At 71.9% G+C, this 115,343-nt stretch carries 94 protein-coding genes, 1 pseudogene and 1 riboswitch (2 of these 96 cut by a window edge); of the genes and pseudogenes, 63 read left to right on the top strand and 32 right to left on the bottom strand.

Features of this window, described 5'->3' with window-relative positions:
• Window positions 1–2,261 carry the 5' portion of a sensor histidine kinase gene (locus tag ACZOOI_RS02595; RefSeq protein WP_465279199.1) on the bottom strand. It extends 313 nt beyond the left edge of the window, so 2,261 of the gene's 2,574 nt are visible here — the first part of the coding sequence; it begins with the start codon at window positions 2,259–2,261; the stop codon falls past the left edge of the window.
• A gap of 222 nt (window positions 2,262–2,483) precedes the next feature.
• On the opposite strand from ACZOOI_RS02595, the gene ACZOOI_RS02590 reads away from it, so the two are divergent.
• The 5 genes from ACZOOI_RS02590 (at window position 2,484) to ACZOOI_RS02570 (ending at window position 6,745) form a co-directional block, all read left to right on the top strand.
• Complete coding sequence (locus ACZOOI_RS02590; RefSeq protein WP_465279198.1) at window positions 2,484–3,776, top strand: helix-turn-helix domain-containing protein; 1,293 nt, start codon at window positions 2,484–2,486, stop codon at window positions 3,774–3,776.
• 67 nt (window positions 3,777–3,843) lie between these two features.
• Complete coding sequence (locus tag ACZOOI_RS02585) at window positions 3,844–4,059, top strand: hypothetical protein (protein ID WP_465279197.1); 216 nt, start codon at window positions 3,844–3,846, stop codon at window positions 4,057–4,059.
• 136 nt (window positions 4,060–4,195) lie between these two features.
• On the top strand, window positions 4,196–4,558 hold the full coding sequence (locus tag ACZOOI_RS02580) for a DUF2203 family protein (protein WP_465279196.1): 363 nt from the start codon (window positions 4,196–4,198) through the stop codon (window positions 4,556–4,558).
• Between the two features lie 299 nt (window positions 4,559–4,857).
• A complete protein-coding gene (locus ACZOOI_RS02575) occupies window positions 4,858–5,943 on the top strand; it encodes a WD40/YVTN/BNR-like repeat-containing protein (RefSeq protein ID WP_465279195.1) in 1,086 nt (361 codons plus the stop codon).
• A gap of 136 nt (window positions 5,944–6,079) precedes the next feature.
• On the top strand, window positions 6,080–6,745 hold the full coding sequence (locus ACZOOI_RS02570; protein WP_465279194.1) for an HAD family hydrolase: 666 nt from the start codon (window positions 6,080–6,082) through the stop codon (window positions 6,743–6,745).
• A gap of 49 nt (window positions 6,746–6,794) precedes the next feature.
• Here the strand turns inward: ACZOOI_RS02570 and ACZOOI_RS02565 are convergent, their stop codons facing one another.
• The 3 genes from ACZOOI_RS02565 to ACZOOI_RS02555 form a co-directional block, all read right to left on the bottom strand.
• Window positions 6,795–7,787 (bottom strand): aldo/keto reductase, encoded by a 993-nt coding sequence (locus ACZOOI_RS02565; RefSeq protein ID WP_465279193.1) that lies wholly within the window; start codon window positions 7,785–7,787, stop codon window positions 6,795–6,797.
• Window positions 7,788–7,884: 97 nt separating this feature from the next.
• Complete coding sequence (locus ACZOOI_RS02560; RefSeq protein WP_465279192.1) at window positions 7,885–8,130, bottom strand: hypothetical protein; 246 nt, start codon at window positions 8,128–8,130, stop codon at window positions 7,885–7,887.
• A complete protein-coding gene (locus ACZOOI_RS02555; RefSeq protein ID WP_465279191.1) occupies window positions 8,127–8,408 on the bottom strand; it encodes a hypothetical protein in 282 nt (93 codons plus the stop codon). Before ACZOOI_RS02555 ends, ACZOOI_RS02560 begins: the two co-directional genes overlap by 4 nt.
• A 295-nt stretch (window positions 8,409–8,703) precedes the next feature.
• On the opposite strand from ACZOOI_RS02555, the gene ACZOOI_RS02550 reads away from it, so the two are divergent.
• The 7 genes from ACZOOI_RS02550 to ACZOOI_RS02520 all read left to right on the top strand — a co-directional run bounded on the left by ACZOOI_RS02550 (window position 8,704) and on the right by ACZOOI_RS02520 (window position 17,503).
• Window positions 8,704–10,176: an MFS transporter gene (locus tag ACZOOI_RS02550; protein WP_465279190.1), complete on the top strand. Its 1,473-nt coding sequence runs from the start codon at window positions 8,704–8,706 to the stop codon at window positions 10,174–10,176.
• 66 nt (window positions 10,177–10,242) lie between these two features.
• On the top strand, window positions 10,243–11,772 hold the full coding sequence (locus ACZOOI_RS02545) for an FGGY family carbohydrate kinase (protein ID WP_465279189.1): 1,530 nt from the start codon (window positions 10,243–10,245) through the stop codon (window positions 11,770–11,772).
• A 217-nt stretch (window positions 11,773–11,989) separates the two neighbouring features.
• Window positions 11,990–13,732 carry a glycerol-3-phosphate dehydrogenase/oxidase gene (locus ACZOOI_RS02540; RefSeq protein WP_465279188.1) on the top strand — a complete coding sequence of 581 codons (1,743 nt, stop codon included), beginning with the start codon at window positions 11,990–11,992 and terminating at the stop codon, window positions 13,730–13,732.
• Window positions 13,733–13,802: 70 nt separating this feature from the next.
• Window positions 13,803–15,344, top strand: coding sequence for an FAD-binding oxidoreductase (locus ACZOOI_RS02535; RefSeq protein WP_465279187.1), 1,542 nt, complete (start codon window positions 13,803–13,805; stop codon window positions 15,342–15,344).
• 28 nt (window positions 15,345–15,372) lie between these two features.
• A complete protein-coding gene (locus tag ACZOOI_RS02530; protein WP_391586182.1) occupies window positions 15,373–16,059 on the top strand; it encodes a glycerol-3-phosphate responsive antiterminator in 687 nt (228 codons plus the stop codon).
• The gene (locus ACZOOI_RS02525) at window positions 16,056–16,364 is read left to right on the top strand and encodes a putative quinol monooxygenase (RefSeq protein WP_465279186.1); all 309 of its coding nucleotides are present in this window, start codon (window positions 16,056–16,058) and stop codon (window positions 16,362–16,364) included. The genes ACZOOI_RS02530 and ACZOOI_RS02525 overlap by 4 nt, the downstream gene beginning before the upstream one ends.
• Window positions 16,361–17,503 (top strand): zinc-binding dehydrogenase, encoded by a 1,143-nt coding sequence (locus tag ACZOOI_RS02520; RefSeq protein WP_465279185.1) that lies wholly within the window; start codon window positions 16,361–16,363, stop codon window positions 17,501–17,503. The genes ACZOOI_RS02525 and ACZOOI_RS02520 overlap by 4 nt, the downstream gene beginning before the upstream one ends.
• Window positions 17,504–17,698: 195 nt before the next feature.
• Here ACZOOI_RS02520 and ACZOOI_RS02515 read toward each other — a convergent pair whose 3' ends face one another.
• On the bottom strand, window positions 17,699–17,950 hold the full coding sequence (locus tag ACZOOI_RS02515; protein WP_465281098.1) for a DivIVA domain-containing protein: 252 nt from the start codon (window positions 17,948–17,950) through the stop codon (window positions 17,699–17,701).
• 180 nt (window positions 17,951–18,130) lie between these two features.
• Window positions 18,131–18,262: pseudogene (locus tag ACZOOI_RS02510) on the bottom strand (DivIVA domain-containing protein); the annotation flags it as partial.
• A 713-nt stretch (window positions 18,263–18,975) separates the two neighbouring features.
• Here ACZOOI_RS02510 and ACZOOI_RS02505 point away from each other — a divergent pair.
• Both ACZOOI_RS02505 and ACZOOI_RS02500 read left to right on the top strand, forming a co-directional pair.
• The gene (locus tag ACZOOI_RS02505; protein ID WP_465279184.1) at window positions 18,976–20,202 is read left to right on the top strand and encodes a Dyp-type peroxidase; all 1,227 of its coding nucleotides are present in this window, start codon (window positions 18,976–18,978) and stop codon (window positions 20,200–20,202) included.
• 184 nt (window positions 20,203–20,386) lie between these two features.
• Window positions 20,387–21,187 (top strand): family 1 encapsulin nanocompartment shell protein, encoded by an 801-nt coding sequence (locus ACZOOI_RS02500; protein WP_465279183.1) that lies wholly within the window; start codon window positions 20,387–20,389, stop codon window positions 21,185–21,187.
• Between the two features lie 56 nt (window positions 21,188–21,243).
• On the opposite strand, the gene ACZOOI_RS02495 is transcribed toward ACZOOI_RS02500, so the two are convergent.
• Window positions 21,244–21,540: a hypothetical protein gene (locus ACZOOI_RS02495; RefSeq protein WP_465279182.1), complete on the bottom strand. Its 297-nt coding sequence runs from the start codon at window positions 21,538–21,540 to the stop codon at window positions 21,244–21,246.
• Window positions 21,541–21,813: 273 nt separating this feature from the next.
• Here ACZOOI_RS02495 and ACZOOI_RS02490 point away from each other — a divergent pair, with 273 nt between their 5' ends.
• Together ACZOOI_RS02490 and ACZOOI_RS02485 are read left to right on the top strand one after the other, a co-directional pair.
• Window positions 21,814–33,693, top strand: coding sequence for a LamG-like jellyroll fold domain-containing protein (locus ACZOOI_RS02490; protein ID WP_465279181.1), 11,880 nt, complete (start codon window positions 21,814–21,816; stop codon window positions 33,691–33,693).
• Window positions 33,694–33,702: 9 nt separating this feature from the next.
• On the top strand, window positions 33,703–34,239 hold the full coding sequence (locus ACZOOI_RS02485) for an SMI1/KNR4 family protein (RefSeq protein ID WP_465279180.1): 537 nt from the start codon (window positions 33,703–33,705) through the stop codon (window positions 34,237–34,239).
• A gap of 68 nt (window positions 34,240–34,307) precedes the next feature.
• Here the strand turns inward: ACZOOI_RS02485 and ACZOOI_RS02480 are convergent, their stop codons facing one another.
• Window positions 34,308–35,123, bottom strand: coding sequence for a GNAT family N-acetyltransferase (locus ACZOOI_RS02480; protein WP_465279179.1), 816 nt, complete (start codon window positions 35,121–35,123; stop codon window positions 34,308–34,310).
• 311 nt (window positions 35,124–35,434) lie between these two features.
• Between ACZOOI_RS02480 and ACZOOI_RS02475 the strand changes: the two genes are divergently transcribed.
• The 5 genes from ACZOOI_RS02475 (at window position 35,435) to ACZOOI_RS02455 (ending at window position 40,682) form a co-directional block, all read left to right on the top strand.
• Window positions 35,435–36,889 carry a benzaldehyde dehydrogenase gene (locus ACZOOI_RS02475; RefSeq protein ID WP_465279178.1) on the top strand — a complete coding sequence of 485 codons (1,455 nt, stop codon included), beginning with the start codon at window positions 35,435–35,437 and terminating at the stop codon, window positions 36,887–36,889.
• Window positions 36,890–37,151: 262 nt separating this feature from the next.
• Window positions 37,152–37,946, top strand: a complete 795-nt coding sequence (locus ACZOOI_RS02470; RefSeq protein ID WP_465279177.1) for a hypothetical protein — start codon at window positions 37,152–37,154, stop codon at window positions 37,944–37,946.
• A complete protein-coding gene (locus ACZOOI_RS02465) occupies window positions 37,943–38,593 on the top strand; it encodes a hypothetical protein (RefSeq protein ID WP_465279176.1) in 651 nt (216 codons plus the stop codon). The genes ACZOOI_RS02470 and ACZOOI_RS02465 overlap by 4 nt, the downstream gene beginning before the upstream one ends.
• A gap of 638 nt (window positions 38,594–39,231) precedes the next feature.
• Window positions 39,232–39,585: an ATP-binding protein gene (locus ACZOOI_RS02460; protein ID WP_465279175.1), complete on the top strand. Its 354-nt coding sequence runs from the start codon at window positions 39,232–39,234 to the stop codon at window positions 39,583–39,585.
• A 500-nt stretch (window positions 39,586–40,085) separates the two neighbouring features.
• Window positions 40,086–40,682 (top strand): hypothetical protein, encoded by a 597-nt coding sequence (locus ACZOOI_RS02455; RefSeq protein ID WP_465279174.1) that lies wholly within the window; start codon window positions 40,086–40,088, stop codon window positions 40,680–40,682.
• Window positions 40,683–40,953: 271 nt separating this feature from the next.
• Here ACZOOI_RS02455 and ACZOOI_RS02450 read toward each other — a convergent pair whose 3' ends face one another.
• Window positions 40,954–41,790, bottom strand: coding sequence for an undecaprenyl-diphosphate phosphatase (locus tag ACZOOI_RS02450; RefSeq protein WP_465281097.1), 837 nt, complete (start codon window positions 41,788–41,790; stop codon window positions 40,954–40,956).
• A gap of 366 nt (window positions 41,791–42,156) precedes the next feature.
• Between ACZOOI_RS02450 and ACZOOI_RS02445 the strand changes: the two genes are divergently transcribed.
• The 3 genes from ACZOOI_RS02445 to ACZOOI_RS02435 all read left to right on the top strand — a co-directional run bounded on the left by ACZOOI_RS02445 (window position 42,157) and on the right by ACZOOI_RS02435 (window position 44,475).
• Window positions 42,157–43,152, top strand: a complete 996-nt coding sequence (locus ACZOOI_RS02445) for a phosphotransferase family protein (protein WP_465279173.1) — start codon at window positions 42,157–42,159, stop codon at window positions 43,150–43,152.
• Window positions 43,153–43,216: 64 nt separating this feature from the next.
• Window positions 43,217–43,558 (top strand): STAS domain-containing protein, encoded by a 342-nt coding sequence (locus ACZOOI_RS02440; protein WP_465279172.1) that lies wholly within the window; start codon window positions 43,217–43,219, stop codon window positions 43,556–43,558.
• Window positions 43,555–44,475, top strand: a complete 921-nt coding sequence (locus ACZOOI_RS02435) for an anti-sigma factor RsbA family regulatory protein (protein WP_465279171.1) — start codon at window positions 43,555–43,557, stop codon at window positions 44,473–44,475. The genes ACZOOI_RS02440 and ACZOOI_RS02435 overlap by 4 nt, the downstream gene beginning before the upstream one ends.
• Window positions 44,476–44,900: 425 nt before the next feature.
• On the opposite strand, the gene ACZOOI_RS02430 is transcribed toward ACZOOI_RS02435, so the two are convergent.
• On the bottom strand, window positions 44,901–45,278 hold the full coding sequence (locus ACZOOI_RS02430; RefSeq protein ID WP_465279170.1) for a YrdB family protein: 378 nt from the start codon (window positions 45,276–45,278) through the stop codon (window positions 44,901–44,903).
• Between the two features lie 689 nt (window positions 45,279–45,967).
• Window positions 45,968–47,521, bottom strand: coding sequence for an RICIN domain-containing protein (locus ACZOOI_RS02425; protein WP_465279169.1), 1,554 nt, complete (start codon window positions 47,519–47,521; stop codon window positions 45,968–45,970).
• Between the two features lie 1,003 nt (window positions 47,522–48,524).
• Here ACZOOI_RS02425 and ACZOOI_RS02420 point away from each other — a divergent pair.
• On the top strand, window positions 48,525–48,824 hold the full coding sequence (locus ACZOOI_RS02420; RefSeq protein WP_465279168.1) for a DUF6342 family protein: 300 nt from the start codon (window positions 48,525–48,527) through the stop codon (window positions 48,822–48,824).
• Between the two features lie 1,510 nt (window positions 48,825–50,334).
• Entirely contained in the window at window positions 50,335–51,033 is a 699-nt protein-coding gene (locus ACZOOI_RS02415) for an alpha/beta fold hydrolase (RefSeq protein WP_465279167.1), read from the top strand.
• Between the two features lie 776 nt (window positions 51,034–51,809).
• Here ACZOOI_RS02415 and ACZOOI_RS02410 read toward each other — a convergent pair.
• Window positions 51,810–52,340 (bottom strand): hypothetical protein, encoded by a 531-nt coding sequence (locus ACZOOI_RS02410; protein ID WP_465279166.1) that lies wholly within the window; start codon window positions 52,338–52,340, stop codon window positions 51,810–51,812.
• 279 nt (window positions 52,341–52,619) lie between these two features.
• Between ACZOOI_RS02410 and ACZOOI_RS02405 the strand changes: the two genes are divergently transcribed.
• The 3 genes from ACZOOI_RS02405 (at window position 52,620) to ACZOOI_RS02395 (ending at window position 55,578) form a co-directional block, all read left to right on the top strand.
• Window positions 52,620–53,600 (top strand): pyridoxal-phosphate dependent enzyme, encoded by a 981-nt coding sequence (locus ACZOOI_RS02405; RefSeq protein ID WP_465279165.1) that lies wholly within the window; start codon window positions 52,620–52,622, stop codon window positions 53,598–53,600.
• A 1,142-nt stretch (window positions 53,601–54,742) separates the two neighbouring features.
• The gene (locus ACZOOI_RS02400) at window positions 54,743–55,174 is read left to right on the top strand and encodes a DUF3995 domain-containing protein (RefSeq protein ID WP_465279164.1); all 432 of its coding nucleotides are present in this window, start codon (window positions 54,743–54,745) and stop codon (window positions 55,172–55,174) included.
• Window positions 55,171–55,578, top strand: coding sequence for a VOC family protein (locus ACZOOI_RS02395; protein ID WP_465279163.1), 408 nt, complete (start codon window positions 55,171–55,173; stop codon window positions 55,576–55,578). The genes ACZOOI_RS02400 and ACZOOI_RS02395 overlap by 4 nt, the downstream gene beginning before the upstream one ends.
• A gap of 426 nt (window positions 55,579–56,004) precedes the next feature.
• Here ACZOOI_RS02395 and ACZOOI_RS02390 read toward each other — a convergent pair whose 3' ends face one another.
• The gene (locus ACZOOI_RS02390; protein ID WP_465279162.1) at window positions 56,005–56,769 is read right to left on the bottom strand and encodes a ZIP family metal transporter; all 765 of its coding nucleotides are present in this window, start codon (window positions 56,767–56,769) and stop codon (window positions 56,005–56,007) included.
• Between the two features lie 511 nt (window positions 56,770–57,280).
• On the opposite strand from ACZOOI_RS02390, the gene ACZOOI_RS02385 reads away from it, so the two are divergent.
• The 4 genes from ACZOOI_RS02385 to ACZOOI_RS02370 all read left to right on the top strand — a co-directional run bounded on the left by ACZOOI_RS02385 (window position 57,281) and on the right by ACZOOI_RS02370 (window position 61,152).
• Window positions 57,281–57,484 (top strand): hypothetical protein, encoded by a 204-nt coding sequence (locus ACZOOI_RS02385; protein WP_396010838.1) that lies wholly within the window; start codon window positions 57,281–57,283, stop codon window positions 57,482–57,484.
• 456 nt (window positions 57,485–57,940) lie between these two features.
• Window positions 57,941–59,956, top strand: coding sequence for a hypothetical protein (locus ACZOOI_RS02380; RefSeq protein WP_465279161.1), 2,016 nt, complete (start codon window positions 57,941–57,943; stop codon window positions 59,954–59,956).
• Window positions 59,957–60,029: 73 nt separating this feature from the next.
• Window positions 60,030–60,575, top strand: a complete 546-nt coding sequence (locus ACZOOI_RS02375) for a cupin domain-containing protein (protein WP_465279160.1) — start codon at window positions 60,030–60,032, stop codon at window positions 60,573–60,575.
• Between the two features lie 70 nt (window positions 60,576–60,645).
• Window positions 60,646–61,152, top strand: a complete 507-nt coding sequence (locus tag ACZOOI_RS02370; RefSeq protein ID WP_465279159.1) for a MarR family winged helix-turn-helix transcriptional regulator — start codon at window positions 60,646–60,648, stop codon at window positions 61,150–61,152.
• Window positions 61,153–61,231: 79 nt separating this feature from the next.
• Here the strand turns inward: ACZOOI_RS02370 and ACZOOI_RS02365 are convergent, their stop codons facing one another.
• Window positions 61,232–61,789: a CGNR zinc finger domain-containing protein gene (locus ACZOOI_RS02365; RefSeq protein ID WP_465279158.1), complete on the bottom strand. Its 558-nt coding sequence runs from the start codon at window positions 61,787–61,789 to the stop codon at window positions 61,232–61,234.
• Window positions 61,790–61,893: 104 nt separating this feature from the next.
• On the opposite strand from ACZOOI_RS02365, the gene ACZOOI_RS02360 reads away from it, so the two are divergent.
• Window positions 61,894–62,973, top strand: a complete 1,080-nt coding sequence (locus tag ACZOOI_RS02360) for a DMT family transporter (RefSeq protein WP_465279157.1) — start codon at window positions 61,894–61,896, stop codon at window positions 62,971–62,973.
• Window positions 62,974–63,274: 301 nt separating this feature from the next.
• Here ACZOOI_RS02360 and ACZOOI_RS02355 read toward each other — a convergent pair whose 3' ends face one another.
• Together ACZOOI_RS02355 and pip are read right to left on the bottom strand one after the other, a co-directional pair.
• Complete coding sequence (locus ACZOOI_RS02355; protein ID WP_465279156.1) at window positions 63,275–64,054, bottom strand: alpha/beta hydrolase; 780 nt, start codon at window positions 64,052–64,054, stop codon at window positions 63,275–63,277.
• Window positions 64,055–64,303: 249 nt separating this feature from the next.
• On the bottom strand, window positions 64,304–65,260 hold the full coding sequence (pip, locus tag ACZOOI_RS02350) for a prolyl aminopeptidase (protein WP_465279155.1): 957 nt from the start codon (window positions 65,258–65,260) through the stop codon (window positions 64,304–64,306).
• 436 nt (window positions 65,261–65,696) lie between these two features.
• On the opposite strand from pip, the gene ACZOOI_RS02345 reads away from it, so the two are divergent.
• Window positions 65,697–66,221, top strand: a complete 525-nt coding sequence (locus ACZOOI_RS02345; RefSeq protein WP_465279154.1) for an excalibur calcium-binding domain-containing protein — start codon at window positions 65,697–65,699, stop codon at window positions 66,219–66,221.
• A 160-nt stretch (window positions 66,222–66,381) separates the two neighbouring features.
• Complete coding sequence (locus tag ACZOOI_RS02340; RefSeq protein WP_465279153.1) at window positions 66,382–68,496, top strand: restriction endonuclease; 2,115 nt, start codon at window positions 66,382–66,384, stop codon at window positions 68,494–68,496.
• A 31-nt stretch (window positions 68,497–68,527) separates the two neighbouring features.
• Here the strand turns inward: ACZOOI_RS02340 and ACZOOI_RS02335 are convergent, their stop codons facing one another.
• Together ACZOOI_RS02335 and ACZOOI_RS02330 are read right to left on the bottom strand one after the other, a co-directional pair.
• Window positions 68,528–68,842, bottom strand: a complete 315-nt coding sequence (locus ACZOOI_RS02335) for a type II toxin-antitoxin system PemK/MazF family toxin (RefSeq protein ID WP_465279152.1) — start codon at window positions 68,840–68,842, stop codon at window positions 68,528–68,530.
• Between the two features lie 29 nt (window positions 68,843–68,871).
• Window positions 68,872–69,117: a hypothetical protein gene (locus ACZOOI_RS02330; protein WP_465279151.1), complete on the bottom strand. Its 246-nt coding sequence runs from the start codon at window positions 69,115–69,117 to the stop codon at window positions 68,872–68,874.
• 117 nt (window positions 69,118–69,234) lie between these two features.
• Here ACZOOI_RS02330 and ACZOOI_RS02325 point away from each other — a divergent pair, with 117 nt between their 5' ends.
• The gene (locus ACZOOI_RS02325; RefSeq protein ID WP_465279150.1) at window positions 69,235–71,472 is read left to right on the top strand and encodes a primosomal protein N'; all 2,238 of its coding nucleotides are present in this window, start codon (window positions 69,235–69,237) and stop codon (window positions 71,470–71,472) included.
• Between the two features lie 298 nt (window positions 71,473–71,770).
• On the opposite strand, the gene ACZOOI_RS02320 is transcribed toward ACZOOI_RS02325, so the two are convergent.
• A complete protein-coding gene (locus ACZOOI_RS02320; RefSeq protein ID WP_465279149.1) occupies window positions 71,771–72,982 on the bottom strand; it encodes a hypothetical protein in 1,212 nt (403 codons plus the stop codon).
• The gene (locus tag ACZOOI_RS02315) at window positions 72,979–73,587 is read right to left on the bottom strand and encodes an RNA polymerase sigma factor (RefSeq protein WP_391586146.1); all 609 of its coding nucleotides are present in this window, start codon (window positions 73,585–73,587) and stop codon (window positions 72,979–72,981) included. Before ACZOOI_RS02315 ends, ACZOOI_RS02320 begins: the two co-directional genes overlap by 4 nt.
• A 396-nt stretch (window positions 73,588–73,983) precedes the next feature.
• Between ACZOOI_RS02315 and def the strand changes: the two genes are divergently transcribed.
• The 5 genes from def to ACZOOI_RS02290 all read left to right on the top strand — a co-directional run bounded on the left by def (window position 73,984) and on the right by ACZOOI_RS02290 (window position 78,719).
• Entirely contained in the window at window positions 73,984–74,529 is a 546-nt protein-coding gene (gene def, locus ACZOOI_RS02310; RefSeq protein ID WP_391586145.1) for a peptide deformylase, read from the top strand.
• A gap of 6 nt (window positions 74,530–74,535) precedes the next feature.
• On the top strand, window positions 74,536–75,468 hold the full coding sequence (gene fmt, locus ACZOOI_RS02305; RefSeq protein WP_465279148.1) for a methionyl-tRNA formyltransferase: 933 nt from the start codon (window positions 74,536–74,538) through the stop codon (window positions 75,466–75,468).
• 5 nt (window positions 75,469–75,473) lie between these two features.
• Window positions 75,474–76,868, top strand: a complete 1,395-nt coding sequence (locus tag ACZOOI_RS02300; protein ID WP_465279147.1) for an RsmB/NOP family class I SAM-dependent RNA methyltransferase — start codon at window positions 75,474–75,476, stop codon at window positions 76,866–76,868.
• Between the two features lie 181 nt (window positions 76,869–77,049).
• The gene (locus tag ACZOOI_RS02295; protein ID WP_465279146.1) at window positions 77,050–77,811 is read left to right on the top strand and encodes a hypothetical protein; all 762 of its coding nucleotides are present in this window, start codon (window positions 77,050–77,052) and stop codon (window positions 77,809–77,811) included.
• A 134-nt stretch (window positions 77,812–77,945) separates the two neighbouring features.
• Window positions 77,946–78,719, top strand: coding sequence for a class I SAM-dependent methyltransferase (locus ACZOOI_RS02290; RefSeq protein ID WP_465279145.1), 774 nt, complete (start codon window positions 77,946–77,948; stop codon window positions 78,717–78,719).
• A 152-nt stretch (window positions 78,720–78,871) separates the two neighbouring features.
• On the opposite strand, the gene rpe is transcribed toward ACZOOI_RS02290, so the two are convergent.
• Window positions 78,872–79,546, bottom strand: a complete 675-nt coding sequence (rpe, locus tag ACZOOI_RS02285; protein ID WP_391586140.1) for a ribulose-phosphate 3-epimerase — start codon at window positions 79,544–79,546, stop codon at window positions 78,872–78,874.
• Window positions 79,547–79,733: 187 nt separating this feature from the next.
• Window positions 79,734–79,880, top strand: a riboswitch (FMN riboswitch).
• Window positions 79,881–80,042: 162 nt separating this feature from the next.
• Here rpe and ribD point away from each other — a divergent pair.
• From ribD to ACZOOI_RS02245, 8 genes are all read left to right on the top strand, one after another.
• Window positions 80,043–81,119 (top strand): bifunctional diaminohydroxyphosphoribosylaminopyrimidine deaminase/5-amino-6-(5-phosphoribosylamino)uracil reductase RibD, encoded by a 1,077-nt coding sequence (gene ribD, locus ACZOOI_RS02280; RefSeq protein WP_465281337.1) that lies wholly within the window; start codon window positions 80,043–80,045, stop codon window positions 81,117–81,119.
• Between the two features lie 3 nt (window positions 81,120–81,122).
• Window positions 81,123–81,749, top strand: coding sequence for a riboflavin synthase (locus ACZOOI_RS02275; protein WP_465279144.1), 627 nt, complete (start codon window positions 81,123–81,125; stop codon window positions 81,747–81,749).
• Window positions 81,746–82,408 carry a nicotinamide mononucleotide transporter family protein gene (locus ACZOOI_RS02270; RefSeq protein WP_465279143.1) on the top strand — a complete coding sequence of 221 codons (663 nt, stop codon included), beginning with the start codon at window positions 81,746–81,748 and terminating at the stop codon, window positions 82,406–82,408. Before ACZOOI_RS02275 ends, ACZOOI_RS02270 begins: the two co-directional genes overlap by 4 nt.
• A 23-nt stretch (window positions 82,409–82,431) precedes the next feature.
• A complete protein-coding gene (locus ACZOOI_RS02265; protein ID WP_465281336.1) occupies window positions 82,432–83,763 on the top strand; it encodes a bifunctional 3,4-dihydroxy-2-butanone-4-phosphate synthase/GTP cyclohydrolase II in 1,332 nt (443 codons plus the stop codon).
• A 198-nt stretch (window positions 83,764–83,961) separates the two neighbouring features.
• Window positions 83,962–84,453, top strand: a complete 492-nt coding sequence (gene ribH, locus ACZOOI_RS02260; protein WP_391586136.1) for a 6,7-dimethyl-8-ribityllumazine synthase — start codon at window positions 83,962–83,964, stop codon at window positions 84,451–84,453.
• 68 nt (window positions 84,454–84,521) lie between these two features.
• On the top strand, window positions 84,522–84,785 hold the full coding sequence (locus tag ACZOOI_RS02255; RefSeq protein ID WP_391586135.1) for a phosphoribosyl-ATP diphosphatase: 264 nt from the start codon (window positions 84,522–84,524) through the stop codon (window positions 84,783–84,785).
• Window positions 84,786–84,869: 84 nt separating this feature from the next.
• A complete protein-coding gene (gene hisG / locus ACZOOI_RS02250) occupies window positions 84,870–85,733 on the top strand; it encodes an ATP phosphoribosyltransferase (RefSeq protein ID WP_391586134.1) in 864 nt (287 codons plus the stop codon).
• A gap of 71 nt (window positions 85,734–85,804) precedes the next feature.
• Window positions 85,805–86,269, top strand: coding sequence for a PH domain-containing protein (locus tag ACZOOI_RS02245; RefSeq protein ID WP_465279142.1), 465 nt, complete (start codon window positions 85,805–85,807; stop codon window positions 86,267–86,269).
• 4 nt (window positions 86,270–86,273) lie between these two features.
• Here ACZOOI_RS02245 and ACZOOI_RS02240 read toward each other — a convergent pair whose 3' ends face one another.
• Window positions 86,274–88,016: a pyruvate dehydrogenase gene (locus ACZOOI_RS02240; protein WP_465279141.1), complete on the bottom strand. Its 1,743-nt coding sequence runs from the start codon at window positions 88,014–88,016 to the stop codon at window positions 86,274–86,276.
• Between the two features lie 106 nt (window positions 88,017–88,122).
• Window positions 88,123–89,922 (bottom strand): AAA family ATPase, encoded by a 1,800-nt coding sequence (locus tag ACZOOI_RS02235; protein WP_465281335.1) that lies wholly within the window; start codon window positions 89,920–89,922, stop codon window positions 88,123–88,125.
• Window positions 89,923–90,605: 683 nt separating this feature from the next.
• On the opposite strand from ACZOOI_RS02235, the gene ACZOOI_RS02230 reads away from it, so the two are divergent.
• From ACZOOI_RS02230 to ACZOOI_RS02205, 6 genes are all read left to right on the top strand, one after another.
• Window positions 90,606–91,763 carry a PucR family transcriptional regulator gene (locus ACZOOI_RS02230; protein ID WP_465279140.1) on the top strand — a complete coding sequence of 386 codons (1,158 nt, stop codon included), beginning with the start codon at window positions 90,606–90,608 and terminating at the stop codon, window positions 91,761–91,763.
• A gap of 183 nt (window positions 91,764–91,946) precedes the next feature.
• Window positions 91,947–93,056 (top strand): CaiB/BaiF CoA transferase family protein, encoded by a 1,110-nt coding sequence (locus ACZOOI_RS02225; protein ID WP_465279139.1) that lies wholly within the window; start codon window positions 91,947–91,949, stop codon window positions 93,054–93,056.
• Window positions 93,057–93,365: 309 nt separating this feature from the next.
• Window positions 93,366–94,211, top strand: coding sequence for a DUF3050 domain-containing protein (locus tag ACZOOI_RS02220; protein WP_465279138.1), 846 nt, complete (start codon window positions 93,366–93,368; stop codon window positions 94,209–94,211).
• 50 nt (window positions 94,212–94,261) lie between these two features.
• On the top strand, window positions 94,262–95,377 hold the full coding sequence (locus ACZOOI_RS02215; RefSeq protein ID WP_465279137.1) for a M24 family metallopeptidase: 1,116 nt from the start codon (window positions 94,262–94,264) through the stop codon (window positions 95,375–95,377).
• Window positions 95,378–95,642: 265 nt separating this feature from the next.
• The gene (locus tag ACZOOI_RS02210) at window positions 95,643–96,791 is read left to right on the top strand and encodes an acyl-CoA dehydrogenase family protein (RefSeq protein WP_465279136.1); all 1,149 of its coding nucleotides are present in this window, start codon (window positions 95,643–95,645) and stop codon (window positions 96,789–96,791) included.
• Window positions 96,792–97,088: 297 nt separating this feature from the next.
• Window positions 97,089–97,640, top strand: a complete 552-nt coding sequence (locus ACZOOI_RS02205) for a MarR family winged helix-turn-helix transcriptional regulator (protein WP_465279135.1) — start codon at window positions 97,089–97,091, stop codon at window positions 97,638–97,640.
• Between the two features lie 129 nt (window positions 97,641–97,769).
• Here ACZOOI_RS02205 and ACZOOI_RS02200 read toward each other — a convergent pair whose 3' ends face one another.
• A complete protein-coding gene (locus ACZOOI_RS02200) occupies window positions 97,770–98,147 on the bottom strand; it encodes a hypothetical protein (protein WP_465279134.1) in 378 nt (125 codons plus the stop codon).
• Window positions 98,148–98,282: 135 nt separating this feature from the next.
• The gene (locus tag ACZOOI_RS02195; protein WP_465279133.1) at window positions 98,283–99,218 is read right to left on the bottom strand and encodes a tyrosine-type recombinase/integrase; all 936 of its coding nucleotides are present in this window, start codon (window positions 99,216–99,218) and stop codon (window positions 98,283–98,285) included.
• A gap of 72 nt (window positions 99,219–99,290) precedes the next feature.
• Here ACZOOI_RS02195 and ACZOOI_RS02190 point away from each other — a divergent pair, with 72 nt between their 5' ends.
• Both ACZOOI_RS02190 and ACZOOI_RS02185 read left to right on the top strand, forming a co-directional pair.
• Complete coding sequence (locus ACZOOI_RS02190; RefSeq protein ID WP_465279132.1) at window positions 99,291–99,731, top strand: Lrp/AsnC family transcriptional regulator; 441 nt, start codon at window positions 99,291–99,293, stop codon at window positions 99,729–99,731.
• Window positions 99,732–99,945: 214 nt separating this feature from the next.
• Window positions 99,946–101,568, top strand: coding sequence for an amidohydrolase (locus tag ACZOOI_RS02185; RefSeq protein ID WP_465279131.1), 1,623 nt, complete (start codon window positions 99,946–99,948; stop codon window positions 101,566–101,568).
• 39 nt (window positions 101,569–101,607) lie between these two features.
• Here ACZOOI_RS02185 and yczE read toward each other — a convergent pair whose 3' ends face one another.
• A complete protein-coding gene (gene yczE / locus ACZOOI_RS02180; RefSeq protein WP_465281334.1) occupies window positions 101,608–102,243 on the bottom strand; it encodes a membrane protein YczE in 636 nt (211 codons plus the stop codon).
• Window positions 102,244–102,411: 168 nt separating this feature from the next.
• Between yczE and yczR the strand changes: the two genes are divergently transcribed.
• From yczR to ACZOOI_RS02160, 4 genes are all read left to right on the top strand, one after another.
• Window positions 102,412–103,899: a MocR-like transcription factor YczR gene (gene yczR, locus ACZOOI_RS02175; RefSeq protein ID WP_465279130.1), complete on the top strand. Its 1,488-nt coding sequence runs from the start codon at window positions 102,412–102,414 to the stop codon at window positions 103,897–103,899.
• Window positions 103,900–104,684: 785 nt separating this feature from the next.
• Window positions 104,685–106,445 (top strand): apolipoprotein N-acyltransferase, encoded by a 1,761-nt coding sequence (gene lnt, locus ACZOOI_RS02170; protein ID WP_465279129.1) that lies wholly within the window; start codon window positions 104,685–104,687, stop codon window positions 106,443–106,445.
• Window positions 106,442–107,374, top strand: coding sequence for a polyprenol monophosphomannose synthase (locus tag ACZOOI_RS02165; RefSeq protein WP_465279128.1), 933 nt, complete (start codon window positions 106,442–106,444; stop codon window positions 107,372–107,374). Before lnt ends, ACZOOI_RS02165 begins: the two co-directional genes overlap by 4 nt.
• A gap of 4 nt (window positions 107,375–107,378) precedes the next feature.
• Window positions 107,379–107,945 carry an FxsA family protein gene (locus ACZOOI_RS02160; protein WP_465279127.1) on the top strand — a complete coding sequence of 189 codons (567 nt, stop codon included), beginning with the start codon at window positions 107,379–107,381 and terminating at the stop codon, window positions 107,943–107,945.
• 162 nt (window positions 107,946–108,107) lie between these two features.
• Here the strand turns inward: ACZOOI_RS02160 and ACZOOI_RS02155 are convergent, their stop codons facing one another.
• The 5 genes from ACZOOI_RS02155 to ACZOOI_RS02135 all read right to left on the bottom strand — a co-directional run bounded on the left by ACZOOI_RS02155 (window position 108,108) and on the right by ACZOOI_RS02135 (window position 113,854).
• Window positions 108,108–108,482 (bottom strand): RNA polymerase-binding protein RbpA, encoded by a 375-nt coding sequence (locus tag ACZOOI_RS02155; protein ID WP_391586117.1) that lies wholly within the window; start codon window positions 108,480–108,482, stop codon window positions 108,108–108,110.
• Between the two features lie 267 nt (window positions 108,483–108,749).
• The gene (locus ACZOOI_RS02150) at window positions 108,750–111,269 is read right to left on the bottom strand and encodes an ATP-binding SpoIIE family protein phosphatase (RefSeq protein ID WP_465279126.1); all 2,520 of its coding nucleotides are present in this window, start codon (window positions 111,267–111,269) and stop codon (window positions 108,750–108,752) included.
• 226 nt (window positions 111,270–111,495) lie between these two features.
• A complete protein-coding gene (locus tag ACZOOI_RS02145; RefSeq protein WP_465279125.1) occupies window positions 111,496–113,076 on the bottom strand; it encodes an ATP-binding protein in 1,581 nt (526 codons plus the stop codon).
• 191 nt (window positions 113,077–113,267) lie between these two features.
• On the bottom strand, window positions 113,268–113,462 hold the full coding sequence (locus ACZOOI_RS02140; protein WP_465279124.1) for a DUF2304 domain-containing protein: 195 nt from the start codon (window positions 113,460–113,462) through the stop codon (window positions 113,268–113,270).
• A gap of 23 nt (window positions 113,463–113,485) precedes the next feature.
• A complete protein-coding gene (locus tag ACZOOI_RS02135; protein ID WP_465279123.1) occupies window positions 113,486–113,854 on the bottom strand; it encodes a hypothetical protein in 369 nt (122 codons plus the stop codon).
• 380 nt (window positions 113,855–114,234) lie between these two features.
• On the opposite strand from ACZOOI_RS02135, the gene ACZOOI_RS02130 reads away from it, so the two are divergent.
• Window positions 114,235–114,693, top strand: coding sequence for a flavodoxin family protein (locus ACZOOI_RS02130; protein ID WP_465279122.1), 459 nt, complete (start codon window positions 114,235–114,237; stop codon window positions 114,691–114,693).
• 328 nt (window positions 114,694–115,021) lie between these two features.
• Here ACZOOI_RS02130 and ACZOOI_RS02125 read toward each other — a convergent pair whose 3' ends face one another.
• Window positions 115,022–115,343 carry the final stretch of a hypothetical protein gene (locus ACZOOI_RS02125; protein WP_465279121.1) on the bottom strand. 1,001 nt of this gene lie beyond the right edge of the window, so only the last 322 of its 1,323 coding nucleotides appear in the window; the start codon falls outside the window, past its right edge — the gene reads right to left on this strand; it ends in the stop codon at window positions 115,022–115,024.

Here is a 115,343-nt window from a genome sequence, read left to right as displayed (position 1 = left end):
TCCTCGGCAGCGGCGGCGGCGGGGGTGGGCGCCGCGGGCCGGGCGGGTTCGGGTGCGGCCGGGACCCGATCCAGCGATCGCACCACCGGCTCCGGGTGTTGCCGATCGGGCGAGCCCGACTCGGCGTCGTCCTCGGACGCACGCGCGGACCCCGCCGCCGCGGCTCCAGCCGGTTCGGAGGCCGACTCGGCCGCGGACTGCGACCTCGGCTGCGATTCCGGTTCCGATTCCGCCGCCAGGGCGTGCTCGAACGGCCCCGCGGTCCGGTCCGGTTCGCCGGGTGCGCCCGAACTCCGGGTGATCAACTCCTCGGGCAGGAACACGATCGCCAGCGTGCCGCCGTAGGGCGACGGCCGCAGCGTCACCTCCACCCCGAGCCGATCGGCGAGTTGGGCGACCACGAACAGGCCCATCCGCACGTCTTCGGCGAGCGCGATCACGTCGAAACTGACCGGGACGGCCAACTGTCGGTTGGCGGCCTCGTACTCGTCGGCCGACATGCCCAGGCCGCGGTCCTCGATCTCGATCGCGAGGCCCTTGGCCACCGACACCGCCCGCACGTGCACGGGCGTGTCCGGCGGCGAGAACGTCGTGGCATTCTCCACGAGTTCGGCCAGCAGGTGGATCAACCCGCCCACGGCCGGCCCGGACAGTTGCAGGTCGCGGTCGGAATACACCTCGACCCGGTGATAGTCCTCCACCTCGCCGACCGCGCCGCGCACCACGTCGACGATGCGCACCGGGCGACTCCAGCGTCGCCCCGGCCGGTTGCCGGTGAGCACCACGAGGTTCTCCTCGTAGCGGCGCAGGCGGGTGGCCAGGTGGTCGATGGTGAACAACTCGCGCAGCAACTCGGGGTCCTGGTGGCGGCGCTCCATCGCGTCCAGCTCACCGATCTGACGGTTCACCAGGGACTGGGTGCGCAACGCCGTGTTGACGAACACCTTCGCAAAACCTTCGCGCTGCCGCGCCAGTTGCACCGCGCCGTCGAGCGCGGCACGCTGCGTGGTGTTGAACGCGGAGGCCACCTGGCCAATCTCGTCCGGACCCGCCGGCACGTCCGGCGCCTCGACGGCGAGGTCCACCCGCTCGCCGCGCTGCAACCGGTCGATGATCACCGGCAGTCGCCGCGAGCCCAACTCCACCGTCGCGTCGCGCAGCCGAGACAGCCGCAGCCGCACCGAGCGGGTCACCCGCCAACACAGCAGGGCGCCGATCAGCACGAAGCCCAGGCCGATCGCGCTCAGCAGATACACCTGGTTCCAGGTCTCCGAGGTGGCCTCGTCACCCGCCGCGAAGACCTGATCGACCCGGGCGAAGTCGAAGGCCGAGTTCGGCAATGCGATCTGGTCGAACGTCTCACGCCACTTCGCCAGTTCGGCCGGCAGGGCGGTCCCGGATCCGGCCGCGGCCCGTTGGTCCCGGGGGGCGTCGACCGCCGCGATGATGGCGTCCTCCATCGCGGCCAGGTCCCGCCAGGCCGGGCTTTCGGTGAGTGCCAGGTACGTGGGACGCAGCCCGGCGGGCAGGTACGGCTCGACCTCGTCCTCCAGGGTGTGCCGACGCACGCCCACGTTCTGCACGAACGCGGCGAAGTCCGGCTGGGTCAACCGACCGCCGGGCTGCGCGAACGAGATCGTCATGTCCTCCTGCGCGAGCGCCTCCCCGGCACGGAACTGGATGACCAGGAACTGGCCCGCGAAGGTGACATCGGTGTCCGAGGTCTCGGCCAGCGCCTGGACCATCGAGATCTGGTTGGCCACCTGCTTCGTGTAGTAGCCCAACCAACGGTCCCGCCCGGTCGCGCCGGTCGTGTCCACCTGACGGCGGACGTCGGCGAGTTGCGCCAGCTGGGGCGCCACCTCGTGGGCCCGGCGCACCACGTGCCCGGGCGTTTCCCGCGCACCGCTGCCGGCGAAGGCGGTGAACAGCCGTACGGCCTCATCGGTCTTGACCCGCTGTGCGCGCAACGCCTCGGACGTCGCCGGCGACGGCTTGGCCATCCACGCCGCAGTCAGCCGCCGCTCCAGTTGGAGGTTCACCATCGTGTTGTAACTCGGTGTACCGGCCTGCTCGGCCACCGCGACCTCGTTGTCCAGGTCGCTCGCGTGGTCGGCCAGGCGGTAGGTGGCGATGCCCCACAGCGCGACCATGGCCACCGAGGGCACCACGGTCAACAACACCAACAGGGTTCGGATGGACAGCGTACGACCCGGCCGCGAGCGAGCCGCTCGGGTCCGACCGACCCCGGGGACACGCATCAGTTTTCTCATCGACTCTCCCGCAAGGGCAACCCGGCCCGAAATGCGGTTGCCGCGACCCGGCCGAAGGTACCGGCGGGGCACCCGACAGAATCCACGCAGTGTGCGTGGGGAACTTCCCGCCCGTGCGGCACAAACGGCACAGAACGACGAACGTACGGCGGCGCGCGGCGACTCGGTCACCGGGCGCGCACTCGGCAATACCCAAAGGAGCGGCCCGACATGCATCCGGCGCCCGGAATAGGCCGGCGAATCGCCTACTGGCGCGCGCGGCGCGGTCTGACCCAGGCCGAATTCGCCCGTCTGATGGGCCGATCCGTGCGCTGGGTCGAGGACGTGGAGGCCGGCCACCGACAGGCCGACCCGCGCCTGTCGGTGCTCGCCAAGGCCGCGCTCGTCCTGCACATCGGGATCGACCGACTACTGCCCGCCGAACCGAACCGGGAGTACCACGACCACGATCCGCTCGCCGCGGTGCGGACGGCGCTGCGCCGGGCCGACACGGCGCTCGCGGCCGGGTCCGCCGCCGGCCCGACCGACCTCGGGGTGCTGCGACGGGAGTTGACCTACGGGTGGACCGCGTATGCGGCGGCGGACTACGGATGCCTGGATCGGGTGGTGTCGTCCGTCCTGGGGGCGACCGCGGGGGTGAGTGGGGGAGTGACCGGGGGAGCGCGCGGGGGATCCGCCTCGGGGACGAGCGGGAGGGTGGCCGCGGGCGCGACGGTGTCGGCGGGCGGGCCGGACGGGAGTTCCGGAGGCGCGGCGCTCACGTCGACCGTCGTGCGCTCCGCCGCGCTCGCTCTGGCCTCCGCCGTCGCGCACGTGTACGGCGAGCCGGATCTGGCCTGGCGTGCGGCCGACCGGGCGGTGACCTCGGCCGGCCGCAGCGCCGACGTGGTGGTCCTGGCCCGGGCCGCCCATCGGTTCACCGACGCCATGGTCGGGCACGAAGGCGCCGGTGCCGCCGTCGAGTTCGCGCTCGGGGCGGAGGCGGACCTGGCCCCGGCGCTGGATGCCCGCGGCCGGCCGGGCCGGGCGGCGCTGCGTACGCTGCGGCTCGGGGCGGCGCTGGCCACGGCCCGGCTGGGCGATCGGCCCGCCACGCGTGACCTGTTGGAGGGGGCGGAGCGGGCCGACCCCGGCGCGATCCAGGTCCCGCTGCACCGGGTCACCGCCCACGTGCTGCTCGGCGAGTACGCGCGGGCCATCGCCGGCCGGTTCACCCCGGCCGCACTCGCCGTGCTCCCGCGCGGCCGGCAGGCGCGGCACCTGATCGACCTCGCCCGCGCCTTCGCGGCGGTCGGTCGCCGTGGCGAGGCGGTCGGTGCGCTCCTCGAAGCGGAGGCGGTCGCCGCCCAGGAGATCCGCTGCCGGCCGATGAACCGCCGCTTCGTCCAGGAGATCCTGCGGCTGGACTCGTCCACCGACGGCGACGAGGCCCGATTGCGGGCGCTGGCGGGTCGTTGTGCGGGAAATGGGTCACCGGGACCGGAACGGGCATGGATCATGTAGAACGACCGTCACGTCGGACCGGGCAGTCCGTGACGTCGGACCGGGCAAACCTCCAGGGAGCGCCATCGTGATCACGATCATTACGTTCGTCGCCGGCCTGATCGCGGTGATCGCGGTGCTCACCGTCACGGTCGGCAAGCGGGGTCACACCACGAGCCACGACGGCCTGCTGATCGAACGGGACCGGACCGTTCGGGCGGAAGCCTCCGGCGGCATCTTCACCGTGCACACCAACCACGGCTCCTTTCCCGGCGTGGAGGAGAACAGCAAATACTTCGGCTGATCCCGATCCCGGGCGCCGATTCATCTCGCGGACACCGACCCTGTTCGCGGGCGCCGGCGCGTGGTGGCGCCGGCGGCGGCAGTACCATCGGCGCGCGCCATCGTCGGCCGGCGCACGACACGGGAGGTTGTGCCGCATGGGTCTGTTCACGGTCGAGGAGGCGCGCGCGGAGTTGGACCGGCTGTTGCCGGTGCTCGACGAGCTGATCGCCGTCCGGGCGGACGCCGCGGAGGTCGCGGTGGCACTGGAGCGTGGCCAGGCGCGAACCGAGCTGGGCGGGCTGCCCGAACTCAAGGGCATGCAGGCGCGGCTCGACGAATTGATGACCCAGGTCCAGCAGACCGGCGCGGAGCTCAAGGGCTTCGCGCCGTTGCTCGTGGACTTCCCGGCCGATCTGGACGGCGTACCCGTGCTGTTGTGCTGGCTGGAGGGCGACCGCCGGCTGGGCTGGTACCACCGCCTCGACCTCGGCTTCGCGGGTCGACGACCGCTGCCGTAGGGGCGGACGGCGCGCGACCGAGGGTGCGCTACCGAGGGTGCGGGCCAGGGCCGAGCGTGCCCGGATGCGCGTGTCGCGAGCGCGCGTTGCTCGTGCCGCGGGGCGCGCGCTCGCCACGGGCCCCGCGCGTCGCGAGCGCGCGAGAGTGCCCGGGTCGAGCGGGGGCGTGCGTGTGCCCGAAGAAGATCGTCATTGCGGGATCGTCATTGCGCCGACAAGGGTCGGATCGCGTCGAATCGGGCGAATGTCACCGGTGCCGCGTAGCGTGCCCGTGTACGGAACGCTGCCTGGAGGTCACCATGACGAATTCCGTCCTGCTCGCCATCGGCACCCGCAAGGGCCTGTGGATCGGTCGCTCGCGCGACGACGGATCCTGGGCGTACACCGGGCCGCACCACCCGATGACGGGCGTCTACTCGGTCGCGATCGACACCCGAGGAAGCGCCCCCCGAGTGCTGGCGGGCGTGGTCCACGAACACTTCGGTCCGGTTGTGGTCAGCAGCGACGATCTCGGCGCGACCTGGCGCGAACCGGACCTGGGCCGGGTCGGCTTCCCGGCGGACGCGGGCGCCTCGGTCGAGCGGGTGTGGCAACTGGTGCCCGGCGCCGAATCCGAACCCGACGTGCTCTACGCCGGTGTCGAACCGTCCGCGCTGTTCCGCTCCGAGGACGGCGGGCGCTCCTTCGAACTCGTGCGCGCGCTGTGGGACCACCCGCACCGGCCGCACTGGGAGGCCGGTTTCGGCGGCCAGGCGATCCACACGGTGCTCCCGCATCCCACCGACCCGCGCCGGATCGTCGTCGCGATGTCCACCGGCGGCGTCTACGTCACCGAGGACGGCGGGGCGAGCTGGCGCCCGTCCAACACCGGCATCCACGTCACGTTCCAGCCCGACGAGTACCCCGAATACGGCCAGTGTGTGCACAAGGTGGCCCGGCACCCGGACCGCCCCGACCGGCTGTTCCTGCAAAACCACCACGGCGTCTACCGCAGCGACGACGCGGGCGCGACGTGGCAGTCGATCGCCGACGGTCTGCCCGCCGACTTCGGCTTCACCATCGTGGTCCACCCGCGTCGCCCGGACACCGTCTACGTGGTTCCGCTCACCGCCGACATGATGCGCTTCCCGGTCGACGGCCGATGCCGCGTCTACCGCAGCGACGACGCGGGAAAGTCCTGGACGGCCCTGGCCGACGGCCTCCCCGACGACTTCTGGACCGCCGTCATGCGCGACGCGATGTGCACCGACGACGCCGAGGACACCAGCCTGTACTTCGGTTCCCGCAGCGGCGAGATCTACCGCGGCCACCACGACGGCGACCACTGGGAACGCATCGCCCAACACCTCCCGGACATCCTCTCCCTCCGTGCGGCGGTGATCTGAGCCGAGTCCGGTTGCCTGCGCCGTGCCGATGGGGTCCACACACGTTCACGCGCACGCAACCCGATCGTGGCACTGTGCTCACGTCGGGCTGAGAAGGTCGTGACGTCCTTGCCTCACCCCATCGAAACGAGTCAGTGTGTCCGCCGTTTTGCCCGCCGCCGTGTTGTTCGACATGGATGGGACCCTCGTCGACACCGAGCGGTTGTGGTGGGAGGCGGTTGCCGACGTGGCCGGGCGGGTCGGTTATGCGTTGGGGGAGACGGACGCGGCGGATGTGGTCGGGCACGGGATCGGGCACACGGCGGGCTACCTGCACGAGGTGGTCGCCGAGGCGCCGTGCGTGCACGAGCTGACGGATGCGCTGGACGCGGCGTTCACGACCCGGGTGGAGGCCCGGATCGAGCCGCTGCCGGGGGTCCTGGCGCTGTTGGACGGGCTGGCCGCCGTCGGGGTGCCGTTGGCGATCGTGTCGGCGTCGCCGCGTCGGGTCGTGGACCTGGTGCGGGACGCGTTGGGGTCGGCCCGGTTCGCGGTCACCGTCGCGGCTGAGGACGTGGCGCGGACGAAGCCCGACCCCGCCCCTTATCTGGCCGCGGCGACCGCGCTCGGGGTCGAGCCGAGCGCGTGCGTCGCGGTCGAGGACACCATCGTCGGCGTCACCTCGGCGGAGGCCGCCGGGTGCGCCGTGCTGGCGGTGTCCTCGACCACTGCGATCGCGCCCGCACCGGGCCGCACGGTGGTCGCCTCCCTGGCCTCGATCGAGGCCGGGGATCTGGGCAAGTCCCCGGTGCCGCAAGGGTGATCGCAGCCGGTGTCGCGGCCCGTGTCGCGGCCGGCCGGCGTCGCGTCCGTCAGTGCGCGGCGCAGAGCCGGTCGATCTCGGCGATCTCCGCGGCGGTCAGATCCGGCTGCCCGACGGCGGACAGGTTCTGCTCCAACTGCCGTACGCTGCTTGCCCCGACGATCACCGACACGACCCGCTCGTCGCGCAGGATCCAGGTCAGCGCGAGCTGCGCGAGGGTCTGCCCGCGGCCCTGGGCAAGCTTGTTCAGCGCGCGCAGCAGGGTCAGTCGCTCCTCGGTGAGTTCGTTCCGGGTGAGGAAGTGGCCCACCGCCATCCGCGAATCGGCGGGCACGCCGTCGAGGTATCGGTCCGTCAACAGCCCCTGGGCCAGCGGCGAATAGGCGATCAGCGCGGTACCGGTCTCGCCGACCGCGTCCAGCACACCCTGCTCCGGTTCGCGATCCAGGATCGAGTACGCCGACTGGTTGAGCAGCACCGGCGTGCCGAGGTCGCGCAGGATCGTGACCGCCCGGCGGTGTTCCTCCGGGCCGTAGTTGGAGATGCCGGCATACAGTGCGCGCCCGGAGCGAACGGCCGTGTCCAGCGCGCCCATCGTCTCTTCGAGCGGGGTCTCCGGGTCGTACCGGTGCGAGTAGAAGACGTCGACGTAGTCGAGCCCCATCCGGGCGAGCGACTGGTCCAGACTCGCGAGCAGATACTTGCGCGAGCCCCCGTCGCCGTACGGCCCCGGCCACATGTCCCAACCGGCCTTGGACGCGATGAACATCTCGTCGCGATACGGCCGGAAGTCGGCCCGGTAGTGCACCCCGAAGTTCGCCTCGGCCGAGCCGTACGGCGGCCCGTAGTTGTTCGCCAGGTCGAAGTGCGTCACCCCGAGGTCGAAGGCCCGCCGCAGCACCGCCCGTTGCACTTCCATGGGCTGGGTGTCCCCGAAGTTGTGCCAAAGCCCGAGCGAGACGGCGGGCAACTTGACCCCACTACGCCCGGCCCGGCGATAACGCATGGATTCGTAACGATCATCGGCAGCAGAGTGGATCATGCCCCCATCTTCGCCTGCGCCCGGCCCCGCCGAAACCCGATTCCGCCGCCGACCGAGGCGTGCTCTCGAACGGTTCGGCGAACGACACCGGGCGGGATCAGATCGCCACGGCACGCAGCACGGATACGACGAGTACGCCGGAGCTCACCTCGTAGAGGAAGATCGCCCCGGCCACCGTCGCTTCCCGGCGATCGCGGTTGCCGCGTACGGCGGTGGAACCGTGGCCGTAGGGGTCCCGTCCGATGGTGCGGTCCGCAGTGCTCTTGATTTCCCGACGCCTGGCGTCGTCGACCTTGGCGAGGCCGGCTTCGGCGGCATCGGTGTATTGGATGTAGTAGCTCACGGCCGCCCTCGCCTCTCCACGGGATTGCCCTCGTTGTCGTACATCCCGCTGTAGTCGCCGGCCCGGATGCGCGCCGCGGCTTCCTCGTCCTCCTCGTGGGCCTCGGGCGGCAGTGCCCAACCAAGGAGTGCACGGCGCTCGATCTGGTCGAGGGGCGTGTTGTACATCTCCTCGTCGAACGCATCCCGCCGATCGGGCGGCAACGCCGCGCGGATTTCGGCGAGCGTCTCGGGGAGGGTGATCGCCTCACCCCGGACCACGGTGATCTTGCCGGCCATGCGCTTCTCCTCGGTCTCGGATCCAGGCTTTCCAGGTTGACATCGCATCGGGCATTTTCGACAGCCGGCGCGCACGGACGGGGCGGGCGCCCCTTGCGCGCCCTGTCCGCCGGGCGCGGCGGGAACCGGGTTCGTTCGTTTACGCACCCTTGACACCCCCAAATGTCCCTCATAAGGTCCAGATCATTCTTTGGCAGGAACAAGACGAAGACCACCTGTCGGTGGCTTCGCTGTGCCCTCCTACGCGTTAGCGCTCGCGTGTCGCCGACTGGTCCTTTTTTCAGAGGACGGGTACATGGCACAGCAGCAGAGCGTCAGAGGCGTCAAGGACGTCGTCGCGCTCATCGACCGGCTGGGGAGAATCTCCGGTCGGGCCAAGGTCATCTGGTTCCTCGTGTTCGGGGGCCTCTTCCTCGACGCGTACTCCAACGCCGCGCTCGGCGCCGGGCTCGCCCCGATGACGAAGCAGATGGACCTGAGCAGTACTCAGGTCTCCATCCTCACCGCCACCGCGCCGGCCCTGGCAATCCTGTTCAACCCGATCGGCGGGTGGCTGGCCACCCGGATCGGGCGGGTGCCCCCACTGCTGATGGCCAAGCTGTTCGCGCTGGCCGGCGCGGTGATCGCGGCCACCGCGGACGACTTCACCGTCGTGTGGATCGGCCGAGTCCTGGTCGGCATCGCCTACGGCGTCGACTTCGCGGTGGCGATGGCGCTGCTCGCCGAGTACACGCCCAAGACGCTGCGCGGGCGGCTCAACCTGTGGCAGGGCATCTGGTACATCGCCACCACCGGCAACCTGCTGCTCACCCTGATCTGCTTCAAGTTCGACGTCGGTGCGGACATCTGGCGCTGGTCGGTCGGCTCGGCCGGGGTGATCGCACTGTCCCTGTTCGTGCTCCAGTGGGCCTTCCTCGTGGAGAGCCCCACCTGGCTGGCCACCAAGGGTCGGCTGGAGGACGCGGTGCGCAACCTGCACCGGATCTACGGGATCGAGGCCGTCGCCGCCAAGCCGGCCGCCGCGGGAGCCGTGCACGACGACGCGGACGCGGACGAGGTGCCGCCGAACGTGGGCATGAGGCAGGCCGGGATCCTGTTCCGCGGCAAGTACCTGCCCCGCACCCTGCTGTCCTCGGCCATCTCGCTGGGCCAGTCCATGCAGTATTTCGCGGTCGGCTGGTACCTGCCGGTGATCAGCCTGGCGATCTTCGGCAACAGCTTCGAGAAGGCCACCCTCGGTTCGATGGTGTTCAACGCCTTCGGCATCGTCGGCGGCCTCCTTTCCGCGTACTTCGCGCGCAAGCTGGGTCTGCGGATCAGCTCGGCGATCGGCTTCGGCGGCGTGTTCGTGATGCTGGTCGCCATGGGGCTGACCTTCGACCGGGTGCCGACCTGGATCGCGTTCATCCTCCCGGCGATGTTCATCTTCTGTCACTCGGCCGGCCCGGGCGCGAACGGCAAGTCCATCGCGGCGCTGTCCTACCGCAGTGAGGTGCGCACCCTGGGCACCGGCGTCACCGGGATGATCGGCAGCTTCGGCAGCGTGGCGGGCCTGTACCTGTTCCCGCAGATCAAGGACGGCATCGGCCTGGACAAGACGTTCCTGGTGCTGGCCATCGTGCCGCTGCTGGGCCTGCTGACGTGCATCGCGATCAAGTGGGACCCGACCCGGGCCGTCTCCCCGGACGAGGACCCGGACGTGCCGGTCCTCACCGAGTCGCCCGCGAATCCGACGAATCCCGCGAATCCCGCGTTGGTCACCCGCTGACGGAGACCTCCCGCGAAAGACTCACGCGGAGCTTGGAATCGGATATTTCGGACCGAAAGGGCTGTGATGACGAAGACGTTGCACGCTCCCGGACGGCGCCTCGGCATCCTGTCCGTGGACGAGGGCACCACGGGGACCCGGGCCGGAGTCGTGCTGGACTCCGGGACGGTGGGCCACGTGGCGTACCGGCAGATCGCGGTGCGGCATCCCGATGAACACTCGGTCGAACAGGACCCGGTGGAGATCTGGACGGCGACGTTGGCCGTCTGTCGCGAGGCGCTGGCCTGGGCGCACGCGAACGACGTCGAGATCGCCGCGCTCGCGCTGTCCACCCAGCGGGCCACCGCGATGTTGTGGGATCGGCGCACCGGCCGACCGCTGGTGCCGGCCTGTGTGTGGCAGGACCGGCGGTACGCCCGGGACCTGCTCGCCTACGAGGCCGAGTGGGACGAGCCGCTGACCGCCCGGCTCGGTCGGCCGGTGGGCAGCAGGGCGCCGTTCCTGTGGGCCGCCCGGCAGATCGCCGAGCAGCCCGAGGTGGCCGCGGCGCACGCCGCCGGGGCACTGCTGTTCGGCACCGTGGACACGTGGCTGGCCTGGAAGTTCACCGGCGGGGCCGCGCACGCCGTCTCGGCGAGCAACGCCGGTTCGGTGGGCGCCTACCTGCTCCGCGAACACGCCTGGGACCGCGAGTGGATCGGACAACTGGGTTGCCCGCTCGACCTGTTGCCCGATCTGTTCGCCGACGACGACCTCGGTTACGGCCGGATCGACCCCGAACTCCTGGGTGTGGACCTGCCGTTGGCCGCGGTCATGGGCGACCAGCACGCGGCGCTGATCGCGCTCGGCGGTCTGGCCGCCGGGCAGGGGATGTGTGTGTACGGCACCGGCACGTTCGTGGACGCGGCCACCGGGGACACCCCCGCGCTGCCGATTCCGGGCGTGACCGGAGTCCTGGCCCAGCCCGGTTGGCGGCAGGGCTCGACCACCCACTTCAGCCTGGAGGCGTATTGCTCCACCACCGGATCGGCGCTGCGCTGGTTGTGTGACGACCTGGGCTTCTTCGCCTCACCGGCGGAGATCGGCGAACTGGCCGCCCGGGCCGAGGGGCACGGGTCGGGCCGGCGCGAGTGGTTCGTGCCCGCACTGGCCGGGATCCGCACCCCCGTCTGGCGGCCCGAGGCGCAGGCCGCGCTCAGCGGCCTGACCCTGGCCACCACCCGAGCGGACGTGGCCCGCGCCGTGCTGGACGGGATCGCGCACTCGGTGTGCGACCTGATCGACGGCGTCGCCGAGACGATGCGCGCACCGTTCGCGCGGTTGCGGGTGGGCGGCGGTGTGGCCGGCAGCGACACGCTGATGCAGATCCAGGCGGACATCGTCGGCCTGCCGCTGGAGCGCGCCGCGGACTCGGCGACCGCGAGCCTGCGCGGCACCGCCTACCTGGCCGGTGTCCGCGAGGGCCTGTGGTCCTCGCTCGAAGAGGTGGTCGAGGCGCAACCGCGCGGCCGGGTCTTCGCGCCGACCACCACCCCCGAACAACGCGAGGAACAACGGGCCGCGTGGCGGACCGTGCTCGCGCCGCACCTCGCCTGAGGCGCGGACCGCCGGCCGGCCGCGCGACCACCCACGGCGCGGTCCGACCCGAACCACCTGCCCGAGGCCGCCCGAAACCCGGGCGGCCCGGCCCCGGGCCACCGGCCCCCGGTCGTTCACCCCAGGCCACCCCCGGCCGGCCGCGAGGCCACCCGCACCATGTACCACCCGGCGGTCCGGTCCTCGAACCGCCGGACAGATCCCAGGAGTTGATGTTGTGATCACCTTGCCCGCCCGCAAGCCTCGGCGTGCGTCAGCGGCGGCCACGAGAGGGAAGCCACTGCTTCTCGACCGGAGCCGGACCAAGCGCCGGCTGGCGGACCACGTGTTCGACGTGCTCGTGATCGGCGGCGGCGTCACCGGCGCGTACGCCGCACTCGACGCGGCCTCGCGTGGTCTGGACGTGGCCCTGGTGGAGAAGGACGACTTCGCCTCGGGTACCTCCTCCAAGTCGTCCAAGATGGTGCACGGCGGCCTGCGCTACATCGAGCAGGGCAACGTCAACCTGGTCCGGCACTCGCTGCTGGAGCGGCACCGCTTCCGCAAGAACGCACCGCACCTGGTGCACCGGCTGCCGTTCCTGTTCCCGATCCTGGAGAAGGAGGGCATCTTCGACGCCCGGCTGGCCAAGGGCTTCGAGGGCCTGCTGTGGACCTACGACCTGGTCGGCGGCTGGCGGATCGGCAAGCTGCACCAGCGGTTGACCGTCGACGAGGTGCTCGCGCACGCCCCCACGCTGCGTGCGGACCACCTCAAGGGCGGGCTGATGTACTTCGACGGCCGCGCCGACGACGCGCGGCTCGTGCTGACCATCGTGCGCACCGCCGCGGCGCTGGGCGCCACCGTGCTCAACGGCGCCAAGGTGGACCGGGTCCTGGACGAGCGCGGCCGTGCCGCGGGTGCCCGGGTCGAGGTGGACGGCGAGCGGTTCGACGTGCGCGCGTCGGCGGTGGTCAACGCGACCGGCGTGTGGAGCGACGCGGTCGACGCGATGGCCGACGCCGGGCACGCGCCGCAGGTACGGCCCGCCAAGGGCGTACACATCGTGGTCCCGTGGAGCAAGGTCCGGATCGACTGCACGGTCACCGTGCCCATCCCCGGCCGGGCCCGGCGGGCGACCTGCACACGCTGGGGCGACGCGGTCGTGCTGGGCACCACCGACGAGGACTACCAGGGGTCCGTCGACGACGTGCACTGCACGCGCCCGGAGATGGAGTTCCTGCTCGAAGGCGCCAACACCGCGTTCGAGGGCAAACTCACCCCGGACGACGTGGTCGGCAGCATCGGCGGGCTGCGTCCGCTGGTCGGCAAGAAGGAGGGCGCCACCCTCGACATGAGCCGCGACCACCACATCGCCGTCGGTCGCGGCGGCATGGTCACCGTCACCGGCGGCAAGCTCACCACCAGCCGGCACATGGGCGAACTGGTGATCGACAAGGTGATGGAGGTGCTCGGCCGCAAGGGCCGCAGCCGCACCGCCAACCTTCCGCTGATCGGCGGCGCCGGCTACGACGCCGAGGCGATCGCCGCCTCCGGCGGTCTGGCCGCACACCTGGGCGAGCGCTACGGCACCGAGGCCCGATTCGTCTCCGACCTGCTCGCCGAGGACACCACGCTGGCCGAGCCGGTGGTCGCGGGCATGCCCTACATCCGGGCCGAGGTGGTCTACGCGGCCCGCTCGGAGCTGGCCCGCTCGGTGGACGACGTGCTCTCCCGGCGTACCCGCTCGCGCCTGTTCGCCCGCGACGCCTCCGCCGCCGCCGCGCCCGAGGTCGGCCGCCTGCTCGGCGCCGAACTGGGCCTGTCCGAAGCGGAGATCGAGCGACAGGTCGCGGACTACCTCGCGGCCGTGCGGCACGAGAAGGCGGTCCTGCACGGCGACTCCGAGCCGTCCGCGGCAGCCGCGATGCCGCAGGCACCCAAGGCGTCCGCAGGCGCCGCGCCCGCGAAACGCGCATGACCGGCGGCACGCACAGCACCCGCAGCACCCGCAGTACCCGACGACTCGCCGGACCCGAAGGAGCACAGCAGTGATCAGCAGGCAGACCATCACCAACCCGTTCAACCGAGGCGACTACATCGTGGGCGCGCCCACCCCGCCCAAATGGGCCCGCAACACCCCGGTCGGCGACGGCGACGCCTCGCTCCAAAGCACCGTGGTCGAGGTCCCCGAGTCGGTGATCGCGGACCTGCGCGGCGCGGCCAAGGCCGTGCACACCGACCGCGCCGACGTCGTCACCCGCACCCGCGACTGGTGGGCCGGCACCATGATCGGCGAGACCGACGGCCGCCCGGCCACCCCCGACGCGGTGATCGTCGAGGTGATCGACGCCGACCAGGTCGCCGACGTGCTGCGGATCTGCAACGCGGCCGGCATCCCCGTCACCGCCTCGGCCGGCCGCAGCAACGTCACCGGCGCGGCGCTGCCCGTGCACGGCGGCGTCGTGCTCGACCTGTGCGGACTGAACCGGATCCTGTCCTTCGACGCCGAATCGCTCGTCGTCGACGTGGAAGCCGGCATGTTCGGCGACCTGTTCGAAAAGGAACTCCAGGAGACCTACGGCGCCACCACCGGCCACTGGCCGTCCGCGTTCGCCGTCTCCACGGTCGGCGGCTGGATCGCCTGCCGCGGCGCCGGCCAACTCTCCACGCGCTACGGCAAGATCGAGGACATGGTCGTCGGCATCGACGTGGTGCACGCCGACGGCACGCGCGCCACCTACGGCGACTACCCGCGCGCCGCCACCGGCCCCGACCTGCGGCAGATCTTCATCGGTTCGGAGGGCACGCTCGGCGTGATCACCTCCGCCCGGATCCGGGTGCACCCGCTGCCCACGTACGCCAAGGCGCTCGCCTTCGGCTTCGAGACCTTCGCCGAGGGCCTGGACGCGTGCCGCAAGATCATGCAGCGCGGCGCGACCCCGGCCGTGCTGCGCCTGTACGACAAGCTGGAGAGCGGGGTGCACTTCGACCACCCCGAGACCAACCTGCTGCTGATCGCGGACGAGGGCGACCCGATCCTGGTCGACGCCATGCTCAAGGTCAGCGAGGAGGTCTGCCTCGCGTACGGTCCCGAGCTCGACAGCGACGCGGTGTTCGAGCGCTGGCTCAAGGACCGGATGCTGGTCGGCAAGTCCTCCGACGGCTTCACCCCCGGCCCCGGCTTCGTCGCCGACACGCTGGAGATCGCCGGGTCGTGGACGGCCCTGGCCGAGGTGTACGACGAGGTGGTCGCGGCGATCCAGTCGGTGCCGGGCACGCTGGCCGCGTCCGCGCACCAGTCGCACGCGTACACCGACGGGGCCTGCGTGTACTTCTCGCTGCGCGGCGACGTGGACCGGCCCAAGCGGCGCGAGTGGTACCGCGCGGTGTGGGACGCGGCCAACGAGGTGCTGATCCGCCAGGGTGCGGCGCTGAGCCACCACCACGGCTGCGGCCTGCTCCGCGGCCCGTACCTGCCGGCCGCGCTCGGCGCCGGCTTCGACACGTTCGTCAAGGTCAAGGAGACCCTGGACCCGGCCGGAATACTCAATCCTGGCAAACTGGGCCTCCCCAACCGCTTCGATGCGTGAGGCGGCCGAGACCCAGCGCAGGTAGGTCATGAACGCCAGTCACCGCCCCGCGAGCGCGCCCCGGATGTCCTCCGTGCTGTCGTCCGCCTTCGTCGACGTACCGGTCATCGCGTCGATCATCGGACCCCAGCGATTGCAGAATTTCCTCGGCGCACCGGCGAAGGTGTGCATCCTCGCGTCCATCCCGGTCGGGCAGCTGCCGAACATCGTGCAGCTGCTCGGCAAGGCGGGCAAGACGGTGTTCGTCAACGTGGACAGTTGCCCGGGTCTGGCCCAGGACAAGGGCGCGCTGGAATTCCTCAAGGCGATGGGCGCGCACGGCATGGTCAGCACCCGACTCTCCCTGATGGAGAAGGGCCGCCCGCTCGGGCTGCTGACCATGCAGAAGGTGTTCGTCACCGACCGCTCGAACATGCGCCGCAGCACCGACGCCATCGCCCGCGGCGGACCGGATCTGGTCGAGATCATGCCGTCGCCGATCGTGGCCCGGATGACCCCCGAGGCCAAGCGCGCGATGTCGCCGTTCGTCGCGGCCGGCTTCGTGGAGACGGCCGAGGACGCGGCCGCCGCGCTCGCGCTCGGCGCGGTCGCCGTGGCCACGTCCGACCCCCGGCTGTGGGACCTGCGCCGCGACCGGCTCGCGGCGCTCGGCTCCTCGCCGTCTTCCTCGTCCGCTTCATCCGCTTCATCCGCAAGCAGGAGAAACACATCGTGAGTTATGTTGTCGTGGCCCGCTACCGCACCAACCCCGACACGCAGGACCGGGTCCTCGCGCTGCTCGACGAGATGACCCGACGTTCGCTGGCCGAACCCGGCTGTCGCGGCTACCGCGTGCACCAGGGCGTCGAGGACGCGCGCACGATCGTGCTGTACGAGGAGTACGACGCCGAGGCCGACTTCACCGCACACTGCGCCTCCGAACACTTCCGCGACATCGTGCTCGGCCGGGTGGTACCGCTGCTGGAGAGTCGGGACGTCGTGCGACTGACCCCCCGGGCCGCGGTCGAGGCCGCGCAGTGAGGATCAAGGCGGCCGTACTGCGCGGGATATCGCACGAGCGTCCGTACGGGACGAGCCGGCCGGTCGCGATCGAGGAACTCGAACTCGGCGACCCGCGCGAGGGCGAGGTGCTGGTCCGGATCGCCGCCGCGAGCCTGTGCCACTCCGACCTGTCCGTGGTCAACGGCGACCGGGTCCGGCCGCTGCCGATGGCGCTCGGGCACGAGGCGGTCGGCGTGGTCGAGGCGGTCGGGCCCGGCGTGGACCGGGTCACGCCCGGCGAGCACGTCGCGCTCGTGTTCGTGCCCAGCTGCGGCCACTGCACGCGCTGCGACGAGGGCCGGCCGGCGCTGTGCTCGGCCGCCGCGGCGGCCAACGGCTCGGGCGGGCTCCTGCACGGGCCCGCGCTGCTGCGGGATGCCGCGGGCGAGGTGGTGCACCACCAGCTCGGCGTCTCCGCGTTCGCCGAATTCGCGGTGGTGGCCCAGGAATCGGTGGTGCCGATCCCGCGCGACGTGCCGTTCGCGGTGGCCTCGATGTTCGGCTGCGCGGTGCTCACCGGCGCGGGCGCCGTGATCAACACGGCGGCGGTTCGGCCCGGGCAGTCGGTCGCGGTGTTCGGCCTCGGCGGGGTCGGACTCTCCGCCGTGCTCGGCGCGCGGGCGGCGGGCGCGTACCCGATCGTCGCGGTCGACCCGATGCCGGCCAAGCGCGAACTCGCGCTGCGCCTGGGCGCCTCGCACGCGTACGACCCGGCCGACGCGGTCACCGCGATCCGCGACCTCACCGACGGCGGCCTGGACGTCGCGATCGAGGCGGTCGGCAGCGCGGCCGTGGTCGCGGACTGCCTGGCCGCGGTGGACCGGGGCGGCCGCGTGGTCTCGGTCGGCCTGCCCGCACCCGGCCGCACGCTGGACGCGGTGCCGGCGTTGGCCTTCGCCGGCGAGGGCAAGTCGCTGATCGGCTCGTACATGGGCGACGCGGTGCCGCGCCGGGACATCCCGCGCTACCTGGCGCTGTGGCGCGCGGGCCTGATGCCGGTCGAGCACCTGCACACCGCGACGGTGCCGCTGACCGACCTCAACGAGGCGATGGAGGCCCTGGCAAGCGGCGAGGCGATCCGGCAGGTGATCCGGACGGGGGCGGACGCGGTGGGGTGAGCGGGTGCCGGGGGCCTGCTCGGTGGGGGTGGTCGGGGCCCGGCCCGGTTGGGGCCGGGGCCATGCCGACCGGGCTCACCCGGGTCGATTCCGCCGGGTCGCCGCAACGGGCCCGCGGGGTGGTCCTTCCGACCCGCGCCGCCGCGATGTCCGCCCGCTCCGGCCGGGGCCCGGCACGGCCGGCGCCGCGCGCGGTCAGTCCCCGGGAGCGTCGTCCAGGCGGCGGCGGATCAGCAGGTCGGCGGTACGGTCGCGCCATGCGTCCACCCGGGTGCGGTCGTAGCCGCGGCGGGCGATGTCGAAGCGGTCGGCGAGGACCTCCTCGGGAGACAGCCGCACCCGGCTACGGAGGGCCTCGGCGACCCGGTTCACCAGGGCGTCGACCGCGTCCCGGTCGTAGCCGCGCCGGACCGGGTCGAAGCGCTCGCCGGCCGGCCGCAGGGTCACCGCCTTCACGTCCGCCTCGGCCCGGGCGTCGGCGAACCGGTCGGCCGCCACGCGGGCTTCGTCCGCGTCGACGCCCCGGTCCGGCGTCGGGTCCGCGCCCCACGGCCGGTCCGTACCCCGTTTCCCTCGCGCGTCCGCGCCCCGTGAGCCGTTCGAGCCCCACGCCCCGGCGCGGGCCGCCAGCCGGGCCTCGATCTCGTCGAGTGCGGCGTCCACCTCGTCCTCGTCGTAGCCCTCGCGCAGACGCACCGTGGCGAACTGTTGTTCGCGCACCTGAGCCGGCGTCAGCGGGACCGCGGCGGTGCCGTCCAGGCTGCTGCGCACCAACGCCAGGAACGCGTCCACGTCGGCGATCGCGTACCCCTCACGCAGCCGCGTCCGCGTGAAGTTCCACTGCATTCCCGCCCCCAAGCACTCGCCGGCCGGCCGGTCGGCCTCGATCGACCCCGCTCGCGAAGGCTACAACCGCCCTGGCGCCGCCGCCGGGCGGCGAACGCCGGGATCGGCTCGGCCGCATCGGGCCGGTCGGAGCAGGTTTGCCCGCGGCGCGATCCGTCGATGGTGCGGTGGTGCGTCGGGTGGTGGGTGCGGTGGGTGGTGGGTGACGGCGATGCCGGGTTCGGTCGGCTGCCGTCGCGGTGGTTCGCAGTGGCGGCGGCCGGGCGGCCCGGCATGTGCTGCGTCGGCGTTCGGGTCGGGGCACCGGATCCGGCTGATCACCGGCGGACCGGGCCCGGCCCGGCATGCGACCCGGGCGGCGCCGGAATTCCGACCTCGGACACGGCCGGCCGTGGGCGAGCCTGCTTCCACCGGGCCGCCGACGACGTCACCATCGTCGACAACGGTATCTTTCATACCTTCGATACCTTTGACACCTTCGACACCGCCGGCACCTCCGGCGCCCCCCGCCCACATCCGCGGCGACACCGGGGTCGGCCCGATCGCCGGGGCCGCGCGCCGTCCGGCCCCGGTCGCCCGCGCCGTCATCCGTCACCAGCGTCGTCATCGGCGAGGAGCCACGCACCATGACCCAGCCGCGGGAGACCGCTTTGCCCCAGCCGCAATCGATCCTGGGGCCGCCCGCCAAGTCGGCGATGTTCCTGGTCCTGACCATCGACCCCGGCGTCGAGGCCGAGGACACCGTGCGGGACTTCCTGGCCGACCTGTCCGGACTGCGCCGTTCGGTCGGCTTCCGGATCCCGGACGGCGATCTGCGGTGCGTGGTCGGCATCGGTTCGCTTGCCTGGGACCGGTTGTTCGCGGGGCCGCGCCCGGCGGAGCTGCACCCGTTCGAGGAGTTGGTGGGCGCCAAGCACCGCGCGGTGTCCACGCCGGGTGACCTGCTCCTGCACCTGCGGGCACGGACGATGGACCTCTGCTTCGAGTTGGCCACGGTGATCACGGGCCGACTGGCCGGCGCGGCGACGGTGGTCGACGAGGTGCACGGGTTCAAGTACTTCGACCAGCGGGACCTGATGGGCTTCGTCGACGGCACGGAGAACCCGGAAGGTCGGGACGCGGTCGAGGCGATCACGATCACCGCCGAGGACGACCCGGACTTCGCCGGCGCGAGCTACGTGATCGTGCAGAAGTACCTGCACGACATGCGCGCATGGAACGCGCTCCCGGTGGAGGCACAGGAGAAGGTGATCGGTCGGACCAAGCTCTCCGACCTCGAACTGCCCGACGAGATCAAGCCGATCGACTCGCACGTCGCGCTGAACACGATCACCGATCCGGACGGCACCGAACGCGACATCCTGCGCGACAACATGCCGTTCGGCACGGTCGGCAGCGGCGAGTTCGGCACCTACTTCATCGGCTACTCCAGCACGCCGAGCGTCACGGAGCAGATGTTGCGGAACATGTTCATCGGCAATCCGGTGGGCACGTACGACCGGATCCTGGACTTCTCGACCGCGATCACCGGTGGGTTGTTCTTCGTGCCGACCGCGGACTTCCTGGAGGATCCGCCGGGAGCACCGACCGAGGCCCGCGCGGCGGCGGTCGGGTCGATCGGGGCATTCGGGTCGGGCGGCCCAGGCGGTTCGGGCGCGGCGGAGGAGCCCTCGGGGCCGGGGTCGGTGCTGTTGCCCGCGCCGACGTCGGGCGCGGCCGGGGCCGCGGCCGTTCCCGGCGGGGGTCGGTCCGCCGACGGATCGCTGGGCATCGGGGGCCTCGGTGCGGGTGCCGGTGCCGGGGCGGGTGGGGGTGCGGGGGCCGGGCCCGGCTCCGGCCCCGGTTCCGTCTAGGCCGGAAAGGCGGCCCAGCCCCGAAAACCGGTCCCGCCGCGCCTCGCCGTCCCAAGAGACCTCGCCGTCCCACCGCATCTCGCCGTCCCCCCACCGCCACGCCGCACACGCCGTCCCCACGCCGCCGTATTCACGCAGCCGTCCCCACGCCGCCGTATCCATCCCGACAAAGGAGCGCCACCTCATGAACAACCTGCACCGGGAACTCGCCCCCGTCTCCGACGCCGCCTGGGCGGATCTGGAGGACGAGGCCAGACGTACGTTCAAGCGGCACGTCGCCGGCCGCCGGGTCGTGGACGTGCAGGGCCCGGACGGCAGCGAGACGGCCGGCGTGGGCACCGGTCACCTGACCGACCTCGCGCCGCCGGCCGACGGAGTACGGGCGCGCAGCCGGGACTTCCGTCCGCTGATCGAACTGCGCGTGCCGTTCACCGTGGCCCGCAGCGCGGTCGACGCGGTCGAGCGCGGAGCCAAGGACGCGGACTGGCAACCGGTCAAGGACGCCGCGCGCAAGATGGCGTTCACCGAGGATCGGCTGATCTTCGAGGGCTACGCGGCCGCGTCGATCGAGGGCATCCGGGCGGCGTCCAGCAACGCGCCGGTGACGCTGCCGGCGGCGGTGCGGGACTACCCCGACGCGGTCAGCCGCGCGCTCACCGAACTGCGCCTGGCGGGCGTCAACGGCCCGTACCAGTTGGTGCTGGGCCCGGAGGCGTACACCGCGGTCAACGAGGCGGCCGATCACGGCTACCCGATCCGGCAACACCTGACCCGGATCCTGGGCGGCGAGCCGATCTGGGCACCCGCGATCGACGGCGCGTTCGTGCTGTCCACCCGAGGCGGCGACTACGAGTTGCGGTTGGGGCAGGACCTGTCGATCGGCTACCTGTCGCACGACGAGGACAACGTACGGCTGTACTTCCAGGAGACGCTGACCTTCCTGATGTACACGGGCGAGGCCGCGATCGCGTTCGCTCGGCCGTAGCCGGGACACGAAGCCGGGACGCGAAGCCGGGACCCGGCGGTCGGGGCCCGGCAGTCTCACTCGGGTGCCGCGAACAGCGCCTCGGTATCCCGCCGCAACAACGCGATCAACCGCTCCACCCGCGCCGGCGCGACCTCGAGCCGCCAACACAGCTCCCGGTCCGCCGGCGCGGCCGGTGCCACCACGACCCGCACCTCGTGTGCCGGTTCGGCTGCCCCGGGCGCCGCGTTGTGCCATCCGAGCAACGCCTCCGCCAGCCGACGCGCGGGCCCGTCGACTTCCGGCAACTCACCCACCACGGAAGCCCGTTCCAAGGGGTCGTCCCCGGGCCGCCTGGGAAACCAATTCTCCATACCCGCCATGCTCACAGCTCACCCTCCCGACCGACCCGCACCACACGCGGTCCGATCGGGTTCTCCTGCGGTCGAGGACCCTGGGGGCACGCCAAACCGATCCGCTCCGGGATTGTTCCGTGACCGCCTCGGGGCAACCGCGCCATCCCGGAACAGCTGCGATCCTCCCAGACGCTTGAGAATGCTCAAAAGTTGTATGACGTCGCTATGACGTGAATCATCTGTCGACATAGAACCAAATAGATTGTTCAACTGCCCGGCGGCCATTTGGATATGCGCCTGTCCTATCTCTATTCCCGGGGGAGCAGTCCCGTGCTCGGTGGGCTGTTGTGGCTGCGTGCGCAGCGTCCGACCGCGATCGTCGCTGCGATGGCGATGACCGTGGGTCTTACCGTCGGCGGGGCGACCGCCGTGTCCGCCGCCACCCAAGGCGGGGCGAAGTACGGCAAGCCGAGCCAGGAATGGGGTTCGGCCGGCGGCCGCTCGCACCAGGTCGACACGGGACAGACGCGTGCGGGAGCGGATGCCGCTGGACGGCCCGCGGGTAAGGCCCCGGGGGAACTCGGCCCGGATCAGGGTCCCTTGGCGCCGACCCCGATCGAGTCGGCCCCGGAGCGGCCGCTCGCCGGCGCCGGCACCCAGCAGATCGAGTCTGCGCCGCAGGTCGACGGCACGAGCCTCGCCGTTGCCGCCCCGCAGGCTCCGAAGCCCTCAGGTGGCTCGTCCTTCGACGCACGGACCAGTCGCGAGCTGCCGGCCGAGCGCGACTCACACACCGACGTCTACGAGAACGCCGACGGCAGCCGCACTCTCAAGGTCTCCGAGGACCCGGTCAACTACCGCCTCCCGAACGGGACATGGGCCAAGGTCGACGACACCCTCGCTCCGATGGGTGGCAGCCCGACCGACCCGGGCTGGTGGCGCACGCGCGCCGCGGCCAACCCCGTCGACGTCGCCACGAAGGCGGACGCCACCCGACTGGCGACGCTGCACACGGGCAACGGGAACAGCGTCGGCTTCGGCCTCGACGGCGCGAGCCCCAGCGTCGGGCGAACCACGTCGGACAGCATCACCTTCACCGGGGCGCGGCCCCAGTCGGACGTCAACCTCAAGGCCGGCGACGGCGAGATCAAGGAGACGATCCTCCTCAACTCGCCCTCCGCGCCCGACACCTGGGACTTCCCGCTGCACCTTGCCGGGCTCACCGCGAGTCTGGACGAGAACGGCAACGTGGCCCTGACCGACGCCTCCGGCGCGGTCCAGGCGATGATCCCGCACGGCTGGATGATGGACTCCGCGGCCGACCCGGCCTCGGGCGAGGGCGCGACCTCGGGCGGCGTGACGTACGAACTCCTCGCGCGGGCCGACGGCACGCAGGTGCTGCGGGTCAAGCTCGACCGCGCCTGGCTGGACGCGCCGGGACGGGTGTACCCGGTCAAGGTCGACCCCACGGTCGCGGTGACACCCGCATCGAACTCGGTGAGCATCGTGCAGGGCCGCAACTTCTTCCAGACCGACGTCTATCGCCTCGGCTACAACTGCGACAGCGGCTGCGCCAACGCCGCGATCCTGCTCAACACCTCCGCCGTCTCGTCCCAGTTGCAGAACCACACGATCACCGGCGCCCGGCTCGCGATGTGGAACGTGCACTCGTGGGACTGCCAGGCACCGCGCGCGGTGACGGTGCACGGCAACACCGCCTCGTGGAACCCGAGTTCGGTGCGCTGGCCGGGCCCCTCCTACGGCCCCGCGCTGGGTTCGGCCTCCTTCGCCCTCGGCAACGAGTCGGACGGCTGCAACGACGGCTGGGGCGTCGTCGACCTCGGCACCGGCGGTCGCGACCTGATCCAGGGTTGGGTCACCGGTGCCGCGAACAACGGTCTGACCGTGCGCACCGCCCAGGGAGACCCGAAGACCTGGAAGAAGTTCGACACCGCGCCCAACGGCGGCGTCAAGCTCGACATCGACTACACGCCCTACCGCGCCGCGTACAAATTCAACAACCTCGTGCGTGAGGTGACGGCCACTCAGGACGGCATCGCGAGCGTCACCGTCACCAACAATGGCGCCGTGGGTTGGACGAAGGGGATCCACTCGCTGCACTACCGGCTGTTCAACGCGAGCGGTACCGAGCTGAACACCGTGGCCTGGACGCAGTTGCCCAATGACGTGGCACCGGGCCAATCGGTCACGCTGAACGCCACCATCGCCAAACTGCCGCCGGGTACGTACACACTCGCGTGGGACATGGACGGGACCAACATCCCCAAGTTCTCCCAACTGGGCGTACCGCCGTTGCCGATGGCGCTGGGCACGGCCAACAAGTGGCCCGTCCTCACGTCGATGACACCGGGCAACGGGTACGAGTCCGACACCACCACCCCGACGTTCACCGTTGCGGGCAACGACCCGGACAACTGGCCGCGGCCCTCGCTGGACTACTACTTCGAGGTGTGCAGGGTCGACGGCCAGGACTTCCGCAAGGACTGCCGCAACTCCGGCTGGCGGACGTCCTCCTCGTTCACGGTCCCCTCCGACTGGGGACTGGTCAAAGGCGGCACATATGCCTGGTACGCCTACATCGGTGACGGGGACAGTGCCTCGATCCGTCCGAACCCCGCGGTGTTCACCATTCCCAACCGGCCGCCGGCCGTGGATACGGCGTGGCCGCCGAGCGGTTACACGTTCTCGACGCTGACCCCGATGTTGCACGTGACCGGCCACGACCGGGACTCGTGGCCGGTGAACCAGCCGCTGCGCTACAAGTTCGAGGTCTGCGAGGTCGACGGCGCGAACACGCGCAAGGACTGCCACACCTCCGATTGGCAGCCGAGCTCGCCGTGGACCGTGCCCAAGGAATGGAACCTGACCTGGGGCAAGACCTACGCCTGGTATGGCACGGTCGGTGATTCCGGCGGCGCGGACGGCACGTTCGCGCGGCCCGCGATGTTCTCGACCCAGGTGCCGCAGCCGGCGATCACCAGCCACCTGGCGGCCGGTTCGGCGGACAAGGAGTTCAACGAACAGGTCGGCAACTACACCACGGCCGCCACAGACGCCTCGGTGAGCGCGGTCGGCCCGGACCTGACGGTCGCGCGGACGTACAACTCGCTCGACCCGCGCACCGACACCGCGTTCGGCGCGGGCTGGGCCTCGCGCTGGGACATGCGCGCGATTCCGGACAACGACGGCTCCGGCAACGTCGTCATCGTGCTCGCCTCCGGCGGCCAGATGCGCTTCGGGCGCAACGCGGACGGCAGTTACGCCGCGCCGTCCGGCGGCTTCGCCACCTTCACCGCGGTCACGGGCGGCGGTTGGCAACTCGCCGACAAGTCCGGCACCCGGCAGGTCTTCGACGCGGCCGGCCGACTGGTCTCCGTCGCCGACTACGCGGGGCGTACCCAGCAGATCACGTACGGCCCGGACGGTCGGATCGCGCGCGCCACGGACGTCACCTCCGGCCGCTATCTGAGCTTCACCTGGACCGGTGCCCACGTCACCCAGGCGGGCACGAACCCGATCGACGCGACGACCCCCGGTCCGGTGTGGACGTACGGCTACGACGGCGACCGACTGATCAGCGTCTGTCCGCCCGTCCCCGGTGGCGCGGGACCGACCGCGCCGTGCACGCGCTACGACTACACCACCGGGTCGCACTACCGCTCCGTCGTGATGGATGCCGGCCCGCGCTCGTACTGGCGGCTCGGCGACACGGGTCCGACGACCACCGCGGCCGACAGCGTGCCCACCGCGACAACCCGGGAAGGCGCCGAGTACCACAACGTGACGCTCAGTCAGGCCGGTGCGCTCGGCGGTTCCCCGGACCAGGCCGCCGGGTTCAACGGCACGTCGTCGTATGTGCGACTGCCGGCCGACATCGTGGGCAAGTCCACCTTCCTCAGCGTCGAGATGTGGTTCAAGACGACCGGGGCCGGGGTGCTGTTCAGTCAGCAGGCCCGCGCGCTCGACGACCCGGCGGGCGTGGGCGGGGAGTTCAACCCCGCCCTCTACATCGATACCAACGGCAAGCTGCGCGGTCGCTTCCTCACCCGAGGCGCCACCCCGGATCCGATCACGTCCGCCGGTGTGGTCACCGACAACCAGTGGCACCACGCGGTGCTGTCCGCGACCGGCACGGCACAGACGCTCTACCTCGACGGCCAGGCCGTGGGCACCCTTTCGGGTGAGGTCTACCACCCGGCCGGCAGCAACACCCTCGTCGGCACGGGCTTCGCCCAGGGCGTGCCCCAATCACCGGGCGCGATCGGCTACTTCAACGGCTCCATCGACGACGTGGCCCTGTACGAACGCCCGTTGGGCGCCGCCGGCGTGGCCGAACACTACGCCGCGCGGGCTGCGGCGACCCAGCTGACCAAGGTGACGCTGCCGTCCGGGCGCACGCACGCGGAGGTCGTCTACGACGCGCGCACCGACCGGGTCACCCAGGTCACCGACGCCAATGGTGGCGCCTGGAAGTTGGCCCCACCGACCTACACCGCCTCCTCCGCCGGCTACGCGAGCGCGATCACCGCGTCCGCGCCGGTCGCCTACTACCGCCTCGGCGAACAGGGCGGAACCGGCGCGAACAACGCCTTCGGCAGCGCAGGAGCGGGTACGTACCACGACGTGATCCCCGGCCGGGCGGGCGCGTTCGCAGGCGGCGACGACACGGCGGCCGAGTTCAACGGGACGACGTCCTATGTCGAGTTGCCGCAGAACCTGCTGCGAACCCGGCCTCGGCTGTCCATCGAACTGTGGTTCAAGACCGACAAGCCGGGTGTGCTCGTCGGGCACCAATCCAAGGCGATCGACGACCCGGCCGGGGCGGGCGGTGACTACACTCCCGCGCTCTACATCGACACCAACGGCAAGCTGCGCGGGAAGTTCCTGCAGGCCGATGCCGCTTGGGCGGCGCCGATCGCCTCCGCCCAAGCGGTCACCGACACCCGCTGGCACCACGCGGTCCTGACGGCCGACGGCACCGTGCAGTCGCTCTACCTGGACGGGGCCAAGGCAGGCAGCATCAACGGCGCGGTCAACCACGAGAGTTCCAGCCGGGTGTACCTGGGCGCCGGATTCGTCGCCGGATGGGCGGAAGCACCGGGCACCGTCGGCCGCTTCGACGGGTCGATGGACGAAGTGGCGGTGTACGACCGGGCGATCGACGCGACGGCGGTGGCCGAGCACTTCGCGGCGCGGAACGCGGTCGTCCCGAGCAGTGCGCCGACGTACCGCGCCGCGGTGACCGCATCGGGCCCGTGGTCGTACTACCGGCTGAACGAGACGTCCGGCGCACAGGTCTCCTCCCAGCAAGGCGCCCGCGCCACCAACGGACCCGGCCGCGCACACGCGGTGACCGGTGATCCCTCGGGTGTCGCCGACGGAGACGGAGCGGCCTACTTCAACGGCACCGACGCCTACACGGAACTACCCGAGGGTTTGTTCCACGGCTCCTCGCAGGCCTCCATCGAGCTCTCCTTCCGGACCACTTCGCCCGGGGTCCTGTACTCGTACCAGTCGGCCGGCATCGGCGAGCATCCCGCCGACTACGTCCCGGCCCTGTACGTCGACACCGACGGCAAACTGCGCGGCAAGTTCTTCACACTCAACGGAGGCACCAAACCACAACTGGTATCGCCGACCCTCGTCAACGACGGCGAGTGGCACCATGCCGTCCTGAGCACGGACGGACTCGTTCAGACCCTCTTCCTCGACGGCCAGTCGGTAGGCGGGACGATCCCCGGCGACGTCCATCACGAGAAGAGCCTGCGCAGCTTCATCGGCGCGGGCGACACCAGCGCGGGCTGGGAGAAGGCGCCCGGTCCGGTCGGCTACCTCACCGGACTCATCGACGAAGTCGCCGTCTACCGCAAGGCACTCGACGCCCCGACCGTGGCCGCGCACGCGGCGCTTCGAGGCTCGTCCGCGGTCGACTACCGTAAGGCGATCGTCGCCGCCGGCCCGCTCGGATACTGGCCGTTGACCCGGACCGACAGTGCCGGCGCACCGGTCAACCTGATGCCTGGTCGGACCACCGACGCGGGCGGCTCCTGGAATCTGCAACAGGGGGTCGTGGGTGCGTTCGGTGCCACCGGCGACAAGGCGGCGGGCTTCGACGGCACCGCCTCGCACATCCGACTGCCCAAGGACCAATTGACCGGCGTCTCGCAGTTCACCACGGAGCTGTGGTTCCAGGCCGAGGGTCCCGGTGTGCTGATGGGCTACTCCACGACGGACATGCCGTACGTGGTCGCCGACACCCCGGCCACACCGATGCTCTACGTGGGCACCGACGGCCAGTTGCGCGGCCAGGTGTGGAACGGCAACGCCGCTCCGATCACCTCGGCCGACTCGGTCCTCGACGGCCGCTGGCACCACGTCGCGCTCGCCGTCGACGCCCTCGGCAAGACACAGAAGCTCTACCTCGACGGCAACCTCGTCGGCACACCCCTGGACGCGACCGCGATCGTCGTCGACCCCTACGTCACCATCGGTGCCGGCCCGGTGAACAACCTCGCCTGGCCGGCCAAGCCGACCAACATTCGGGGCTTCTTCAAGGGCGCGATCGACGAAGTCGCGATCCACCACCAGGCGCTCACCGCCGACACGATCGCCCGCCACTACGCGAGCGGCACCACCACCGAAGCCGCCGCGCTGACCACCACGACCACGGTCACCGACCCGAACAACCGCCAAGAGAAGCGCACCTACGACTCGTTCCGCGGCCGAGCGCTCAGTGTCACCGACGTCGAGGGCGCGACCACGACCTACGGCTACGACAGCGGCGGCTTCCGACACACCGTCACCGACGCCAACGGCAACTCGGTGATCAGCGGCCACGACGCACGCGGCAACGAGATATCCCGCACCACCTGCCGCACCACGACCCAGTGCTGGACGGGTTACCAGGAGTTCTACCTCGACAAGGACAACCCGCTCGACCCGCGCAACGACCAACTGATCGCGGTGCGCGACCCACGCTCCGCCGACGTCGGCGACAACACGTACAGGACCACGTACGCGTACACCACCAGCGGCCACCCCAGCGGTGAGACCCGGCCGGACGGTTCGACCACGCAACGGGCCTACACCACCGGGACGGAGGCCGCGGTCGGCGGCGGCACCGTACCCGCCGGCCTGCTCGCCTCCACCACACAACCCGGGAACCGCGTAACGACGTTCGCGTACTACGCCAACGGCGACTTGGCGGCCACCACCGACCCGGTCGGCCTGATCACCCGGCAGACCTACGACGGACTCGGCCGCAAGATCACCACCACCGAGGTCTCCGACAGCGTGCCGGCGGGCGTGACCACGACCACTGCCTACGACTACGCGTCGCGGCCGACGACCGCGACCGAGCCGGGTGTACCCAACGCGATCACCGGCGTCACGCACACGCTGCGCGGCACCACCGTCTACGACGTCGACGGCCGCGTGGTCGAGGAGTCCACCGCCGACCTCACCGGCGGCGACACGACCCGTACCAACACCTACACCTACGACACCAAGGGCCGCCCGGAGACCGCGACCGACCCCGAGGGCGGGGTGACACGCACCGCCTACGACTCGTTCGGGCGCCTGATCTCCAGGACCGACCCGGTCGGCGGCGAGATCCGCTACTTCTACACCCCGGGCGGGCAACCGGCCGAGACGGTGCTGGTCGGCTGGGACGGCGACCCCTCCGGCACCCCGCGCGACCTGGTCGTGGAATCCCGGGCCTACGACCCGGCCGGCCGACTCGCCTCGGTCACTGACGCGATGGGCGCGACGACGTCGTACACCTACTACGACGACGACAGCAAGGCCGAGACGATCGCGCGCGGCGTGCGTCAAGCCGACGGCTCGACCCGAGACATCGTGTTGGAGCGGCTGAGCTACGACGGCGCGGGCAACGTGGCGCGGAGCGTCACCGGCGGCACGACGATCACCGACTTCACCTACGACGCGCAGAACCGCCCGGTCAAGACGGTCCTCGACCCCGGGGGCCTGAACCGGGAAAGCTCGACGGTGTACGACCCGGCCGGCTTCGTCGGCCGAACGCTGCGCACCGGCGCGGGCATCACCACGCCAGAGGCCACCGACTTCACGTACGACAAGGCGGGTCGCGTCCTGCGTCAGACCGCCCACAACGAGACGGGCGCGCCGCGCGTCGACGACGTACTGGTCGCCACCTGGAAGCGCGACCAGCGCGGCCTGGTGTTGGAGGAGGTCTCGCCGAACGGCAACGCGGCGGGTGCCACGCCGAGCGCGTATGCGGTCACCCACACGTATGACGTGTTGGGCCGCGAGGTCTCCACCGCGTCCCCGACCGTCGAGGTGACGGTAGGCGGCGCCGCGCCGACCAACACCCGCCCGACCACGACCGTCGGCTACAACGCCTTCGGCGAGCCGGTCGTGTCCCGCGACGCGAACGGCCGGGTGACGACAAGCGTCACCGACCGCACGGGCCGCACCACGTCGACCACGCTGCCGCCGTACACGCCCGCGGGCGCCACCCAGCCGATCACCGCCACCTCGCAGGTCCGCTACGACAAGGCCGGCCGCGCCATCGAGTCGACCGACCCGCTCGGCCGGACCAGCAAGCTGCGCTACGACCGGATGGGCAACGTCGTCGAGAAGACGGCCCCCCAAGCCCCCATCCAGCAGGGTGCGTTGGCGAACCCGGGCACCAACCAGGGCTCGTTGATGACCCAGACCTTCGCGGACGCACCCCCGACGCCCGCCACCTGGCGCTACACCTACGACGCCAACGGCCGCCAACTCTCGGCGGTCGACCCCGAGGGCGCCCGCACGGAGGCGACCTACGACCAACTGGGCCGCCAACTCACCAGCACCCAGGTCGAACGCTTCCCCACGGCCAATAACTTCACGACCACGATGACCTACGACGACGCGGGCCGGGTGGTGTCGACGAAGTCGCCGACCGGGCGGGTCGCAGGAAGTTCGTACAACGTGGCAGGCGAGCTGCTCACGTCCACGGACCCACTCGGAAACACGATGACCGCCGAGTACGACGGTCTGGGCCGCAAGGTCCGGGTCGCTGACCCGACGCTCCGGTCCACCCGTTGGTCGTACAGCCCGCTCGGCCGAGTCGACTCGGTCCAGAACTTCTCCTACAAGGGACGAACGAGCGTCACCACGTCGTACACCTACGACGCCGACGGCAACCAGGTCTCGACGGTGACACCCACGGGCGGCCGTACCGACCTGGCCTACGACGCAGCCGGTCGGCTGACCCGCCAGACCGAGAAGGTCGACGCCGGTACGTCGATCGTGTCCTCCTTCGGATACGACGCGATGGGCAACCGCACGCGCTTCACCGACGGCAAGGGCAACTCCACGATCTACACGCACACCGCGTGGGATCAGCCGGAGAGCGTCATCGAGCCCGCCACCACCGCGCACCCGAACCTCGCCGACCGGACCTGGACGACCACCTACGACGCGGTGGGCCAGGCCACGATCCAGTCGGCGCCGGGCGGTGTGCGCTCGAACAACACCTACGACCACCTGGGCCGCCTGATCGAGCAGGTCGGCATCGGCGCGGAAGCGTCCACGGACAAGCGCGTGTTCGCCTACGACGACTCCGGTCGCCTGACCAAGGCACAAACCTTCGGTGCGGTGACGGCGAAGTCCACGAACACGTACACCTACAACGACCGCGGCCTCCTGTTGACTTCGGCGGGTACCTCGGGCTCCTCGCAGTACACCTGGGACGCGGAGTCACAGCTGTCGCAGCGCACGGACGCGGCCGGCACCACCGTGTTCGGCTACGACGGCGCCGGTCGGACCGCCAGCGTGCTCGACCCGCAGACCGGCGTGCGCGTCGAGAGGGAATACGACGCGGCGGGCAGGCCGACGGACGAGACGTACCAACGCCCGAGCGCCGGGGCTCCCAACGGCATCAGCGCCATGTCGATGCCGTCGTCGCATCGGCAGTACGAGTACGACCCGTTCGGGCGCCTGGCCGTCGACGGCGTGTACACGGACGCGGGAGACCGGCAACAGCGGACGGCGTACACCTACGACGACGACGGTCGCGTCACCGGCAAGGACGAGTCCGCAACCGGGGGCCGCAACAACACCTACACCTACGACCTGGCGGGCCGCCTCACCCAGTGGAACGACGGCACCACCGTCACGCCCTACACCTGGGACGCGGCCGGCAACCGCACCGGCGCCGGAACGAAGACCGCCACGTACGACGAACGCAACCGCCTCCTCACCGCAGGCGACATCACCTACGGCTACACCCCGCGCGGCACCCGTTCCACGATCACCGTCCCGGGCCTGACCAAGTCGCTGCAGTTCGACGCGTTCGAGCAACTCGCCCAGGACAGCGCCTCCTACGGCTACGACGCCCAGGGCCGCATGATCACCCGCGACGGCCAATCCGGTTTCGCCTACGACGGCAGCACGAACAACCTCGTCGCCGACGGCACCACCAAGTTCACCCGAGGCGCCGCCGGCGACCTGATCGCCACCGGCAACGGCACCTCCGCCACCCTTGCCATCACCGACCAACACGGCGACGTCACCGCCGCGATCGACCCCACCACCCTCAACCGCACCGCCGCCACCACCTACGACCCCTTCGGCCAGGTCACCACCCAAACCGGCCCCCGCCCCGGCCTCGGCTACCAGGGCGCCTGGACCGACCCCACCACCGGCCAGGTCAACATGGCCAGCCGCTGGTACGACCCGGCAAGTGGCGGCTTCGACTCCCGCGACACCTGGACCCTCGACCCCAGCCCGTCGGGGAACGCGAACCGGTACGCGTATGGAGGAGGAGACCCGCTGACCAATACCGACCCGAGCGGGCACTGCTTCTGGGATGGCTGCGTCGTCGAGGGCACAGCCGTTTATTGGGCAGCAGCCGGGGCTCTTGCCGTGGGTGCCGCCTGCATGGCGAAGTGCCAGTCGTTGGCACAAGGTCTGGCCAACGGTTTGTCGAACACCTGGTCCGGCGCTCAAAGCCTCGGATCGAAGGTCAAGAGCAAGTGGAACTCGTGGACCGGCAGCGGCGGCGGAACCATTACCGGCACTGCGACTCTCGCCGGTTGGTGGGCGACTCATCCGACGACGGCCAGCAGCGCGGCCTCCAGTTCAGCCGCGGCGGGCACCCGCGCGAGTGACCTCAACGCCTGGGCGTGCCGGACCTACGGCGCCTGCGGATCCAGTGGCGGCCCCGGCAAGGGCCCCGGCGCCGGCCCGGGAACCGGCGGCCCCGGCGCCGGTCCAGGCGGCCGGTGCGTAGTCGGATGCCGAGGCGGAAACGGCAAGGGCCCCGGGGCCAAGGGACCCGGCGGCAAGTCCCCTCTCAAGCCCAAGCCGAAGCCGCCGCACCGACCTACAGCGCCCAAGAACCGCCCCCCGACCTCGGCCACCCCGGTCATTGACCCACTGATCGCCATCGTCAAGGGAGTCCTGGACAGTACGCGTGTCTTGGACTCCATACAGCCGACCACACAGACTCCGGACCGTCACACGCCCGAGCAGATCGAAGCAGACAAATACTCGCTCGAACTTCTTCAGCGGTTCTTCCCGGAGGAAACCATCGATCCCGAGCTTGGATTTGGAGGATCGAGTGCGGACGTGCAAAGTAGGCGCACTCAATCTGCTTGCCAGCGTGACTATCCATCGCAGGATCCGGGCTACTTCTATGCGCCGATGACACGCTTTGGCCCTGGCGCCGGAGATTGTCGCGCCACGGGCGCGGTTGCAGTTATCGAAAGTGATGATCGACGCGTGGGTCGGAGTGCGCGCGTTGACCCAACCTGGAATGATCCGGCCGGAATCGATCAGTTTCCGGCGAATAACCGGGCCGCGCTTCATCTCATCGCGAGCGCAAATGGTGGGGCGGGGAATACATTGCGAAACTTCATATCCGGATATCAGAAGCCGGTCAATTCGCCCAATATGTTTACGGCATTGGAGAGGCCGGTGAATATTGCCGCGAAGACTCAGGTGGTTACCTTGGGTGTATTGCCGGTCTATACGTCCTCTTCCGATCCGGCTTTCCCCAAGGGTCCGGCCATTGCTTCGAAGCTCTTGTTCCGCGCAACCGGCTCGAAGGGCTTTTCGCTTGACTGTACACTCTACCTGGACCTGAAGAGCGCGGCCGTGAATCGTGGAGTCGAGTGTGCGTGAGGTCGAAGCATGATAGAGAAACTTCTCCCCTTTCTCGGGAGGCCAACTCTCCATAATGATATAGAAGACGATTGGGCGGAGTTCGAAGCAAGTTTCGATGTTTCCTTGCCGCAGGATTACAAGTCATTCATATCCGCGTATGGCCCCGGTCAAGTGTGTGGGAATGTGATTTTCTTCCACCCGAAGGCTCCGAGGGAGCCGGAAAGCTTGAACCTGGGTCATGAGATAGAGGAAACCGCCGACACATATCGGGATCTTCGGTCCATGGACCCGTCGCTTGTGGCTTGGCCGATCTATCCGGAACCCGGATGGGTCATGCCCATAGCACGAGAGATCACGGGCGACGAGCTTCTTCTGCGCCCGAGTTCCGCAAGCAACCAGAACCCCTCGCTTATTCTCGACTGGCGTCACGGCTGGCATGAATACACGATGAGCTTCACAGAATTCATGGAGGCCGGGCTCGCGGGAACCTTGGATCCACCACTGTTTGCGGGCACGGAACCCGGCCAACCGAAGTTCATTCGGGTGGGGCGTGTGGGCACGTAGGACTCTGCCCGGCGCTCGACGCGCCGCACCCGGGTTATCCGCCGTGGGAAAACGGGGGGTAGGCGTGGCTACGCGTTCGAGGACGTCCCGAACGAAATCCGGTTGAGTTGGATTTGGGTTTCGGTGTCGGTGAAGCCGAGGGCTCGGTAGAGGTTGATGGCCAGGTAGGTGGGGTCGGCGACGATGACCAGGGTTTCGGTGGACCAGTGGGCCTGGGCGTGTCGGGCGGCGGTGTGGACCAGGGTGGAGGCCAGGCCCTGGTTGCGGTGGGCCGGGTGGGTGGTGACGGTTTGGTACCGGGCCAGACCCTGGGCGTCGGTGAACAGGCCCAGGCCGGCGCGGAGTTGGTTGTCCTCGAAGGCGCCGAACCAGGCTCCGTGGCCGCGGGCCTGGAGGTCGCGGAAGCCGGCGACGCGGTGGGTGACGAATTCGCGGTAGCCGGCGGGGTCGAAACCGGGGTTGGTGGCCTCGCTGAGGGCCACCGCCTGGGCCCAGTCGTCGTCGGTTTCGGCGATGCGGACGGTTGCGGTGGTGTTGGGGCGCGCGGGCGCGTGGAGGGTCGTTGCGGTCAGGACGGTGCTGCGTTCGACGGACAGGCCGGCGGCGGCCAGGTCGGTCGGGTTTCCGGCCGCTCCGCTCGTGCCGTCGACGCCGAGGGCGACGTGGGCCGCGTCGGGGAATTCGCGGCGGAAGGTGTCGATCCACGCGGCGGCCGTGCCCGGGGCCGGCGGCGCGGCCAGGAGGAGGAAGTTGCCCCAGTGGAAGGTGGGGTTGGCCGGCGTCCGGACGACCAGGTAATCGTCGCGCTCCTCGACGTGGCTGCCCTGGAGGGTGAGCAGCATCAGGTCGGTGCGGTAGGCCAGGGAGGTCACGGTCGCGTTCATCGAGTCACCCCATCACATGGGGTAGCCGCCCGGCAGCCATTTTCGGCCCGTGCGATCGGGGGGTACGGGGCCGCAGCGTGACGAGGCGACGGGGCTGCGGCGCTGCGGGGGCAACGGGGACGACGGGGGCGACGGGGCGACGGGGCGACGGGAGGCACGTTGCTTCCGCTCAGTGGAAGGAACGCGCTCGCCGTAAGGGGATTCGTAGCAACATCCGGGACGTATTCGGCAGTTCGAAGCTCCGAACAACACCTGCCGCGCCTCGCAGCCCACAAGGCCCCGCCGTGCGGCCGATCGCCTGGAGGACGCACATGTTCCTTGCCGCCGACACCTGGACCGCACACATCTTCGACGGGCGCTGGGTTTCCGGCGCAGGCGGGACGTACGAGGCCGTCGAACCCGCGACCGGGAACGTACTGGGCGTGGTCGGCGCCGCCGATCCCGCCGACGTCGCCCGGGCAGCGACCGCCGCCGGCGGCGCGCAGGTCGACTGGGCGGCGCGTCCGCACGACGAGCGCGCCGCGGTACTGCGTCGTGCCGGGCTGCTGTTCGAGCGGCATGCCGAGGAGATCGAGGGCTGGTTGGTGCGCGAGGCCGGATCGGTACCGGCCAAGGCGGCACTCGAGGTGCGCTTCGCCGCTGCCGAGTGCTTCGAGGCCGCGGCGCTCGCCTCGCACCCGCAGGGACTGGTGCTGCCCTCGGCCCAACCGCGATGGAGCTTCGCGCGGCGCCGTCCCGCCGGGGTGGTCGCGGTGATCGCGCCGTTCAACTTTCCGCTGATCCTGTCCATCCGCTCGGTCGCCCCCGCCCTCGCGCTGGGCAACGCGGTACTGCTCAAGCCCGATCCGCGTACGGCGGTCGGCGGCGGTGTGGTCCTGGCCCGAGTCTTCGAGGAGGCCGGGCTGCCCGCCGGCGTCCTGCACCTGCTGCCGGGCGGAGCCGAGACGGGTGCGGCCCTGGTCGAGGCGCCGGAGGTACGCATCGTCTCGTTCACCGGATCCACCGCGGCCGGACGCCGGATCGGCGAGACCTGCGGACGCCTGCTCAAGCGCGCCCACCTCGAACTCGGCGGCAACAACGCGCTGATCGTGCTGCCCGGCGCCGACCTGGACAAGGCCGCAGCGGCCGGCGCGTGGGGCTCGTTCCTGCACCAGGGCCAGATCTGCATGACCACCGGCCGGCATCTCGTGCACGAGAGCCTGCACGCGGACTACGTGGCGGCGCTCGCCGAGCGGGCCGATCGGCTTCCGGTCGGCGATCCCGCGAGCAAGGACGTCGCGCTCGGCCCGATCATCGACGAGCGGCAACTGCTCCGCATCGACGCGCTCGTGCGCGACACGGTGGCGGCGGGCGCGCGGCTGGCCGCCGGGGGCAGTTACGAGGGGCTGTTCTATCGGCCGACGGTGCTGGCCGACGTACGGCCGACGATGCCGGCGTACGCGGACGAGGTCTTCGGGCCGGTTGCGCCGGTCGTACCGTTCGGCACGGTCGAGGAGGCGATCGCGCTCGCGCGGGACAGCGAGTACGGGCTGTCGCTCGGCATCCTGGGCGACGTCGGCCCGGCGATGCGGATCGCGGACGCGGTACCCACCGGTCTGGTGCACATCAACGACCAGACGGTCAACGACGAGGCGAACGCACCGTTCGGTGGCCAGGCCGCGTCCGGCACGGGCGCACGCTTCGGCGGCCCGCAGGCCAATCTCGACGCCTTCACCGAAACCCAGTGGGTGACGGTGCGGGGCGACATCGCACCGCATCCGTTCTGAGGGGCATCCGTTCCAGGCGAAGGGGAGGGGAAGGCGAGGCGAAGGCGAAGGAGAGGCGAAGGCGGACGGGGACGCAGACGCGGACACGGCCCGGGGCGCGGTACCGCCCGGCCGTGGCCACCACCCGCGACCCGGTCCGCGTCCGCGCTTCGTGCCGCGTGCCTCGCGCCCATGCGTGTTCGCCGACTCGTGGCGGGCGTGGGGATCGGGGTCGGATGTGGCAGGCTCGTGGGTCTACGCTCCGCGATCCGAAAGCAGGACCATGTCCGGCACTAACCACCTCGCCCAGGCCGACCAAGCAATGCGCGAGGGGCGCATGGATGCCGCCGTCAAGCTCTACCTCGAAGCCGCCGACGCCGGCGTGCCGGAGGCTCGTCGCAAGGCCGGCGAGCTGATGTTCGCGGGAGGTGACGAGACCGCCGAGGCGATCCTGCGGGAGGCGCTGGCGGAGGGGGACGTCGAGGCGGTGGACGCGCTCAGCGAACTGCTGGAGGTCACCGGCCGGGCGGACGCCGCCGTCGATCTGCTGATCGATCGGCATCGGCTCGGCGAGACGCAGTGGGCCTTGCCGATCGCGAACCTGCTCGCCGACGCGCTGGACGAGCCCGAGGCGGCCGAGCGGTGGTACGTCTCCGCGCTCGAAGCCGGCGATCCCGACGCGCCGAACGACTTCGCCGCCTTCCTCCAGGACTTCGACCGCGCCGCCGAGGCCGAGGCGTTGCTGCGCCCGGCGGCCGAGGCCGGCGACGAGTTCGCCATGGCCAACCTCGGCCGGCTGCTGCTCAACGGCGACGCGGTCGACGATGGCATCGCGTGGCTGACCCGGGCGGTCGCGGCGGGCCAGGAGGACGCGCTGGTCGACCTCGGCGACGCCGAACTCGACGCGGGTCGGATCGGCGACGCACGCGAGCACATCCGGCGGGCGCTCGACTCGGGCATCGACGGCTCCCGCCTGCTGTACGCGCACCTGCTCGACCGCGAGGGTGCGGACCGGAGCGAGGTCGAGGCCGCCTACCGCGCCGCAGTCGAGGCGGGCGACGTGGAGGTCGAGGGATGAGGCGCGCGGCGCTGGGGGTGACCCTGGCCGCGCTGATAGCCGTCGGCGCGTGCGGCCCCGCCGGCGACAAGGACGCCGAGGACGCCAAGGCCGAGTCGTCCGCGACGCCGTCGCCCACGCGCTCGGCCCGGCCCGGCGAGATCCGCGATCCCAAGGCGCACATCTCGTACGTGCTGCCCCAGGGCTGGTACGCCAAGCCGCCGGACACCATGGTCGGCCTGTACTCCTCGGTCGCCTCCACCGTCGATCCCAAGACCGCCGACCCCACGGCCAAGCCGACCGCCGACCCGAAGAACCCGCTCGGGACGTTCATGGTCGGCGTGGTGGACACCAAGGCGTACGCTTCCAAGCCGCGCACGATGCCGGAGATGGCCGAGACCGTGGGCCGGGCCCAGCTCGAACTGATCTACCCGGCCAAGGCCCAGGACGCGGTCCGCTCCAACGAGGCGGCCCGAATCGACGGCCGCAACGCGTGGCTGATGGACATCGAGTGCACCCCCGAGGACAAGAACGTGGCCCCGTTCCGGCTCCGGGTCACCGTGATCGACACCGGGGTGGTACCGATCTACCTGTTGTCCTCGGCGCCGAGCAGCGCCACCGAACGGTTCGGTGAGATCGAGTCGCTGGAACGCTCGGTGCGGTTCTGACGGAGGGCAGGGCGGGTGGGATGGGCCGCGCGGCGCGGCGCAGGGCGGTGTGGTGCCGTGCGGCGCCGTAAGCACCGGCCTCGACACGCCGACCCACCCGCCACCGGCCGCCTGTCACCCGCCACCCGCCTGCCGCCCGCCGGCGTCCGGTGCGACCGCCCGAAGCCGGCGTCTCCGGGCGGCGAAAGCACGCCCCCACGCGCCGTTCGGCCGGCCCGCCGCGCGCCCTTCCGCGCCTGTTCACGCCTGCTCGGCGCGCCCGGGCCCGGCCGCTTTTTCGCCGGCGTCCCGACGTCACACGCTCCGGTCGTGTCGCCGGTAAGGTGGCTGTGACCTGCGGATTCGGTGAACTTCCGGGCTCGGATGGCGGGTTGGCGTCATACGCGCGGCTTGTCCGATGCGATTCGCGGTTTTCTTTGCCAAGCGATCCGCCCGGAAGGCGCTCGGATTCGGTAACTTCCAAGTGGTTCACCGATCTTGCCGCGGTTCCTACCAGATCGCGGACGTTCAGCGACCGATAATCGCAGTTCGGGCCCGTTTCCAGGGTGTATTCGATCACGGTGCTCTCAGCAGCCCGACCGACTGGAGGGGGAGACGTGGCCACCACCGTGTCCAGAACGCGCTCGACTGTACGGCTCGTGTCGAAACCGCAAACGGTCTCCGCCGCTCGCGCGCACGTGCGTCGCTTTTGCGAACGGGTCGGCTTCGAGTCCGACGACCCGGTTCGGGTCACCTCCGAGCTGGCCTCGAACGCGGTCGAACACGCCGGGGACTACGGCGACTACGAGGTCTCCGCCTCGCTGCACGGCCGGGTCCTGTGGGTGGAGGTAATCGACTGTCTGCCGTGCTCGTTGCCGTCTCCCGTGGAGGTACTGGAGGACGCGGAGGCCGGCCGCGGCCTGCTCGTGGTCGCCGCGCTCACCCAGCGGTTCAAGGTGGAACTGCGCAGCAGCGGACGCAAGGCGGTGTGTGCCGGGTTCGAGGAGGACTGAGCCCTCCCGGTACGGTCGGACCCGTACCGGCGCGCAGGCGTACGGGCGGTGCGGCGATCGCGCGCGGACGGTCGCGTCGGCGCGGACGACCGCCACCCGCCCGCCTCCGCGCCGATCGACGTGTCGTGACGGAGGAGGACGGGGCCCGGATGGTGTTCGGCAGGCGCAGGGCGCGACCCGAGGCGGAACCGACCGCGATACCGGGGCCGGGGTCGGCGCCGAACTCGAATTCGGACTCGATGCCGGAGCCGGGGGCGGAGCCGATGGCCGATCCGAGCGGGTCGTCCACGCCCGAGACTCGGTCGAACACCTCGGACGCCCGGCCTACCGCGCGCACCGCGGACCTGGCGGACGTCGGAGACGCGACAGGCGGCGCAGACGTGGCAGGTCCGGCGCGGCCCACTGACACCCCGGGCTCCGCGACCCCCGAGTCGCACGGGCCGACGCCTGCCGAAGCGGCGGACGCGACGGATGCGACGGATTCGGCCGACTGGCGGAGCGTGAGCGCGTTCACGTACGGCTCGCTCGCCTCCTCGTCCCCAGCCGCCGCCAAGTCCGCGACGGGTTCCCGGGTCGGGATCCGCATCCTCCGCGGTGGCGGATCGGGCGGCTTCTTCACCCCGTGCGCGTTCGCCGGCGCCGACCGCCGCTCGCTGTACCTGCCCGACGGCAGCCTGCTCTGCACGGTGGACGCCGCCGAGACGGTCGACGGCGTACGGCACGACCGGGTCCGAGCCGCCGACGGCGAACTCGTCGGTACCATCCGCCGGATCCCGCCCGCCCGTCGACTGCTCAAGCACACGTGGCGGATCGACCAACCCGGCCGGCCCGAGATCGTCGGCCGCAACCTCTTCGCCACGACCGATCCGCGCAGGTTGGCGGCGCACACGGCGGACACCGCGTTGAGCCTCACCTTCGACACCCTGCTCTCCGGCGACGACGGTTCACTCGGCCCGGTCCGCCCACGCGTGCTCGCCTGGAAGGCCGCCGGCGAACTGGTGATGACCACGGACGGACGCCACCAACCGGTCCGCGTCCTGGCCCCGTGGGTGGATCGCCGGCTGGCCTTCGTCTTCGCCATGCTCGGCGACGAGTGAATGACGAGCGGATACCGAGAGAGCGATCAGCGCCCGCTGCGATTGCCGGGATTCGGCAAGTGCCTGCCGCGCCGGCCGGGACTCGGCAAGAGCCTGCCGCGCCCGTCGGGATTCGGCATCCACGGCCGCGTGAGGACACCTGCCCGGGACGCCGCTTCGCGACCGTGCGCCACGTGCGACGCCCGGGCCTGCCGGGTGGGGTACGCGGCGGACACGGGCGTCGTGGTGTCGGAAGGATCGGGCGCCGGGGGCGCCGAAGGTGGGTGGGAACCTACTCGGTGGCCCCCGCCGTCGGCTCCAGCGCGCCGAAGACGACCAGGCCCAGGACGACCAGGCCCAGGACCACGCGGTAGGCGACGAACACCGTGAAGCTGTGCGTGCTGATGTACTTCAGGAACCACGCGATCGCCGCGTAGCCGACCACGAACGCGACCACGGTGGCCAGGATCGTCGGCCCCCACGCCGGTGCCGGACCCTCGCCGATCTTGAACAATTCGAGACCGCCGGAGGCCAGTACGGCCGGGATGGCCAGCAGGAACGAGTACCGCGCCGCGACCTCGCGTCGATATCCCATCAGCAGGCCCGCCGTGACCGTGCCGCCCGAGCGCGAGACGCCGGGAATCAGCGCGAGCGACTGGGCGAAGCCGTAGATCAACGACTCCTTGCCGTTGAGCTTGTCCATCCCCCGGTTGTTCAGCGCCATCCGGTCCGCGAACAGCAGGATCAGGCCGAACACCACCAGCGTCGTACCGATCAGCCGCAGATCGCGGAACGTGGTCTCGATGGTGTCCTGGAACACCAGGCCCAGGACCCCGATCGGCAACGTGCCGACGATGATGTACCAGCCCATGCGCGCGTCGAGTTCGCCGCGCAGGGACGGGGTGTACAGCGACTTCACCCAGGTCGAGACGATCTTGCCGATGTCCTTGCGGAAGTAGATCAGGACGGCGGTCTCCGTCCCGATCTGGGTCACGGCGGTGAACGCCGAGCCCGGGTCCTCCCAGCCGGCGAACGCCGACACGATGCGCAGGTGTGCGCTGGAGGAGATCGGCAGGAACTCGGTGAGCCCCTGGACCAAGCCGAGTACAACGGCCTCGAACCAACCGATCACCGGACGACTCCGAGGGACGAAAGAGGGATGCGGATCATGCCGGCAACGGTAGCGGCGGCCCACGGTGCGTCAGGTGGACATCACATGGCCGAAGTTGGACGGAACGGTAACGGCCGAGCCGCCGGTCCGAACCCCGTGCCTGGTGGCGCGGCCGCGTGAGGGGCGGGCGTCGGAGGGAGGGCTGTCCGGCGCGGGGATGGCCGCCAGCGGGAGGGTTGACGGCGGGGGCAGGCTGCCAGCGGGGCAGGCTGTCGGAGGGAGGGCTGCCGGCGGGGGCGGGCTGTCGGAGGGAGGGCTGCCTGAGCCGGGGCGTGGGCCGATATACGTTTGCCGGGAGCCGGGCGTGATCGGAATCCTGGGGGCATGAGCGATCAGGGCGCCGCCGAGGCTTCATTCACCCCGCCGGCCGCCCCGCCACGCCCGGACGTTCCGGCGCCGCCCGTTGCCGCCGGTGCCCGGATGCCGTGGGAGGCCGCGCCGGCCGGGCTGCGCGCCGCCGTCGAGGCGCGGCTCGGCGCATCGGTCGTCCGCGCCGTCACCCAGGTCGGCGGATTCTCGCCCGGCGTCGCCGCCCGTGTCGAACTCGCGGACGGCCGGCGTGCGTTCGTCAAGGCGGTCGGCGTCGAAGCCAACCCGGACTCACCCGACCTGCACCGCGCGGAGGCCCGGATCTCCGCCGCGCTGCCGGCCGACGCCCCCGTACCGCGCCTGCTTGCCCTGGTCGACCTGGACGGCTGGGTCGCGTTGGCCTTCGAGGACGTCGACGGACACACGCCCGCGCAGCCGTGGCGCCCCGAGGACCTCGAACGGGTCCTGACCGCCCAGTCCGAACTCGCCGCCGCGCTGGATCCGTCGCCCGTCGAGGTACCCGCGGTGGCCGAATCGTTCGGCGAGACGTTCGGCGCCTGGGCGCGTGGTTTGGATCCCGAGCCGTTCGGGCCCTGGACGCGCGCCCACGTCGATCGGCTCGCCGCGCACGAGGCGTACTGGTCGACCGCCGCCGAGGGCACCGCGCTCGTTCACCGCGACCTGCGCGCGGACAACATCCTGCTCACCGCGGACCGGGTCGTGTTCGTCGACTGGCCGTGGGCCGTACTCGGCGCGGCGTGGCTCGACGTGGTTCTGATGGCACCGAGCGTGATCATGCACAACGGCGAGCCGGCCGTCGACCTGATCGAGGCCCACCTTGCGGCGCGGCGGGTGGACTCGGACCGGATCACCGCCGTCCTCGCCGCCGCGGCCGGATTCTTTGCCGAGAGATGCCTGCGGCCGGCCCCGCCCGGACTGCCGACGGTGCGAGCGTTCCAGCGGGCACAGGCGCACGGCGCACTGCTGTGGTTGCGGCGACGCCTGGGGTGACCGGTGTCGGACGGCTGGTGTCGGGTAGCTTGCTCGGAACGATCGGTGGTGGGGAGGGACGAGCGTGGCTGTCGACTACACGGACAGCGTGCTCCGGGTGGAGCGGACCTCGCCGCCACTGGGTGTGCGCTTGTTCGGCGAGGTCGACCTCGACAACTGCGTGCACGTGCGCTCGGCCCTGGTCGCGCAGAGCGCAAGTGGTACGGGTGACCTCTACGTCGACGTGTCGTCGCTGAACTTCATCGACGTCGCCGGCATCCGTACGTTGGTCGAGGCTGCGGTGCGGATTCAGCCCGGGAGGCGCCTGGTTCTGCGTTGCGCTTCCGAGGAACTGTGTGTGCTCGTTCGGCTTGCCGGATGGGACCGGGTCCCGGGCTTGGTATTGGAGAAGGTGAAGACCGGATGACGACGGCCACGATGTTCCGGCACGACGCCTTGCTTTATGCGGGCATCGACGAGTTCGTCGAGCGTACGGCCGGCTTCGTCCGGGCCGGTCTGGCCGACGGCGAGGCGGTCGGTGTCGCGGTGATCGAGCCGCGGGCCGGCGCGCTGCGCGAGGAACTGGGCGCCGACGCCGATCGGGTGGCCTGGATCGACATGGAGCGGGTGGGCCGCAATCCGGCCCGGATCATCCCGGTCTGGCAGGACTGGGCGGAGAGCAACGGCGCCCGCGTGTTCCGCGGCATCGGCGAGCCGATCTGGGCCGGTCGCAGCCCCCAGGAGATCGTCGAGTGCCGACACCACGAGGCGCTGCTCAACCTGGCCTTCGACGACGTGGCGTGGCAACTCCTGTGTCCGTACGACGTATCCGCGCTGGACGCGGAAGTGATCGACGGCGTGCGGCACTCGCATCCGCGGGTGCTGACCGGTGCGGTCGAACGCGGCGGGATACGCCTCGCCGCGGGGAACTTCGCCGCGACCCTGACCGGCCCGGCGCTGCCCGCGGTACCCGGGCATGCCGACCGTCTGGCGTTTCGCTCCGGCGAACTGGCCGGTGTGCGCTCCCTGGTCCGCCGCGCCATGGGCAACGCGGCGCGAGCGCAGGTGAACCACGCGATCCTGGCCGTCAGCGAGATCGCGGGCAACAGCATCGTGCACGGCGGCGGCCACGGCACGGCCACAGTCTGGATCGAGGACGCCGCGTTCGTCTGCGAAATCCACGACGCGGGCCACATCGTCGACCCCCTCGCCGGCCGCCACCGCCCCACCCCCGACCAGGACGGCGGCCGGGGCCTGTGGATGGCCAACCAAATCTGCGACCTGGTGCAAATCCGCTCGACAGCGGCCATGGGAACAACTGTGCGGCTACGCCTGTCACGGTAGCGGGCCGCGCCGGGGCCCCGCCCGCCCCGGTATCGGGTCGGGCCCGTGATGGTGCGCGCCGCCCGGCGCTTGCGCTCTGCGTGGCCGCGAGGGGGTGGGCGAGTTTGGGTGGCATGGTGCGGTTGTCACCGACGCTGCCCGTCAACCGAGCGCGGAGTCGGCGGCCTGGGCAGGGCTGCTTTGGGTCCCGGGGTTTCTCGTGGACACGGCCTACAGCGGCCAACAGCCTTGGTGCGTCGGGTTGTTGCGGGGTGGGGGAGACGGCACGTGGGTTATGTGCGGAGCGGTGCCCGCCTCGGGAGTGATTGCCACGGCTGGGCGAAAATGGGGCGGGGTCGGTGGTTGCCGAAGCCGACAATCGGTCTGCCTCACCTTGCCTGCCGCATGCTGTTCCGTCGTCGGCGGGGAATTGCCTCGGGCGATTTTCAGGCCCCGGCCCCGGCCCCGGCCCCGGCGCCGCGCTGTGTGTGGGCCTTGCTGCGTTGGGCGCCGAGCCCGGTGAGGCGGGTGACGGCGACGCCGATCGCGCCGGGAAGGAGGCCGGCGGCGATGAACGCTGCGATGCCGGTACCCCACCAGGCCACCTCGAAGAGGATCCGGGGGAGGCCGGTGAGCGCATCGGAGTTGTTGGCCGCCGCATACCGACCCCAAAGGAACATCATCAGTGCGGGCGCAGCCAGCCCGACCAGGATCCGGATCGGCCGGCCCGCGTCGAGAGTGAACCCCCAGAAGGCGGTGGCCCCGACAACGGCCAACTCGGCCAGGAACAGAGCCACCATGGCGGTCCAGTAGAGCACGATCATGCGAGCCTCCCCGTTTCACTCGCGAGAGCACCGCTCTCGTCTGAGAGCATCATTCTGCGTCCACTGCTCCAAGTCAAGAGCACTGCTCTCGTTTGAGATCAGTGATCTCGTATTCCTGTTCTCTGCGGCGCCGGTCGGTGTGCCCAACGTGGTGGTGTGGCGAAGTCGAGCCCGATGAGGTCTGGCGCCGAGCGTCGGCGGCGCCCCGACCTGCGTTCCGCTACCTATCGACCGGTCGGTTCTCGATTTGGTATTCGAGGCCGGGCGGGTGTCACAGGCGACAGGCGAAGGCTGGGCTCGTTGCGTCGCAGAGAGAGCAGGTCGATGGCGAAGGGTCCGACTCGAGTCCGACTTGCGCGCAGTGCTCTGAGGCGAGAGCAGTGCTCTCGCGGGTGGCTGGTGCTCTCGCCAGCGGCTGGTGCTCGCGGTGGAGTTCGGTGCTCAGTGTGGGGAGCAGTGCTCTCGTTCCCTTGGAAGGTGACGGTGCTTGGTGCTTGCTGCCTTCGCGGGGCGGCTTTGAGTGCCGGCCGCCCGCTGTCAGAGGAGCAGCGGCAAAACGTCGGCGCAGCGTTCGGGGTCGGCGAGGACGGCGTCGGGAAGGGCGGCGAAGCGGTGGAGGGCTTCGCCCTTCCGCTCCTGATGTCGTGGCCGCCGGCCCCTTTATGGAGTCGGCGGACACGATGGGTCGATCAGCCGAAGGGGACCCACGACTGGGAGTTCCCGTAGTTCACCCACTTGACGGTCACGACGGCGTTCTGGGTGACGCTCGGAGTGTCGAGAACCAGTCCGGTCTGCGGGTTGGTGAACTTCAGGGTGCCGTTGCTCTTGCTGATCTTCCACTTCTGGTACGCGTTGGCCGGGTCGAAGGCCTTGACCGTCACCGCTTGGAGGGCCTGGCCGGGGGCGGTCAGGGTGAGCGGCTGGGCGCAGCGGTCGGAGATTCGCACGGTGCCGTCCGCGTTCGCGTCGGTCCTCCACAGGCTCCAGCTCTGGGAGGGGTTGAAGGAGCCGATCTGGACGTTCGCGGTGGTGGCGGTGGTGCACCCGCCGACGCGTGCGAGTCCCCACCCGCCGCCGTCGGTGAGGCCGTGGTCCTTGCCGTCGCCGATGATGGTGGGCCCGTAGTCGATGGCGTGCCGGGCCAACAGGTTCAGGGCGGTGCTGTTGGTGGGCAGCGGCGGATTCGCGGCCGGGCGGGTGGTGTTGAAGTAGTCGGAGAAGGTGGGCGGTTTCTGCGCGGTCATCGCGGTGATGCTCCGGCCCCAGCCGCCGTCGACGTTGCTCCAGAGGTCGAGCAGCGAGCCGGCCACGTTGCCCTCCACCAGGTCGCCGACCTCCCATCCGTCGCCGTACTGGTAGGAGGTGGCCGAGCCGTCGGCGTTGACGAAGCGGTAGTCGCCGAGCATGCGGGCGGCGGCGGCGTCCGCGAAGCCCTCAATCCACGAGGACACCGCGGAACTCCCCGCCTTCCAGATGAAGTGCGGTTCGTTGGGACCGGGCGGGAGCGTTCCGTTGTAGATGCGGTGCATGAGGAAGTGTGCGCCCTCGTGCAGGATGAAGTGCTCGGAGTCGGCGTCGGCGCCGATGAGCTTGATGGAGTTGGTGGAGGGGTCGTACCTCGAGTTGTCCGAGCTCGACTCGTACGCGTTGATGGTGAGCCCGGTGCAGGAACTGTTGTTCGGTTCGTGACTGGACCAGCACATGCTTGTCGGGTTCCCGCGCTCCCACCAAAGGAGGTTGGTGGCGTCGAAGGCGTGCCAGGCCCGGCCGTCGCGCCCCGTGGCCTTGCGCATACCGACGTTGAAACTGAACTGGATGTTGTACCAGGTCGGCGACTGCATGGTGTAGTACTGGTTGAAGTTGTCGAGGACGCGCCACAGCCGGTTGCTGTCCGCCCACGCCTTCACCCACACGACTCTCAGCGAGGTGGTCGTGGTGGGCGCGTAGCAGAGGTTGTAGCTGCCGTCGGTGATCGAAGTGAGCCCCCAGACGTTGAGCGAGTGCGCGTTTTCCGTGCCCTCGGCGCCCCACAGCTCGACAATGGCATTGCGGACCGGCTTGGTACGGGTGGGCTTGGCCGTACCGTCCTCGGCGGACTGGTACTCGTACTGGAACGCGCCGCTGATGCAGATCGGGGTCGCCGCCCTCGCGGCGGTCGCCGTGAGCGGGACGGCCGCCACCGCGGCGAGAAGGGCCGCGGCCAAGACGACGACCCGGTACGGCAACCGCAGTCGGAGAATCACAAAGGTCCTTCCGGTAGGGCCTTCTGAAGGGCCAACAGGTCCCGGAGCGGTGACGGCGAAAAGCGACCGGCGCCCGAAACACCACGCCGCGCCCCGTGTCCTCCACCGTCGACCGATTCGGCCGATCCTCAGGATCAGCGGAGCCGTTTCTCGCCTGCCAGGGCGCACGGTAGAGCGCACGGAAGCGCACACAGTGTCAACCCCGATGCACAACGGTGCACTTCGCCGGACGGGTCGGGGACGGTGAGTGGCAGAGTCCGGTAACTCTCGTGCGATCGCAGTCGACATCGGCGCGCCGAACGAGGGCGACTCCCTTGCCGTCGACCGGTTCACAACGAACGGCCTTTACAGGTGCACAAGTTGCTCACCGACCAGGGCGGCTACACCATCCCGTGCATTGACAAGACGATGCCTGTCTCCACGAACCGGCTTGAGCGCTTTTGGTTTTGGGGCCGGGCCGGCGAGCCGACGAGTCTCCTCGTCGCGAGGAGGAACCCGTGGCCACCTGCTGGCGCACCCGCTGCTCCTGCGTCATCGCTGCCGGGGAGTGGATCACGATCTCGGGGAACGGGTCCGAGGCGTTCCCCCGTATGTGAACTCCGCCGCCCCGGCACCGACTTCGACGCCAACGCAGGCGGCAACGGCTCGATCAGGGACCACAGTTCGTTCGAGACCACCTGCGGACGAGACTCACCTCTGTGCACACCATGCCCAACGCGCCCGGCCCGGAACCGGCGGCTTTCGCCCGGCATGGCCACGGGTGGCCCGCCAACCTGGTGGCATGATTGGGGATTTGGCCACCGGCGTGAACAAAACAGCCATCTTTCCGATAGTTGGCGTCTTCGTGTGATCACCCGGCCTAGGCTCCTCACGCGGTTCGGGACTGGCACTGCGTCCCCGGCCGTTTCACTGTTCGCGGGCGCGTCCCGTCGGGCTTCGCACGGTGACGTGGCCGAAGCCCGCGAGGGGGAAACGGCCTGCCGGAACCGGGAGGGGAATGCTCATGCCCGAATTCGACCTCGGACTCGCGACGGACTGGCCCGAAGGCGAGACGCACGGCCGCCTCAAGCTCGTACAGAACCGGATCTACCCCACGTCGCCCAAGAAGGACGTGGCCCTCATCTCGCCGAACAGCATCGAGATCGTGGTGAACTCGGGCTTCTCCAGCTCGCAGGAGCAGTCCAAGGTCTACTTCACGACGCACTACGGCAGCACGAAAAAGGTCATCGCGGTACTCGATTCCCAAGGCAATCTGAGTATCGCCGGGAAGCTGACCACGGACAGGCACGACCTGGGGTTCTAGAGCCTCACCGGCTCGTCCGCAGGAGCAGAGCGTGAGGGGTGGCCGGGTGGCGATGTCACCCGGCCGTCTCCGACTCGGTGACCAGGCCGCCGGGTTCGGCGGCGCCCGGAGCGCGCGGGCCGGAGTAGGCGGTACTGCGCACGGTCTGCACGGCGCCGCCTCCGCCGGTGTGACGATGAGTTGGATGGTTGCACCCGCCGGCGGAGCCGAAGCGGCCAAGATGGTCGACCCGATCAAGGCCACGACTATCGCGAGGCGCTGCCGTACGTTGATCTTGACCGGCGTCGCGGTGAGGGCGGTGATCCGGTAGTCCACCGGGCCCGCGGACGACGCTCCCTGGAACGCCACGTCCACGACGGGCGCGACGGCGAACAGGCCGGCCGGGAACGTGAAGGTGACGTTTCCCGAGGCGTCCGACACCCCGGTCCCGGCGAAGATCGACCGCATGCTGCTGCTCTTGGCGACCCGGCAGGCGCCATCGGGCTGCACCTGTAGGGCCTGGCCGCGGGCAACCGAGACTGTAGCCATGTTCCGCCGCGACGCTGGAACGGCGCGACGCCGACGGACGACCATGCCGAGGTGACGGGTTCCCGTGTTGGCGAGCACGTGCGGGTAGCCGACGAGGGTCGTCGGGTCGGGCGGCAGCGGCTGGGTCGCCGTCGAGGACTGACAACGTAGCCGTCGGTGTCACGAAGGGACATGCGTCACCCCCCGTCATTGAAGCTCTTGTTCACCAGGCGGTTGACGTTCGCTCCGGTGCTGCTGGTCTTGGTGCCCCGGATCTCCATGACTGAGCCGACGTGCGACAACGCCCCGGTGCGGAGCGTGGCCTCGCCGGCGATGCGGCACCGGAGGAAGGACCTGCCCGCCTGAGGCTTGCCCGTGCTCTTGGTTTCGATCGTGGAGTTGTCCAGTGGCTGGGTGCCCCGCCGGGCCGGCGTTGTTCAAAGTCGGGCTGACGCCGGGGCCGACCGACGCGCCCTCGGTCGTGGAGCACCTTGGCGAGTAGGGCGGAACCTGCGTGACATCGTTGCGACTTCCGCTGGTCAGGGACACCGCGAGTGGGATTCCCCGCCCGTCGACCAGGACGTGGGGCGTACTGCCCGGTCGCGCGATCGACCGGGCTCGGTTCGCTTTTGGGCCCCTTCGTACGGCCCGCACGTGGCCGGATTCGCAGTATTTGTTATGACCTCGTAGAGCTGAGGCGGTGATCTCTGTCGAGAGCGATGCTCTTGTTTGTGGGCGGTGATCGTGGTGCGGAGCGGTGATCTCTGGTGAGGGGGTGCGTGCGGGCGGAACGGCTGTGCGCCGCGGAGACATGGCTTGGCGCCGTGCGTTACGGCTCGGCCGGACGTGGCCTGACGTTGTGCGGGGCTGGTGGGCTTCGGGTCGGCTTGTGCCGACGGCGGAATCCGCCGGTGGCGGAATCGGGCGCTGTGGGCCGCTCCCTGTGTTGATCATGAGGGAAGCCGCACAAGCGGTGAAGGGAGCCGACGGGGAGGTTCTGCAATTGAGAATCGTCTACGTACATGGGGCCTGCGTGACGGACGGCGCGTGGTGGTGGCACCGCATGGTGGAGCCGCTCGCTGCGCATTGGCTCGATACCCGGGCGGTCGAACTGACCAGCGCGGGACCGGATGTGGCCGGGCTGGGTGACTTGTACGACGACATCGCGGCGACACGCGCGGTGCTCGAGGACACCGATGAGCCGACCATCGTGGTCGCCCATTCCTACGGAGGCATGGTCGTGACGGAGGCCGCCGCCGGACTGGCCTCGGTGCGTCATCTGGTCTACGTCACGTCCGTGATGCCCCAACCCGGCGAGACCCTGGCGGACTTCGCCGGGGCGGAGCCTGCGCCGTGGATGGAGGTCGGGAGCGACGGTACGATTTCCGCTCGGCCCGAGACCGCCGCCGAGGTCTTCCTTCAGGGCTGCGACGATCCGGCGATCGTGGCGGAGGCGGTGCGCCGGCTCGTACCGCAGTCCATGGTCGCGTTCGGCCAGAGCCCGGCTGCGGCTGCGTGGAGGAACGTGCCTTCCACGTACGTCGTCTGCACCGAGGACCGCGGCTCCTCGGCCGCCTGGCAACGGGAACGAGCCACCCGGGCCGATCACGTGATCGAGATCCCGACGGACCACCACCCATTCCTGAGCCGACCCCAACTGTTCGCGGATCTGCTGGCGCGGATAGCCCTCGCCGCTCGCTAAAGCCTGTTTTCAATCTCACGCCGAGCAGCGCGACGCCCGGCACCACGCCTCGCCACCCCGGTAAACGCCCGAATAGAACCACTATGCGAGCGCTTCCCCGGTGCGCCGATGCACGGCACCGGACGCCGCGGAGCCCGACGCGAGATTGAAGACAGGCCCCAGCGCTACGACGCCCCCGCAGCGCCGACCGGATCGAAGGTGGGTCGTTTCGGCACGGTGGGCGACGGATTGCCGAGGGCTCCGCTGCACAGCCTTGAGGCACGGGGCTTCGCCGAACCGGCGACCGCCACACGGTTCCCGGCCGGGCACCGCCGTTGCCGCCCCGCTGACGGAGTCGGGCGGGAACCTGGTGATCCCGTGATAACCCGGTGATCCGGTGATCCGGAGGGCCGGTTGCTTTGGCGTAGGGGCGGTTTGCTTCGGGCGCGGCGGCGACCCGGTCTGTCGTCACGTTCTCGGTGAGAGCTGCGGCCGCGGTGCCGATGGCGGCCGCGGGCGCTCGGGTCGGGGCCTGTCCAGGTGTTGGCACGGAGCGGGGCGGCAGTTCCGGATGGTCGGCGGCCGCCCTGAGTCTTGGGGGACTTGGGCTCGGGTGGGGTCTCGGGCGATGTTGCGACGAGCGGGACGGCAGTGCCCGGTGGTCGGGTGGTGCCGCCCCGAGCCTTGGCGGATGGAGGCGCGTGCCTGGTGCGTTTTCGGCTGTCTGTGGGGTCGAGTGGTTGCGATGGTTCGTCGAGACTGTGGGTCGTGGGGGACGGGGGCGGGACGGGGCGGGGTTACTTGGTGGGAGTGGTGTCGGGGCCCTGGGTGCGGATGCGTTCGACGGTTTCGAGGGACTCGCGGAGGTCGGTGAGCCAGGTGTCGGTGTTGCGTTGGACGAGGCGTACACACCAGGCCAGGGCGTCGCTGCGGCTGCGGGCGACGCCGCCGGCGACCAGGGTGTCGAGGACTTGGCGTTCGGGCTGGCGGAGGCGGGTCATCACGGGTACGGAGACCGTGGTGTAGAGGGCGCGGGTGCCGCCGCATTCGACGCCCCAGGAGACCTTGCGGCCGAAGCGGCGCTCGGCTTCGCGGGCCACGGCCATGCGGTCCTCGCGGGTACGTTCGCGGAATTCGGCGATTCGGCCGTCGCGGGCCGCGTCGCGCTCGTCGGTGGAGACGTCGTCGGCGAGTTCCGGCTCGGGGATGCGGCCGATGACGGTGATTTCCTCGCGGTCGACGGTCACGTCGACGAGGGCGGTGAACAGTCCCTCGGGGAGGCGTCCGGTGAACCAGCCTCGTACGGCTTCCTGCTTTGTTGTAATCATGTAATCCAACTTACGCCGATGTTGTCCGAAGGCAAGGGGCTCCGCCCGCAGCGAAATCGCTCCGAGGGACGCGCCGGGGCTGTCGCCGACGATCGGCAACCGTCGGGGGGTTGCCGTGGCACGATGACCGGCAGGCGGCAGGCGGCAGGCGGCAGGCGGCAGGCGGCAGGCGGCAGGCGGCAGGCCGCACGCGGCGCGGGGCGCGGGGCACGCGGCGGTCGGCAGGCGATCCTGTAGGGCGACGGGCGGAGGGTGATGGCGATGGGGTCGGATGGTCGGATGCCTCGGCGGGTATTGCTCGGGACCTGGCCCACGCCGCTTGAACCCGCGCCGAGGTTGGCGGTCGCACTCGGTCTCGGTCCGGATGACCTGTGGGTCAAGCGGGACGACCTCACCGGTCTGGGCGGTGGGGGCAACAAGGTACGGAAGCTCGAATGGACCTGTGGCGCGGCGCAGGCCGCCGGTGCCACCACGCTGGTGACCACGGGTGCGCCGCAGAGCAATCACGCGCGGCTGACCGCGGCGGCGGGTGCGCGGTTGGGCCTGGACGTTGTACTGGTCCTGGCGGGCGCGGGTGGGGCGTCGACGTCCGGAAACATCGCGCTCGACGGGCTGTTCGGGGCCACGGTGGTGTGGGCCGGCGACGTGGGGCGGGCGGCGCTCGACGCCGTGGCCGAGGAGGTGGCCGCGCGACTGCGGGAGCGCGGGGGCGTTCCGGTGGTGCTGCCCTTCGGTGGGTCGAGTGTGCTCGGGGCGCGCGGCTACGCGGAGTGTGGGCGGGAACTCATCGGTCAGGAACCCGAGTTGGATGTCGTTGTGGTGGCGCTGGGTTCCGGTGGCACGATGGCGGGACTGGTCGACGAACTCGGCCCCGAACGGGTGCTCGGCGTGCACTGTGGCGCCGTCGACGATCCGGCCGGGACCGTACACGGATTGCTCTCCGGTCGGAACGACGCGCGTTGCGCGCAGGCGGAGTTGCGGGTGAGGTCGGATCAAGTCGGCGACGGATACGGAACGTTGACCGAGTCGGCGATGGCCGCGTTGACGTTGGCTGCGCGTACGGAGGGCATCGTGCTCGATCCGATCTACACCGCGCGGGCGATGGCCGGGTTGATCGCGGCGGTCAAGGATGGCGAGGTCCGACCCGGCCGCCGAACGATCTTCCTGCACACGGGCGGATTGCCCGGCCTCTTCGGCCACCCGACCACCGTCGGCAGGGCCATGTCCATGTCCGGCTTCCAGGCGGCGGACGGCCGGTAGCCGATCGGCGGCCGTTCGGGCGGCCGGGCACCCGCTTACCCGCGCCCTCGCTGACCCGGGCGGCCGGGCTTCCGGGCAGCCGCGCACCCGGCCCCGGGCTTCCGAGTAGCCGCGCACCCGGGCGCCAGCGCAGCCGGGAACCCACTGCACCCGCACACCCGAGCAGCCGTGCACTCGCGCACCCCCGGGCACCCGGACGGGCCACCCGGCGCCTGCCCGCACCAAGACCGACACGGCCGCAGGGGCGAGTTCGGCGCCGTCCGGTCCGTCCGGCACCCGCCCACCCGGGCTTCCGGGCCGGGCACTCGCTCACCCGGGCTCCCACGCACCCGGGCAGCCGCACACTCGCCCTCCCGCGCACCCGGGCACCCGGACGGGCCCTGGCGCCTGCCCGGCATCACGACCGACACGGCCGCGAGGGCGAGTTCGGCGCCGGCCGGTCAATCCGGTACCCGCGCACCCGGGCTTCCGGGCACCTGGGCACCTGGGCAGCCGCACACTAGCCCTCCCGCGCACCCGGACGGCCCCCGGCGCCTGCCCGGCACCACGACCGACACGGCCGCGGCGGCGAGTTCGGCGCCGGCCGGTCCGTCCGGCACCCGCCCACCCGGGCTTCCGGAGCACCCGCGCACCCGCGCACCCGGGTTTTCGGGCTGCCGGGCACCCGCGCACCCGGGCACTCGCTCACCCAGACACCCAGGCACTCGCTCACCCGGGCCCCGGGCTTCCGGGCACCCGCGTACCCGCGCCCCGGGCAGCCGCGCAGCCGGGGACCCGCTCAGCCGCGCAGCCGCGCACCCGCCCAGCCGGGGACCCGCGTACCCGGGTGGCTGATAGCCGGCAGGCCCCATCCTGGCGACGGGGCCGGTGGGAAGGCGTTGCCTCGCGACCCGGCTGTGAGGCGGTGGGCGCCGGCACGACGTCGCGCGGGAGTGGTCCCCGGCGCGTGGTGCGATCGGGACGACGTGTCGCCCGACCCTGCGCCGCTGCCGCGCCGTCGTTGTCGCGGTCGCGGCCGCGGTTGCTCGTGGTCGGCGTTTGCCGGTACGAGCGGCGTCGGGTCGGGTGGTGGTCGGTTCGGTTCCGGTTTGTCGTTGACCCGTGGCCGGGGTGTGTGGGTGCGTGGAGGTAGCTTGGGGCGCATGACCATCGAGGGCGTTGCCGTGCGGGTGTCGGTCGGGAGTTTGACCGCGCTTGCCGGGCTGCATGTTGCGTGGGGGCTGGGGTCGTCGTGGCCGTTGCCCGATCGGGAGTCGCTGTCGGATGCGGTGGTCGGGCAGTCGAGCGTGCCCGGGCCGGCGGCGTGCTTCGCGGTCGCGGGTGCACTGGGTGCGGCGGCGCTGTTGGTTGCGGGGCGGCCGAGGCGTCGGCCCGAGCTGGCCCGCACCGGGGCGTTCGGGGTGGCCGGCGTCCTGGGGCTGCGTGGTGTGCTCGGCCTTGTCGGTCGCACGGATCTCGCGTCGCCGGGGTCGTCCTCCGAGCGCTTTCGCCGGTTGGATCGGGTGGCCTACTCGCCGCTGTGCCTCGCGCTCGCCGCCGGCTCGGCGGTCGCGGCCGGCGGGAGTGGGCGATGAACCGGCTCGGGCTCGTGGCGGTGGTGGTGCGGGACTACGACGAGGCCATCGCGTTCTATACCCGCGCCCTCGGGTTCGACCTGCGCGAGGACACCCCGATGGAGGACGGCAAGCGGTGGGTCGTGGTCGCGCCGCCCGGTACGGGGCCGAACGAGGCGGCGGTCCTGCTGGCCCGGGCCGTGGACGACGAGCAGCGGTCCCGGGTGGGGGACCAGACCGGTGGGCGGGTCGGACTCTTCCTGTACACCGACGATTTCGCCCGGGAACACGCCCGGATGCTCGCCGCCGGCGTGATCTTCGAGGAGCCGCCTCGGCGGGAGAAGTACGGCGTCGTCGCGGTCTTCCGCGACCTGTACGGCAACCGTTGGGACCTGATCGAGCGCACCGGCCCGCTGCTGCGCTGAGCGACGGCCTGCGCGGCGGCATGCACCGACCGCGAGGGGCCTCGTTGCGGCATGGCCATCCGCTCGACGTCACCGAGCCGACTACGCCCGCGGCCATAGCCGAAATCGCGACCATGGCCGCGACCCGATCGCGACCATGACCATGGCCGGCCGAGGGGCACTCACTCCACAGCCCGGCCGGCCGCCGCCGGCCCCGCTACGACCACCCGTACGGTCGACCCCGCCTGCGAACAGGCCGAGGAAGCCGGCGCAGTGCCGACGCCACGACCCGACGACCGAGCCGCCGGCCGCCATGTCACACCAACGCCCTCGTCGAGAGTCGGGCAACTCCGAGCCCCAACTCCCCAGCCCCCCAACTCCCCAGCCCCCAGCCTCCCCGCCCCACCCCGCCGATCCAGCCCACCCCACCGATCCAGCCGACCCCGCCTACTGCGCCAGCGAGATCACCAGCCAAAGGAAGCCCACGCCGGTGATCGTGCACAGCAGGGTCGAGCCCGAGGGGTGTGGGCTGTGGGCCTCGGGCAGGATGTCGGCGGTGGCCAGGTAGAGCAGGAAGCCGGCGAAGAAACCCAGGTAGAGGCCGAGGGCGTGTTCCGGAATGGTGAACGCGAGCGTGATGGCCGCGCCCGTCACCGGCGCGAGGGCGTCCGCGCCCAGCAGAGTCAGGGCCCGGCGGCGGTCGTTGCCGTACATCCGGGTGACCGTGTACGTGTTGAAGCCGTCCGCGAAGTCGTGCGCCACCACCGCGATCGCCACCGTGGTGCCCACCGTCGTACCGGCCTGGAAGGCCGCGCCGATCGCGAAGCCGTCCATCACGCTGTGCCCCACCAGCGCGGCGGCGGCGGTCAGGCCGATGCCCTTGGCCCGCCCGTCCGCGCCCACGGTCGGGCCGTGGTGGTGGGCATGTGGTGCGTACTCGCCTTCGTGGCTCCGGTGGATCGCCACCGAGCGCTCGACCACATGCAGGACCAGGAAGCCCAGAACGAACATCAGCAGCGCCTGCGGCACGCCGCCCAGCCGATCGCCCGCCGCGGACAGCGCCTCGGGCAGCAGGTCGAACGCCACCACGCCGAGCATCAGCCCGGCGGCGAGGCCCAGTACGAGGTGTCGGCGGTCGCCGATGCGCTGCGCCACCCAACCGCCGAGCAGGGTCATCAGGAAGGCGCCGGCGGCGACCAGTACGGCGGTCATGCCCACGCCTGCCCGGGATCCGGAGGCTGCATTCGCGACGGCGTCATCGATCAATCGTCGGCCGGCGGATGGGCGAACGCGCCGGTTGTTGCGCCGTACGAGTGACCACACACACGTCGCACCCGCGCCCCCGAAGCCCCTGCCGCGCCTGCGCGATGACGGCCTTCGCGCGTATGTCGGTTGGTATCGCGCCGAGTTGATCACGTGTCGTCCGCGAAACCAACAATCGGGCACGCACCGTACGCCGGCCGGCCACACCCGGCGACAATCGGGACTTCGGCATTGAAATAGAGGCGTCCCGGCGCCGAAATACAGGCGCCAACGCGCGGACGTCCGCCCTATTCTGGTGACGGCCGCCCCTACGACCCCGCCCGGCTCGCATGCCGATGGCCCGGTCTCAGGCGTGCCGTACTCCGTGCCACCCCGCCGCCGCGCGACTTGGGCGACCCCGGAAGAGCCGCGAGGCGTGTGGGCGACCCATGCCATGTACGCAACGGGGAGAAACGGAACGATGAATGTGAAGGTAGGCGACAGGGTCAAGGCGACACAGCCGATCGGCGGCTTCACCAAGCAGACCGTCCCGGTAGGCGCACCGGGAGTGGTCGTGCGCACCACGATGGGCCGGGCCGACGTGTGCTTCACGCTGCCCGGCGTGGCCGGCGGCTTCCGTACGGTCGAGGTATCGGTCGACCCGGGCAAGCTCGCCAAGGTCTGACGACCGGCACCGGAACCCAACCAAGGCCCGAACCAAGCCAACCCAAAACGACATCCGGAACCACAACCACAACCACAACCGGAACCGGAACCGGAACCGGAACCGGAACCGGAACCGGAACCGGAACCGGAACCGGAACCAGAACCAGAACCAGAACCAGAACAACGGCTACACCCAGAACGAGAACAACAGCCACTGCTACACCTACAGCCGAAACCACCACCAGACCAATCCCGACCCGACACCCACCCCCACTACCACCCCCCACCACCGCGTTCCCCGCCACAGAACCAAGGCTCCCGTGGCGGGGAACGCGCGTGCCCGCCGCAAGCCGCCCGCGCGCGCCTGATTCCCACTCGCCACCTCCGTTCCCCGTTCCCCTTGCGACGCAAGCGCTGCAAGATGTCGGTGGATATTCCTGCACAGCCCTCGCTCGTCGTAGGAGTTGGAGGAATAGTGAGCCGAACCGCGCACCGTCCTCGACGCCGACTGCCGGCCGCGATCGTCGTCGCGGTGGTCGCCCTGCTGGTGTCTTTCCTGGTTCCACCAGTCGCCGAGGCGCACCCGAATCACCCAGGTGGTGAACCCGGTTGTGATCCAATCGATCCGGCCGCGTGTCTGCTGCCGTTCCCCAGCGACTGGTACACGCAGGCCGATCGGCGCACCGATACCGGGCGTCGGGTCGCGTTCAAGGCGGCGATGATGCCGCATGGCGCCACGCCGGAAGACTGGAATCGCAACGACGGCTTCTCGCCCGGCTCGACGCTGATCACCCGGATCCCCGGCGTCGATCTCGGCCGCAGCGGTGCGGCGCCGGTCACCGACGCCGGCGCGTCGCTCGCCTGGAACGCGCCGATCGTCATCCTCGACACCGAGACCGGCGAACGGTGGCCCTACTGGGCCGAACTCGACGCCAACGCCACGGATTCGACCCGGCAGGCGCTGCTGGTACACCCGGCCAGGAACTTCATCCCCGGCCACCACTACGTCGTCGGCCTGCGCAACCTGCGCGGTGCGGACGACCAAGTGATCGCCGCGCCGGAGACGTTCGCCAGGATCGCAGGCCGCACCCTGCCGCGCCGCGACCCGTTGGCCGCTCGCCAGGCGCAGCTTCGACCGGCGCTGGATCGACTGGCCCGGGCCGGTGTCGACCGTCGCGGCCTCTACCTGGCCTGGGACTTCACCGTCGCAAGCGAGCGCAACCTCACCGGCGGCATGCTTCGGATGCGGGACGACGCGTTCGGTCGACTCGGGGGCCGGGCGCCGCAGTTCACGGTGACCGGAGTGAAGAACTCGACGCCGGAGCAGGATGCGCGGATCGCCCGCGAGGTGACCGGCACGGTCACCGTACCCAGTTATCTGAATCGGCCCGGCGGTCCCACCGGTTCCACGCTCAACCTGGGTCGGGACGGGCTGCCGCGGCAGTTGCCGGGGAACACCCAATCCGCGCAGTTCCGTTGCGAGATCCCGCGCGCAGCGTTCGACCGGCCCTCGCAAGCCTCGTTGTACGGACACGGCCTGCTCGGCAGCAACAACGAGGTGGGCGGCGGGAACGTCAAGGCGATGGCCGCCGAGCACGACATCACGTTCTGCGCCACCAAGTGGATCGGCATGGCCGACGAGGACCTGCCCACCGTCGCCCGCGCGCTCGCCGACCCGGGCAGCTTCGGCGCGGTGCCGGATCGCACCCGACAGGGCTTCCTGAACGCGCTGTTCCTCGGTCGCGACATGATCCACGAACAGGGCTTCGCCGCCGACCCGGCGTTTCTTACCGACAGCGGGCGGCCGTTGATCGACATATCGAAGGGCCTGGTCTACGACGGGAACAGCCAGGGCGGCATTCTCGGCGGGTCACTGGTCGCGGTGTCCCAGGACGCCAGGCGCGGGGTGCTCGGGGTGACCGGGATGAACTACAGCGTCCTGCTCAACCGCAGCTCCGACTTCGGGCCGTACGGGCGGATCCTGGACGCCGGCTTCCCGGACAAGCTCGATCAGCAGGTGGTGCTGTCGCTGTTCCAGATGTTGTGGGACCGCGGTGAGACGAACGGCTATGCGAGCGGCCTGGACCACAGCCCGCTGCCGCGTACGCCGCGCCACCAGGTGCTGATGCAGATCGCGTTCGGCGACCACCAGGTCTCCACGGTGACCGCCGAGACCGAGGCACGCACGATCGGCGCGCGGATCCACGAGCCCGCGATCGCGCCGGGACGCAACCCCGACCGGGATCCCTATTGGGGGATTCGACCGCTGCCGCGCGAGCCGTACCGGGGGTCCGCGCTGGTGGTCTGGGACAGCGGGTCACCCGCGCCACCGGTGACCAATACGCCGCCGATCGGACCCGAGTACGGGCGCGACCCGCACTCGGACCCGCGCAACTCGCCGGTCGCCCGACGGCAGAAGGCGGAGTTCCTGGCCACCGGTCGGGTCGTGGACGTATGCGACGGCGCGCCGTGCACGGCACCCGCGGGATAACACCTGCTCGTGTGAGGCTGTGGGTTCCGGCCGCGTCCGGCGCCGGAACCCCACGCCAGTCGAGGGAGCACACATGTCCTCCGCACCCGACGCCGACGCCGTGCCCGGCCCCTGCCCCGCACCCGCCTTCGAGCCCCCCGCCCCTCCCACACCCACACCCCATCCCGACCCTCTCGCCCCTACCCGCGTCGATCCGCCGGACCTGGCCCGGGTCATGGGGCTCATGCCGCATCCCGAGGGCGGTTGGTACCGGGAGACCTGGCGCAGTGGGGTGAGCGTGACCCCGCCCGGATACCCGGGGCCGCGCGACACCGCGAGCGGCATGTACTTCCTGCTCGGTCCGGGCGAGGAGTCCACGTGGCACGTCGTGAAATCGGCCGAGTTGTGGCTCTGGCATCGCGGCGGACCGCTCGAACTGCGGCTGGGCGGGGACGGTACGACTCCCGATGCCGAGCCGCGTCGGATCCTGCTCGGCCCGGACGTGGAGGCGGGTGAGCAGCCGCAATTGTTGATTCCGCCGGGGGTGTGGCAGACGGCTCGGCCGGCGGCCGGGCGCGAGGTGCTGGTGTCGTGCGTGGTCTCGCCCGCATTCTCGTACGAGGACTTCCGGATGCTGTGAGCGGCGGCGGGGCGCCGATACTACGGTGGCGGCCGGGACCAAGCGGGCGCGGGCTGCCAGGGAGTACGACGTGAGCGATGCACAGGCCGACTACGCCGACTCCGTGGTGGCGGCATGGTCGGCGGTACTGCCGGACGTGGAGGCGTCCTCGGTCGGGTTCGTGGTGCGGTTGCATCAGGCGATGATCGCGATGGAGGACTTCGACCGGCGCAGCATCGGCGCGTTGGGGCTGACCGCGCCGGAGTACATGGTGCTGGCCGTGCTCGCGACCCGACCGGATCGGCCGGGGCTGACGCTGCGTGAGCTGCAACCGCTGGTGATGTACTCGTCGGGCGGGATGACGCACTGCGTGGACCGACTGGCTCGCAAGGACCTGATCGAGCGTCGGCCCAACCCCGCGGACGGCCGCTCGGTGCTGGTCTGCCTCACCGAGTCGGGGCGCGAGTGTGCCCGGGCTTCGATGCGCGCGCGGATCGACGCCCTCGACGGGCTGCTGAGGCCGATCGCGGAGGAGGACCGGGACGTGGTCGACAAGGCGCTGCGCATCCTGGCCTCGACGTTGGGCGCGCCCGGGTAGGTGGCCGTAGGCGGCCGACCGCCCGAATCGACCCGGCCCGCCGGGCGGTTCGGCCCTGGTGCGCGGGTGTCGGGCCGCGTCAGGCGTGGGCCGCGAGGCCGTCCCGGTGGCGGGCGCGGAAGCTCGCCGCCTTGGCGCGGTTTCCGCAGCGGCGCATGTCGCACCAGCGCCGGCTGCCGTGGCGGGACGCGTCGACGTAGAGGCGGGTGCACGTGGGCGCCTCGCATTCCCGGACGCGGGCCGCGTCCGCGCCGCCGAACAGGGCGACCGCCGAGCGCGCGACCGTGGCCAGGACGGCGGAGATGTCGCCGGTACGCCGTACCCGACCGTCCGCCGCCAGCGCGACCGTGACCGGAGCGCCGGCCGCGAAGCCGTTCAACGTCGCGCGATCACGTGCGCCGTACCCCTTCGGCGTGTCCCGGGCGGACGCGAGCCGGTACAGCGCTTCGCGCAACTCGATCGTGCTCGCGAGCGCGTCGTCGTCGACCACCGGCGCGGTGTCCACGAGGCCGGCGGCGACCGCCCAGGACCCGAGTGCGGCCGGCGTGTCCAGCAGGTCGCGGGGTTCGGTGCGGCGCTGCTGCACGGTTCCGACCAGGTCGAGCGCGATGTCGCCGCCGATGAAGGTGAAAGTCACCCACCCAGCATAACCGGATTGACAGGTTAGTGCGGAGCGCGCCATGGTGAGTAACCGGATTGGGTAGTTACTCATCCGACGCTTCGACCCGGGAGTGGACCTCGATGAGCGCCGCACGTACCGCACACATCGCAGGATCGGCAGACGCCACGGACGCCACGCATGCCACCGACGCCCTGGACGGCGTAGATGCCACGGACGCCATAGGCACCACAGCCGCCGTGGCCACCGCCGCCGGCCGTGCCCGCCCGGGCCGGCCCGGGCCCACCGCCGGCGCGCATCCGCCCGATCCCGGCGACCGGGGCACGCGAGCCGGCGGCGGCCCGGGTCCGCGAGCCGCCCTGGTCGGCAAGGCGATACCGCCCGTGTTCGTGCTGCTGTGGAGCAGCGCGTTCATCATCGGCGCGATCGGGGTGGACGCCGCGCCGCCGCTCTTGCTCACCTTCTTCCGGTTCGCGCTCGCCGGGCTGCTGCTCGGCGCGTTCGCGCTTGCGGTTCGGGCACCGTGGCCGCGTGGGCGTCGACTCGCGCACGTCGTGGTCGCCGGACTGCTGTTCCAGGCGCTTCAGTTCGGCGCGTTGTACACGGCACTCTCGATGGGGCTACCCGCCGCCGTGGTGGCTCTCGTGCAGGGGCTCAATCCGGTGCTGATCGCGCTCCTGGCCGGGCGTTTCCTCGGCGAGCGGGTGAGCACGCGGCAGTGGCTGGGCTTCGGCCTGGGCACGATCGGCGTGGTTCTCGCCGTCGCGGATCCCACCCACCTGTCGATTCCGGCGCTGGTCCTGGCCGTGGTGGGGCTGCTCGGGCTGAGCGCGGGCACCGTGTACCAGAAGCGCTACGTGCACGACGTCGATCTGCGCACCGGTACGGCCGTGCAGTTCCTGGTCAGCGCGCCGTTCATCGGGCTGGGCTCGCTGCTGTTCGAGACGCCGCACGTGCACGCGTGGGGGCCGTTCGTCGGGACGCTCGCGTGGATGGTGCTGGTCAATTCGATCGGCGTGTTCATGCTGCTCAACCTGATGTTGCGGCAATCCTCGGCGAGTCGGGTCGGCACGCTGTTCTTCCTGACCCCGGCCGCCACGGCGGTACTCGCGTGGCTTCTGCTCGACCAGGCCCTGCGACCGGCCGCGCTCGCCGGGATCGTGATCGGCGGGATCGGCGTACTGCTGGCCAACCAGCGGTAGCGGGCGGCCCGGGGACCCGGCGGCGGTCGCACCGCGCCGGGCGGGCGGCCCGCAGCACGAACGGCCCGGCACCACGAACGGCCCGGCACCACGAACCGCCCGGCACCACGAACCGCCCGGCACCACGAACGGCCCGCGCCGCCCGTTGCCGACAGCCCGGCGGCCGACCACCACCGGCCCCGAACCGTCCCCCGACCGATGCCTGTTGCCCACCACCCACCACCCGCCGCCCGCCGCCCGCCGCCGCACGCCCTTCGGCCGACCGCCTCCGACCGCCCGCCACCCGCCCGGCTCGACCGGGTCAGCCCGCCAGTTCCGCGACCGCCCGGAGCACCTCCGGCCAGACCGCCGAGAGCGGGTCGACCGGCTCGAAGTGGCCGACGCCGGCCAACTCCCGCAACGTCGCGCCCGACGCCGCGGCGAAGGTCCGACCCAGGGCGATCGGTACCTGTTCGTCGGCGTCGCCGTGCAGCAGGATCAGCCCACGGCCGCTCACGCCACCCGCCGCCAACCGCGTAGGGTCCGCCTGCGCGAGCACCGCCTCCGAGCGGTCCTCGCCCAGGAACTCCGCTGCCGCACCGTCGTCCAGGTCGAGGGCGAGGGCCGCGTCCAGGTCGAGTACGCCCGCCAACGACACCGCGCCCGCGATCGGCGGCGCGGCCGGCAATCGGCCCACGCCGCCCACCGGCAGCCGATCGCGCAGCGCCGCCCAGACTGCCAGGTGTCCGCCCGCCGAGTGCCCCAGCAGGACCACGGGTGAATCGGCCTTTGCACACAGCAGATCGAGCGCGGCGGCGACATCCTCGAACGTGCCGGGCATCCCGCCGCCGGGCTGCCCGGCCCGGCGGTACTCGATGCTCGCGACGGCGTAGCCGTCGGCCGCCAGCGCGACGCACATCGGATACGTGTACTTGCGGTCGTACTCGGCCCGCCAATACCCCCCGTGCACGACCACGACGAGCGCGCGCGGGTCGGCCGCGGGCTGCCAGAGGTCGACGACCTGATCCGCCGCCGGCCCGTACCGCAGCGTGCGGTCGGGGCCGGCAGCCGGGCGCGTGAGGATGTCACGGGAAGCACTCATCCGAACATTCTCCCGGGACGCCGGACCCGGCCCCGACGCGACCCACCATCACACCCGTGCGAAGCGCTCCGCCTCGGCCCCGGCCCCGGACGCGGCGCGTGCGCCTCACGGTGTGGGAGCGCTCCGCCCCGGCTCCGGACGCGGCCCGTGCACTTCGCCGCGCGAAGCGCCTCGGCCCCGATGCGGCCCGTGCACCCACCGTGCGGAATACCCCACCCCGCCGGTCCGGCCCCCGACGCGGCGCGTACCTCATCGTGCGAAGCGGTCCGTGGCCTCGATCAGGTGGTGGGTGATGCCCGGTTCGGAGAAGGCGTGACCCGCATCCGGCACGATCACGAATTCGGCCTCCGGCCAGGCCCGGTGCAGGTCGTAGGCCGTCGCCGGGGGAGTGCACATGTCGTAGCGACCCTGCACGATCACGCCCGGGATGTGGCGCAGCCGGTCGGCGTCGCGGATCAGTTGGCCCTCCTCCAGGAAACCGCCGTTGCGCACGTAGTGGTTCTCGATCCGGGAGAAGGCCAGGGCGAATTCCGGTTGCCGGTGCATCTCGACCAGGTCGGGCCGGGGGAGCAGGGCGACCAACGTGCCCTCCCACGCACTCCACGCGATCGCCGCCTGCTCGCGCACCTTCGGATCCGGATCGTTGAGCCGTCGTCCGAACGCGCCGATCAGGTCGTCGCGTTCGGCCTCCGGGATCGGCGCGAGGAATTCCTGCCAGGCCTCCGGGAACAACATCGACGCGCCGCTCTGGTAGAACCACGCCAGTTCCCGGCGCCGCAGCGTGAAGATGCCCCGCAGGACCAACTCGGTGACCCGCTCGGGGTGGGTTTGCGCATACGCGAGCGCGAGTGTGCTGCCCCATGAGCCGCCGAAGACCAACCACCGCTCCACGCCCAGCAGTTCGCGCAGCTTCTCGATGTCGGCGACCAGATGCCAGGTGGTGTTCGTGCTCAGGTCCACCTCGAACCGGCTCACGTGCGGCGTGCTTTCTCCGCAGCCGCGCTGATCGAAGAGCAGGACGTCGTACCGCTCCGGATCGAACGCCCGCGCATGGTCGGGCAGACAACCTCCGCCGGGACCGCCGTGCAGGAAGACGGCCGGTTTGCCGCCCGGGACTCCGTAGCGTTGCCAGGCGATCGACTGACCGTCGCCGACATCCAACATGCCCCGGTCGTAGGGCTCGATGGGCGGATACATCGTGCGCATGAGGCTCTCCCTGCTCGGTCGCGCGGACCGCCGTGCGATCCGCCATGCCGTTCGCTGTGCCGTTGCCCGTGCCGTTCGCCGTGCCCTCCGTCGTGCGGTCTCGGGTGAACCGTACGAACGGAATCGACAGAGCCCAGCACATCACGAGGAACGAGAATCGCCCACCCATCCCGAGCCGCCCGGCGACCGCCCCGACCCCGGCGTGGCCAGGCGCGGCCAGACGCGGCCCGGCCAGACGCGGCCCGGCGCGTCCCAAACCGACGCGCCCGACCTCCGCCCCTCGAAGACGAGATCGGTGGTTGCCCGGATCGGTCGGCCCGAAGAGGGCTAGAGTCCGGGCGGCACATATCGAGGGGGGAACTCGCACATGCGCATATCGGCTACCCGTTTGCCGAAAACCCGGTCGATCCTGCTTCCGGGGATCGTCACGGCGGCCTTGACGTTGACGCTGACCCTGACCGGTTGCGACGGGGACGGGGACAAGAAGTCCGACCGGCCCAAGCCGTCGCAGAGCAGCAGCACGCCGGCCGGCAGCGCGTCGCCCGGCACGGCCCCGCCGAGTTCGGCACCGCCCACCACCCGGGCACCCTCCACGGCGCCTCCGACGACCACGCAGCCGAGCAGCGCGGTACCGACGCCCCGCAGCGGGTCGGGCGGGAACGTCTCGGGTGGCGGCACGAGCGGAACCGGCGGCAACGGCGGCTCCGCGACCGGTGGTTCCGCGACCGGCGGCTCGTCCGGCAGTGGAACGTCCGGCAGTGGAACGTCCGGCAGCGGGACGTCCGGCAGTGACCCCGGCGCCGGCACGATCGGCGACGGCAGCAGTACCGGCGGCAGCGGCCCGGCCTACTACAAGAACTGCTCCGCCGTCCGGGCCGCGGGTGCCGCACCGATCCACCGGGGCGACCCCGGCTACGGCCGGCACCTCGACCGCGACGGAGACGGAGTCGGCTGCGAGTGACACGTTCCGGTCGCCGCCGGGAGCAGGCACGTACGGTTCCCGGCGGCGGCCGGAGGCGCGTTCACGTGCGGACACCGACCGCTTTCGCGCTGGTCGGCCCGACACGGCAGGATGTGTTCGAGCGCGGGGGTGGACGGGTGCAGGGCGGAAGGGCGATAGCGTGGCGAGTCGGCGGAGCACCGGCGTGCTGGGGGCATGGGCCGAGCTGCAGCGGCAACAACAACGGCAACGCGAGGCCGAGTTGCGGGCGCAGCAGCAACAACTGCGAGCCGACGAACGCAACCGGCGCGAGGCGCAGAAGGCCGCCGCGCGGGCCGACCGCGAGGCGCAGCGCGCCTATCAGCAGTCCCGCGAGGCCGAAGTCGCCCGCCGGACCGCCGAGATCGAGGACCGGGTCGCCGAACTGCGAGGCGTGCTGCGGGCCCGGCTGAGCGCGCCGGGTTTCCGGATCGAGCGGTTGCGCAGCGCCGTGGAGATCCCGCCGTTCCAACCGGGTGAACTCGCTCGCCCGATCCCGATGCCCGACCCGGCGTGCTATCAGGTGGCCCCTCCCTCCGGTCTGGGCAGTTTCGCGCCCGGCGCACAGTCGCGCTACGAGCAGGACCGGGCGCAGGCGCAGGCGCGCTACGACCACGACCTGCGGGCGGCGCAGGCCGCCGAGTACCAGCGGCAGCAGCAATACGACGACTACCGCCGCCGGTTCGAGGACTGGGCGAACGGCCAACGGGCCCTGGCCGCGCAGCGCAACCAGCAGGTGGACGATCTCGTGCGGCGGCTCGCGGCGCGCGATCCCGAGGCGATCGAGGACTACTTCGAGGGTGTCCTGCTGGCATCGCCGGATTGGCCCGAGGGCTTCTCCGACCACTCGACGGTGGCCTTCGACGCCGGCGCGCGGCAGTTGGTGGTCGACCACGAGCTGCCGACGACGGACGTGGTGCCGGCCGTGGCCCGGGTGCGCTACGTGAAGACCGACGACCAGGAGAAGGAGGTCGCGCGCACCGCGACCGATCGGCGGGCGATCCACCGCGACGTGTTGGCGCAGAGCGCGATCCGGATACTGGCCGAGGTCTTCTTCGCCGACCACGAGGGCATCCTCGACTCGGTGGTGCTCAACGGCTTCGTCCAGGCGGTGAACCCGGCCACCGGCCGACCCGGGCGCACGTACCTGCTCACGGTGACCGCGCGGGCCGAGCAGTTCCGGCAGATCAGCCTCGATCGGGTGGACGCGGTCGCGTGCCTGGAGGCGATGGGCGGGACCCTGTCCGCACGCCCGGACCGGCCCACCCCGGTGCAGCCCGGCCGGCTCGCGGACAGCGTCGCATCGGCGCCGACCCCGGCGCCGACTCCGACCATCACCCCGGGGCCCGCGCGTCCCGGCGACGACGACCCGGACCTGTTCGTGATGGACCCGATCGAGTTCGAGAACCTGATCGCCGAGCTCTTCTCCCGCATGGGCATGCAGGTCGAGACCACCGCGCGCAGCGGCGACCAGGGCGTGGACGTGGTCGCGGTGGACCCGGACCCGATCCGCGGCGGCAAGATCGTCGTGCAGGTCAAGCGCTACCGCAACACGGTCCCGCCCACGGCCGTGCGGGACCTGGCCGGCACCGTGCAACACCACGGCGCGAACAAGGGTTTGCTGGTCACCACGTCCGGCTTCGGGCCCGGCAGCCACGAGTTCATCCGCAACAAGCCGCTGGGCCTGGTCACCGGACCCGAACTGGTCGGCCTGCTCGCCCAACACGGTCTGCGCGGTCGCCTGGGCCCGGGCACCGGCGGGGCACCGACCGCCGCGCCCGGCAGCCGGATCCTGGTGCAACTCGCCTGGGAACCGGGCAACGCGCCGCCCCTGGACCCGTGCGCCTTCATCTGCCGCCGCGGGCGGGTGCTCGGCGACGAGCACTTCGTGTTCTTCAACAATCCGGCCAGCCCCGAGGGTGCGGTCCGAATCGGCGACGGCGTGGCGTTCCTGGTGGACCTGGCCCTGCTGCCCCGGGCGGCCGACCGCCTGGTGCTGGCCGCGGCCGTCGACCAGGAGCGCGCCCCGAGCGGCGACCTGGCCGCGCTGCGCGGAGCCAGACTGACCCGCCTCGATCAGGCCGACGGCCGCCGCATCGGCGACCACCCCGTACCCACCCGCCGCCCGGGGGAGACCGCGATGGTCCTGGGCGCATTCGTGCGCACCGACGACGCCTGGACCTTTTCCCCCACCACCAACGGCTTCCGCAACGGCCTCCTCGGCGTCGCCGAGTCACACGGCGTGGAGGTCGAGTAGGCCGGGAAGGCCACCGACGCGCGTCGCCCGATCAGACGTCCAGCATCAACCGCAGGTAGGTACGGATGTCGTCGGCTTCCTTGTCGTCGACGCTCCCCAACGGGCGTCCCAGGAGCTGCTGCTCGGAAACCGCCCGCACGTCATCGGTGCGTGGCCAACTCCGGTGGCGAAGGCCGAACTGCGCCGAGGACACCGAGACGTGATGAGGCAGTCCCCGGTCCTGGGTGGTCGGCGGCACGACGATCGCCATCGCGATGGGGAAGGAGGCGTAGAACGGCGAGTTGACCACCACGACCGGCCGTCGACCGGTTTGCTCCGAGCCGACGACGGGGGAAAGGTCGGCCATCCACACCTGTCACGGGGCGGACTTCCGGCTCACTGCGCACTGCCAAGATTGTCGCCGGCCAGGCCGTCCCACTCGTCGAGTTCGTTCTCGTAGTCGGTCCCTGCGGAGGCGTCGGCCTGCAATCGCGCGTAGGCGGCCAGCACGGCCGCTTTGCGGTGCTCGGTGAGCAGATGAGTGAGCGCGGCGTTCAAGGTGACGCCACCGAGATCCTCCGCGGCTACTCGAGCGAGATCGTCTCGGACGCTCATCTCAACCTTGATGGTGGTCGCAGTCATACTGCGGAGTATGCCCCTCGGTATGTGATGGGCGTGAGAGCCGCCCGACACCGCGGGAAGGTCGGCCCCGCCGGCCGGCTCGGTACCTGTGCGGGATCGTCGTACCCGTCTGTCAGGATGCCTGGTGTGGCGACGAACGATCCGGGTGTGGGCGACGAGGGGGACGGGCAGCTCACGCTCGGGGTCGAGGACGCGCGGCGGGCGGTGCGGGGCGCGCGGGCGCGGGTGCGCAAGGCCAAGGCCAAGGCTCAGGCCGAGCGGTTGCCGGTGGCGCGGGTCGTGGTGGACAAGGGGCTCGTGCACCTGGATCGGCTGTTCGACTACTCGGTGCCGGCCAAGCTGGCCGAGGTTGCGCAGCCCGGGGTGCGGGTGCGGGTGCGGTTCGGGGCCAAGGTCGTGGACGGCCGGCGGCAGGGCGGCGGGCTGATCGACGGGGTGATCGTCGAACGGGTCGAGCGCAGTACGTACGGCGGGCCGCTGGCGCCGTTGGCCAGCGTCGTCTCGCCCGAGATCGTGCTCGCGCCGCCGATGATCGAGCTGGCCCGGGCGGTCGCGGACCGGTACGCGGGCAGCCTCGCCGACATCGTCCAACTCGCGCTGCCGGCGCGGCACGCGCGGGCCGAGGCGGAACCCTCGGGAGATCCGCTGGTTCGGCCCGCCCCGCCGCCCCCCGGGCCCTGGACGCGCTACCCGACGGGCACCGCGCACCTGGCCGAGCTCACCGCCGGCGACTCGCCGCGCACCGTGTGGACCGCGCTGCCCGGGCCGTACTGGCCGGACGAGATCGCCCGGGCGATGGCGGCGACCCTGGCCGGCGGCCGAGGTGCGCTCGCCGTGGTCCCGGACGCCAAGTCGGTGGAACGCGTGGACGCGGCGCTGACCGCCCTGCTCGGCCCAGGCCGACACGTCGCGCTGACCTCGGGCCTGGGGCCGGAGGAGCGCTACCGGCGCTGGCTGGCGATCAACCGCGGGAGCGTGCGCGCGGTGGTCGGCACCCGGGCGGCGATGTTCGCGCCCGTGGTGGAGCTGGGCCTGGCCCTGGTCTGGAACGACGGCGACGACTCGCACGCCGACCTCAACGCGCCCCACCCGCACGTGCGCGAGGTGCTGGCGATGCGGGCCGCGCGCGAACACGCCGCGTTCACTGTCGGCGGGCACGCCACCACGGTCGAGGCCGCCCAGCTGGTCCGCTCCGGGTGGGCCCGGCCGCTGGACGCCGACCGCGCGGCGGTGCGCGCCGCCGCCCCGCTGGTGCGCACCACCGGCAGCGATCTGGACCTGGCCCGGGACGAGGCCGCCCGAGCCGCGCGGCTGCCGAGCCTGGCGTGGGACGTGGCCCGCAAGGCGTTGCAGACCGGGCCGGTGCTGGTCCAGGTCCCGCGCCGGGGCTACCTGGTCCGCACCTCGTGCCTGCGCTGCCGCGAACCCGCGCGCTGCGCACACTGCTCGGGCCCGCTCGAACTTCCCTCCGGGGACGGTGTGTTGACCTGCGGCTGGTGCACTCGTCCGGCGCCGCACTGGCGCTGCCGGGTGTGCGGCGGCGAGCGCATCCGGGCCGGCGTGATCGGCGCGCGCCGGACCGCCGAGGAACTCGGCCGGGCCTTCCCGACCGTGCCGGTGCGTACCTCCGGGCGGGACGCGATCCTGACCACGGTGCCGGACCTGCCCGCGCTGATCATCGCCACGCCCGGCGCCGAACCGGTGGCGCCCGGCGGCTACGCGGCGGCCCTGCTCCTGGACGGCTGGGCCCTGCTCACCCGGCCCGACCTGCGGGCCGGCGAGCAGGCGCTGCGCCGGTGGCTGGACGCGGCGAGCCTGGTCCGGCCCGCGGGGGAGGGCGGCACGCTGGTGGTGGTCGCCGAGTCCACGCTGCGCCCGGTACAGGCGCTGGTGCGATGGGACCCGCAGGGGTACGCGCTGACCGAACTGGTCGAACGGGCCGAATTGAACCTGCCGCCGGTGTCGCGGATGGCGTCGGTGACCGGCCCGCCGGCCGGGATCGCCGACTTCCTGGCGGTGCTTCGGCTGCCCGACGGAGCGGACGTACTGGGCCCGGTCCCGGTCGCCCCGACCACGCCGCGCACGCCACCCCCCGCCCCGGCCAAGCCCGACCCCAGAGCGGCCGAAACCCGCGCCGAACTCACCCGAGCCCTGTTCGGCGACACCCCGCCGCCGAGCCGCGAACCGGCCCGGCAAATCGTCCCGCCCACCCGCCACGAACGGGTCCTGCTCCGGATCGAACCCGGCCGCGGCGCGGAGTTGGCGCACGCGCTCAAGGCGGCCCAGACCCTGCGCCTGGCCCGGGCCGCGGGCGATCCGGTGCAGATCAGGATCGACCCGCCGGACATCGGCTGAGCGGGATGCGGCGCGGCGAAGCGGATGCCGCGCCGGCGCGGGTCGCTCACCCCGCACCCGGGGCTCGGCCCGGCCCCGACACGACCGGCGTTGCGCACGCGCACCGCAGGCCGGGTGAACCGGGCGTTGTACGCGTCGGCGCGAGCCCACGCGCGGACAGGCGCCCGGGTCCGCTCGGCGGCCGGCTTTCGGGTGCCCCGACGCCCCCGCGCTCGCCGGCGCCCGGCCGGCAGGCCACGACGCGGGACTGTCGTCTCGGCGGAACCGTTGTTCGGACGCGGGTCCGGCCCGCCGGTGCTCAGCCCCAGTGCGTTCGGCTTCCGCACGCCTTGGTCGTCGGCGCGTCCGCGCAGCGCAGCGATTCGCGGTCGGCGGCGCGTTCGTGGAGCATGGTGCCGGCCGCGTCGTAGGCCCTGATCCGGACCGGGACGACGTCGTCGGCCGGCAGGCTCGCGAGCCACACACCATTGCGTACCACCGCGCCCACCGTGCTCCCGTCGGGCAACTCGACCACGACCCGCGCCACCGCGCCGGTCGTGCGGCCCCACCACGTCGTGGAGGACATCATGGCCATCCGGAGCGGTTCGGCGGTGGGCGGCGTCATGGCCAGGGTCCGACGCACCTCGAACGCCCCCGCGAGGGCGCCGTCGGCGGCCGTCGGCGCAGGCAACTCCGGCGGGGACTGCTCGCCGTGGCACACCACCAGGTCCGGCTTGCCGGCCTTGCCCAGCACGAACGGGCGCAGCACTCCGGTCCCGTCCTTCTCCCACGCCGTGAAGTACGGCTTGAACGCCGCGTCCGGCTCGCGCACCTTCCACACCGGACGATCGGGCGCGGTCGGGGCCCCGGACGGGCGCGGAGTCCACGTGGGCGGCACGGTCGGGCCGCCGGTGCCGCCCGGGCCGCCGACGGTCGACCCGCCCGTGGGCCACCACATGGGAGTCGACCGGGCCGATTGCGTCGGCAGGCCGGTGGCGTCCGCTCCTCCCACCGGCGTGCGCATCGGCATGTCGCCCATCTCCGGCGGAGTACCGGACGGCGGCGTGGTCCCTATGCTCGGCAGCGGGAGGGTCCCGGACGAACCCGACCCCGACGGTGAGGACGCCGGCCATCCGGAGGCGATTTCGGACGGCGACAGTCCGCTCGCCCGCGGCGCGGACTCCAAGGTCGGCGGCGGAAACGCAACGGCCATGCGACCCTGCCTGAGACACGCGGCCAACGTCCGGCTCGCCACGTCCCACGGCACCGGATCGCCCGGCTTCGCCGCGTCCTCGGGCACCCCCTGCGTCGGGTCCTGCCCGGCCACCGGGCCGGCCGGCGACAGATCCTGCGGGTCGCGCCACGGCTGCGCGGCCAGGATCGCGACCGTGCACACCGCGAGCACCGCGCCTGCGGCGATCCCCGGCACCAGCGCCCGGCTCCGGGACGGCTCCCGGGTGTCCAGCATCGCGAGCAGTTCGCGCCTGCGTCGCTCGTGCCCCGGCAGTCGGTCCTCGCTGTACGGGCTCATCGTGCCTCCTCGATGCCTCGGTACGTGCCCGCGTGCACGCCCTCTTCGGCCAACAGGCCGCCCAATCGTTTCCGCGCCCGATGCATCCGCGCCTTGACCGTGCCCAGCGCGACGCCGAGCGCGGTCGCGGCGGCCTGCTGGTCCAGGCCGCCCCAGACGCACAACTCCACGACGTCGCGCTCGTGCCGGGGCAGCCGCGCCACCGAGCGCCGCAACGCCTCCGCCGCGCGTTCCTGATCGATCCGCCGGGCCACCTCGTCCGCGTGATCGGGCACATCCCGCGGCAGCGGAACACGCGCCGCCAGCGCCCGATAGCGCTTGAGCGCACGCCGCCGGTTCGCGAGCGTGCGATTGGCCGTACCCAGCAGCCACGGCAGCGCGCTGTCCCGGTCGAAGGTCACCTCCGCGCGGCGCCGCCACGCGGTCAGGAACACCGCCGACGTCAGGTCCTCGGCCTCGCCGCCGTCCCCGATCCGCCGCAACACATGCCCATACACCGCCCCCGCGTGCCGGTCGAACACCACCGCGAACGCATCGCGATCCCCCGTCCGGACCCGGGACCACAACACGTGGTCCGCGTCCTCCTGCTCCTGATCCGTCGTCACACCCCGAGAGTGTCCGCCTCGCGAACCGGGGTTGCCCCGCGCCGGATCCACCTGCGCACTCCACTTCCGCACCCCGCCCCGAAACACCGCGCACCGCGCCCCGAACCCCACCCGCGCCGGACCCATGAGGCCGCGCCGCGCGTGACCTCGCCTCGTGCTCGCCTCGTGCCACGGTGCATGCGCGGATCGGGGCCCGGCCGCTCAGTAGACTTGCCGCTCTCCGGTTTCGATCGACGGCACCACCGCACGGCATCACCACAACGCCACCGAGCACGGCACCGAGCACGGCGCCACAACAGCAGAGCAGTAGCACCGCCCGGCGCCACCGTGCCGCGGCGCCGTCGCGCACCGGCGACACCCGGCACCACGCCCGACCACCGATGGGGGAGCACACCCGTGGCAGTCCAGCCGATCCGCCTGTTCGGGGATCCCGTCCTGCGGAGCAAGGCCGACCCGGTCACCGTGTTCGACAAGGAGCTGCGGCGACTGGTCGCCGACCTCACCGACACGATGCGCGATGCGCCCGGAAGCGGTCTGGCCGCACCCCAGATCGGGGTCGCCCTGCGGGTGTTCACCTACCAGGTGGACGGCGAGGTGGGGCACCTGATCAACCCGAACCTGGACCTGTCCGAGGACGAACAGGACGGCCCTGAGGGCTGCCTGTCGCTGCCGGGTCTGCGCTACGACACCAAGCGCGCGTACGGCGTGGTCGCCAAGGGCTTCAACATGCACGGCGACCCGGTCACCATCGAGGGCACCCGACTGCTCTCGCGCTGCATCCAGCACGAGACCGACCATCTCGACGGCATCCTGTTCATCGACCGGCTCGACCGCGAGCAGCGCAAGGCCGCACTGCGCGCGCTGCGCGAGGCGGAATGGGCCGGCCAGGCCCCGCCGCAGGTCAAGTTCTCCCCCCACGGCACCTTCGGGAAGGCCCTCTAAACCCCCATGCGCCTAGTCTTCGCCGGCACCCCCGAGGTCGCCGTACCCGCACTCGAAGCCCTGCTGGAATCCCGGCACGAGGTGGTCGCCGTGGTCACCCGGCCGGACGCGCCCGCCGGCCGCGGCCGCAAGCTCGTCGCGAGCCCGGTGGCCGAACGCGCCGCCCTGGCCGGGATCGAGATCCTGCGCCCGGCCAAACCGCGCGACCCGGAGTTCCTGGCCCGGCTCGCCGAGATCGCCCCCGACTGCTGCCCCGTGGTCGCCTACGGCGCGCTGCTGCCCAAGGCCGCGCTGGAGATCCCCGCGCACGGTTGGGTCAACCTGCACTTCTCGCTGTTGCCCGCGTGGCGCGGCGCGGCGCCCGTGCAGCACGCCGTGCTGGCCGGCGACGACATCACCGGCGCGTGCACCTTCCTGATCGAGCAGGGCCTGGACTCGGGCCCGGTCTTCGGGACGGTCACCGACGAGATCCGCCCCACCGACACCAGCGGCGACCTGCTGGAGCGGTTGTCCCGATCCGGCGCACGCCTGCTGGTGGCGACCATGGACGGGATCGCCGACGGCAGCCTGGAGGCCCGCCCCCAGCCGCCGCACGGGGTCACCCTCGCGCCCAAGCTGACCGTCGAGGACGCCCGCGTCGACTTCACCGCGCCCGCCCTGCGGGTGGACCGGGTGGTGCGCGGCTGCACACCCGCCCCCGGCGCATGGACCACCTTCCGCGGTGAGCGCCTCAAGGTCGCCCCGGTCCGCCTGCGCGGCGGCGACAACGCGCTGGCCCCCGGCGAGATCGCGGTGGAGAAGAAGGTGGTCCGGGTGGGTACCGGCAGCCACGCGATCGAACTCACCCAGGTCCAACCCCAGGGCAAACGCATGATGGCCGCCACCGACTGGGCCCGGGGCGCACACCCCGAGCCCGGTGAAACCCTCGGCACGAACTGAGCACCGTGACCAACGCCCCCGCCGCACGCCCCTACCGCCGCCCGCGTCCCGACGCCGCGCGCCTGGCCGCCTACGACGTCCTGCACGCGGTCGGCGAACGCGACGCGTACGCCAACCTGGTGCTGCCCGCGCTGCTGCGCGAACGCAAGATCATCCCGCGCGACGCCGCCTTCGCGACCGAACTCGTGCACGGCACGCTGCGCCGTCAAGGCACCTACGACCAGATCGTGGCGGCCTGCACCGACCGGCCGATCAAGGAGATCGACCCGCCGGTCCTGGACGTGCTCGCGCTCGGCGTACACCAGCTGCTGAGCATGCGCACCCCCGTACACGCCGCCGTCTCGGCCACCGTGGAACTGGCCCGCGCGGTGCTCGGCGACGGTCGTGCCAAGTTCGTCAACGCGATCCTGCGCCGGGTCTCCAAGCAGGACCTGGACACCTGGCTGCGGCAGATCGCGCCGCCCTACGACGACGACCCCGAGGGCCACCTCGCGGTCCTGCACTCGCACCCCCGCTGGATCGTGCAGGCCCTGTGGGACGCCTTGGGCGCGCGCGGCAACCCGCACGACCGCGCCGCGATGGAGGCGCTGTTGGCCGCCGACAACATCGCCCCGACGATCTCCCTGGTCGCCCGCCCGGGCCGGGTCGAACTCGCCGAACTGTACGAGGCGGGCGCGACCCCCGGCCGCTGGTCGCCGTACGCGGCCACCCTTCCCGAGGGCGACCCGGCCGGGATCAAGGCGATCCGCGACGGCCGGGCCGCGGTCCAGGACGAGGGCAGCCAACTGGTCGCCGCCGCACTGGCCGAGGCCGAGGTCGAGGGCGCCGAGAGCCGCTGGCTGGACCTGTGCGCGGGCCCCGGCGGCAAGGCCGGCCTGCTCGCCGCGATCGCCACCGGGCGCGACGTGTCGCTGCTCGCGGTCGAGCGCCGGCACCACCGCGCCCGCCTGGTCCGCAACGCGATCGGGCATCTGACCCACCATCAGGTGATCACCGCCGACGGCACCCGACCCGCGTGGCGACCCGGCAGCTTCGACCGGGTGATCGCCGACGTGCCGTGCAGCGGCCTGGGCGCGCTGCGCCGCCGACCCGAGTCGCGCTGGCGCCGCAAGCCCGAGGACATTCCCGAACTGGGCGAGTTGCAGCGCGCGTTGCTGCGCACCGCGGTGGCCGCCGCCCGGCCCGGCGGAGTGATCGCGTACGTCACGTGCTCGCCGCATCCGGCGGAGACGCGCGTGGTGGTGGACGACATCCTGCGCGCGGGCGAGGCCGAGTTGGTCGACGCCCGACCGCTGTTCCCGGGTGTGCCGCACCTGGGCACCGGCCCGGACGTACAACTGTGGCCGCACCTGCACGGCACCGACGCGATGTACCTCGCGCTGCTTCGTCGTACCGGCTGAATCACCCGCACGCACGACGCGATCACCCGCACGGACGGGGTGAAAAGCGGCTGGATTCCCGCCAAGCGGGGCATAACGGCGAGGGTGGTCGTCACTTCGGGCTCGGCCGCATCGGTCGTTCCTCGGATCCGAGAGATCCGAGGGCGACCGCCGGCCGACCACCGCAGGAGCCGCCGTACCCATGTCCACGCTCGCCCGCACCACCCCGCGCCCCGGCCCGCTCGCCCGCACGGGGGGAGCGGTGCGCGGCGAGTGGAGTCGGCTCACCGCGGTTCCGGTGCGCGAGCTGCGTGCGCACGGCCTGTCGGCGATCCCGCTCACCATGTGCACGGTGCTGCTGACCCTCGGCTTCTGGTTCGCCTGGCGCACCGCGTGGGGCGGCGACGTGGTGCGTGCGCTGGGCGGGGTGAGCGCGGGCATTCCGCTCCCTCTGGCGCTGCTGCGCACGCCCGTCTCGCTGGTCGTGCCCGCACCGGACCTGCCGGTGTGGGGTGCGCTGATCCAGGTGCTCGTCCTGTTCGGGCTGGCCGAACTCGACCTGGGTGCACGCCGCACGCTGGTGATCGCCTACGTGGCCACGCTGTGCGGCACGCTGGCCGCGCGGGTGATGGTCGGGCTCGGTCCGGACCACCTGCTCGGCATCGACGCCCGGCACGGCGACATCCTGGACACCGGCCCCTCGGCCGCGGTGGTCGGCCTGGTGGTGTGCATCGCGATGGTGCGCCGCGCGCCGATCCTGTTCGCCGGCGTGTGGCTGCTGATGACCGCCGAGGTGGTGGTCAAGCCGAACCTGGCCGGCCGCGAGCACATCGCCGCGATGACCGGCGTCACACTGTGCACCGGCGCATACCTGGCCTGGCAGCGCCGCCACACACCCCGGGCCCGACCACCGGCGCCCGCCGGTCATCGCGCCCGGCCACGCGAGACCACCCGCCTCCCGTGAACCGCCGAGGACGCCTTGGGGAACCCTCTCGCGTTCAAGTATCTTGATGTCAAGATAGAAGCCGGCGAGCCGGCCCCGGAGCGAACGAACGAAAAACAGGGCGGACGAACGAAGCCTCGACAGGGAGGGCGACCATGCTCATCGACTTCCACAGCCCCGCCAACCGGCTCACCTACGCCCGGCGCACCGCCGGCGAGGACTGGGCGCGCCTGGTTCGCGACCTGGTCCCCCCGGCCGGCGCGCGCGTGGTGGACGTGGGCTGCGGAGGCGGGGTGTACACGACGGCGTGGCTGGATCTGGGCGCGGCGAGCGCGATCGGGGTGGACTTCTCCGCCACGATCCTGTCCGGCGCCCGGGAGCGGGCGGGGGAGCGGCCGGGGTTGTCCTTCCACCAGGGCGACGCGTACGCCACCGGCCTGCCGGACGGCGCGGCCGACATCGTCTTCGAGCGGGCCCTGATCCACCACCTCGACGACCTCGCCGGCTGCTTTCGCGAGGCCCGCCGACTGCTCGCGCCCGGCGGCACGCTGATCGTCCAGGACCGCACCCCGGCCGATGTCACCCGCCCCGGCACACCGACCCACCTGCGCGGATGGTTCTTCGAGCGGTTCCCCGCCCTGCTCGACATCGAAGCGGCCCGACGCCCCACCGCCGAGGCCGTGACGGCGGCCCTGGGCGAGGCCGGCTTCGGCGCGGTGCGTACCAGCGCGCTGGCCGAGACGCGCCGCGAGTACGCCGACGCCCGCGAGGTGGTCGCCGACCTGACGGCCCGTACCGGCCGGTCGATCCTGCACGACCTCACCGACGACCAACTCGCCGAGCCGGCGGCCTACATCCGGGCCAGGCTCCCGGCCGAGGGCCCGATCCAGGAAACCGACCACTGGACGATCTGGTCCGCGACGACCTGAGGCCTCCCGCCCCGGCGAGGACGACGAGAGGCCCCGGCTTCACTCGTTGTGACGAAGCCCCAGGGCCCCGATCAGCCCCGCCCCCGAGCCCGGGCAACCGCAGCCTGCTCACCCAGCGCAACGGGCGGGCGGGTGGGCAAAGCAATCCCGCCCTAGTGAGCGCAGCGCCCCGCGGCCCCGGTGGCCAACGCGCGCAGCCTGTCCACCGCCGCACCGGGATCGCGGCCGTCGAACACCGCCGACCCGGCCACGAACACGTCCGCGCCGGCCTCCGCGCACATCTCGATGGTCTTCGCGGACACCCCGCCGTCCACCTGGAGCCACATCTGCAGGCCGTGCTTGGCGATCAACTGCCGGGTGCGGCGGATCTTCGGCAGCATGACGTCCAGGAAGCTCTGCCCGCCGAAACCCGGCTCGACGGTCATCACCAGGAGCATGTCCAGCTCCGGCAGCAGATCCTCGTACGGCTCGATCGGCGTGGCCGGCCGCAGCGCCATCGAGGCCCGTGCGCCCTTGGCCCGCAGGTCCCGGGCGAGCTTGATCGGGGCGGTCGCGGCCTCGACGTGGAAGGTCACGCTGCCCGCGCCGGCCTCGGCGTAGGCGGGTGCCCAGCGGTCCGGGTCCTCGATCATCAGGTGCATGTCGATCGGCGTTTCGGTGGCCTTGATCAGGCTCTCGACCACGGGCAGGCCGATGGTCAGGTTCGGGACGAAGTGGTTGTCCATGACATCCACGTGGAGCCAGTCGGCGTTGCGCACCTGCGCCACCTCGTCGGCGAGGCGGGCGAAGTCGGCGGACAGGATGCTCGGATTGATCTGCACGGTCATGCGCACAGAATCTCATCGTCGGGGCAGTCCTTCGGCACCGCCTCGACCGTCGAGCTGACGATACGTCAGATCATCCACGCCGCAGTCGCGTTCGGGTATACGAACGCACCGTGACGGACGGCACAGGTTGGCCAAGGTCAACGTTGTCGGCCGTCGTGGCACACTTCGAGGTGTACGAAAGTCACGTACGCGCGCTCCGGGGTCGGTGAAAATCCGAACCGGCGGTTACAGTCCGCGACCCGGTCGACGCCCCACATCACGTGGAGCGACGGCCGGCTGAACCGGTGGAATTCCGGTACCGACGGTCAAAGTCCGGATGGGAGGCAGCGCGCGGCGAGCGACTGCGGCATGTCCGCGTACCCACGGTGCGCCGGCATCCCCGCCCGTCGATTCGTCGTGCCGTTCTGCCCGAAAGCACCCCGGTGCCCCGCGTCGCAACGCGAGGAGGCACAAGGTGAAGGGCAACACCGCCCGGCCGGTCGACGAGACCACCGCCATGCGCCGCGCCATCTCGCTGGCGAGCCGCGCGCTCGGCCACACCAGCCCCAATCCCGTGGTCGGCTGCGTCGTGCTCGGCCCGGACGACACCGTGGTCGGCGAGGGCTTCCACACCCGCGCCGGCGCCCCGCACGCCGAGGTCGAGGCACTGCGCGCGGCGGGGTCCGCGGCCCGCGGCGGCACCGCCTTCGTCACCCTCGAACCCTGCTCGCACACCGGCCGCACCGGCCCGTGCACCCAGGCCCTGATCGACGCCGGCATCCGCCGGGTGCGCTACGCGGTCGCCGACCCGAACCCGGCCGCGGCCGGCGGCGGCGCGGTGCTGCGCGCGGCGGGCATCGACGCGGAGGGCGGCCTGCTCGCCGCCGAGGCCGAGGCGGGCAACCGGGCCTGGCTGACCGCGACCCGACTCGGCCGCCCGCACGTGACCTGGAAGTACGCGGCCACCCTGGACGGCCGCAGCGCCGCCGCCGACGGCAGCAGCCGCTGGATCACCTCCGCGGCCTCGCGCGCCGACGTCCACACCCTGCGGGCGAGCGTGGACGCGGTGCTGGCCGGCTCCGGCACGCTGCTCGCCGACGACCCGCACCTGGCCGTACGCGACGTGCCCGGCGCCCGGCAGCCGCTGCGGGTGATCGTGGACACGCACGCCCGCACCCCGGCGACCGCCCGGGTCCTGGACGACGCGGCACCCACCCTGATCGCGGTCGGCCCCGACGCGGACGCCGCCCACCTGCCCGAGGCCGCCGTGCTGCGCATACCCCGCGCCGACGCCGGCCTGGACCTGCCCGCGCTGCTGAAGGAGCTGTACGCGCGCGACGTGCGCGCCGTGCTGCTCGAAGGCGGCCCGACCCTGGCCGGTGCGTTCGCCGCGGCCGGCCTGATCGACACCGTCGTGGGCTATCTCGCCCCGGCCCTGCTCGGCGCCGGACCCACCGCCCTGGGTCCGGCCGGAATCGGCACCATCTCCGAGGTGTTGCGACTGGACGTCGACGACGTCGCCCGCCTCGGCACCGACATTCGCATCACCGCCCGCCCCCGGCCGGAACCCGCCGGCCGAACGAAGGAGTCCTGACGCATGTTCACCGGAATCGTTGAGGAACTCGGCGAGATCGTGGCCATCGAGCGGCTGACCGACTCGGCCCGGATCACCATCCGCGGCCCGGTCGTCACCACCGGTGCCCGGCACGGCGACTCGATCGCCGTCAACGGGGTGTGTCTGACCGTCGTGGACGACAAGGTCGATCCGGTCGAGGCGACCTTCACCGCCGACGTGATGCAGGAGACCCTGGACAAGTCGAGCCTGGGCGCGCTCACCACGGGCGCACGGGTCAACCTGGAGCGCCCGATGGTGCTCGGCGGTCGCCTGGGCGGCCACCTCGTGCAGGGCCACGTCGACGGCACCGGCGAGATCCTCGCCCGCACGCCCGGCGAGGAGTGGGAGGTCGTGGAGATCGCGCTGCCCGCGCACCTGGCCCGCTACGTGGTGGACAAGGGCTCGATCACCGTGGACGGCATCAGCCTCACCGTCGTGCAGGCCCACGACGCGAGCTTCACCGTCAGCCTGATCCCGACCACCCTCGCGCTGACCACGCTGGGCGTCAAGACGGTCGGCGACCCGGTCAACCTCGAGGTCGACATCATCGCCAAGTACGTCGAACGGCTGGGCACACACGGGCTCGGTACACAGGGGAGGGCATCGTGATCGGCTGGCTCAACGACGCCGCGTTCACCGTCGCCGACAAGCCGGTGCCGTGGTCCGACCTGCTCGGCCAGATCGCCTCGCTGGCCACCGTGTGGCTCGCGCTGCGCCGCAACCTGTGGGCGTGGCCCGTACAGATCCTCGGCGCGGCGCTGCTGATCGCCGCCAACACCTCGGTGCACCTGGGCGGCAGCGCGATGCGCAACGTCGTCATCATCATCGCGGCCGGCTACGGCTGGTGGCGCTGGGCCCGCGGTCGGCGCGACACCGGCGAGGTGGAGATCCGCTTCGGGACCATCCACGAGCGGATCGTGCTGGTCGCGCTGATGGCGGCCGGCACCGTCGGCTTCGCACTGCTGCTCGAACACACCGGCATCTCGTGGGCGCCGTGGCCGGACGCGTACATCTTCGTCGGCTCGGTCGTGGCGATGCTCGCCCAGGCCCGCGGCCTGTTCGAGTTCTGGCTGGTGTGGATCGCGGTGGACATGGTGGGCGTGCCGCTCGCCGTGCAGCACGGCCTGGTGTTCAGCGGACTGGTCTACGGCGTCTTCTTCGTGATGTGCGTGGCCGGGCTCGTCGACTGGTGGAACCGCTCCCGGCGGTACCGGGACAACGGGGCTGCCCGTGGGGCAGATCGGCACCTGGAAGGGGCAACGGCGTGAAGACCAGCAGCGAAAACACGGACATCGAGGTGCCGGCACAGAAGGCGGCGCCGGAGGCGCCCTTGGTGCTCGACACCATCGAGGACGCGATCAAGGCGATGGCCGCCGGCGAGGCGATCGTGGTCGTCGACGACGAGGACCGGGAGAACGAGGGCGACCTGATCTTCGCCGGCGAGCTGGCCACGCAGGCGCTGATGGCGTTCATGATCCGCTATTCCTCGGGCGTGGTCTGCGTGCCGATGCGCGGCGCCGACCTGGACCGGCTCAAGCTGCCCCCGATGACCGCCGTCAACGAGGACCGCAAGGGCACCGCCTACTCGGTCTCGGTGGACGCCAAGGACGGCGTCGACACCGGCATCTCGGCGGCCGACCGCACCCACACCGTGCGCCTGTTGGCCGATCCGAACACGGTGCCCACCGAGCTGACCCGGCCCGGCCACGTCTTCCCGCTGCGTGCGGTCGAGGGCGGCGTGCTGGTCCGCCCCGGGCACACCGAGGCGGCCGTGGACCTGGCCGAACTGGCCGGACTGGCGCCGGTCGGCGTGATCTGCGAGGTGGTCAACGACGACGGCACGATGGCCCGGCTGCCGCAGCTCGTCCCGTTCGCCCGTGAGCACGGCCTCAAGATCGTCACCATCGCCGACCTGATCGCCTACCGCCGGCGCACCGAACGCACCATCGAGCGGGCCGCCGAGACCCGGCTGCCCACCGCGCACGGCACGTTCCGGGCGATCGGCTACCGCAGCACCGCCGACGGCGTCGAGCACATCGCGCTGGTGGCGGGCGACCTCGGCGACGGCGAGGACGTGCTGGTGCGGGTGCACTCCGAGTGCCTGACCGGCGACGTGTTCGGCTCGCTGCGCTGCGACTGCGGCCCGCAGTTGCAGGCCGCGCTGGAGCGGGTCACCACCGAGGGCCGGGGCGTGGTGTTGTACATGCGCGGCCACGAGGGTCGGGGCATCGGGCTGATCCACAAGCTCCAGGCCTACCAACTCCAGGACGCCGGCCACGACACGGTGGACGCCAACCTGGAACTGGGCCTGCCCGCCGACGCCCGCGACTACGGCACCGGCGCGCAGATCCTGGTCGACCTGGGCGTGCGCTCGATGCGCCTGCTCACCAACAACCCGGCCAAGCGCGCCGGGTTGGAGGGCTACGGCCTGGAGATCACCGGCCGGGTCGCGCTGCCGGTGCACGCGACCGCGGACAACCTGCGCTACCTGCTGACCAAGCGTGACCGGATGGGGCACGACCTGCCCTGGCTGGACCCCGACGACGAGGCCGCGACCGCGCCCTCGGTCGGCGAGGTCGCCGAGGTCGTCGACGCGAAGGGCCACGCGGTCAGCACCGCCTGACCCGATCGGCCTCACCCGTACCGGTGACACGCGCGCGGCACCGTCCCCGCCGCGCCGATAGGTTCGATCCGCTCGAACCTGCTCGACCCGTCGGACCCCACTGCACCGCACCGGAGCTCGATTCGTCGTACTCCACCCCCGCATACCGCATACCCAATCCAGGATTTCAGCCGTTCCAGCCGAAGGACACCGACAGACATGAGTGGCGCAGGAGCCCCGAAACTGACCGTCGAGGGCTGCCGTGACCTGCGCGTGGGCGTGGTCGCCGCGCAGTGGCACACGACCGTGATGGACGGGCTCGTGGACGGGGCCCTCAAGGCCCTGAGCGAGCTGGGCATCAACGAACCCACGCTGATCCGCGCCCCCGGCGCGTTCGAACTGCCCGTGCTGGCCAAGGCGCTGGCCGGAAGCGGTCACGACGCGGTGATCGCACTCGGCGTGGTGATCCGCGGCGGCACCCCGCACTTCGAGTACGTGTGCTCGGCCGCCACCGACGGCCTGACCCGGGTCGCGCTGGACACCGGTGTGCCCGTCGGCTTCGGGGTGCTCACCTGCGACACCGAGGAGCAGGCGCTGGACCGGGCCGGCCTGTCCGGCTCGCGCGAGGACAAGGGCCGCGAAGCGGTGGAGGCGGCCGTCGCGACGGCGATGGTGTTGCGTACGCTCTCCGAACCGCGGCGTTCGGCCTGATCGACGCACCCGCAGACGCACGGACAGGTCGTTCGCGCCACGCCACCCACAACCACGCGATGGGCACCATGAAGACGTTTGAACAGCTTTTCGACGAGCTGCAGGCCAAGGCGGCCTCGGGCCAGGAGGGCTCGCGCACGGTCGAGCTCGTCACCGCCGGCGTGCACACGATCGGCAAGAAGGTCGTCGAGGAGGCCGCCGAAGTGTGGATGGCCGCCGAGCACGAGGGTGCCGACCGCACCGCCGAGGAGATCTCCCAGCTCCTCTACCACCTCCAGGTGATGATGGTCGCTCGCGGCATCTCGCTGAAGGACGTATACGCTCACCTGTGACGACCGCCGTCCCCGGCCCGTCGCCCGGGCCGGGGACGCCGTCGTACCCGCAACCTCGTTCGGCACATCCCGAAGGGTCATTTCATGCTGCGCATCGCCGTCCCCAACAAGGGTTCCCTCTCCGAGCCTGCGTCGGCGATGCTGCATGAGGCCGGCTACCGCCAGCGCAAGCACTCCAAGGAACTGGTCCTCACCGACCCCGACAACAACGTCGAGTTCTTCTTCCTGCGCCCGCGCGACATCGCCATCTACGTCGGCTCCGGCCGGCTCGACGCCGGCATCACCGGGCGCGACCTGTTGATGGACTCGGGCGCCGAGGCCGAGGAGATCCTGCAACTGGGGCTGGCCCCGGCCACGTTCCGCTATGCCGCGCCCGCCACACTGGCGCGCGAGCTGGCCGGGCAGGGCAAGAAGGGCCTGGCCGGACTGCGGGTGGCGTCCTCCTACATCGGCATCGTCGAGCGCGACTTCGCCGACAACGGCATCGAGGCCGCCGCGCTGGTCAAGCTGGACGGCGCGGTGGAGACCGCGATCCAGCTGGGCGTCGCCGACGTGATCGCCGACGTCGTGGAGACCGGCACCACCCTCGCGCAGGCGGGCCTGGAGGTGTTCGGCGAGCCGATCCTGCGCTCGGAGGCGGTGCTGATCCGCCGCGCCGGCGCGGAGACCTCGCCCGCGCTGGAACAGCTGGTGCGCCGGCTCCAGGGCGTCCTGGTCGCGCGCAGCTACGTGATGATGGACTACGACATCCGGGTCGAGCGGGTGGAGGCGGCGGTCACGCTGACCCCGGGCCTGGAGTCGCCCACGGTCAGCCCGCTGCACAACGAGGGCTGGGTCGCGGTGCGCGCGATGGTCCCGCGCAAGAACGCCCAGCAGATCATGGACGACCTGTGGGAGATCGGCGCCCGCGCGATCCTGGTCACCGGCATCCACGCCTGCCGCCTCTGACACCCGATCGGTCCGCCGTCGCCTGCGACGGCGGACCGATCACCCTCTTTCCCCCGGAGAACCGTCCCACCATGAGCGCCCCCACCCCCGCCGCCGACCTCCCGCGCACCTGGTACGCCAAGCGCAGTCGGCTCATCACCGCCGTGCTCGGCGCGGTCATCCTGGTCGGGCTCTGCGTGCTGGCGGTGATGCTTCCGGAGAAGGGCGGCTGGGGGCTCGGCTCGCGGCTCGGCGTCGCGTGCACCGGGGTGCTCGGTCTCGCCGCGATGATCATGCTCGGCCGACCGAAGGTGGTCGCGGCGGCCGGCGGGGTGACCGTGGTCAACCTGCTGCGCACCACCCATCTGGAGTGGGCCCAGATCGTCCGGGTGTACCTGCGCCAGGGCGACCCGTGGGTCTACATCGACATGTCCAACGGGGACACCCTGCCGGTGATGGGCATCCAGACCTCCAACGGCAAGGCCGAGGCGATCACCGCCGCACGGGAACTGCGCTCGCTGGCGGAGAAGTACGGCGCCGCCCCCGACGTGCGCTGAACGGCTACGGCCTCGGCACGTTGCGCAGGTTCGACCGGGCCATCTGGACCATGCGGCCGACGCCGCCGCTGAGGACGGTCCGCCCCGCGCTCAGGGCGAAGCCCTGGATCTGCCCGGCGGTGATCTTCGGCGGGATGGACAGCGCATTGGGGTCGGTGACGATGTCGACCAGCGCCGGGCCCTTGTGGGCGAACGCGTCCCGCAGCGCACCGCGGACCTGCTTCGGCTTTTCCACCCGCACCCCGAACGCACCCGCCGCCCGCGCGATCGCGGCGAAGTCCGGGTTCTTGTTCGTCGTCCCGAACGGTTCGAGTCCGGCGACCATCATCTCCAACTCGACCATGCCCAGCGAAGAGTTGTCGAACAGCACGATCTTCACCGGCAGGTCGGACTGCACCAGGGTCAGCAGATCACCCATCAGCATCGAGAAGCCGCCGTCGCCGGACATCGACACCACCTGCCGGTCCAGGTCCAGGAACTGCGCGCCGATCGCCTGCGGCAGCGCGTTGGCCATCGAGCCGTGCGAGAACGAACCGATCACCCGGCGTCGCCCGTTCGGGGTCAGATAGCGCGCCGCCCACACGTTGCACATGCCGGTGTCGACGGTGAAGATCGCGTCTTCGGCGGCCTCCTCGTCCAGGATCGAGGCGACGTACTCCGGGTGGATGGGCACATGCTTCTCCACCTTGCGGGTGTACGCCTTCACCACCCCTTCGAGGGCGTCCGCGTGCTTGCGGAGCATGCGGTCCAGGAACCGGCGGTCGGTCTTGGCCCGCACCATCGGGGTCAGCGCCCGCAGCGTCTCGCGGACATCGCCCCACACCGCCAGGTCGAGGGTGGTCCGCCGGCCCAGATGCTCCGGGCGCACGTCCACCTGCACGGTGGCCACGTCCTGCGGCAGGAACGCGTTGTACGGGAAGTCGGTGCCCAGCAGGATCAGCAGGTCCGCCTCGTGCATCGCCTCGTACGCGGCGCCGTAGCCCAGCAGCCCGGACATGCCCACATCGAACGGGTTGTCGTACTGGATGTGCTCCTTGCCGCGCAGCGCGTGGCCCACCGGTGCGTTGATCCGGTCGGCGAACGCCATCACCTCCTCGTGCGCGCCGGCCGTGCCCGCGCCGCAGAACAGGGTGACCCGCGCGGCCTCGTCGACCATCCGGGCCAGCGTGGCCAGGTCCGCGTCGCCCGGGCGTACCGCCGGCAGCGCCGTGGGCAGCGCCAACTGGTGGGCCCGCTCCGGCGCGGGCCGATCCGCGACATCACCCGGAAGGGTGACCACCGAGACTCCGCCCAGGCCCACCGCGTGCTGGATCGCCGACTGGAGCACCCGGGGCATCTGCTCGGGCGTGCCGATCATCTCGCTGTAGTGGCTGCACTCGACGAACAGTCGTTCGGGGTGCGTCTCCTGGAAGAATCCGGTGCCGATCTCGCCGCTGGGGATGTGCGACGCGAGCGCCAGCACCGGGGCGTGCGAGCGGTGCGCGTCGAACAGCCCGTTGATCAGGTGCAGGTTGCCCGGGCCGCAACTGCCCGCACACGCGGCCAGTCGACCGGTCAGCTGCGCCTCCGCACCCGCGGCGAACGCGGCCACCTCCTCGTGCCGCACGTGCACCCAATCGATCGCGGCATTGCGCCGCACGGCGTCCACGATCGGGTTGAGGCTGTCGCCCACCACGCCGTACAACCGGCGCACCCCCGCCTGGGCGAGGATGTCCACGAACTGCTCGGCGACGCTCTGCTTGGCCACGGGAGACCCTTCCGTCCTGCTCGACCGGCGACCCGGCGGGTGCCTGCCGCGCCCGGCCACCGGCAAGAAAGCGATGATCGGATAGCCCTACCCGTGCGTCGCCGGGCTATCCCCGGCCGTCCGCCAGATCCCCGTACGCCTGGAACAGGTCGGACAGGCGCAGCGTGGTCAGCTCGGCCAGGTCCGGGCCGTCCGGCAGCTCGACCAGGCGCACGTCGCGATACATGCAGCACTTCTCGTACAGGGTGCGGACGAAGCGGGCGTTGCCCAGTTCGTCGATCCAGCCCTGCTCGCGCACGTGGCCGGTGATGCTGCGCAACTCGGCCGCCGCGTCCTCGTCCCACGTGTCGCCGCCGCCGGCCGCCATCACCTCGGCGATCCGGGCCAGGTCCTCGGCGCCGTAGGACGGGAACTCGACCCGGGTGGTGAACCGCGACATCAGGCCCGGATTCGAGGTGAGCAGCCGGTCCATGCCCTCCGGATAGCCGGCCAGGATGATCACCAGTCGGTCCCGGTCGTCCTCGGCCCGCTTGAGCAGCACCTGGAGCGCCTCGTCGCCGTACGCGTCGCCCTTGGAGTAGCCGACGTTGGTCAGGCCGTACGCCTCGTCCACGAACAGCACGCCGCCCAGTGCCGAGTCGATCAACTCGCTGGTCTTGACCGCGGTCTGGCCCAGGTACTCGCCGACCAGGTCGGAGCGCTGCGCCTCGACCAGGCGGTCGCTCTCCAGCAGGCCCAGCGCGGCGAAGACCCGGCCGAGCAGCCGGGCGACGGTGGTCTTGCCGGTACCGGAGGGGCCGGAGAAGACGAAATGCCGCTTGGGAGCCTGCGCGGGCAGGCCCTGGGCCTCGCGCAGCCGGGCCATCCGCATCTGCGCGGACAACGCGCGCACCTGCCGCTTGACCGGTTCCAGGCCGACCATCGACTCCAATTCGGCCAGCACCAGCGCGAGTTCCTCGGGCGCGGCGGCCGGGCGCATCGGCGCGGATCGGCCGGCCGCCCGCACGTCCGCGTCGGGCCGCGGGTCGAGGTCGTCGCCGTCCGGGGTCGGGTCCGGCTCGCGCTCGATCTCGGCGGCGGGCGGCGGGCCGGCGGGCGGGGGAGCGGTCGCGGGTATCGGCGGCAGCACGTCCGGGAGCGGGCCTCGGCCGACCACGGGCCCGGCCAGGCGCGCGGTCATCCCGCCGTACTCGTCCAGCGGTTCGCCGGCCGCCAGCGAGGACAGTCGGGCGGCGGTGTCCATGAACGAGGGGTCCGCCTGGTGCACGGCCCGATACAGCGGCAGCGCGGCCGGGGTGCGGCCGGTCTCCTCGTACGCGCGGGCGAGCCAGTAGCGCAACTCCTTGCGCTGCGGGTGCTCCGAGCGGCAGCGCACCAGGGCGGTGGCGAGCACCTGTTCGGCCTTGGCGTACAGGCCCAGGCGGACCCGGGCCATGCCGGCGAACAGGCCCGCCTCCACGCCCAGCAGGGCGTCGTCGTCCAACCCCGCGGTGTGCCGGAGCAGTTGTTGCCAGTCCTTGCCCAGATAGGCCCGGCAGGCGAGCAGGAACCGGGTGGCCGCGTCCTGTTCGGCGGGTGGGCACAGGGCCAGTGCCGCGTCCAACTCGGGCAGGTGGCGCCCGTCCAACCAGTGTGATGCGTGGGCCAGGGCCAGGTCGCGCGGGGTCTCCAGGACCAGTTGCACCCACCAGCCCAGCCAGTACCAGGAGTTGAGCGGCCGGCCGTATTTCGCGCGCTGCTCGCCGAAGCGTTCTCGATGGGTGTGCATGGCTACCACGGCGGTGGCCACCTCCACTTTGAGCGCATGCAGCCCCAGCCATGCGTCGGCCATGCCCGGGTCGGCCTCGACCGCGGCCCGGAACTGCACCTCCGCCTGGCCGTATTCGCCGGCGACGTAGGCGTCCATGCCGCGCAACCAGGCCAGTTCGGCCGGACTTCCGGTGCGTGCGCCACGTTCGGTGTGTCCCACGGTGGACCCCCCTTCCCCCGGCCGGTCCTCTCCGCGTGCCCGTGTCCCCGAGGGGACTTCGAGAGGATGTCGGCCCGCTGCCGATGAATCCCGGTGCGTCCATTCCGCCCGATCGGCGACGCCCCTTAGAGCCTCTCCCGTTCCGCTGCCCGTCACGCCGGCTCGTACGCGGCGGTCACGGATGGTGTCCGCGTCGCCACGCGTTCGTCCCCGCGCATCGTACCGAGCGGGGCCCGGCAATCCGAGGGGCGAACGGCATTTGGGGTGGTGAGGTGCCGCTCCCGGGGGCGGGCGGTGGTGTGTCGGAGCCCGAAACGCCAAGGGGCGGACGGCGATCCGACCGGCGGGACGCGAGGAAGCCCCCGGCCGCGGGGGAACGACCGGAGGCTTCGTCTCGATGCGGGGCCGGGGAGTGATTCGGCACTGCCGCTGGACCGCAAGCTATGGCGATCCGGACACAACGGTCAAGCACGCCACGCCGGGAAATCTCCGGACGGAATGCGATCCCACCGAGAGGGGCGTCGCACCGGGATCGTGCGCCCCGCGCACTCCGGGGGTGCACTGCCCGCGCGCTCTCCGCGGTGCTGACGTGCGCGTGTTCGTGACGCTACGGTCGGTATATGGGCAACCACGGGGACTCGGGCGGAACGGCAACGGGGGGCGAACCACCGCTTCGTCCCGGTGACAACAGTGGCGGCGGGACCGGTACCGCGCGTGCGGTGGTGGCCGGCGCGGCCCCACGCCGGCTGCCGCCCCGGCGCCGCAAGGCGGTCGGCGGTGGGGCGAGCGCGCCCGACCCGGCGTCGTTGCCGAGGGCCCGGGTGGCGGGCGCGTCGACGGCGTGGGAGCCGGGCGAGGACCCGCGCCCGGCGTCCGGTTCGGCCGCGGGTGCGGCGGGCGCCCTGGCCCCCACCCCGGCGAAGGTCCCGCGCCCGGCCGGGCGGCCGATCGTGGAGACCGCGGTCGGGCTCACGGGTCGGCTCGCCCGGGCCGCATCGGACGCCAAGTACCGCAGCGACCTGATGCGCGACCTGCTGACCGGACGCAGCACCGACCTCACCGGGTGGACGGTGCTGCCGAGCGGTCCGCTGCTGGTCGTGGTCGCCGAGGCCGATCCGCCGGCGGCGAGCGGGGACGCGCGGGCGGTGCGGGCCGGGCAGGAGGCGCTGGCCCTCGCCTGGTCCACGGCGGTCGCCGCCCGGGCACCGGAGGCGGCCGTCGCGGCATATCCGCGCGAGGTGGTCGCCCTGCTCGGCGCGCCGGACGACGGGCAGTGCGCGCGGCTGGTGGCCGAACTCGCCGCAGTGGTGCACGCCGACTGCGGCGCCGTGATCCGCTCGTTCAGCACCGGCATCAGCAGACCGGCGGAGTCCCTGGACGCACTGCCGACCGCGTACGAACAGGCCCGGCGCGCGGTGGCGGCGGGTCGGCGCATCCACGGGCCGGGCGCGGTGGCGGACTTCGATCAACTGGGCGTCTTTCGGCTGCTGAGCCTGATTCCGGATCCGGGCGAGCTGGACCGCTTCGCACGCGAGGCGCTGCGGTCGTTGGCCCACCCGCGCGATCCGGAGGCGGCGGACCTGCGCAACACGCTGCAGGCACTGCTGGACACGAACCTCAACGTCGCCGAGACCGCTCGCCGGCTGTATGTGCACTACAACACGCTGCGGTATCGGATCACCAAGCTGGAGCGGCTGTTGGGGCCGTTCACCCAGGATCCGCACCTACGGCTGAATCTGATGATCGCGCTCCAGATCGTGCGCATGCAAGGCGGCTGAGAGCGCCCGCACTTCCCGTCCGCACTTCCCGCCCACACCTCTCACCCGCCCGGAGACCGGCCGCTCGGTTCGGGGCCGGTTCGATTCGCGGCTCACCCGGTTCGCGCGTGGGAGCGGCGCGCCGGCGACAGGTCTGCTTGACTGTGCCAGGTATTCGATCGTGGCGTGGCGTGGGGAGTGGGCATGGGTGCGCTGGATGGCGTCAAGGTGGTCGAACTGGCCGGGATCGGGCCCGGACCGTTCGTCGGGATGATGTTGGCCGACGCCGGCGCCGGCGTGCTCCGGGTGGATCGCCCCGGTGGCGCGTCGATGCCCTCGATGGTGGTCGGGCGCGGGCGGTTGGGCACCCTGGAGGTCGATCTCAAGGACCCGGCCGCGCGGGACTCGGTACTGCGGTTGATCGCCGGCGCCGACGTGCTCGTCGAGGGGTTTCGCCCGGGCGTGGCCGAGCGGCTCGGACTGGGACCGGACGTCTGCCTGGAGCGCAACCCCGCCCTCGTCTACGCCCGGATGACCGGCTGGGGGCAACACGGCCCGCTCGCGCCGCGGGCCGGGCACGACATCAACTACATCTCCATCTCCGGGGTGTTGCACGCCCTCGCGCGCACCGGCGAGCGTCCGGTGCCGCCGCTGAACCTGGTGGGGGACTACGGCGGCGGCGCGATGTTCTGCGCGTTCGGGATCCTCGCCGCGCTCCTGGCCGCCCGCACGTCCGGGCGCGGCCAGGTGGTCGACGCGGCGATGACCGACGGCTCGGCGCTGCTCAGTGCGTTCATCCACGGCATGCGCGGGCTCGGCAGCTGGGCGGACGAGCCCGGCGGCAACCTGCTCGACACCGGCGCGCCGTTCTACGACGTGTACACCACCGCCGACGGACGCCACGTCGCCGTCGGCGCGATCGAACCGAAGTTCTACGCCCTGCTGTTGGCCGGACTCGGGCTCGCCGAGGAGGAGTTGCCGGCACAGGGGGACCGGGCCGGCTGGCCGGTCCTGCGCGAGCGGTTCGCCGCGGTGATCGCCGGGCGCACCCGGGACGAGTGGACGGCGGTCTTCGAACCGCTGGACGCGTGCGTGACGCCGGTACTGACCTGGGACGAGGCCGCCGAGCACCCGCACAACCGGGCCCGGGAGACCTTCATCCGCCCCGACGGCACCCTGCAGCCCGCGCCGGCCCCGCGACTGTCCGACACTCCGTCCACGGTCGGGGACGCCTCGACCGGGGTCGACGCCGCTCTCCTCGAATCCTGGGGCCTGCCCCCGGAGGAAGCCGCGAAGCTGACCCAGGGTTCCTGACCGGAGAAGCCGAACCCCGGGCCGCGAGAGCCCGACGGGATGGAAGACGGGCACCGGGCGGCCGGCCGCGGACAACCCCGAACGTCGAGCCGCACGCCACGGGCGGTGCGGGCGGCCGACCCCTGCCCCGCCCCGGGCCCGGCGTCGGCGACGGGCGACACGTGCCCTGGCGTGGGCCCGGGCGCTTCGCGCAAACGTGCATCATGGCACGCCCCTCCGACCCGCGCCCGGAAATCCGCGACAAATGTTTCACCGCGTAGCGCTCTCTCTACCATCGGTAGCCGCAGCTGCCGACCCACGCGAGGAACCATGGACACCACCGCACTCACCAGCCCCATCGGCACCACCCTCCCGCGCGCACACGCCACCGATCACATCGCGCGGCTGCTCGGCGAGACCGCACCCGTGCGGCAACGCGTGCTCCGCCACACCGTCTACCGGGACCTCACCGACATCACCGCGATCCGGGTGTTCATGGAGCACCACGTGTTCGCCGTCTGGGACTTCATGTCCCTGCTCAAAAGCCTGCAACGGCGCCTGACCTGCGTGGAGATCCCGTGGGTACCGCGCGGAGACGCGGAGATCCGGCGCATGGTCAACGAGATCGTGCTCGGCGAGGAGAGCGACACCACCTCGCTGGGCCCGCTCAGCCACTTCGAGCTCTACCTCGCCGCGATGGACGCCGCCGGCGCCGACACCCGCCCGGCCCGTCGCTTCCTCGGCCTGCTCGTCGACCAGGTCCCGGTGCCCGAGGCCGTCGTCGCGTGCGGCGCACCCACCGGCGCCGCCGCGTTCGTGGCGCGCACCTGGCAGGTCGTCGAACACGCCCCGCTGCACTGCATCGCCGCGTCCTTCGCACTCGGCCGCGAGGAACTCATCCCGCGCATGTTCGACCACCTCACCACGCTCGACTCGCGGCACGAGGGCCGGCTCGCGGTGTTCGGCGAGTACCTCGCCCGGCACATCGAGGTGGACGGCGACGACCACGGCCCGATGGCGCTGCGCCTGCTCGCCCAGCTGTGCGCCGCCACCGCGGACCCGGCCCGGGCGTGGCGGGAGAGCGCCGGCACCGTCACCGTCTCGCTGCGCGCCCGCGCCGACCTGTGGGACGCGGTGCACACGGCGATCGAGGCGACCCGCCCCGCGGCCCGCTGATCCGGTTCCGGGACTGCCCGGAGCCGTGTGACGTGTCATATGTTGGGCGCGTGACCCACGACGCAGCCCTGTACCCCACAGACCGCCTCGGCCGTGCCCAGAAGGCAGCCGCCGACGCGGGACTGGACGCCCTGCTCATCTCGCCCGGCGCCGACCTGCGCTATCTCACCGGCTACGAGGCGCTTCCGCTGGAGCGCCTGACCTGCCTGGTGGTGCCCGTCGGCGCGGAGCCCTTCCTGGTCGTACCCGGCCTGGAGAAGCCCGCCGCCCTCGCGTCACCCGCGGGAGCGCTCGGCATCGACGTGGCCGGCTGGGCCGAGACCGACGACCCGTACGCGCTGATCGCCGACCGGCTGCCCGCCGGCGTGGCCCGGATCGGCCTGGACAACCACATGTGGGCGGAGAAGGTGCTCGCCTTCCGCGCCGCCCTGCCCGCCGCCGAACAGTCGCTCGCCGGTGACGTGTTGCGCGAGTTGCGGATGCGCAAGTCCGCCGCCGAGGTGGCCGCGCTGCGCCGGGCCGGCGCAGCGATCGACCGGGTGCACGCGCGGGTGGGCGAGTGGCTCCGGGCCGGTCGTACCGAGCGCGAGGTGGGCGCGGACATCGCCGACGCGATCATCGCCGAGGGCCACGTGCGCGTGGATTTCGTGATCGTCGGCTCCGGCCCGAACGCCGCGAGCCCGCACCACGACCTGTCCGACCGGGTGATCGAGACCGGCGACGTGGTCGTGGTCGACATCGGCGGCACCACCGCCGACGGCTACTGCTCGGACGAGACCCGCACCTACGGCATCGGCGAGCCGCCCGCCGAGTTCCGCCGCTACTACGACGTGCTGGAGCGCGCCCAGGCCGCCCAACTCGCCGCGGTGCGACCGGGGTTGACCTGCGAGGCACTGGACGCGGTCGGCCGCGACATCATCACCGAGGCGGGCTACGGCGAGTACTTCATCCACCGCACCGGCCACGGCATCGGCCTGGAGAGCCACGAGGAGCCGTACATCGTCGCGGGCAACAGCCTGCCCCTGGAGCCGGGCATGGCGTTCTCCATCGAGCCCGGCATCTACATCCCCGGCACGCACGGCGCGCGGATCGAGGACATCGTGGTCTGCGGGGAGGATGCCGGCGACCCGATGAACCTGCGTCCGCACGGGTTGGTCGTGCTGTAGCCCCGATCGAGCCGGTCGGCCCGGCCCGCCGGCCGCGAACGCCGGATGTGCCGTGATCGGCCCCGCGTTCGCGGACCGGTGCGGGCGGGCCGCCGCCACGCGGGTGGGTGCTCGACGCGTGTCGGCGAGGCCGCGTCGGTGCCGGGCGGGCACGGGCGGGTCGCCGTACGATCGTGCGCAACGACCGGGGGGCGAACCCCACCCGGTCCGCCGCCGGTCTCCGCCGGATCCGGCCACCTCCGGACCGCACGGAAGGACGTCCTCCATGCCCGTCACGCGCACGCTGCCCACCGACGAGGCCCGCGCCCTGCTCGACCTCACCCGGGAGATCACCGCTCGCGAGATCGTGCCCCGGGCCGCCGCCGACGAGGCCGCCGGGCGCTTCCCGCGCGAGGTGTTCGAGACCCTCGGTGCCGCCGGACTGTTGTCGCTGCCGTACGCCGAGGAATACGGCGGCGGCGAGCAGCCGTACGAGGTCTACCTGCAAGTGCTCGAGGAACTGGCCGCCGGGTGGCTGGCGGTCGGCCTCGGGGTGTCGGTACACACGCTCGCGTGCCACCCGCTCGCCACGTTCGGCACGCCGGAGCAGCGGGCCGCGCACCTGCCCACCATGTTGTCCGGCGACCTGCTCGGCGCCTACTGCCTGTCCGAGCCGCAGTCGGGCTCGGACGCGGCGGCACTGAGCACCAAGGCGGTGGCCGCCGCCGACGAGTACGTGCTCACCGGGACCAAGGCGTGGATCACGCACGGCGGCGTGGCCGACTTCTACACCGTGCTGGCGCGCACCTCGCCCGAGGGTTCGCGCGGGATCAGCGCGTTCCTGGTCGACGCCGGGACACCGGGACTGTCGGCCGCCGCGCCCGAGCACAAGATGGGCATGCGCTCCTCGCCCACCGCGCAGATCCACCTGGACGGCGCCCGGGTCCCGGCGGAGCGCCGGATCGGCGCCGAGGGCCAGGGCTTCCCGATCGCGCTCGCCGCGCTCGACTGCGGCCGGCTGGGCATCGCCGCGTGCGCCACCGGCGTGGCCCAGGCCGCACTGGACCTGGCGAGCGACTACGCCAAGAACCGCTCGCAGTTCGGCGGCCCGATCGCCGACAAGCAGGGCATCCGCTTCATGCTCGCGGACATGGCCACCGCGATCGAGGCGGGTCGCGCGCTCTACCTGTCCGCGGCCCGACTGCGGGACGCGGGACTGCCGTTCGGCCGCCAGGCGGCGATGGCCAAGCTGTTCTGCACGGACGCCGTGATGCGGGTGACGATCGACGCGGTGCAGATCCTCGGCGGCTACGGCTACACCACCGACTTCCCGGCGGAGCGCTACCTGCGCGAGGCCAAGTGCCTACAGATCGTCGAGGGGACCAACCAGATTCAGCGCATGGTCATCGCCCGGGACCTGCTGCTGCACGGGTGAGCGCCGGTCGGCACTTCGCGGCGGCCGAAAGGGCCGCCTCGGGCGGGTCGGCGGCGGACGCGACGGTGCGGCGACCGCCGGGCGGGAGCAGCGCGGCGGGCGCCGACGCGGTGCCGGCAGCAGCCGGTCGGTGGGGGAGCGGCCGTGGGCACGGCGGTTTGCGCCATTCGGGGGCGCGTGACGGGGGTCGGGTACGGTGGCGGGATTCGGCGATGCACGGATGCGGGGATCCACGGATTCGGGGATTCGCGCTTCACACTCGAAGCCGAACGGGTCGAGCACGAGGAGGCGGCGGGCATGACGACGGAGCGCGCCTCGACGGCCGACGCCGAGGACGGCCTGAGTACGGACGAGGCGATCCGGGCGATGTTGCTGCTGATGCCGAGGGTGGCCGCCCGGCTCAAGCGCACCCGGATCCCCGAGCGGTTGCGCTCGATGAACCTGGCCCCGCGGCACCTGTCGCTGCTGGCCTACCTGCTCTTCGACGGCCCGATGTCGGTCAATCAACTGGCCGCGCGGCTGGAGGTGGCGCCGACCACGGTCAGCCTGATGGTCGGCGACCTGGGTCGGCAGGGCGTCCTGGAACGGCACACCGATCCCGCCGACCGGCGTCGGTCGATCGTGGCGATCACCGAGGACCCGCAGACCCGGACGGCGATCGAGAACTGGCTCGCCAACGGCGCCGACGCCTGGCGCCGGGCCTTCGACCCCCTGTCGCCGGAACAGCGGGCGATGTTCGTGCGGACGATGGGCGCCTACGAGAACGGGGCCGTGCAGGGCGGGGCGGCGCGGGACGGGTCCGTGCGGGACGGCTCCGGCCGGCACGCGGCGGTGCGCGAGCCCGAGTGAGCCGCGCGGCCGGGCGCGGACCCGCTTCCCGCCGACCCGGCACTCCCCGCTACCCGAGCAGCGCCGGCGGCAAGTGGGCCTTCGCGCAGTCCGGGTGAAGTGGCGTGCGGGGCGGGAGGGTTCGGCGGCTCACGCGGTGTGTGAGAAGGGCTGGGCCCGCCAGTCCAGGCCCGCGGGCAGCACCGTGACCGGAGGCCGTGCGGGCGCGGGCGCAGGTGGAGTGGGGTCGGCGGCTGGATCGACCGGGTCTCCGAACGCCGTGCCCGACCCGGGGCAGGCGCGAATCCCGAACGGGTCCTGTGCACTGGGGCACACCGCGTGGTCCGGCACCACCGACCCGTCGTCGGCGTCGGCCGCGACCAGCACCACGCCGCACTGCGGGCACGCCCGTCGTACCCCGGCGCCGCCGGCCGGGTCCGCGTCCAGGTCGAGTTCGAACGCGTCGTCGAAGTCCTCGACGAGCACCCGCGGTCGAGTGCCTGCGGGCGCGTCTACGGCGATACTCATGGGGCTCCCCCTGTCGCCACAGCGCCGTGGTGACGGCGCGCTCCGCCGACGATAGTGCGCCCGACCGGAACGTTGCAGTACCCGTCCCGGGCCAATCGGCACGATGCGGGAATCGTCCCCAATCCTCCCGGCGTTCTACTCCTGCGGCGCGGCCTCCACCGCCCGGCGCAGCTGTTCCAGTCGATACGGAACCGGTTCCCAGCCCGGCCGCCCGGCCATGTCCACGTTCAACCCGACCACCGTGCGCGTGTACGCGCGGGCGAGTCCGCGCGGCATCAGCGGCGTCCCGGCGGGTCGGCGCCGGGAGTTGCCGTCCCGATCCGGCACCCCGGAGTGGTTGCCCCGGACCGACACCCACACGGCGGCCACAGGTCCCTGCACGTGGCGCACCAGTTCCTCGCGTACGTCCAACCAGCGGCCCAGCGCGGCCCGGGTGGGACCGGACAGCGGCAGCACTTCGACGACGGCCGGGTTGACCGTGCGCGCCTGTGGGCGCCGCACGATCCGCACCGTGCGCTCGTCCGGCGCCAGGTCGCTCAGCCGCAGCGCGCACAACTCGCCCACCCGCGCGCCGGTGTCCAGCACCACCCCGATCAGCGCGAACAGCCGGATCCGGCCCGGATCCGCGCCGCTGCGGTCGGCATGTGCGGCCAGCCAGTCCAGCAACAACGATCGTTGCCGGGCGCCCACCGGCGGCTTGAGCTCGGGAATCGCCGGTCGCTCCGGAAGCACGGCCGGCACCGACCCGGCCCGGGCCAGGATCTCCAGGCAGTCCATCCGCACCCGCATGCTCGCCGTCGTGGAGATGCCGGTTCCCGCCACCGCACGGGTGCGCAGCCGACCGCTCTGCGCGAGGTCCAGGTAGCACCGCATCGGGTCGGCCGACAACAGCGCGGCGAGCGAGGCGCGGGCCTCGACCGGGAACCCCTCCTGCACCATCGCGCGGCGCAACTCGCCCACCACCCACCGCAGTTGGCGGGCCCGTGCGGCAGAGGTGTCGGCCCGCGCGGTCACCCGGAGCAGGGCACGGTCGAGCTGATCGAGCGCTGGGGCACGGTCCTGGGCGGCCATGGGGGCACTGTAACGACGGCCTCCGACGCGGCCCGGACGCCACACCCCGCCCCGATGCCCTAGGTTCGTCGTGTGGAGGACCTCGACCGACAGATCGTCAAACTGCTCCTGCAAGACGGGCGGATGAGCTACACCGACCTGGGCAAGGCCACCGGCCTGTCCACCTCGGCCGCACACCAGCGCGTGCGCCGACTCGAACAACGCGGCATCATCCGCGGCTACGCCGCCGTGGTCGACACCGAGGCCATCGGCCTGCCGCTGACCGCGTTCATCTCGGTCAAACCCATCGACCCCAGTGCGCCCGACGACGCCCCGGAGCGGCTGGCGAACCTCCAGGAACTGGAGGCGTGTCACAGCGTGGCCGGGGACGAGAGCTACATCCTCAAGGTCCGGGTCCGAACCCCGGGGGACCTGGAGACTCTGCTGGCCCGCATCCGGCTTCAGGCGGGCGTGTCCACCCGTACGACGGTGGTGCTGTCCACCCCGTACGAGGCGCGCGCGCCCCGGTTCTGATCCCGGGCCCGCATCACGCCGTTGCCGCGCCGGGCGACGTCGGTGGTACAGGGCTGCCCTGCGCCGCGTGCCCCCGGGGCCTGTCCTCGATCCCATGCCGAACACCGCGACGCGGGATCGAAGGCCGGCTCCGGGGTGGACGCGGCGCGTGTCACACCCCCGAAGGGGTGACCTCCGGCCGGGGGTTCGGCCCGGGCGGGTCACACTGGTGGTCATGACCACGCTCCTCCTGCGCAACGGCGCCGTGCACAGTCCGGCCGATCCCTTCGCGACCGCCATGGTCGTCGAGAACGACACCATCGCCTGGATCGGCGCGGAGGGGGCCGCCGCGGCCCACGTCGATGCCGTCGACGCGGTGCTCGACCTCGCGGGCGCGCTGGTGACGCCCGCGTTCGTGGACGCGCACGTGCACGCCACCGCGACCGGCCTCGCCCTGACCGGGCTCGACCTGACCGGCGCGCCGTCGCTGGCGTACGCGCTCTCCGCGCTGGAGGACCACGCCAAACGACGCGGCCTGTACGGAGCGGGCCACGTGCTGCTCGGCCACGGCTGGGACGACACCACCTGGCCCGAGGGACGCCCGCCCACCCCCGCCGAGTTGGACCGGGCCACCGGCGGCGCCACCGTCTACCTCTCCCGCACCGACGTGCACTCCGCCGCGTGCTCGCCCGCGTTGCTCGCCCTGGTCCCGGGCGAGCACGGCGACGCGCCCCTGGCCGGCAGCGTGCACCACGCGGCGCGGGCCGCCGCCAACGCCGCGCTGACCGCGGCCGACCGGATCGCCGCGCAGCGGGTCGCCCGGGCCCGGGCGGCGGCGCTGGGCATCGGCACGGTGCACGAGTGCGGCGGGCCGGAGATCGCCGGCGAGGCCGACTTCCGGGCGCTGCTGGCGCTGGCCCGGGACGAGGCGGGTCCGGACGTGGTCGGCTACTGGGGCGCGCTCGCCGAGGACCCCGAGCAGGCCCGAGCGCTGCGCGGCGACCTGGGCGCGCACGGACTCGGCGGCGACCTGTTCATCGACGGCTCGCTCGGCTCGCACACCGCGTGCCTGCACGCGCCCTACTCCGACGACTCCGCCGCCGGTACCGGCCTGACCCACCTCGCGGCCGAGCAGGTCGCCGCCCACCTCGCCGCGTGCACCCGGGCCGGCGTCCAGGCCGGCTTCCACGCCATCGGCGACGCCGCGATCGGCAGCATCACCGCCGCCGCCCGCGCGCTGATCCAGGGCCCGCACGGCGCGGCCTTCCGGGCGCTGCGACACCGGGTCGAACATGCCGAACTGCTCGACGCCGAGGCCGTCGCGGCATTCGCCGAACTGGGTCTGACCGCCTCCGTGCAACCCGCCTTCGACGCCGCGTGGGGCGGCCCGGACGGCATGTACGCCCGCCGCCTGGGCGCCGAACGCGCCGCGCTGATGAACCCGTTGGCCGCGCTCAGCGCCGCCGGCGTACCGCTCGCGTTCGGTTCGGACGCGCCGGTCACCCCGCTCGACCCGTGGGGCACCGTGCGCGCGGCCGCCTTCCACCGCACGCCGGAGCAACGCATCAGCGTGCGCGCCGCGTTCGCCGCGCACACCCGGGGCGGCCACCGCGCGGTCGGTCGCGACGACGCCGGCGTGCTGGTGCCCGGCGCACCGGCCACCTACGCGGTGTGGGACACCACCGAGCTGGTCGTGCAGGCCCCGGACAGCCGGCTCTCCGGCTGGTCCACCGACCCCCGCTCCGGCACCCCCGGACTGCCCGACCTGGCCCCCGACCTGCCGCTGCCACGCTGCCTGCGCACCGCGGTGCGGGGCGTCACGGTGTACGCGGTCGAGGGCGCCCTCGACCAGACCTGACCGAGCCGGCGGTCGGTACTCGCCGGTGCCGGCTCGGCCCTAACCGGCCGGCGCCGGGGCCGGCGTCCCGGGCGGCTCCGCGGCGACGGGGGCGGCCGCGTCCACCGGGGCACCCGGCCCCGGCTCCCCGGCCGCGTCCGGCCGCACCCGCCGCGGCTCGGGAACGGTCAACAGCGGCAGGAACACCTGCACGAGCGGCCCGATGGCCAGCGCGTACACCACGGTGCCCAACCCGAGCGACCCGCCCAGGACGAAGCCCACCAGCAGTACGGTCACCTCGATGCCGGTACGGATCAGCCGCACCGAACGCCCGGTGATCCGCACCAACCCGGTCATCAGGCCGTCCCGCGGCCCCGGGCCCAGGCGCGCACCGATGTACGCGCCGCCGGCCACCGCGTTCAGCACCACCCCGGAGACCAGGAAGGCCAATTGCCAGACCAATGCGTCCGGCGCGGGCAACCACCGCAGCGAGGCGTCCACGGCGACGCCGATCACGAACACGTTGCTCACCGTGCCCAGGCCCGGGCGCTGGCGCATCGGCCACCACAGCAGCAGCACCGCGGCGCCCACCACGATCGTCACCACGCCGAAGCTCCACCCGGTGCGCTCCGCGAGCCCCTGATGGAACACGTCCCACGGGTCCAGGCCCAGCCCGGCCCGGATCATCAACGCCATGCTGAACCCGTACAGCGTGAGTCCCGCATACAACTGGATCAATCGCCGGACCCACGACCAAGCCACCGTGCACCTCGTTCGTCACCTGACTGCCAATAAAGAGCCAACGGTGAAACAATCACCGACACCGGACCACGAATCCATAGCCAATTCGACAGGAGTGGACTGATGAGCGCGCCTCACCTGACCGTCAGCAGCACCCGCCTCGCCGACCTCCTGCACCCCTGGACCACCACGACCCAGTCCGCGGCGCGCACCGGCCCGGCATACCGCACGCTCGCCGACCGCATCCGTGCACTGCTCCTGGACGGTCGGATCCCGCTGACCGCGCGCCTGCCCGCCGAACGCGGCCTCGCCGACCGGCTGGGCATCAGCCGCACCACGGTCGCCGCCGCCTACGAACTCCTGCGCACCGACGGCTACCTGACCAGCCGGCGCGGCTCCGGCAGTTGGACCACCCTGCCCGGCACGCACACCGAGATCCCCACCCGAGGGTTGAGCCCGAGCACCACCACCGGCGTGATCGACCTCGGCGTCGCGGCCCTGCCCGGCCCCGGCCGCGCCCTGCACCAGGCCGTCGCCGACGCCACCGACTCGCTGCCCACCTACACCACCGGCCACGGCTACCTGCCCGGCGGCCTGCCGGTCCTGCGCGACACGCTGGCCCAGCGCTACACCCGCCGCGGCGTGCCCACCACACCCGACCAGATCCTGGTCACCCCCGGCGCACTGGCCGCGGTCACCCTGGTGCTGCGCACCCTGGCCGGCCCCGGCGACCGGGTCGCGGTGGAATCGCCCACCTACGCCAACGTGCTGGACGCCATCCGGCAGGCCGGGAACCGACTCGTGCCGGTGCCGATGACGGACACCGGCTGGGACGTGGAGACCTGGCGCGACACGCTGCGCACGGCCGCACCCCGGCTGGCCTACCTGATCCCGGACTACCAGAACCCGACCGGCCACCTCGCGGACGCCGGCATCCGCCGCACCCTGGTGGACCTGGCCCGCAACACCGGGACCACGCTGATCGTCGACGAGACGTGCTTCGACCTGGCCCTGGACATCGCCCCGGCGGACCGGCCGCTGCCGATGGCCGGCTTCGACCGGACCAACAACGTGGTCACCATCGGATCCACCTCGAAGACCTTCTGGGGCGGCCTGCGGATCGGCTGGATCCGGGCCACCCCGGACCTGGTCCGCCGGATCGCCGCCACCCGCGCGTCCTTCGACGTCGGCGCGCCCGTGCTGGACCAACTGGTCACCCACCACCTGATCACCGACCACGAGGACGCCATCCTGGAGAGCCGCCTGCCCGCGCTGCGCGCCGCCCGAGGCGCGCTCGCCGAAGCCCTCGCCGACCGGCTGCCCGACTGGACGTTCGCGATGCCGGTCGGCGGCCTGTCGCTGTGGGTGCGCACCGACGGCACCTCCAGCCTGACCCTGGCCGAGGCCGCGGCCCGGCACGGCGTACGCATCGCGGCGGGCACCCACTTCGGCACCGACGGGACCTTCGAGCACCACGTGCGACTGCCCTACGCGCACGACCCGGCGACCCTGACCGAGGCGATCCGCCGGTTGGCGACCGCCGTGGGCGAGACCGAACGCAGCCGGCCCGGCGCCTACACGGGATTCTCGGCGGCGGCCGTGGTGGCCTGAACCGACCGCCGGCACCGACCCGAGCGCCGTGTGGGTGAACCCGCACCGGGTCCACGTTCGCGCGGTGGGCCCCGAGCCGTGTACAACACCATGGGAGCCCGCAAGGCGCGCGACACGCCGACATCGCCGCCGCCCCGATCCGGGCCCGATCGCCACGCGAGCGATCCGACGAAGGGGTACGGAAGCCTCGTCGGGACCCATTAGGGGAACGATTGCGCCACCCGGCGGGCGCACACCACCCACACCACTGCCGCACCACCCGGCCGCTGACCTGCACCGATACCATATACGTGCAGGTCAGTGCGATGTTGACACCGCGCCCGCATCGCCCAGTACGTTCGACCCGGTCCACCGTAGGACGACCGGCAGGAGAACACCCTCCCCGAGCACGCGCACGCCTCCGGGCCACAGGTGGCACAGCCACCGGGCGCCAGGTCCGGAACCGGCATGACACGCGCCGGGAGGCCGCCCCACGCGGCCACGAACGGCAGAGCGGCACCCGTGCAGCCGCCCCGCCGGACGCGAGCACACCCCGTGCCGGAAGGTGAGACCGCGGCAGAGCCCGGTCGCCCAGTAGACAACGACCACCGCGACCGACAGCCAGCCGGTCCGGGGCCGGCCCGAAGGGCGACCGAGCTCCCGCCGTCACCAGCCCGCCGCCGAGCACGAGCCGAAACCGAACGCCCACCTCGAACGTTGTAACGTCACTGCATCACCCGACCGGCGCAACTCCGTGCCGCGCGCGGCAGCAGCGATCCGCAACGACCCAGCGAGGGGGCCCCACGGTGCCGCAGCTCGACAGCACCACAGTGCCCGAGGGCGTCTCGCCCCCGGCGCCGGCCCCCGCTCGCAAGCAGCGCCTGCGCCGCACCCGCGCCACCGCCGTGAGCATCTACCGCCGCCCCGCCCGCCCGGTCACCGCACTGGTCGCCGGCCTGTTGCTCGCGCTCGCGTTCCCGCCCTACGACATCTGGCCGCTGAGCATCCTCGCGGTCACCGCGCTCGGCATCGCGGTGCACGGGCAGCGCACCCGCACCGGCTTCGGCTACGGCCTGCTGTTCGGCCTGCCGTTCATGCTGTGGCTGCTCAAGTGGCTGCGTGTGGTGGGACCGGACGCGTGGATCGTGCTGTCGGTGGTGCAGGCGCTGTACATCGCCGCCCTGGCCGCCGCGCTCACCCTGATCGGCAAACTGCGGCTGTGGCCGCTGTGGACCGCCTGCCTGTGGGTCGCCGAGGAACTGGTGCGCGACCGCGTCCCGTTCGGCGGCTTCCCGTGGGGCCGACTGGCGTTCGCCAACACCGCGACACCGTTCACCCCGATCGCCGCGCTCGCCGGCGCCCCCGGAGTGACCTTCGCCGTCGCCCTCACCGGCGCGCTGCTCGGATGGGCCGCGCTGCGGCTGTACGGGGTCCACGCTGGTCGTGACGGCGAATCGGCCGCCGAGAGCCCGGAGGGCGTCCGTACGCCGCGCAGCGCCGTTCCGCTGGCTCTGGGCGCCATCGGCCTGGCGATCGCCGTCCCCGCGAGCGCCTACGCGGTCCCCATACCCACCGGGGGCCACGCCGCCGGTCCCGACACCGCGACCATCGCGGTCGTCCAGGGCAACGTCCCGCGCACCGGCCTGGACTTCCTCGGCCAACGCCGCGCGGTCCTGGACAACCACGTGCGACAGACCCACAAGCTGGCCGCCGACGTGCGGGCCGGCAAGGTCGAGAAGCCCGAACTGGTGATCTGGCCGGAGAACTCCTCCGACCTGAACCCGTTCGAGGAACGCGACGCGTACGCGCTCATCGACGGCGCGGTCAAGGACATCGGCGTCCCCGTGCTCACCGGCGTGCTGGTCGCCGGCCCCGACGCCACGCACATCCAGAACCAGGGCATCGTGTGGGACCCGGTCACCGGTCCCGGCGCCTCCTACACCAAGCGCCACCCGGTGCCGTTCGGCGAATACATCCCGATGCGCGAACTGCTCACCAAGTTCATCAGCCGGCTCGAACGTGTCCCGCGCGACTTCTACCCCGGCAAGACCGTCGGCGTCATGCAGCTGGGCCCGGCCCGGATCGGCGACGTGATCTGCTTCGAGATCGCCTACGACAACGTCACCCGTGAGGCGGTCACCCACGGCGGTCGAGTCCTGGTCGTGCAGACCAACAACGCCACCTACGGGCGCACCGGACAACCCGAGCAGCAACTCGCGATGTCCAGGCTGCGCGCGATCGAGCACGGCCGCGCGGTGCTGATCGCGGCCACCTCCGGCATCAGCGCGATCGTCATGCCGGACGGAAAAGTGGTCGAACGCACCCGCGAATTCACCGCCGACACCCTGGTCGTGGACGTTCCACTGCGCGACGACCGCACGCTCGCCACCCGACTCGGTTCGGCTCCCGAGTGGATCCTGGCTATCGTCGGTCTCCTCGCCTGCGCGTACGGCATCCTCCGCCGTCGGCGCAAGCCCTGGATCACCACCCCCGGCATCCCGCCGACCCCCGCCGACGCCGGCGTCGACACCCGCGCCGACGCCAACGCCATCAAGGAGATGATGTGACCGACAGCGAGCAGACCAGCTTCGCCGATCTCGGCAAGGTGCTCGTCATCATCCCCACCTACAACGAATCGGAGAACATCGAGCCGATCGTCGCCCGCCTGCGCGCAGCCGTGCCGGACGTCGACGTGCTGATCGCCGACGACAACAGTCCCGACGGCACCGGCGACATCGCCGACACGCTCGCCGAGCACGACCCGCACATCCAGGTCATGCACCGGGCCGGCAAGGAGGGCCTGGGCGCCGCCTACATCGCGGGCTTTCGCTGGGGCATCGACCGCGGCTACGACATCCTGGTGGAGATGGACGCCGACGGTTCGCACCAGCCCGAGCAACTGCCGCGCCTGCTCGAAGCGGTGCGCGACGCGGACCTGGTGCTGGGCTCGCGCTGGGTCCCCGGCGGCGGCGCGGTCAACTGGCCCGGACACCGCAAGCTCATCTCCCGGGGCGGCAGTACCTACTCGCGGCTGATGCTCGGCGTCGACATCCACGACGTCACCGGCGGCTTCCGGGCCTTCCGCAAGGACACCCTGCTCGGCATCGGCCTGGACGAGGTCGCCTCGCAGGGCTACTGCTTCCAGGTGGACCTGGCCTGGCGGGCGATCCGCAAGGGCTACCGCGTCCTGGAGGTGCCGATCACCTTCATCGAACGCGAGCGCGGCAACAGCAAGATGAGCAACTCGATCGTCGCCGAGGCGCTGTGGCGGGTCACCGCATGGGGCGTCGGCCGACGGGTCGGCAAGTACCCGAACGAGAGCGCCCCCGAGACGGCCGCCGCCCACCCCGCAGGCACCGGCGGTACGAGCGGCCCCGGCGACCCGGGCGCCGCCGGGAGCACCGAGGGCGAGGGCGCCCCGGGCACCGGCTCCACCGGTTCCACGAGCACCACCGGATCCGCCGGCGCCACCGGTGCCACCCCGCCGAGGACGTGATTGCGTGAGTACCCCGCTGCGCCGAGCGGCCAAGCTCCTGCCGATCATCGCGCTGCCGCTGGCCGAGATCTACGTGATCAGCCGGGTCGGCGGCGCCATCGGGGCGGGTCGGACCTTCCTGCTGATCCTGGCCGGCGTCGCGCTGGGCTCGCTGGTGATCCGCTACGAGGGCCGCCGGGTGTTGACCCGGCTGCGGGCGCTCGGCGAACAGGCGCAGCGCGAGGGCCAGAGCGACCCGACCGTGCTCGCGGCCCAGGGCAAGGAGGCGACCAAGGCCGCCGCCGACGCGGGCGTGGTGATCCTGGGCGGCATCCTGCTGATCATCCCCGGGTTCATCACCGACGTGCTGGGCCTGCTGTGCGTGCTGCCGTTCACCCGGCCGCTGATCCGGCGACTGATCGGCACGGTGGTGGCCGCGAAGGTGGCGAGCAGCCCGCGGTTCTCCGGCGCGGTGCAGGAGGCGCGGATCCACCGCCCGGACGGCAAGATCGTGCGCGGCGAGGTGATCGACCCGCAGGACGTGCACCGTGACGACGACCCGCCGCAGCAGCCGCCGCGCGAACTGCCCTGAGGGCGGTTCCCGGGCGGCCCGGCGGGACGCATCGCCACGGCACGACCGGACACAGCACGACGCCCGGGGCGCCACGATCGTGAGATCGTCGGCGCCCCGGGCGTCGGTGCCACCTGTCGACGGGATCCGCACGTGCCCGGAGCGGGCTCGCGCGGTGCTCGCTCAGGCGCTCTTGCGGTTGTTGCGCGGATCGTGGTGGAGGTTGATCCCACCCGACCGCAATACGGCGAGGCGCTCGGCGAGTACCTCTTCCAGCTCTTCCCGGGTACGCCGCTCCATGAGCATGTCCCAGTGCGTGCGCGTGGCCTTGTTCTTCTTTTCCTCCGGCGGCGTGCCGTCCACCAACTGCGCGACGGCACCGCAGCTGCGGCACTCCCACGTCGAGGGGATCTCCGCCTCGACGGAGAACGGCATCTCGAAGCGGTGCCCCCTGGGGCAGTCGTATTCCACGGTGCGACGCGGCGCCAGATCGATACCGCGATCGGTCTCGTAGCTGGTGGCGCCAAGGCGTGTGCCGCGGAGAGCTCGCTCACTCATGAATCGTGCCTCCTGGCTTGATCTACCCACATCGACAGGTCTTGCTGTCTCGTCCGTTTGCAGAACGCGTGACGGGCCCCGAAGATTCCCGACCGAGGGGTCGGTGGGCAGGAGCCGGGGTCCGTGACGGTGGGTAGCTACCCGAAAACGGATGATTCATTACATGACCGGGAGAAAGTGACATAAAACTCGCCTGATCGGCCCGGGAATCGATGACGTACGCCTGCCCGGTATGCACGTCGCCACGCACAGCGAAGTCGGGCGGCGTCAACGATCACGGATCTCCGCCCAGACGATCTTTCCGGTGTCCGTGGGACGCACGCCCCAGTCGGTGGTCATCCCGGCCACGATGCACAGTCCCCGATGCCGCTCGTCGTGGCCGGGCGAGGAGATCTCCTTGGGCAGCCGCCCGTCGTGGTCGACCACCTCGACGATCAGCCGGCCGGGGTGATGGCGCAGCCGCAGTTCCATCGGCGTGCGGGCGTGCTCGGCCGCGTTGGAGACGAGTTCGGTGACCACCGAGCACGTGGTGTCGCTGTGGTCGGTCAGCTCCCAGCGGCCCAGCGTGGCGCGCACGAAGTCGCGGGCCTCGCGGGCCGAGCGCGGCGTCGGCGGCAGATCCAGGCCCGCGGTCCGCTCGATGCTGTGCCGGGCGCGCACCAGCAGCAGCGCGACGTCGTCCGGCTCCTGGCCGGTGAGCATGGTCTCGGTGAGCAGGTCGGCGACATCGGCGACGTTGTGGGCGCCGCCGGTGGTGCCGTCGATGTGCTCGGTCAGTTCCTGGAGCCGGTCGGTGAGCGAGGCGTCGTGCGACTCGACCAGGCCGTCCGTGTACAGGAGCAGTTGGTCGCCGGTGTCGAAGCCGACCACCGCGTCGTCGAAGGTGGTGCCGTCCAGGCCGAGCGGCACGCCGAGGTCGTCCTCCAGGAGTTCGACCTTGCCGTCCGCGCCGATCAGGGCGGGCGGCAGATGGCCGGCGTTGGACCAGTGCACGGTGGCGTCGCCGGGATCGTAGACCGCGTAGACGCAGGTGATGATCTGGTCCTCGCTGCCGAGCCCGGTGACCAGCCGGTTGAGGTGCCGCATCACCTGCCCGGGCGGCAGGTCCATCACCGCGTACGCCCGTACTGCGGCGCGCAGTTGGCCCATCACGGCGGCGGCCTGCAGACCTCGACCCATCACGTCGCCGACCACCAGGGCGATCCGGCCGGCGGACAGCGGGATCACGTCGAACCAGTCGCCGCCGACCTGTTGGCCCTTGGCGCCGGGCAGGTAGCGGAAGGCGATGTCGAGTTCGTCCAGGTCGGGCGGAACCTGCGGGAGCAGGCTGCGCTGGAGTTCGACGGCGGTGTCGCGCACGCTGCGGAACAGCCGGGCGTTCTCGATCGCGGTGGCGGCCTGTGCGGCGATGCCCAGGGCGAGTTGTTCGTCGCGTTCGGTGAACACGTCGGCCCGGGTGTGGCAGAAGGAGAACGCGCCCAGGTCCTCGCCGGTGGCGGTGGTCACCGGGATGGTCAGCAGGCTGCGTACGGGCGGTTGGCCGTCGGCGCTGATCCGATAGGGCAGCAGTCGGCCGGCGGCGGGGTCCTCGGTGAGGTCGCCGCGGCGCACGGTGACCGGCGGCGCGGTGGTGGTCTGCGGGCGGCTGCGCGCGGCGAGCGCGGGCCGGGGCCGGGGCAGCCGGTCGATCAGGGTGGGATCCGGGCTGGTGACGGCGTAGCGGGTGTCCGCGACGCCACCGGTGTCGTAGTCGATGTAGCGGAAGATGCCGTGCTCGGCGGCGATCACCGAGGTGGCGGCGTCGGTGGCGGCCTGGACCAGGCGTTCGAGGTTGAGTTCGCGGGTGAGCTTTTGGCCGACCCGGTAGAGGGTCTCGACGATCCGGGTTTCCTGGTCGAGTCGGCGCTGCTTGTAGGCGAGTTGCTCCTGCTGGGAGCGGACCCGGTCGCGGGCGTCCGCGGCGACCAGGGCCTGTTGCGCGGTGGTGCCCTCGTGGGCGGCCAGGAGCTGTTCGAGGGCGTCCAGGCGCGCGGCGGCCACGTGCGTGGTGGGGGTGTGCTGGGAGGGGCCGCCGGCGAACAGCGGCGCGGTGTTGAGCGGGAGCAGGGCCAGCCGGGTGGACACGGCGACGGTGCGGAAGAGCTCGGCGATCCGGGCCGGGACGGGTACGCGGGTGAACATCAACACCGTGAACAGTTCGCCGTCGGGGAGCTTGCCGGCGTAGCCGACCACGGATTTTATGCCGCTCGCCCGGATGAACTCCTTGTCCGGGACGGCGTCGCTGGTGAGCGCATCCGGGATGTGGTGGATGTCGTGCCGGTCCCACTCGTTGTCGGTGGGCAGCGGCCCGGCCACGATCTCCTCGGCGGTGACCCCGAGTTGCTCCAGCATGGCGCTGATCATCGGTGCCCGGCGGACCGCGCTCGCACTCGGGAAGGCGACCACCTGGTGGTGCCGCGATCGGGTGCGGTCGCACCACTCTGGCAGGTCGCCGACGGTGGCCAGCAGGGTGAGGCAGCGCAGGTCCGGGTGCGGGGCGAGATCGGGTTGCCGGCGCAGCGCGCGCTGTTCCAGGTCGGGGGTGAGGTTGCGCCAGGGCATGGTCTGGAACAGGCGGACGAGGACGAGTTGGGGCTGCCCGGTGTGCGGGTCGCGGAAGGTGGTGCGCAGGTGCTGCACGATCGCGCGGGCCGCGTCCTCGGTGGTGGCCGAGTCGGCGGTGACTTGGCGCAGTTCGGAACTGCACACGACCATGTCGCTGACGGTGAAGTTGGCGAGGTCGAACACTGGGCGTCCACGTCCTCCGTGGGGGTGCGGGCCCCCATCATGGCGCGCGAGTGGGGACGGAGTGGTGCGTTTTGGGTATTTGCCGGTGCGTCGGGCGTACGTCGAGGCCCCCCGAGCGTGGCTTGCTCGGGGGGCCTTCGCGGGGATGCCGGGGGGCTTCACGGCGGCTGTCGCGGGGGCCTTGCGGGCCTTGGTGAGAGCGTGGCGCAGGGTGGCGCGCCGGGGTTCAGCCGGTGGGCTCGGGCTCGCGTTCGGGTGCCTTGGCGAGCGAGATCGAGGGCATGTCGACGGGGAGGGCGTCGGCGTGGTGGGGGAGGAGCGCGAGCAGGCGCATGCGGTCGGCCTCCGAGGTGTCCTCCTCCAGCGGGTCGGGGGTGTGCGGGATCTGGATGCGCACCACGGGGCCGTTGCCGATCCGGACGTAACCGCGACCGGGAGGCATGCCCTCGCCGCCGGAGACGCCGGGGGTGGCGCCCAGCACGGTGAGGACGGTCTCCGGGTCGAGCGGGCCCAGCACGACGCGAGTGTGCGTGTCGGCGATCAGCGTGGGGCGCAGCCGCTCCAGGTGGCTGGGGCGGGCGCTGGTGATCACGCCGATGTGCGCGGCGCGTCCCAGGCGCAGCGGGAGGTCGAGTAGTTCCTGCGGGTCGGTGGTGCCCTGACCGGCGGCGAGGTCGGAGAGTTCGGTGATCTCGTCGAGGATCACCCACAGCGGGCGGCGGGCGTTGTCCGGGACCGGGGTGCCGTGTTGCTTGGCGTAGGTGACGGCGGCGATCCGGCGTTCGGTCTCGTGGCGCAGCCAGGTCAGGGTTTCCAGTGCGCCGTGGTAGCCGGTCTCGATCCGCAGGATGTTCCGCCGGCCGGCCAGGCACGCGTAGTCGCCGGAGCCGCTGCCGTCGACGACCACGATGTCGCCGTCCCGGGCGGCCTGGAGGGCGATGGTGCGCAGCAGGTTGGACTTGCCCGCGCCGGGGGCGGCGACGGCGAGCAGGTGCGGGTCGGTGCTGCGATTGCCGGTGCGCCAGATGACCGGTGGAAGCTGCCGGATGGTGTCGTCCACGTGCACCGGGATGCGGCGGTTGGTGCTGCCCGCGTCGGTGATGCCGAGCAGGATCTCGCACGGCGCGGTGACGAACTGCTGGGCGGGCACGGCCGTGGGCAGCGGGGGCAGGGCGGCGAGGGTGAGGTGGTTGCTCTCGGTGTCCCACTCGTAGAGGTACTCGCGACCGCGGCCGAGCTTGGCCTGGAGCACCCGTTCGATCCGGGCCCGGGCGGCGGGGTCGTCGTCGGTGAAGTAGGGGCTGTAGGTCAATTCGAGGCGGACGATCCGGTCGCCGTCGAGTTCCCAGTGTCGGAAGGCGTTCTGGTACGGGCTGCCGGGGTGGAACAGCCGGGCGGGATCGTGGTCGTCGGCGAGGTAGGGCACCAGGCCGTTGTAGACGGTCTGGAGTTTGACGTCGGTGGGATCGGGGCCGGGATCGGTGGCGGGCTTCTCCTCGTGGCCGAGCCAGGCGGCGCCGGCCAGCACCAGGAGCAGGGCGATCAGCGGGGCGTAGGGCAGGAAGTAGAGGGCGAGCAGGACCGCGGCGATGCCCGCGGTGCCGGCCTTGCGCTTGTCCGCCGAGGCGCCCTTCCACCAGTTGCGCGCCCATCCGAGCTGCCGGTTCAGACCTCGGGTGAGGGTGAGCACGGGCGAGAAGGTGTCCCGCGTGACGTGGGTGATGCGATGGGCGCGGGTGCGGGTGTTGCCGATGCCGTCCTTGGCGCGCCGGGCGATGGCGGCGAGGGAGGTGGGGCCGGGGGACATGCGGTCTCCGTGAGGGGTCGGTTCGGGTAGGCGGGAGGCCCCGGTTCGGGGGATGAGCCGGGGCCAGGGCGTGTCCTCGAAGGCCCGCCGGGTCCGCGGCCGCCGACACCGGGTGGTGGTGTCGCGCGGTCGCGGCCGGTCCGGCGGGGGATCGAGGACACGCCCTGGCGGCGGTGGGGACGCGCGGCCGGTCAGAAGTTGAGGCCGCTGAGCAGGTTGGCGATGCTGTTGCTGCTCGCCGCGATGTGCGGGGCGATCGAACTGCCTGCCAGGTAGAACCCGAAGAGGGCACAGACGAGGGCGTGCGGGAGTCTCAGCCCGTCCTTGCGGAAGAAGACGTAGGCGATGACGCCGAGCAGCAGGACGCCGGAGATGGACAGAACCATGGGTGCTCCTTCGGGCGGCGCACTCAGTGTGTGGCGTGCGCGGTGAGGATCCCGGTTCGGCCGAGGCCGTACAGGACCAGGAGGGTGGCGCCGAGGCGCCCGGGGGTGGACAACGCCCAGAGGGCGGCATGGAGGGCGATCACCAGCGGGAGCGTGGTGATCGCGTAGACGGTGTGGAAGGTGCGGGACCGGGCGGTGCCGGCGCGGGTGGCGGGAGCCAGGGTGCGGCGGACCACCGAGACGAGTGAGGGCAGTGCGGGGGTGGGTGGGGCGGGCGGGTTCTCGGCGACCGGGGTCGGGTCGGCGACGGGACGGGGTTCGGGGGCGGTGTCGGGGTCGGTGGGGGACTTGGAGCGGGGATAGGGCAGCAGTCGCATGTGGGTGAGGCGCATGTGGGTGTGGGTCTCCCCGAGGTGCCGGGTGCCGGGTTGGGATGCCGGCCGGTTGGCCTATCGACGTATTACCTAAAGTGCTCTTATCGTCACAAATGGTGCGCATGTGTCAAAGCATCAAACGGGTGGAATCGCCACGTCTTTTCCGGCACTCCACTCGTATGGGTGACTCGGAGCGCCCGTACGCGCGGGCGGGAGTCTCGAGTTGCGGCGGACCCGGCCGGGGCTGCGGGTTCCGTCGCGGCGGGGCGCACCGATGTCGATTTCCCGACAAACTCACCCATTGGAGTGGCGCCCGGGCGGCGCCCGAAGTGGTGGCCGGAGCGGCGGCCGCCGATCGGGTCGTTTCCACACCCGTCCGGTTCTGGCAGCGTGAGGCCATGGCCATCCTGCTCGTCGTGCACCACACGCCCTCGCCCACACTCGCCGAGATGCTGGAGGCGACGCTCGCCGGCGCCCGCGATCCGGAGATCGAGGACGTCGAGGTCCGGGTCCGGGCCGCACTCACCTGCTCGCCGGTCGAGGTCCTGGAGGCGGACGGCTACCTGCTGGGCACACCCGCGAACCTGGGCTATATGTCAGGGGCGCTGAAGCACTTCTTCGACTCGGCCTACTACCCCTGCCTGCACGAGACGGTCCGCCGCCCCTACGGCCTGTACGTACACGGCGGGAGCGACACCACCGGCGCGGTCCGCTCGGTCGAATCGGTGGCCACCGGCCTGCAATGGCGGCGGGTCCGCCCGCCGGTGGAGGTCGCCGGACCGCCCACCCGCGACACCCTCGCGGCCTGCACCGAGTTGGGCGCCGTCGTGGCCGCCGAACTGATGCCTCGGGAGTGACGCGGCCCGGCCTCCGGACGGGAGGCCGAGCCGCGCGCCCACCACCCTGCGGCGGACCGGCCGGTCGCAGCAACGACGGCCACGCACAGCATGTCTGGTGGGGCCGACACGCAGGCGGCCAGGGGGCGGTTCCCGACCGGAGCGAGGGGCGTCGCGGCGTGGTCGGCCGTGGCGTGGTGGTCGATCCGCACCGCGCGGTGTGCCGGTGCGACGGCCTCGACGCGTCGGGCAGGTGGGCGCTTGGCCGCCGCGCGATCGGTTGCTTCGGTGCGAGCTGGTGATGCGTTTGCCCGGGACGCGGGCTCCCTTGCGGGCGGGGGTGCGTCGGTCAGTGTGGGCGGGCCCAGTGTGGGGGGTGGGCTCGGGCGGTTCGCAGGGCGGCGGGGGTGGGGCGTTCGACCGTGTCGGGGACCGCTTCCAGCGGGATGGACAGGGCTCTCGCCCAGGTGCGGCGCCAGCTGAGGCGGCGTTGGGTTCGGGCGGCCTCGCGGCGGGCGCGGGCGGTGGCCCGGCGGGCGATCTCGGCGTGGGCGAGCACCTGGCTGCGCAGCCACATTGGGCGCGTATGCAGGAGTTCCTCGACGTAGGCGGTGGTCCACTTGTTGCTGCGCGGGCGCAGTTCCAGGACCAATTCCACCGGCAGCCCGAAG

This window comes from Embleya sp. L77, from assembly GCF_055557415.1.
This window is presented reverse-complemented; position numbering and strand designations above follow the sequence as displayed.

What these genes read in the sequence shown, in the direction of transcription:
- ACZOOI_RS02590 (WP_465279198.1), top strand. Translation starts at nt 2,484, where the DNA reads ATGCATCCGGCGCCCGGAATAGGCCGGCGAATCGCCTACTGGCGCGCG.
- ACZOOI_RS02580 (WP_465279196.1), top strand. Translation starts at nt 4,196, where the DNA reads ATGGGTCTGTTCACGGTCGAGGAGGCGCGCGCGGAGTTGGACCGGCTG.
- ACZOOI_RS02575 (WP_465279195.1), top strand. Translation starts at nt 4,858, where the DNA reads ATGACGAATTCCGTCCTGCTCGCCATCGGCACCCGCAAGGGCCTGTGG.
- ACZOOI_RS02565 (WP_465279193.1), bottom strand. Translation starts at nt 7,787, where the DNA reads ATGATCCACTCTGCTGCCGATGATCGTTACGAATCCATGCGTTATCGC.
- ACZOOI_RS02555 (WP_465279191.1), bottom strand. Translation starts at nt 8,408, where the DNA reads ATGGCCGGCAAGATCACCGTGGTCCGGGGTGAGGCGATCACCCTCCCC.
- ACZOOI_RS02550 (WP_465279190.1), top strand. Translation starts at nt 8,704, where the DNA reads ATGGCACAGCAGCAGAGCGTCAGAGGCGTCAAGGACGTCGTCGCGCTC.
- ACZOOI_RS02545 (WP_465279189.1), top strand. Translation starts at nt 10,243, where the DNA reads ATGACGAAGACGTTGCACGCTCCCGGACGGCGCCTCGGCATCCTGTCC.
- ACZOOI_RS02530 (WP_391586182.1), top strand. Translation starts at nt 15,373, where the DNA reads ATGAACGCCAGTCACCGCCCCGCGAGCGCGCCCCGGATGTCCTCCGTG.
- ACZOOI_RS02505 (WP_465279184.1), top strand. Translation starts at nt 18,976, where the DNA reads ATGACCCAGCCGCGGGAGACCGCTTTGCCCCAGCCGCAATCGATCCTG.
- ACZOOI_RS02500 (WP_465279183.1), top strand. Translation starts at nt 20,387, where the DNA reads ATGAACAACCTGCACCGGGAACTCGCCCCCGTCTCCGACGCCGCCTGG.
- ACZOOI_RS02495 (WP_465279182.1), bottom strand. Translation starts at nt 21,540, where the DNA reads ATGGAGAATTGGTTTCCCAGGCGGCCCGGGGACGACCCCTTGGAACGG.
- ACZOOI_RS02490 (WP_465279181.1), top strand. Translation starts at nt 21,814, where the DNA reads ATGCGCCTGTCCTATCTCTATTCCCGGGGGAGCAGTCCCGTGCTCGGT.
- ACZOOI_RS02485 (WP_465279180.1), top strand. Translation starts at nt 33,703, where the DNA reads ATGATAGAGAAACTTCTCCCCTTTCTCGGGAGGCCAACTCTCCATAAT.
- ACZOOI_RS02480 (WP_465279179.1), bottom strand. Translation starts at nt 35,123, where the DNA reads ATGAACGCGACCGTGACCTCCCTGGCCTACCGCACCGACCTGATGCTG.
- ACZOOI_RS02475 (WP_465279178.1), top strand. Translation starts at nt 35,435, where the DNA reads ATGTTCCTTGCCGCCGACACCTGGACCGCACACATCTTCGACGGGCGC.
- ACZOOI_RS02470 (WP_465279177.1), top strand. Translation starts at nt 37,152, where the DNA reads ATGTCCGGCACTAACCACCTCGCCCAGGCCGACCAAGCAATGCGCGAG.
- ACZOOI_RS02465 (WP_465279176.1), top strand. Translation starts at nt 37,943, where the DNA reads ATGAGGCGCGCGGCGCTGGGGGTGACCCTGGCCGCGCTGATAGCCGTC.
- ACZOOI_RS02445 (WP_465279173.1), top strand. Translation starts at nt 42,157, where the DNA reads ATGAGCGATCAGGGCGCCGCCGAGGCTTCATTCACCCCGCCGGCCGCC.
- ACZOOI_RS02435 (WP_465279171.1), top strand. Translation starts at nt 43,555, where the DNA reads ATGACGACGGCCACGATGTTCCGGCACGACGCCTTGCTTTATGCGGGC.
- ACZOOI_RS02430 (WP_465279170.1), bottom strand. Translation starts at nt 45,278, where the DNA reads ATGATCGTGCTCTACTGGACCGCCATGGTGGCTCTGTTCCTGGCCGAG.
- ACZOOI_RS02420 (WP_465279168.1), top strand. Translation starts at nt 48,525, where the DNA reads ATGCCCGAATTCGACCTCGGACTCGCGACGGACTGGCCCGAAGGCGAG.
- ACZOOI_RS02410 (WP_465279166.1), bottom strand. Translation starts at nt 52,340, where the DNA reads ATGATTACAACAAAGCAGGAAGCCGTACGAGGCTGGTTCACCGGACGC.
- ACZOOI_RS02405 (WP_465279165.1), top strand. Translation starts at nt 52,620, where the DNA reads ATGCCTCGGCGGGTATTGCTCGGGACCTGGCCCACGCCGCTTGAACCC.
- ACZOOI_RS02400 (WP_465279164.1), top strand. Translation starts at nt 54,743, where the DNA reads ATGACCATCGAGGGCGTTGCCGTGCGGGTGTCGGTCGGGAGTTTGACC.
- ACZOOI_RS02395 (WP_465279163.1), top strand. Translation starts at nt 55,171, where the DNA reads ATGAACCGGCTCGGGCTCGTGGCGGTGGTGGTGCGGGACTACGACGAG.
- ACZOOI_RS02390 (WP_465279162.1), bottom strand. Translation starts at nt 56,769, where the DNA reads ATGACCGCCGTACTGGTCGCCGCCGGCGCCTTCCTGATGACCCTGCTC.
- ACZOOI_RS02385 (WP_396010838.1), top strand. Translation starts at nt 57,281, where the DNA reads ATGAATGTGAAGGTAGGCGACAGGGTCAAGGCGACACAGCCGATCGGC.
- ACZOOI_RS02375 (WP_465279160.1), top strand. Translation starts at nt 60,030, where the DNA reads ATGTCCTCCGCACCCGACGCCGACGCCGTGCCCGGCCCCTGCCCCGCA.
- ACZOOI_RS02360 (WP_465279157.1), top strand. Translation starts at nt 61,894, where the DNA reads ATGAGCGCCGCACGTACCGCACACATCGCAGGATCGGCAGACGCCACG.
- ACZOOI_RS02355 (WP_465279156.1), bottom strand. Translation starts at nt 64,054, where the DNA reads ATGAGTGCTTCCCGTGACATCCTCACGCGCCCGGCTGCCGGCCCCGAC.
- pip (WP_465279155.1), bottom strand. Translation starts at nt 65,260, where the DNA reads ATGCGCACGATGTATCCGCCCATCGAGCCCTACGACCGGGGCATGTTG.
- ACZOOI_RS02335 (WP_465279152.1), bottom strand. Translation starts at nt 68,842, where the DNA reads ATGGCCGACCTTTCCCCCGTCGTCGGCTCGGAGCAAACCGGTCGACGG.
- ACZOOI_RS02330 (WP_465279151.1), bottom strand. Translation starts at nt 69,117, where the DNA reads ATGACTGCGACCACCATCAAGGTTGAGATGAGCGTCCGAGACGATCTC.
- ACZOOI_RS02325 (WP_465279150.1), top strand. Translation starts at nt 69,235, where the DNA reads ATGCCTGGTGTGGCGACGAACGATCCGGGTGTGGGCGACGAGGGGGAC.
- ACZOOI_RS02320 (WP_465279149.1), bottom strand. Translation starts at nt 72,982, where the DNA reads ATGAGCCCGTACAGCGAGGACCGACTGCCGGGGCACGAGCGACGCAGG.
- fmt (WP_465279148.1), top strand. Translation starts at nt 74,536, where the DNA reads ATGCGCCTAGTCTTCGCCGGCACCCCCGAGGTCGCCGTACCCGCACTC.
- ACZOOI_RS02295 (WP_465279146.1), top strand. Translation starts at nt 77,050, where the DNA reads ATGTCCACGCTCGCCCGCACCACCCCGCGCCCCGGCCCGCTCGCCCGC.
- ACZOOI_RS02290 (WP_465279145.1), top strand. Translation starts at nt 77,946, where the DNA reads ATGCTCATCGACTTCCACAGCCCCGCCAACCGGCTCACCTACGCCCGG.
- rpe (WP_391586140.1), bottom strand. Translation starts at nt 79,546, where the DNA reads ATGACCGTGCAGATCAATCCGAGCATCCTGTCCGCCGACTTCGCCCGC.
- ribD (WP_465281337.1), top strand. Translation starts at nt 80,043, where the DNA reads ATGCGCCGCGCCATCTCGCTGGCGAGCCGCGCGCTCGGCCACACCAGC.
- ACZOOI_RS02275 (WP_465279144.1), top strand. Translation starts at nt 81,123, where the DNA reads ATGTTCACCGGAATCGTTGAGGAACTCGGCGAGATCGTGGCCATCGAG.
- ribH (WP_391586136.1), top strand. Translation starts at nt 83,962, where the DNA reads ATGAGTGGCGCAGGAGCCCCGAAACTGACCGTCGAGGGCTGCCGTGAC.
- ACZOOI_RS02255 (WP_391586135.1), top strand. Translation starts at nt 84,522, where the DNA reads ATGAAGACGTTTGAACAGCTTTTCGACGAGCTGCAGGCCAAGGCGGCC.
- hisG (WP_391586134.1), top strand. Translation starts at nt 84,870, where the DNA reads ATGCTGCGCATCGCCGTCCCCAACAAGGGTTCCCTCTCCGAGCCTGCG.
- ACZOOI_RS02245 (WP_465279142.1), top strand. Translation starts at nt 85,805, where the DNA reads ATGAGCGCCCCCACCCCCGCCGCCGACCTCCCGCGCACCTGGTACGCC.
- ACZOOI_RS02235 (WP_465281335.1), bottom strand. Translation starts at nt 89,922, where the DNA reads ATGGACGCCTACGTCGCCGGCGAATACGGCCAGGCGGAGGTGCAGTTC.
- ACZOOI_RS02230 (WP_465279140.1), top strand. Translation starts at nt 90,606, where the DNA reads ATGGGCAACCACGGGGACTCGGGCGGAACGGCAACGGGGGGCGAACCA.
- ACZOOI_RS02225 (WP_465279139.1), top strand. Translation starts at nt 91,947, where the DNA reads ATGGGTGCGCTGGATGGCGTCAAGGTGGTCGAACTGGCCGGGATCGGG.
- ACZOOI_RS02220 (WP_465279138.1), top strand. Translation starts at nt 93,366, where the DNA reads ATGGACACCACCGCACTCACCAGCCCCATCGGCACCACCCTCCCGCGC.
- ACZOOI_RS02210 (WP_465279136.1), top strand. Translation starts at nt 95,643, where the DNA reads ATGCCCGTCACGCGCACGCTGCCCACCGACGAGGCCCGCGCCCTGCTC.
- ACZOOI_RS02205 (WP_465279135.1), top strand. Translation starts at nt 97,089, where the DNA reads ATGACGACGGAGCGCGCCTCGACGGCCGACGCCGAGGACGGCCTGAGT.
- ACZOOI_RS02200 (WP_465279134.1), bottom strand. Translation starts at nt 98,147, where the DNA reads ATGAGTATCGCCGTAGACGCGCCCGCAGGCACTCGACCGCGGGTGCTC.
- ACZOOI_RS02195 (WP_465279133.1), bottom strand. Translation starts at nt 99,218, where the DNA reads ATGGCCGCCCAGGACCGTGCCCCAGCGCTCGATCAGCTCGACCGTGCC.
- ACZOOI_RS02185 (WP_465279131.1), top strand. Translation starts at nt 99,946, where the DNA reads ATGACCACGCTCCTCCTGCGCAACGGCGCCGTGCACAGTCCGGCCGAT.
- yczE (WP_465281334.1), bottom strand. Translation starts at nt 102,243, where the DNA reads ATGGCGTTGATGATCCGGGCCGGGCTGGGCCTGGACCCGTGGGACGTG.
- yczR (WP_465279130.1), top strand. Translation starts at nt 102,412, where the DNA reads ATGAGCGCGCCTCACCTGACCGTCAGCAGCACCCGCCTCGCCGACCTC.
- ACZOOI_RS02155 (WP_391586117.1), bottom strand. Translation starts at nt 108,482, where the DNA reads ATGAGTGAGCGAGCTCTCCGCGGCACACGCCTTGGCGCCACCAGCTAC.
- ACZOOI_RS02145 (WP_465279125.1), bottom strand. Translation starts at nt 113,076, where the DNA reads ATGTCCCCCGGCCCCACCTCCCTCGCCGCCATCGCCCGGCGCGCCAAG.
- ACZOOI_RS02140 (WP_465279124.1), bottom strand. Translation starts at nt 113,462, where the DNA reads ATGGTTCTGTCCATCTCCGGCGTCCTGCTGCTCGGCGTCATCGCCTAC.
- ACZOOI_RS02135 (WP_465279123.1), bottom strand. Translation starts at nt 113,854, where the DNA reads ATGCGCCTCACCCACATGCGACTGCTGCCCTATCCCCGCTCCAAGTCC.
- ACZOOI_RS02130 (WP_465279122.1), top strand. Translation starts at nt 114,235, where the DNA reads ATGGCCATCCTGCTCGTCGTGCACCACACGCCCTCGCCCACACTCGCC.